General features: G+C 39.7%; 119 protein-coding genes, 1 tRNA gene, 1 other RNA gene and 4 pseudogenes (2 of these 125 cut by a window edge). 23 read left to right on the top strand and 102 right to left on the bottom strand.

Annotated elements, in window-relative coordinates; all coding sequences use genetic code 11:
* Together QE450_RS21430 and QE450_RS21425 are read right to left on the bottom strand one after the other, a co-directional pair.
* On the bottom strand, positions 1–1,044 hold the 5' portion of the coding sequence (locus tag QE450_RS21430) for a response regulator transcription factor (RefSeq protein ID WP_301262925.1). Its footprint begins 534 nt before the window's first position; only the first 1,044 of its 1,578 coding nucleotides appear in the window; it begins with the start codon at positions 1,042–1,044; the stop codon falls past the left edge of the window.
* A 264-nt stretch (positions 1,045–1,308) separates the two neighbouring features.
* Positions 1,309–1,941: a LysE family translocator gene (locus tag QE450_RS21425; RefSeq protein ID WP_307301967.1), complete on the bottom strand. Its 633-nt coding sequence runs from the start codon at positions 1,939–1,941 to the stop codon at positions 1,309–1,311.
* 208 nt (positions 1,942–2,149) lie between these two features.
* Between QE450_RS21425 and QE450_RS21420 the strand changes: the two genes are divergently transcribed.
* The 3 genes from QE450_RS21420 (at position 2,150) to QE450_RS21410 (ending at position 4,433) form a co-directional block, all read left to right on the top strand.
* Positions 2,150–2,689 carry a TetR/AcrR family transcriptional regulator gene (locus QE450_RS21420; protein WP_274171251.1) on the top strand — a complete coding sequence of 180 codons (540 nt, stop codon included), beginning with the start codon at positions 2,150–2,152 and terminating at the stop codon, positions 2,687–2,689.
* Between the two features lie 180 nt (positions 2,690–2,869).
* On the top strand, positions 2,870–3,997 hold the full coding sequence (locus tag QE450_RS21415; RefSeq protein ID WP_307301964.1) for an MFS transporter: 1,128 nt from the start codon (positions 2,870–2,872) through the stop codon (positions 3,995–3,997).
* Positions 3,998–4,190: 193 nt separating this feature from the next.
* Positions 4,191–4,433 (top strand): hypothetical protein, encoded by a 243-nt coding sequence (locus tag QE450_RS21410; RefSeq protein WP_307301962.1) that lies wholly within the window; start codon positions 4,191–4,193, stop codon positions 4,431–4,433.
* Between the two features lie 8 nt (positions 4,434–4,441).
* On the opposite strand, the gene QE450_RS21405 is transcribed toward QE450_RS21410, so the two are convergent.
* Both QE450_RS21405 and QE450_RS21400 read right to left on the bottom strand, forming a co-directional pair.
* Positions 4,442–5,032, bottom strand: coding sequence for a hypothetical protein (locus QE450_RS21405; protein WP_307301960.1), 591 nt, complete (start codon positions 5,030–5,032; stop codon positions 4,442–4,444).
* Positions 4,998–5,846, bottom strand: coding sequence for a hypothetical protein (locus QE450_RS21400; RefSeq protein WP_307301958.1), 849 nt, complete (start codon positions 5,844–5,846; stop codon positions 4,998–5,000). The genes QE450_RS21405 and QE450_RS21400 overlap by 35 nt, the downstream gene beginning before the upstream one ends.
* A 465-nt stretch (positions 5,847–6,311) precedes the next feature.
* Between QE450_RS21400 and QE450_RS21395 the strand changes: the two genes are divergently transcribed.
* Both QE450_RS21395 and QE450_RS21390 read left to right on the top strand, forming a co-directional pair.
* On the top strand, positions 6,312–7,568 hold the full coding sequence (locus tag QE450_RS21395; RefSeq protein ID WP_307301956.1) for a hypothetical protein: 1,257 nt from the start codon (positions 6,312–6,314) through the stop codon (positions 7,566–7,568).
* The gene (locus tag QE450_RS21390) at positions 7,565–10,591 is read left to right on the top strand and encodes a DEAD/DEAH box helicase (RefSeq protein WP_307301954.1); all 3,027 of its coding nucleotides are present in this window, start codon (positions 7,565–7,567) and stop codon (positions 10,589–10,591) included. The genes QE450_RS21395 and QE450_RS21390 overlap by 4 nt, the downstream gene beginning before the upstream one ends.
* Positions 10,592–10,699: 108 nt before the next feature.
* On the opposite strand, the gene QE450_RS21385 is transcribed toward QE450_RS21390, so the two are convergent.
* The 6 genes from QE450_RS21385 to QE450_RS21360 all read right to left on the bottom strand — a co-directional run bounded on the left by QE450_RS21385 (position 10,700) and on the right by QE450_RS21360 (position 17,905).
* Positions 10,700–11,530 (bottom strand): endonuclease/exonuclease/phosphatase family protein, encoded by an 831-nt coding sequence (locus tag QE450_RS21385; RefSeq protein WP_274171255.1) that lies wholly within the window; start codon positions 11,528–11,530, stop codon positions 10,700–10,702.
* A gap of 258 nt (positions 11,531–11,788) precedes the next feature.
* Positions 11,789–13,057 (bottom strand): family 8 glycosyl hydrolase, encoded by a 1,269-nt coding sequence (locus QE450_RS21380; protein ID WP_307301951.1) that lies wholly within the window; start codon positions 13,055–13,057, stop codon positions 11,789–11,791.
* Positions 13,058–13,141: 84 nt separating this feature from the next.
* Positions 13,142–14,479 (bottom strand): 6-phospho-beta-glucosidase, encoded by a 1,338-nt coding sequence (locus QE450_RS21375; RefSeq protein ID WP_307301949.1) that lies wholly within the window; start codon positions 14,477–14,479, stop codon positions 13,142–13,144.
* Between the two features lie 73 nt (positions 14,480–14,552).
* A complete protein-coding gene (locus QE450_RS21370) occupies positions 14,553–15,548 on the bottom strand; it encodes an N-acetylglucosamine kinase (protein WP_307301947.1) in 996 nt (331 codons plus the stop codon).
* Positions 15,549–15,560: 12 nt separating this feature from the next.
* A complete protein-coding gene (locus tag QE450_RS21365; RefSeq protein WP_273614433.1) occupies positions 15,561–16,559 on the bottom strand; it encodes a LacI family DNA-binding transcriptional regulator in 999 nt (332 codons plus the stop codon).
* Between the two features lie 683 nt (positions 16,560–17,242).
* Positions 17,243–17,905: a peptide-methionine (S)-S-oxide reductase MsrA gene (locus QE450_RS21360; protein ID WP_307301944.1), complete on the bottom strand. Its 663-nt coding sequence runs from the start codon at positions 17,903–17,905 to the stop codon at positions 17,243–17,245.
* A 139-nt stretch (positions 17,906–18,044) separates the two neighbouring features.
* Here QE450_RS21360 and QE450_RS21355 point away from each other — a divergent pair, with 139 nt between their 5' ends.
* Positions 18,045–19,553 carry an FAD-dependent oxidoreductase gene (locus QE450_RS21355; protein WP_307301942.1) on the top strand — a complete coding sequence of 503 codons (1,509 nt, stop codon included), beginning with the start codon at positions 18,045–18,047 and terminating at the stop codon, positions 19,551–19,553.
* A 502-nt stretch (positions 19,554–20,055) separates the two neighbouring features.
* On the opposite strand, the gene QE450_RS21350 is transcribed toward QE450_RS21355, so the two are convergent.
* The 7 genes from QE450_RS21350 to QE450_RS21320 form a co-directional block, all read right to left on the bottom strand.
* Entirely contained in the window at positions 20,056–21,189 is a 1,134-nt protein-coding gene (locus tag QE450_RS21350) for a threonine aldolase family protein (protein ID WP_307301940.1), read from the bottom strand.
* 145 nt (positions 21,190–21,334) lie between these two features.
* Positions 21,335–21,562 carry a hypothetical protein gene (locus QE450_RS21345; protein ID WP_273614429.1) on the bottom strand — a complete coding sequence of 76 codons (228 nt, stop codon included), beginning with the start codon at positions 21,560–21,562 and terminating at the stop codon, positions 21,335–21,337.
* 239 nt (positions 21,563–21,801) lie between these two features.
* On the bottom strand, positions 21,802–22,086 hold the full coding sequence (locus QE450_RS21340; RefSeq protein WP_273614428.1) for a hypothetical protein: 285 nt from the start codon (positions 22,084–22,086) through the stop codon (positions 21,802–21,804).
* Positions 22,087–22,507: 421 nt separating this feature from the next.
* The gene (locus QE450_RS21335; protein WP_307301936.1) at positions 22,508–23,023 is read right to left on the bottom strand and encodes a hypothetical protein; all 516 of its coding nucleotides are present in this window, start codon (positions 23,021–23,023) and stop codon (positions 22,508–22,510) included.
* The gene (locus tag QE450_RS21330; protein ID WP_307301934.1) at positions 23,010–28,727 is read right to left on the bottom strand and encodes an RHS repeat domain-containing protein; all 5,718 of its coding nucleotides are present in this window, start codon (positions 28,725–28,727) and stop codon (positions 23,010–23,012) included. The genes QE450_RS21335 and QE450_RS21330 overlap by 14 nt, the downstream gene beginning before the upstream one ends.
* Positions 28,728–28,803: 76 nt before the next feature.
* The gene (locus QE450_RS21325; protein ID WP_307301931.1) at positions 28,804–29,022 is read right to left on the bottom strand and encodes an RHS repeat domain-containing protein; all 219 of its coding nucleotides are present in this window, start codon (positions 29,020–29,022) and stop codon (positions 28,804–28,806) included.
* Between the two features lie 276 nt (positions 29,023–29,298).
* Positions 29,299–30,525 carry a Zn-dependent hydrolase gene (locus QE450_RS21320; RefSeq protein ID WP_307301929.1) on the bottom strand — a complete coding sequence of 409 codons (1,227 nt, stop codon included), beginning with the start codon at positions 30,523–30,525 and terminating at the stop codon, positions 29,299–29,301.
* A gap of 361 nt (positions 30,526–30,886) precedes the next feature.
* Here QE450_RS21320 and udk point away from each other — a divergent pair, with 361 nt between their 5' ends.
* The 3 genes from udk (at position 30,887) to QE450_RS21305 (ending at position 32,234) form a co-directional block, all read left to right on the top strand.
* Positions 30,887–31,522, top strand: a complete 636-nt coding sequence (udk, locus tag QE450_RS21315; protein WP_273614420.1) for a uridine kinase — start codon at positions 30,887–30,889, stop codon at positions 31,520–31,522.
* A gap of 171 nt (positions 31,523–31,693) precedes the next feature.
* Positions 31,694–31,945 (top strand): hypothetical protein, encoded by a 252-nt coding sequence (locus tag QE450_RS21310; protein WP_307301927.1) that lies wholly within the window; start codon positions 31,694–31,696, stop codon positions 31,943–31,945.
* Positions 31,946–31,952: 7 nt separating this feature from the next.
* Complete coding sequence (locus tag QE450_RS21305; RefSeq protein ID WP_307301925.1) at positions 31,953–32,234, top strand: hypothetical protein; 282 nt, start codon at positions 31,953–31,955, stop codon at positions 32,232–32,234.
* 174 nt (positions 32,235–32,408) lie between these two features.
* Here QE450_RS21305 and QE450_RS21300 read toward each other — a convergent pair whose 3' ends face one another.
* Complete coding sequence (locus QE450_RS21300) at positions 32,409–32,978, bottom strand: helix-turn-helix domain-containing protein (RefSeq protein ID WP_307301923.1); 570 nt, start codon at positions 32,976–32,978, stop codon at positions 32,409–32,411.
* A 190-nt stretch (positions 32,979–33,168) separates the two neighbouring features.
* Between QE450_RS21300 and QE450_RS21295 the strand changes: the two genes are divergently transcribed.
* Positions 33,169–33,861 (top strand): AzlC family ABC transporter permease, encoded by a 693-nt coding sequence (locus tag QE450_RS21295; protein ID WP_307301920.1) that lies wholly within the window; start codon positions 33,169–33,171, stop codon positions 33,859–33,861.
* Positions 33,854–34,174, top strand: a complete 321-nt coding sequence (locus tag QE450_RS21290) for an AzlD domain-containing protein (protein ID WP_307301918.1) — start codon at positions 33,854–33,856, stop codon at positions 34,172–34,174. Before QE450_RS21295 ends, QE450_RS21290 begins: the two co-directional genes overlap by 8 nt.
* 21 nt (positions 34,175–34,195) lie before the next feature.
* Here the strand turns inward: QE450_RS21290 and QE450_RS21285 are convergent, their stop codons facing one another.
* The 4 genes and pseudogenes from QE450_RS21285 to QE450_RS21270 all read right to left on the bottom strand — a co-directional run bounded on the left by QE450_RS21285 (position 34,196) and on the right by QE450_RS21270 (position 43,929).
* Positions 34,196–35,740: a DUF5123 domain-containing protein gene (locus QE450_RS21285; protein WP_373462019.1), complete on the bottom strand. Its 1,545-nt coding sequence runs from the start codon at positions 35,738–35,740 to the stop codon at positions 34,196–34,198.
* Between the two features lie 174 nt (positions 35,741–35,914).
* Positions 35,915–37,306: an MATE family efflux transporter gene (locus QE450_RS21280; RefSeq protein WP_273614416.1), complete on the bottom strand. Its 1,392-nt coding sequence runs from the start codon at positions 37,304–37,306 to the stop codon at positions 35,915–35,917.
* 254 nt (positions 37,307–37,560) lie between these two features.
* Entirely contained in the window at positions 37,561–40,098 is a 2,538-nt protein-coding gene (locus tag QE450_RS21275; protein ID WP_307301915.1) for a LamG-like jellyroll fold domain-containing protein, read from the bottom strand.
* Positions 40,099–40,187: 89 nt separating this feature from the next.
* A pseudogene (locus QE450_RS21270) lies at positions 40,188–43,929 on the bottom strand (alpha-L-arabinofuranosidase C-terminal domain-containing protein).
* Positions 43,930–44,154: 225 nt separating this feature from the next.
* Here QE450_RS21270 and QE450_RS21265 point away from each other — a divergent pair.
* Positions 44,155–44,418 (top strand): AbrB/MazE/SpoVT family DNA-binding domain-containing protein, encoded by a 264-nt coding sequence (locus QE450_RS21265; protein WP_273614413.1) that lies wholly within the window; start codon positions 44,155–44,157, stop codon positions 44,416–44,418.
* Positions 44,418–44,816, top strand: coding sequence for a type II toxin-antitoxin system death-on-curing family toxin (locus QE450_RS21260; protein WP_307301912.1), 399 nt, complete (start codon positions 44,418–44,420; stop codon positions 44,814–44,816). Before QE450_RS21265 ends, QE450_RS21260 begins: the two co-directional genes overlap by 1 nt.
* Positions 44,817–44,956: 140 nt before the next feature.
* Here QE450_RS21260 and QE450_RS21255 read toward each other — a convergent pair whose 3' ends face one another.
* The 33 genes and pseudogenes from QE450_RS21255 to QE450_RS21105 form a co-directional block, all read right to left on the bottom strand.
* Positions 44,957–47,743 (bottom strand): glycoside hydrolase family 3 C-terminal domain-containing protein, encoded by a 2,787-nt coding sequence (locus tag QE450_RS21255; RefSeq protein WP_307301910.1) that lies wholly within the window; start codon positions 47,741–47,743, stop codon positions 44,957–44,959.
* 83 nt (positions 47,744–47,826) lie between these two features.
* Positions 47,827–48,003: a hypothetical protein gene (locus QE450_RS21250; RefSeq protein WP_307301908.1), complete on the bottom strand. Its 177-nt coding sequence runs from the start codon at positions 48,001–48,003 to the stop codon at positions 47,827–47,829.
* Positions 47,987–48,184, bottom strand: coding sequence for a hypothetical protein (locus tag QE450_RS21245; RefSeq protein ID WP_273614409.1), 198 nt, complete (start codon positions 48,182–48,184; stop codon positions 47,987–47,989). The genes QE450_RS21250 and QE450_RS21245 overlap by 17 nt, the downstream gene beginning before the upstream one ends.
* A 95-nt stretch (positions 48,185–48,279) precedes the next feature.
* Positions 48,280–49,071: a carbohydrate-binding protein gene (locus QE450_RS21240; RefSeq protein WP_307301906.1), complete on the bottom strand. Its 792-nt coding sequence runs from the start codon at positions 49,069–49,071 to the stop codon at positions 48,280–48,282.
* Between the two features lie 182 nt (positions 49,072–49,253).
* Positions 49,254–49,646: a type II toxin-antitoxin system death-on-curing family toxin gene (locus QE450_RS21235; RefSeq protein ID WP_307301904.1), complete on the bottom strand. Its 393-nt coding sequence runs from the start codon at positions 49,644–49,646 to the stop codon at positions 49,254–49,256.
* Between the two features lies 1 nt (position 49,647).
* A complete protein-coding gene (locus QE450_RS21230; protein ID WP_273614406.1) occupies positions 49,648–49,941 on the bottom strand; it encodes an AbrB/MazE/SpoVT family DNA-binding domain-containing protein in 294 nt (97 codons plus the stop codon).
* Positions 49,942–50,118: 177 nt separating this feature from the next.
* Positions 50,119–51,279, bottom strand: a complete 1,161-nt coding sequence (locus tag QE450_RS21225) for a cobalamin-independent methionine synthase II family protein (protein WP_307301900.1) — start codon at positions 51,277–51,279, stop codon at positions 50,119–50,121.
* 239 nt (positions 51,280–51,518) lie between these two features.
* On the bottom strand, positions 51,519–52,106 hold the full coding sequence (locus QE450_RS21220; protein ID WP_307301897.1) for an AAA family ATPase: 588 nt from the start codon (positions 52,104–52,106) through the stop codon (positions 51,519–51,521).
* On the bottom strand, positions 52,103–52,546 hold the full coding sequence (locus QE450_RS21215; protein ID WP_307301895.1) for a metal-dependent transcriptional regulator: 444 nt from the start codon (positions 52,544–52,546) through the stop codon (positions 52,103–52,105). Before QE450_RS21215 ends, QE450_RS21220 begins: the two co-directional genes overlap by 4 nt.
* A 654-nt stretch (positions 52,547–53,200) precedes the next feature.
* Positions 53,201–53,575 (bottom strand): LytTR family transcriptional regulator DNA-binding domain-containing protein, encoded by a 375-nt coding sequence (locus QE450_RS21210; protein WP_307301893.1) that lies wholly within the window; start codon positions 53,573–53,575, stop codon positions 53,201–53,203.
* 21 nt (positions 53,576–53,596) lie between these two features.
* On the bottom strand, positions 53,597–53,704 hold the full coding sequence (locus QE450_RS21205) for an AgrD family cyclic lactone autoinducer peptide (RefSeq protein WP_307301891.1): 108 nt from the start codon (positions 53,702–53,704) through the stop codon (positions 53,597–53,599).
* 291 nt (positions 53,705–53,995) lie between these two features.
* The gene (locus QE450_RS23600) at positions 53,996–54,193 is read right to left on the bottom strand and encodes an accessory gene regulator B family protein (protein WP_373462057.1); all 198 of its coding nucleotides are present in this window, start codon (positions 54,191–54,193) and stop codon (positions 53,996–53,998) included.
* A 1,355-nt stretch (positions 54,194–55,548) separates the two neighbouring features.
* Positions 55,549–55,971 carry a hypothetical protein gene (locus tag QE450_RS21200; RefSeq protein ID WP_307301889.1) on the bottom strand — a complete coding sequence of 141 codons (423 nt, stop codon included), beginning with the start codon at positions 55,969–55,971 and terminating at the stop codon, positions 55,549–55,551.
* Positions 55,972–56,054: 83 nt separating this feature from the next.
* Positions 56,055–56,195 carry a hypothetical protein gene (locus tag QE450_RS21195; RefSeq protein ID WP_307301887.1) on the bottom strand — a complete coding sequence of 47 codons (141 nt, stop codon included), beginning with the start codon at positions 56,193–56,195 and terminating at the stop codon, positions 56,055–56,057.
* 180 nt (positions 56,196–56,375) lie between these two features.
* Positions 56,376–56,900, bottom strand: a complete 525-nt coding sequence (locus QE450_RS21190; protein WP_307301885.1) for an ImmA/IrrE family metallo-endopeptidase — start codon at positions 56,898–56,900, stop codon at positions 56,376–56,378.
* The gene (locus QE450_RS21185; protein WP_307301883.1) at positions 56,900–57,271 is read right to left on the bottom strand and encodes a helix-turn-helix domain-containing protein; all 372 of its coding nucleotides are present in this window, start codon (positions 57,269–57,271) and stop codon (positions 56,900–56,902) included. Before QE450_RS21185 ends, QE450_RS21190 begins: the two co-directional genes overlap by 1 nt.
* 195 nt (positions 57,272–57,466) lie before the next feature.
* Positions 57,467–57,889 (bottom strand): hypothetical protein, encoded by a 423-nt coding sequence (locus tag QE450_RS23595; protein ID WP_373462018.1) that lies wholly within the window; start codon positions 57,887–57,889, stop codon positions 57,467–57,469.
* Positions 57,861–58,091 (bottom strand): GH25 family lysozyme, encoded by a 231-nt coding sequence (locus tag QE450_RS23590; protein ID WP_373462056.1) that lies wholly within the window; start codon positions 58,089–58,091, stop codon positions 57,861–57,863. Before QE450_RS23590 ends, QE450_RS23595 begins: the two co-directional genes overlap by 29 nt.
* Before the next feature lie 11 nt (positions 58,092–58,102).
* Positions 58,103–58,461 (bottom strand): annotated as a pseudogene (locus QE450_RS21175) (glycoside hydrolase family 25 protein).
* 27 nt (positions 58,462–58,488) lie between these two features.
* A pseudogene (locus QE450_RS21170) lies at positions 58,489–58,809 on the bottom strand (phage holin family protein); the annotation flags it as partial.
* Between the two features lie 116 nt (positions 58,810–58,925).
* A complete protein-coding gene (locus tag QE450_RS21165; protein ID WP_307301881.1) occupies positions 58,926–59,261 on the bottom strand; it encodes a hypothetical protein in 336 nt (111 codons plus the stop codon).
* Positions 59,258–59,416, bottom strand: coding sequence for a hypothetical protein (locus QE450_RS21160; protein ID WP_307301879.1), 159 nt, complete (start codon positions 59,414–59,416; stop codon positions 59,258–59,260). The genes QE450_RS21165 and QE450_RS21160 overlap by 4 nt, the downstream gene beginning before the upstream one ends.
* 423 nt (positions 59,417–59,839) lie before the next feature.
* Positions 59,840–60,124, bottom strand: coding sequence for a hypothetical protein (locus QE450_RS21155; RefSeq protein WP_307301877.1), 285 nt, complete (start codon positions 60,122–60,124; stop codon positions 59,840–59,842).
* A gap of 89 nt (positions 60,125–60,213) precedes the next feature.
* Positions 60,214–60,933, bottom strand: a complete 720-nt coding sequence (locus QE450_RS21150) for a hypothetical protein (protein ID WP_307301875.1) — start codon at positions 60,931–60,933, stop codon at positions 60,214–60,216.
* Between the two features lie 86 nt (positions 60,934–61,019).
* Positions 61,020–61,337 (bottom strand): hypothetical protein, encoded by a 318-nt coding sequence (locus QE450_RS21145; protein WP_307301874.1) that lies wholly within the window; start codon positions 61,335–61,337, stop codon positions 61,020–61,022.
* A gap of 137 nt (positions 61,338–61,474) precedes the next feature.
* Complete coding sequence (locus tag QE450_RS21140; RefSeq protein ID WP_307301872.1) at positions 61,475–61,930, bottom strand: hypothetical protein; 456 nt, start codon at positions 61,928–61,930, stop codon at positions 61,475–61,477.
* A gap of 35 nt (positions 61,931–61,965) precedes the next feature.
* Positions 61,966–62,235 carry a head-tail connector protein gene (locus QE450_RS21135; protein ID WP_307301870.1) on the bottom strand — a complete coding sequence of 90 codons (270 nt, stop codon included), beginning with the start codon at positions 62,233–62,235 and terminating at the stop codon, positions 61,966–61,968.
* 80 nt (positions 62,236–62,315) lie between these two features.
* Positions 62,316–62,564 (bottom strand): hypothetical protein, encoded by a 249-nt coding sequence (locus QE450_RS21130; RefSeq protein WP_307301868.1) that lies wholly within the window; start codon positions 62,562–62,564, stop codon positions 62,316–62,318.
* A 236-nt stretch (positions 62,565–62,800) separates the two neighbouring features.
* Positions 62,801–63,493: a hypothetical protein gene (locus QE450_RS21125; RefSeq protein ID WP_307301866.1), complete on the bottom strand. Its 693-nt coding sequence runs from the start codon at positions 63,491–63,493 to the stop codon at positions 62,801–62,803.
* A 24-nt stretch (positions 63,494–63,517) separates the two neighbouring features.
* A complete protein-coding gene (locus QE450_RS21120; protein WP_307301864.1) occupies positions 63,518–63,820 on the bottom strand; it encodes a hypothetical protein in 303 nt (100 codons plus the stop codon).
* A 170-nt stretch (positions 63,821–63,990) separates the two neighbouring features.
* Positions 63,991–64,395, bottom strand: coding sequence for an XkdF-like putative serine protease domain-containing protein (locus tag QE450_RS21115; protein WP_307302789.1), 405 nt, complete (start codon positions 64,393–64,395; stop codon positions 63,991–63,993).
* Between the two features lie 55 nt (positions 64,396–64,450).
* On the bottom strand, positions 64,451–64,540 hold the full coding sequence (locus QE450_RS21110; RefSeq protein WP_307301862.1) for an XkdF-like putative serine protease domain-containing protein: 90 nt from the start codon (positions 64,538–64,540) through the stop codon (positions 64,451–64,453).
* A 3-nt stretch (positions 64,541–64,543) separates the two neighbouring features.
* A complete protein-coding gene (locus tag QE450_RS21105) occupies positions 64,544–64,693 on the bottom strand; it encodes a hypothetical protein (protein WP_307301860.1) in 150 nt (49 codons plus the stop codon).
* 79 nt (positions 64,694–64,772) lie between these two features.
* On the opposite strand from QE450_RS21105, the gene QE450_RS21100 reads away from it, so the two are divergent.
* Positions 64,773–64,979 carry a hypothetical protein gene (locus tag QE450_RS21100; RefSeq protein ID WP_307301858.1) on the top strand — a complete coding sequence of 69 codons (207 nt, stop codon included), beginning with the start codon at positions 64,773–64,775 and terminating at the stop codon, positions 64,977–64,979.
* A 37-nt stretch (positions 64,980–65,016) separates the two neighbouring features.
* Here QE450_RS21100 and QE450_RS21095 read toward each other — a convergent pair whose 3' ends face one another.
* From QE450_RS21095 to QE450_RS21045, 11 genes are all read right to left on the bottom strand, one after another.
* Positions 65,017–65,412 (bottom strand): phage minor head protein, encoded by a 396-nt coding sequence (locus QE450_RS21095; protein WP_307302788.1) that lies wholly within the window; start codon positions 65,410–65,412, stop codon positions 65,017–65,019.
* A 4-nt stretch (positions 65,413–65,416) separates the two neighbouring features.
* A complete protein-coding gene (locus QE450_RS21090) occupies positions 65,417–65,692 on the bottom strand; it encodes a hypothetical protein (RefSeq protein ID WP_307301856.1) in 276 nt (91 codons plus the stop codon).
* A 56-nt stretch (positions 65,693–65,748) separates the two neighbouring features.
* Positions 65,749–65,964, bottom strand: coding sequence for a hypothetical protein (locus tag QE450_RS21085; protein ID WP_307301854.1), 216 nt, complete (start codon positions 65,962–65,964; stop codon positions 65,749–65,751).
* 288 nt (positions 65,965–66,252) lie between these two features.
* The gene (locus tag QE450_RS21080) at positions 66,253–66,459 is read right to left on the bottom strand and encodes a hypothetical protein (RefSeq protein ID WP_307301852.1); all 207 of its coding nucleotides are present in this window, start codon (positions 66,457–66,459) and stop codon (positions 66,253–66,255) included.
* On the bottom strand, positions 66,453–66,779 hold the full coding sequence (locus QE450_RS21075) for a hypothetical protein (RefSeq protein ID WP_307301850.1): 327 nt from the start codon (positions 66,777–66,779) through the stop codon (positions 66,453–66,455). Before QE450_RS21075 ends, QE450_RS21080 begins: the two co-directional genes overlap by 7 nt.
* A gap of 48 nt (positions 66,780–66,827) precedes the next feature.
* A complete protein-coding gene (locus QE450_RS21070) occupies positions 66,828–67,040 on the bottom strand; it encodes a hypothetical protein (protein ID WP_307301848.1) in 213 nt (70 codons plus the stop codon).
* Between the two features lie 2 nt (positions 67,041–67,042).
* Positions 67,043–67,267 (bottom strand): phage terminase small subunit-related protein, encoded by a 225-nt coding sequence (locus QE450_RS21065; protein WP_307301846.1) that lies wholly within the window; start codon positions 67,265–67,267, stop codon positions 67,043–67,045.
* Positions 67,268–67,859: 592 nt separating this feature from the next.
* The gene (locus QE450_RS21060; RefSeq protein WP_307301844.1) at positions 67,860–68,039 is read right to left on the bottom strand and encodes a hypothetical protein; all 180 of its coding nucleotides are present in this window, start codon (positions 68,037–68,039) and stop codon (positions 67,860–67,862) included.
* A gap of 38 nt (positions 68,040–68,077) precedes the next feature.
* A complete protein-coding gene (locus tag QE450_RS21055; RefSeq protein WP_307301842.1) occupies positions 68,078–68,251 on the bottom strand; it encodes a hypothetical protein in 174 nt (57 codons plus the stop codon).
* Positions 68,252–68,791: 540 nt separating this feature from the next.
* Positions 68,792–68,929: a hypothetical protein gene (locus tag QE450_RS21050; RefSeq protein ID WP_307301839.1), complete on the bottom strand. Its 138-nt coding sequence runs from the start codon at positions 68,927–68,929 to the stop codon at positions 68,792–68,794.
* A gap of 210 nt (positions 68,930–69,139) precedes the next feature.
* Complete coding sequence (locus QE450_RS21045; RefSeq protein ID WP_307301837.1) at positions 69,140–69,610, bottom strand: hypothetical protein; 471 nt, start codon at positions 69,608–69,610, stop codon at positions 69,140–69,142.
* Between the two features lie 217 nt (positions 69,611–69,827).
* Here QE450_RS21045 and QE450_RS21040 point away from each other — a divergent pair, with 217 nt between their 5' ends.
* The 3 genes from QE450_RS21040 to QE450_RS21030 all read left to right on the top strand — a co-directional run bounded on the left by QE450_RS21040 (position 69,828) and on the right by QE450_RS21030 (position 71,294).
* A complete protein-coding gene (locus QE450_RS21040) occupies positions 69,828–70,019 on the top strand; it encodes a hypothetical protein (RefSeq protein ID WP_307301835.1) in 192 nt (63 codons plus the stop codon).
* Positions 70,020–70,104: 85 nt separating this feature from the next.
* Positions 70,105–71,100 (top strand): recombinase family protein, encoded by a 996-nt coding sequence (locus QE450_RS21035; RefSeq protein WP_307301833.1) that lies wholly within the window; start codon positions 70,105–70,107, stop codon positions 71,098–71,100.
* Positions 71,097–71,294: a hypothetical protein gene (locus QE450_RS21030; protein WP_307301831.1), complete on the top strand. Its 198-nt coding sequence runs from the start codon at positions 71,097–71,099 to the stop codon at positions 71,292–71,294. The genes QE450_RS21035 and QE450_RS21030 overlap by 4 nt, the downstream gene beginning before the upstream one ends.
* A 266-nt stretch (positions 71,295–71,560) precedes the next feature.
* Here the strand turns inward: QE450_RS21030 and ssrA are convergent.
* From ssrA to QE450_RS20980, 10 genes are all read right to left on the bottom strand, one after another.
* Positions 71,561–71,925, bottom strand: a transfer-messenger RNA (tmRNA) gene (gene ssrA / locus QE450_RS21025).
* Between the two features lie 383 nt (positions 71,926–72,308).
* Positions 72,309–72,791 carry an SsrA-binding protein SmpB gene (gene smpB / locus QE450_RS21020; protein ID WP_273614400.1) on the bottom strand — a complete coding sequence of 161 codons (483 nt, stop codon included), beginning with the start codon at positions 72,789–72,791 and terminating at the stop codon, positions 72,309–72,311.
* A gap of 175 nt (positions 72,792–72,966) precedes the next feature.
* Positions 72,967–75,729 carry a ribonuclease R gene (gene rnr / locus QE450_RS21015; RefSeq protein WP_307301828.1) on the bottom strand — a complete coding sequence of 921 codons (2,763 nt, stop codon included), beginning with the start codon at positions 75,727–75,729 and terminating at the stop codon, positions 72,967–72,969.
* Positions 75,730–76,154: 425 nt separating this feature from the next.
* Positions 76,155–76,385 (bottom strand): preprotein translocase subunit SecG, encoded by a 231-nt coding sequence (secG, locus tag QE450_RS21010; protein ID WP_069325812.1) that lies wholly within the window; start codon positions 76,383–76,385, stop codon positions 76,155–76,157.
* Positions 76,386–76,723: 338 nt separating this feature from the next.
* A complete protein-coding gene (eno, locus tag QE450_RS21005) occupies positions 76,724–78,028 on the bottom strand; it encodes a phosphopyruvate hydratase (RefSeq protein ID WP_204826913.1) in 1,305 nt (434 codons plus the stop codon).
* 81 nt (positions 78,029–78,109) lie between these two features.
* Entirely contained in the window at positions 78,110–79,654 is a 1,545-nt protein-coding gene (gene gpmI / locus QE450_RS21000; RefSeq protein ID WP_273614398.1) for a 2,3-bisphosphoglycerate-independent phosphoglycerate mutase, read from the bottom strand.
* Positions 79,655–80,407, bottom strand: coding sequence for a triose-phosphate isomerase (tpiA, locus tag QE450_RS20995; protein WP_307301824.1), 753 nt, complete (start codon positions 80,405–80,407; stop codon positions 79,655–79,657).
* A 104-nt stretch (positions 80,408–80,511) separates the two neighbouring features.
* A complete protein-coding gene (locus QE450_RS20990; protein ID WP_273614397.1) occupies positions 80,512–81,693 on the bottom strand; it encodes a phosphoglycerate kinase in 1,182 nt (393 codons plus the stop codon).
* A gap of 134 nt (positions 81,694–81,827) precedes the next feature.
* Positions 81,828–82,832 carry a type I glyceraldehyde-3-phosphate dehydrogenase gene (gene gap, locus QE450_RS20985; RefSeq protein WP_273614396.1) on the bottom strand — a complete coding sequence of 335 codons (1,005 nt, stop codon included), beginning with the start codon at positions 82,830–82,832 and terminating at the stop codon, positions 81,828–81,830.
* Positions 82,833–82,963: 131 nt separating this feature from the next.
* A complete protein-coding gene (locus QE450_RS20980) occupies positions 82,964–83,995 on the bottom strand; it encodes a sugar-binding transcriptional regulator (protein ID WP_069325818.1) in 1,032 nt (343 codons plus the stop codon).
* 250 nt (positions 83,996–84,245) lie between these two features.
* Here QE450_RS20980 and QE450_RS20975 point away from each other — a divergent pair.
* A tRNA-Arg gene (locus QE450_RS20975) sits at positions 84,246–84,320 on the top strand.
* 356 nt (positions 84,321–84,676) lie between these two features.
* Entirely contained in the window at positions 84,677–85,273 is a 597-nt protein-coding gene (gene clpP, locus QE450_RS20970; RefSeq protein ID WP_273614395.1) for an ATP-dependent Clp endopeptidase proteolytic subunit ClpP, read from the top strand.
* Between the two features lie 158 nt (positions 85,274–85,431).
* Here the strand turns inward: clpP and QE450_RS20965 are convergent, their stop codons facing one another.
* Together QE450_RS20965 and QE450_RS20960 are read right to left on the bottom strand one after the other, a co-directional pair.
* Positions 85,432–86,589: a PdaC/SigV domain-containing protein gene (locus tag QE450_RS20965; RefSeq protein WP_273614394.1), complete on the bottom strand. Its 1,158-nt coding sequence runs from the start codon at positions 86,587–86,589 to the stop codon at positions 85,432–85,434.
* A 355-nt stretch (positions 86,590–86,944) separates the two neighbouring features.
* Positions 86,945–87,706, bottom strand: a complete 762-nt coding sequence (locus QE450_RS20960) for an SIMPL domain-containing protein (protein ID WP_273614393.1) — start codon at positions 87,704–87,706, stop codon at positions 86,945–86,947.
* Between the two features lie 292 nt (positions 87,707–87,998).
* Here QE450_RS20960 and QE450_RS20955 point away from each other — a divergent pair, with 292 nt between their 5' ends.
* The gene (locus QE450_RS20955; RefSeq protein WP_273614392.1) at positions 87,999–88,460 is read left to right on the top strand and encodes a stalk domain-containing protein; all 462 of its coding nucleotides are present in this window, start codon (positions 87,999–88,001) and stop codon (positions 88,458–88,460) included.
* 72 nt (positions 88,461–88,532) lie between these two features.
* Here the strand turns inward: QE450_RS20955 and QE450_RS20950 are convergent, their stop codons facing one another.
* From QE450_RS20950 to QE450_RS20915, 8 genes are all read right to left on the bottom strand, one after another.
* A complete protein-coding gene (locus QE450_RS20950) occupies positions 88,533–88,802 on the bottom strand; it encodes an HPr family phosphocarrier protein (RefSeq protein ID WP_069325823.1) in 270 nt (89 codons plus the stop codon).
* Positions 88,803–88,950: 148 nt separating this feature from the next.
* Positions 88,951–89,889 (bottom strand): DNA-binding protein WhiA, encoded by a 939-nt coding sequence (gene whiA, locus QE450_RS20945; protein WP_204826904.1) that lies wholly within the window; start codon positions 89,887–89,889, stop codon positions 88,951–88,953.
* Positions 89,890–89,894: 5 nt separating this feature from the next.
* Entirely contained in the window at positions 89,895–90,887 is a 993-nt protein-coding gene (locus QE450_RS20940; protein WP_204826903.1) for a gluconeogenesis factor YvcK family protein, read from the bottom strand.
* Between the two features lie 12 nt (positions 90,888–90,899).
* On the bottom strand, positions 90,900–91,793 hold the full coding sequence (gene rapZ, locus QE450_RS20935) for an RNase adapter RapZ (protein ID WP_204826902.1): 894 nt from the start codon (positions 91,791–91,793) through the stop codon (positions 90,900–90,902).
* A 51-nt stretch (positions 91,794–91,844) separates the two neighbouring features.
* Positions 91,845–92,792, bottom strand: coding sequence for an ROK family glucokinase (locus QE450_RS20930; protein ID WP_273614390.1), 948 nt, complete (start codon positions 92,790–92,792; stop codon positions 91,845–91,847).
* A 303-nt stretch (positions 92,793–93,095) separates the two neighbouring features.
* Positions 93,096–94,049: a thioredoxin-disulfide reductase gene (trxB, locus tag QE450_RS20925; RefSeq protein ID WP_273614389.1), complete on the bottom strand. Its 954-nt coding sequence runs from the start codon at positions 94,047–94,049 to the stop codon at positions 93,096–93,098.
* Positions 94,050–94,099: 50 nt separating this feature from the next.
* Positions 94,100–95,479, bottom strand: coding sequence for a tetratricopeptide repeat protein (locus QE450_RS20920; RefSeq protein WP_307301816.1), 1,380 nt, complete (start codon positions 95,477–95,479; stop codon positions 94,100–94,102).
* A 188-nt stretch (positions 95,480–95,667) separates the two neighbouring features.
* A complete protein-coding gene (locus QE450_RS20915; RefSeq protein WP_069325830.1) occupies positions 95,668–96,615 on the bottom strand; it encodes a ribose-phosphate diphosphokinase in 948 nt (315 codons plus the stop codon).
* A gap of 239 nt (positions 96,616–96,854) precedes the next feature.
* Between QE450_RS20915 and QE450_RS20910 the strand changes: the two genes are divergently transcribed.
* From QE450_RS20910 to QE450_RS20900, 3 genes are all read left to right on the top strand, one after another.
* The gene (locus QE450_RS20910; RefSeq protein WP_273614387.1) at positions 96,855–97,376 is read left to right on the top strand and encodes a MarR family winged helix-turn-helix transcriptional regulator; all 522 of its coding nucleotides are present in this window, start codon (positions 96,855–96,857) and stop codon (positions 97,374–97,376) included.
* A gap of 137 nt (positions 97,377–97,513) precedes the next feature.
* A complete protein-coding gene (locus tag QE450_RS20905; RefSeq protein ID WP_274171291.1) occupies positions 97,514–98,824 on the top strand; it encodes an HlyD family secretion protein in 1,311 nt (436 codons plus the stop codon).
* On the top strand, positions 98,808–100,067 hold the full coding sequence (locus QE450_RS20900; protein WP_307301811.1) for an ABC transporter permease: 1,260 nt from the start codon (positions 98,808–98,810) through the stop codon (positions 100,065–100,067). Before QE450_RS20905 ends, QE450_RS20900 begins: the two co-directional genes overlap by 17 nt.
* A 96-nt stretch (positions 100,068–100,163) precedes the next feature.
* On the opposite strand, the gene hisJ is transcribed toward QE450_RS20900, so the two are convergent.
* From hisJ to QE450_RS20820, 16 genes and pseudogenes are all read right to left on the bottom strand, one after another.
* Positions 100,164–100,988: a histidinol-phosphatase HisJ gene (gene hisJ, locus QE450_RS20895; RefSeq protein ID WP_307301809.1), complete on the bottom strand. Its 825-nt coding sequence runs from the start codon at positions 100,986–100,988 to the stop codon at positions 100,164–100,166.
* An 18-nt stretch (positions 100,989–101,006) separates the two neighbouring features.
* Positions 101,007–101,744 carry a bifunctional phosphoribosyl-AMP cyclohydrolase/phosphoribosyl-ATP diphosphatase HisIE gene (hisIE, locus tag QE450_RS20890; protein ID WP_307301806.1) on the bottom strand — a complete coding sequence of 246 codons (738 nt, stop codon included), beginning with the start codon at positions 101,742–101,744 and terminating at the stop codon, positions 101,007–101,009.
* Positions 101,741–102,499, bottom strand: coding sequence for an imidazole glycerol phosphate synthase subunit HisF (gene hisF / locus QE450_RS20885; protein WP_307301804.1), 759 nt, complete (start codon positions 102,497–102,499; stop codon positions 101,741–101,743). Before hisF ends, hisIE begins: the two co-directional genes overlap by 4 nt.
* 29 nt (positions 102,500–102,528) lie before the next feature.
* Positions 102,529–103,260, bottom strand: a complete 732-nt coding sequence (hisA, locus tag QE450_RS20880) for a 1-(5-phosphoribosyl)-5-[(5-phosphoribosylamino)methylideneamino]imidazole-4-carboxamide isomerase (protein ID WP_301262880.1) — start codon at positions 103,258–103,260, stop codon at positions 102,529–102,531.
* A gap of 104 nt (positions 103,261–103,364) precedes the next feature.
* On the bottom strand, positions 103,365–103,991 hold the full coding sequence (gene hisH / locus QE450_RS20875) for an imidazole glycerol phosphate synthase subunit HisH (RefSeq protein ID WP_307301800.1): 627 nt from the start codon (positions 103,989–103,991) through the stop codon (positions 103,365–103,367).
* A 3-nt stretch (positions 103,992–103,994) separates the two neighbouring features.
* Complete coding sequence (gene hisB, locus QE450_RS20870; protein ID WP_273614379.1) at positions 103,995–104,600, bottom strand: imidazoleglycerol-phosphate dehydratase HisB; 606 nt, start codon at positions 104,598–104,600, stop codon at positions 103,995–103,997.
* Positions 104,601–104,645: 45 nt separating this feature from the next.
* Positions 104,646–105,929 (bottom strand): histidinol dehydrogenase, encoded by a 1,284-nt coding sequence (gene hisD / locus QE450_RS20865; protein ID WP_307301798.1) that lies wholly within the window; start codon positions 105,927–105,929, stop codon positions 104,646–104,648.
* Positions 105,930–106,017: 88 nt separating this feature from the next.
* A pseudogene (gene hisG / locus QE450_RS20860) lies at positions 106,018–106,660 on the bottom strand (ATP phosphoribosyltransferase).
* 46 nt (positions 106,661–106,706) lie between these two features.
* Complete coding sequence (locus tag QE450_RS20855) at positions 106,707–107,909, bottom strand: ATP phosphoribosyltransferase regulatory subunit (RefSeq protein WP_307301796.1); 1,203 nt, start codon at positions 107,907–107,909, stop codon at positions 106,707–106,709.
* 310 nt (positions 107,910–108,219) lie between these two features.
* Complete coding sequence (locus QE450_RS20850) at positions 108,220–109,434, bottom strand: acyltransferase (protein ID WP_273614375.1); 1,215 nt, start codon at positions 109,432–109,434, stop codon at positions 108,220–108,222.
* 123 nt (positions 109,435–109,557) lie between these two features.
* Entirely contained in the window at positions 109,558–110,097 is a 540-nt protein-coding gene (locus tag QE450_RS20845) for an acyltransferase (RefSeq protein ID WP_301262876.1), read from the bottom strand.
* Complete coding sequence (ppaX, locus tag QE450_RS20840; protein ID WP_274171297.1) at positions 110,094–110,747, bottom strand: pyrophosphatase PpaX; 654 nt, start codon at positions 110,745–110,747, stop codon at positions 110,094–110,096. The genes QE450_RS20845 and ppaX overlap by 4 nt, the downstream gene beginning before the upstream one ends.
* Before the next feature lie 7 nt (positions 110,748–110,754).
* Positions 110,755–111,810: a prolipoprotein diacylglyceryl transferase gene (gene lgt / locus QE450_RS20835; protein ID WP_273614372.1), complete on the bottom strand. Its 1,056-nt coding sequence runs from the start codon at positions 111,808–111,810 to the stop codon at positions 110,755–110,757.
* A 12-nt stretch (positions 111,811–111,822) separates the two neighbouring features.
* Positions 111,823–112,761: an HPr(Ser) kinase/phosphatase gene (gene hprK, locus QE450_RS20830; protein WP_204826883.1), complete on the bottom strand. Its 939-nt coding sequence runs from the start codon at positions 112,759–112,761 to the stop codon at positions 111,823–111,825.
* Between the two features lie 362 nt (positions 112,762–113,123).
* Entirely contained in the window at positions 113,124–114,254 is a 1,131-nt protein-coding gene (locus QE450_RS20825; RefSeq protein WP_273614371.1) for an ABC transporter ATP-binding protein, read from the bottom strand.
* A 290-nt stretch (positions 114,255–114,544) separates the two neighbouring features.
* Positions 114,545–115,343: the 3' portion of a PucR family transcriptional regulator gene (locus QE450_RS20820; protein ID WP_307301786.1), read on the bottom strand. 362 nt of this gene lie beyond the right edge of the window; the window shows 799 of its 1,161 coding nt (coding positions 363–1,161); the start codon falls outside the window, past its right edge — the gene reads right to left on this strand; the stop codon is at positions 114,545–114,547.

Genomic DNA, 115,343 nt, shown 5'->3' with positions numbered 1-115,343 from the left:
TGGGGTCGAGACATAATTACCGGACATCGCTGTCACATACTGACGCAACTCTTGAAAAGCAAATTCAAAATGCTCTCGTTTCATTTCTTCGGCAAACTGCTTTAGATTAAATGCCCCTTGTACTGCAACCGGTGGTGGAAGTTCTGATTCTAACATCAGTCTGCGATCCGGGAAATAAAAGCGATAATCTAACAATTTCAAAATCTGTTGATGATACACTGGATCAATCTGTTCAAATACAGCAAACGGATCACTCATCACCCAGCCGATTTGCGGAGATTGGGTATAGATATCATCTGCTAACTTTTGAATAACAGCTACCAATCTAGCATATTGCGATGCTTCCAGGTTAACTAGAAACACAATTAGACCGGAATCACTAACCGGTGCAGGTCGAAATACAATCGATGTCCCTAACGATTCAAGCACTTCTGCCAGTCGCATCCCTAAAGTAGATAAGTGACTTTGTACCGCAGCAGACGTGTGATTGTTGGCGATATAACCGGAAGGCTGAACCCCGATCAGACAATAATGATCATACGGAAAAGCTTGCTTGATCAGTTCTTGTCCATAATTCACTTCATAGCCAGAGATCACTTTTTCAATAATATGGTCAATCGATAATAACTCTTGATCATTGTGTTCATTATATTGAAGAGATGGAATACGGCGTGCAGTCTTTTGTAGTACCTGCAACAATTCTTGCGTTTCCAACTTCGGTTTTAAAATATAATCAGCGACCCCACTTTGAAAAGTAGATCGTACATAGCTAAATTCTCCATAACTGCTCAGTACGATCACTTCAATATGAGGGTACCGTTGCTTCACAATTCGCGTAAATTCTTCCCCATCCATAATAGGCATCACAATATCTGTTATCACAATATGAGGTTGCAATTGATCCACCAATTCAAGCGCTTCTTTTCCATTAGAAGCTTCCCCTACGATCTGAAATCCATGTTGTTCCCAGACCATATAGTGTTTAATGCCTTGTCTTACCAGAATTTCATCATCTACGATCAAAATTCTACATAGTTCTTTCATTATGACACTCCCTATATAACTCTACTGAAGACTACAAGAATCTTACAGAATACCATTTATGGTAGCGTTTACAAACGTATAGTTTATTATTTATCTATTTAGTATTTTTATGCTAACACAGAATAGAGAATCGTGGGACAAAATATTTGAATATTCATAGATGCCGTAATGAAGAACTGTACTATAAATCAATAAAAAGTATTTCTATACTAAGATCACTTATATCATACACACAATATAAAAAATAGCATTAGACCGCTGATATTACTTGCGATCTAATGCCATTCTTGCTGCTAGAGCTGTGAGTACACTTGCCATTACCCAGCGCTGAACTCTTAGCCAGATTGGACGTTTGCCAAACCACGATACTACCTGACTTGCGACCAGTACAATCAATAGATTGATGATAAAGCTAATACTGATCTGAATCAGACCAAGAGTCGCACTTTGCATCAATACTGATCCACGCGCAGGATCGATAAATTGTGGTAATAAGGAGACGTATAATACGGCTGCTTTGGGATTAAGTAAATTGGTCATAAAACCCATCATAAATAGCTTTTTAGGAGACTCAATTGTTAACGCTTGAGGTTCTAATATATTGCGATCACTACCTGGACGAATCGCTTTCCATGCTAACCAGAGCAAATATACAGCCCCTGCCCATTTAATCATCGTATACAGCACGGGAACCGTTAGAAATAGCGCAGATAATCCCATCATAGTAGCTACAATGTAGACCACAAAAGCGAGCACTACACCGAATAACGAAATCACTCCTGCTACTCTTCCTTGTGTTACCGAACGTGAGATAAGATAGATCATATTAGGACCTGGTGCACAGACCATCCCCAAAGCTACCGCCGCAAAAGCAATCATCGTTCCAAAGCTTATCATATCCATTTCTCCTTTACCGTTTAATCAGTTGATCTCAAATAATGATAATAAACATAGAACGACTACTACTTATAAATACATATGTAAGATTGCTATAAAGTATACGCTTTTGCTACCCATCTGTTAACCTTTATGTTAGTTATTTGACAATAATTGATTATTCCTTCACAATAAATATAATGATCGTTCTATATAAGGAGGGGTATAAGTGAGCAAAAAAAAAGAAACATTATTAACGGTAGCGGAAAAGCTTTTTTATGAACATGGATTTCATGCGATTGGTCTGAAGCAGATTATTACAGAAGCAGATATTGCGATCATGACGTTATACAATCATTTCGCTTCCAAAGATGAATTGATTGTAGAAGTGTTAAAGCGACGTGAACAACAATATATGGAGTACCTGCACCGCTTTCTCACCGATGATCGTGAAGCGATTTTGCTGAATCTAGCTAAAGGACATGCGCAACGGTTGATGGATATTCAATCTCGTGGTTGTATGTTTTTAAGAGCTAAAGAAGAATTTGCAGGTGATCCGGCTCATCCGGTCGTGCAGACTGTTAACCGTCACAAAGAAAATGTGATGAACTTTATCAAACAACTGGATTCTTCTTTAACACATCAACAGATTCTGCAATTTTCCCTGTTATTAGAAGGCTCTACTGCACTTGCTGAAACGGAAGATACAGCAACTGTCTGTGCTCAATTCATTGATATGACTGAAAAGCTATTTGTACGTGTAGCTTAAATAGAACTTATACATGATGATCAACAGACACTACCTCATCTTATGCTGTCTATTTCACTACTTATTTGATCATAAACGCGAGTCATAAAAACCAGTGAGTATAAAGATACTCACTTTTTATTTCGCTATAAGTATAATGATCGTTCTATATATTTTATATACATAAAGGAGTGTTACGTGATGAATGCTAATAAGATCATTTTGCCGGGTATAGCGATGATTGCGGTTTGTTACACATTAGGTCGATATAGCTTTGGATTGTTTTTACCTGAAATTTCGCACTCCCTTTCTTTATCTGCAACTGATGCAGGCTCAATCAGTTCAGTGATGTATATTGCTTATTGTCTAGCGCTGTTGACTGCTCCGTGGTCGATTCAGCAATGGGGACATTATCAAATTATTCGCTTGAGTGGTCTAAGTGTAGCGGTCGGTATAGCTGGCGTAGCCTTAGCCCCCAATGTATGGATATTAACAATAAGTCTATTTCTTGCTGGATGGAGTACAGGCTGGATCTCTCCTGCTCTAGGTCATGCGGCTTCTACCGAATTACCGGTGGCAGATCGGGATCGTGGCAATGTATGGATCAATAGTGGAACAAGCTTTGGCATGGTGTTATCCGGTCCTATTGCTTTGTTATTTACCGAGTACTGGCGTTTGAGTTATGGATTATTTGCAGTTATTGCTATCTTGACTCTTTGGTGGAATAGTAAAAATATACCCAACTGCAGACAGACGGACTCTCTATCACCCTCTATGCAAAAAATACAAATATTTCAGCCGCATAGTGTAACGTTATTTGTAGGTTCTTTATTCATTGGAAGTAGTTCTGCTATGTATTGGACTTTTGCACGTAGCTTTTTGACTGTAGAGCAAGGAGTATCTTACACAACAGCGATCTGGTTTTGGATTGTAATGGGGGCATCCGGTATGATCGCCGGTGGTTCTGGATCATGGATTAATCGCTTGGGACTGGCAAAGTCTTATCGGTTAGGTATGCTCATGATGGCATTAGAAACCGCAGTGCTTATCGTACCCTCGATCGGATATAACTTTGCATCCGCTATTTTATTTGGTAGTTCATTTATCTTTTTGAGCTGTATCTGTATGGTATGGGCAACACGAATTTATCCTGAGCAACCTTCGATGGGCATCAGTCTTTCTTTTTTACTGCTTGGAGCCGGTCAATTTATAGGTTCTTTACTCGCTGGTAGCGTGATTGATCTATTTTCGTATCCGATCGGATTTGCTCTATTTGCAGGACTAGGACTGGTTGGACTGTTGATCAAAGTAGATACTATTAGTATATAACACTAAATTTTAAACACATTGGATACTTAATAAATAAGCTTTAAACAGCTATATTATTTAGTTATTAGTTTTCATTCTTTCATTGACTGTTAAATTTAACTATGATAAATTTGAATAATAATTAAATGTATCTAGGTCAGAATCTATTTATAATTTTTCTATAGAAAAGCTGATTAAGAAGGGTAGTGATTAAATGCACCCATTGTTAGAGAGAAAAAAAGGAACTAGTAGACAATTTGAAGAAGTTCCAATGGAAGTTAACATAAAAGGAAAATTTCTGATTATAAATGTTCCCCACGTCAAACACAATCTTTCATTGACAGGTTTCGATTATACAGTAAGAGCAAGTGTAGAAGCAAAATTAGCTGATATATATGAATATATGCAAAAAAATGACTTAAAAGAATTCGACTATAGACAATATAATCAAATTTAAAAGAAGCACTACTTTTTAGTAGAGCTTCTTTTTTTTGTTTTAAAACGAATAATATCTTTTACAGAGAAGCCATAATCTTTTTTCAATCCTCTTTCTGAAGAAATTACAGTTATAACTATAATCGCATCTGTAAAAGCCAATGCTATTTTAACGGATTTATTATCGTAAACAGATTGAAATGTATATGATAGATTAGGTCTTCCTTTCCATTCTGCTTTTAGAACTTTTGGCGCATCAATAATAGCTTGAGCTAATTTTATTAATATTTCTTTAGTTAGAGGTACATCTGGATCATGATTTTCAAGTCTGTAATTAATTCTCTTTTTAGCGTGTGGCTGTACATCTAAGTAATCATTCTCAGATAGTTCTTGGGCAGTCAATCCAGCTACAACTCGGTTTTTAAAATCTAAAATATTTTTTTTTTGATCTGGTGTTAATAATATATTTATTCCTTTTTCTTGTTTTCTCCATTCCTTTCCAGTTTTTTCAATCGAACTAACAACGATACTATTTAATTGTCCCCTTTCTAAGCTTATAACATCATTAAAAATAATATTTTCATTTTTAAGCGGGATAATTATTTGATTTTTCTGATCCATGAGAAACGCCCCTTTGATTATTTGATTTTTCTATTTTTTTTCTTACTCCAATCAGTCTTTCTTGAACACCCTGCTGTGTAATTTGAATGCCAAGTTTTTTAATTTCGTCTGCTATTTGTCTTTGCTTATACCCTCTAAGTTCTAAAGAATATACTTCCATTTGTTTATTCGTAAAGCTTGATGTAATCTCGAAAAGTTCATTATTCTCAACAAATTCCTTAGGATCTGTTAATGACCATTCAAATGTAATGAGATCGAAATTATCATCATATTTAATATCGCTCGTTTTTATTAATCCATGATTTTCTGAACTATCTTCTCTTTTATCTAATAATTCCTCATAGCTAACAAGTCGGTAATCATCGTTTAGTCGATCTGGATATTTTTTCTTACGTACTCTCTTACGACAGAGTTTTTTGTAATACCATTCGTAACTAAGCTCTATAAAATGTGTAAAATAAACTCCTCTATTCTCATCATATTTAATAATAATTTCCCAGAGAATTCCTATGATGGAAATTAGACTTTCGCTCAATATAGGATTATAATTCGCATCCCAGTGTATTTTAGATGATGCAGAATTTTTATCAATAAGAGGATCAAAACTATACATTTTAGAAGCCATTTTTTTTAAATAAGGAAGATATATTTGAACTAAATTTTTAAAAATATCATTTTTATCCTCATTCCAATTATTCTTATGAGCTATTTGTATTAAGCGTACAAGTATTTGTATCTGATTGTATTTATTTTGTTCATGTGTAGTGGCAGCTATCAACTTTTTATAGAAATCAGTACGACTATTAATATTCATCTTTTCCTCCTTAAAAGTAAAAAACGAATTGAAATATAAAAATAGAGTACCGATAGCATTGGTTAACACGCTATCCTGTACTCTATATATTTATAATAGTACCCATACTTTCTATTTCTAACAAGTATAAATAAATTTCATAGAAATATTATTCAAAATAAAATTTCTATGAAATTTTAACTATTAATAAGAACAGCTCAACCTCATTTTTAAAACTAATTTTATGAATAGTAATAGATTTCAAATATAATTCAATGTCTTTATTATTGAACAAGTGTTACTAACTACCGCTTAAAAATCTATGTATCATGGTACAATAAATAGATATGTACAAAGCTTATTTATAGTAGTAATTTCTTGCATTTTAAATCATTATAGTATGAGATTTTGCTTTACAAAATTCATTTTTATTTAACTCTAAAAATTTATTCTGATTTTGAAAAAGTGCTTAGGAGAATAAAGGATATGACGTTGATATTAAATATAAAAAAAGATATCGATGATGCAGTGCAACAGTGGCATCAACAGTTCGCTCAAGATATCGCACCACTCGGGCAAGGGATTCGTAATGTGCAGTATACAACAGAAGCGTTGACGCTTATTTTCCAAAAAGAATTACCCTCTGATCCTGTAGAACAAGCATTATTCAAGCTAAATGCTTATTTATATATCTTACAAATTGTCGTTCAGCCTGTGCAAAATCATCTAAGTCGCACTATGGCATCGCTCGGTTATCATACTCATTTGGCTGTAGCTGAATTACAGAAATCGCTACAACATCTTTTTGCAGAATCGCTACACCTGACCGATTCTCTAACCGTAGAACAAAGTAAACTTTTAAGTGGAACCTTGTCTTATAGTCGCTTAGAAATGCTGAGTGAATCACGAGATTCGTTTACTTTTTTAGATAGCTATATACGACTCTGGATGAACTGGATGATGGCTATATTGACTGACTCCACCTTGAAAGATAAGCAGCAACTACTACACGCTGAAGTCGAGCTGTTAGAACAACTAGAACCGCAATCCGGTCATTCCGCACTCAAGCAAGCATGGTGGTTAGCACAAAGTTATATTCATTTTGAACGTGGCGCCGAGCATGATGAAGTTGCACTTGCTCTAATCTATACCGCAGCTACCAAACAAGATTTTTATCCTGATCGGTTACCAGATTATCTGGAGCGCTTGAATCAGCAAGCACAGTGGCAACGGTTAGCCCACTGGCTGACTGAACTTGCCGATGTATTGCGCCAACAACAGTCCAATTTACAACATTATGCTTCTTACTGGGAGCAAGTGATTGCAGAACTTCCAGCAGAAGAACCCCAGATGTGGATTGCACTGGAAAAGTTATTGCCTGTCGGCGGACGCATTTACGAAGAAAAATTATTAGCTTATGGCAAATGGCAATTATGGATGGATTATCAGTTAGCGGCTGGCAATGATCCTGCCAATTACAAAGTGACCGAACTGCAACCCTTAGAAAATAATGCACCAGAGATGTTGTTGCCTTTTTACCATCAAGCGGTAGAGCGTCATATGGCACACAAAAATAGGCAAGGCTACAAAGCGGCAGTCAAATTACTCAAACGCCTAGCCAAATTGTATAAAAAAATAAAGCAAGAACCACGCTGGACTGATTTTATCGAGCAATTTGCTCAGCGTCATAGTCGCTTGCGTGCACTTCAAGAAGAATTGCGGAAAGGAAAGCTGATACCATGAGTCATTATATTCAACACATCACTGTCCAGATGGGACTCAGCGAGTATGGCGATGCTCTAATCTACGGTTCCAAAGAAGCTTATGGATTTGTACCTGCTACTTATCTCAAGCATCTGCTATTTGCATGGCATGAAGATTCTTTTTACGGTACAGAACTAGAAGTAGAAGAAACACCGGAAGTAGAACTGATTGTATTGCCTGCTGAACAGGTTATTCCTTATTTTGCATCTGCTCCTTTACTTCATCATGTGCAGTGGAATTGGGAAGGTGAAACTGCTCAGATTCGCAAGCTAGCTCCTTATCTGGAACGGTGTCTGGACGAACGTAAATATCTACCGAGTCTTGCCTCGTATCGCAAAGGCAAATTGCAGTGGAGCTGGGATCAAGATGTGCTGTTAGAATGGGCGCAGGAAGACGGAGTTGAACGTGAAATACGATCTTTGCTCAAAAATTCGTCTCAATTGCAATTCGTTCAAGGATTACAAGCGGCATTCTCCGCCACTGTATTCCGGCAATATTACAACAGTGAAGCAGAAGCCGCTGATCTACGACGGGAATATCCGCAGTTATTTGATCGTAACCAGAGTACAGCCGGACTAGACGAAGAAACATGGTTAGTCTCTATCGGTTGGAAAAGCGACACAGCTCCTTTTCGCCCGGCACTTCAATTGCTGGAACCGGAAGATGCCAACAGTGGCTGGCGATTACAGTTTGTACTGCAAGACAAAGCCGATGAAACGGTGCTTGTGCCTGTACAATTGGGAATTGACGGACATGTTAATGGAAAATGGCCTGAACAATGGAATATTCATGTGCAAGATCGGGCTTCTGGCTGGCTAGAACATCTACGAGCTACTTTACCAAGAGCACAATTCGCCGAAACGTCGGATATTTTACAGCGTCCGATGAACAATGAAACAGCATGGCGCTTTCTGACAACAGAAAGTAATCGATTGCTTCAAGCTGGTTGGTTAGTGCTACTGCCTGCATGGTGGGAAGCGGCACGACGTAAAAAGCCTAAATTGCGTGCTAAAGTCAGCGAAGAGAAAGAAAAACGAGATGGCAAATCATTTTTTGGCTTAGATGCACTGATCGACTTCGATTGGCGGGTCTCAATTGGAGATACCGATCTTTCAGAAGAAGAGTTCCTCGAACTTGCGGCTCGTAATGAACGATTGGTACTTTTCCGTGGACAATGGATTGCACTTGATCCTGAATTGTTAGAACAGATTCGGCGTGCAATGAACGGGATTGATAAGCGCCGCGGACTTTCTTTTCAAGATGTATTACAACTTCATCTGATGCGTCAACATCGAATAGCTCAAGCAGCGGAAGAAGAAGCTATTGAAGAAGAAAGTACGCGTGTAGAATTGGAAGTGGAACTTAATGAACATCTCACTTCGTTAATCGAAAAGATTAATCAGCAAGTAGATCTTCCACTCACTCCGATTCCAGCAGGATTACAGGCGCAATTGCGTCCTTATCAGCATGAAGGATATTCATGGTTATCTTTTCTAAGAAAATTCGGCTTAGGTGCTTGTCTGGCAGATGATATGGGACTTGGTAAAACGGTACAATTAATCACGTATTTACTGCATATTAAAGAACATGCTGAGATCGCTATTCATCAACTAGCCGAGCAATTTCACCAGACCGAAGAAATGCAAAATATGCATCAAGAGACGATTTTCAGCCCGACCTCTCTTGTCATCTGCCCTACTTCTGTACTTGGGAACTGGCAAAAAGAAATCAGTCGCTTTGCGCCTTCGCTTACTGTGGCGCTTCATTATGGAAGTAAACGTCGTTCGGGAGCGGAGTTTCAGGAGCTGATCGATCATGCCGATGTGATTCTGACTTCATACGCGACAGCTTCACTGGATCAAGAACTGCTCCAAAGTTATACATGGGCAACTATCTGTCTGGATGAAGCGCAAAATATTAAAAATGCACAGACCAGACAATCACAAACGGTTCGTAGTCTATCTGCTATGCACCGGGTAGCATTAACCGGTACACCGATTGAAAATAGATTGGCTGAATTATGGTCAATTTATGACTTTATTACGCCAGGGTATCTAGGAACAGCCAAAGGGTTTCAAGAACGATTTAGCAATGCAATCGAAAAAGATCATGATGAAGAACGAACATTACATTTGCAACGACTGGTCAAACCATTTATGTTACGCCGCACCAAAAAAGATCCTAATATTCAATTGAATTTGCCTGAAAAAAATGAAATGAAAACCTATATTCATCTGACTGCTGAACAAGGGGTATTGTATGATCAAGCGGTTAACAGCTTAATGCAACAGATGAACAATCTAGATGGTATCAAGCGCAAAGGCGCTATTCTGTCTGCGCTCACCCAGCTCAAGCAATTATGCGATCATCCGATCCTTGTGACCAAAGAAGCGCCTCCTGAACCGGAAAAAGGTAAACGATTTAATACCGAAGCCTGGATTAGTCGTTCTGCCAAATTGGAACGCTTGCTAGCAATGGTCAAAGAATTACGTGAAGAAGGCGAACAGTGTTTGATTTTCACCCAGTATATTGGGATGGGTCAGTTGATGCAGAAGATTTTGGAAGAAGAATTGCAAGAAAATGTATTGTATTTGAACGGAAGCACCTCCAAAACAGCACGCGATCGCATGATCGAGCAATTCCAAGCACCTGCCGTCGAAGGAGATTCTACCAAGCCATCTGTCTTTATTTTATCACTCAAAGCTGGTGGGGTCGGTCTGAACTTAACGGCTGCTAACCATGTATTCCACGTGGATCGCTGGTGGAATCCTGCGGTCGAAAATCAAGCCACTGACCGAGCCTATCGGATGGGTCAGACTCGTGATGTACAAGTACACAAATTCATCTCCCTCGGTACGCTAGAAGAACGAATTGATGAGATGTTGGAGAGCAAGCAACAGTTAAGTGATAATGTTATTTCTAATTCAGAAGGCTGGATCACTGAATTGTCTAATGATGCATTGAAAGACTTATTTGCGTTACGTCGTGAATGGGCGGAATAAATAAAGCAATAAAATAGATACAGCAAAAAGAGACCTGTTAGTTAAGGTCTCTTTTCTTAGTGTCTTAATGAACTATAATTTTTGAAATTTTCTATCGTGTTAATAGAATTACTCCAAGTCTAACTCTACAGCTACTCCCAAATGATCCGATACGATAGCTCCATTCACACCATTCAACGCCACAGCAGAAGAACGAACAGATAACGGACGATTGGTTAAAATATAATCGATGCGCAGACTTGTTGCATTGTTTTCCCAACCTGCGATAGCTTTGACGACGGTATGTCCATCGTCTTTTACTTTGGCTAGTGTATAAGTGTCGAACCAGCCTTTGCTCATCACATAGTCATAACCTTCTTCTCGAATCTCTGCCACATTGTTCAGATCGCCTAACATGAGGATCAATTGATCTTGGTATGGTGCTAATAACTGCTCTGTACGATCCCATTGTCCACGGAAATGTTCTTCGTCATGCCACCATCCATAATGTCCATCTGCTATCCATACAGGCTGTCCGCTGATCTCGGTCTGCACCATCAACAGACGACGTGTCCGATAATTGTTATAGTCTTGCAGTTGAGAAACAAAGTCGTAGCTTGCTTGAACGATCGGCGTACGAGTCAGTATCGCTAATCCTTCATCATAGGTCTGTCTGGTCTGGTGAGTCGGAACCCATGTCCAATAATAATCAGAAGATAATTGCTGTAACAAGACATAAGCAAAGTTATTTTGCCGAATATTCACATTTTGATCAGTAGCGTAATAACGTGATCCCTCTAATATCGATACCTCTACATGCGGCTCGCTCATCGATTGATTCACTTCTTGCAGAGCAATCACATCAAATTGTTGTTGATTGATAAAATGAGCCAATTGACTGATTTTTTCTAACTGGTTCGTTTCGTGCCATGAATGCGTATTTAAAGTTAAACATTTCAACAGTGGTCACCTGCTCCATCTATTTTCATTATTTTTGTCTGAGTGATACTTTATCTCACTATACCACAATCCAAAAATAGACATCTAAAGTAAGCAAGTGACACTATAGGTTAGCGAGAAAAAAAAGACAAACCTCCACTCATTGCAGACAGCAACGATTAGAGGTTTGGTGAACATATCTACATTTGAAAAGCATATTATCTGATCTCTGTTGTTATAACACTATATGCAAATCATCTATGCATGTACTGCCTATCATCAAGAGGCAGTAGGCTTCCACCAGTTACCGGAGATAAATAACATACTGAGTAGATTATAGGAGTCGCTAAAATAGCTTTCTTTGCTATTTTTCATCCAATCCCAACCTGTATTCACCCATGTCTGATGGGCATGATCTGTGACACCTGCGGCTACAAATGGAGCGACAAATACAGCAGTTGCATAGGTACCACGCGCCGTCCCGTTTAACTGATATCCATCTTTGATACTGGCAGGTTTACCACTGGTTTTGCCTTTGATCCAGACTGCTATTTTGTTGGCTATATTCTTGCCGCGAGTATCTCCATACATCGCATAATCCATTACGATTCGAAGCGGTACACGAGAAGCATTGTAATTATATTCATTTGTCTCTTTAAATTCATCCAAAAACCACTCTGGTGCAGGCTTCGCCGGATTCCCCACTACAAAGTCTGAAATTAAGCCCGTATTAGGTGAATAGCTACTACTGAATTGCGCATATTTGCTATACAGATTGTTGATCACATTCAGCCATGTCTGATCTCCAGTCACATCGTAAAAAGCATGAAAATGACTGAGCATCCAATCCGATGGACGGGTATCATAGCTGTTTTTGGCATCCCAATCTCCCAGATTAATACCATTATTAGACGTTACATAGCTAGATTTGATAGCGCTGATCATTTTTTTAGCTTCTGACAAATAATTTACCGTTCCACCAGAACCCCACTGCGTATGTGCCAAAAGTAAAGAGTAGGCAATATCCAGATCACCATCGGTTGCTGAGCCAAAATGACCTTGTGCAGCAGTATCATCAGCGACGACCCAGCCCATTAGAGCAGGATTGCCTGAACTTTTGTACGCTCTGGCTGTTTTGAACAATCCATTATAGATCGTCTGCGCTTGCGTATCTTGCCCTGCCATCAGAGCGGTAATCACCATGCCATACCCCTGACCTTCAGATGTACCCAGCGGGTCAAATCCTTCTGCATCACCGGTAATATCACCGCGTACATAATAACCACCTGACAAAGAAGACAAGTCATTTTTGAGATAGGTTGACTTCCAGTAACTATAATAAGAAGCTACGGTTTGATTCATCGCCGCCTGAGTCACATGATTAGGCTTGATGATCCCTGCATAATTCACCTGTTGTGGAAAAGGTTTCTTTTCATTAGCCGCATAGACAGACGTCGATAATCCTAACATTCCTGATAACGAAATACTAAATAGTACGATTACAAGAGAGAAGCTAAGCCAACGTGCCTGTGTCGATGAAGTACGCATACTGGTTATTCCTCCTTAGCCTAATGTAATAGGTTATATTTTGAATCTAGTAGGATCGAATCATCTTTTTCTGCTTCAGATATTTTATCTACTTTCGGCTACTGCTAGATGTTCTTTTGGGAAAAATAAAGGCAAATAATCACGATTCGCTTCTAACATTTCGTCTAGCATGTCTTTAGCAATCGCTATCGAAGGCACTAATGGATGATGAACCATCGCTTGCAAAGCCAGTTGACGATCTCCGGTTATTGCCGCCTGAATCGTTAGTTGTTCATAGGTTTTTACCGCATGCATAAGCCCTTTAATATGATCCGGTACAGTAGATAATTGAATCGGTAATGGGCCTTGTTGAGTCACTACGCAATTGACTTCAATACAAGCATCGTCAGGCAGGAAATCAATAATGCCACGATTTGGAACATTAAGTGTCTGTATATCTCCTGTGCCGTTATGAAGTGAACGCATCAAATTCACTGCGGCTTCCGAGTAATACGCACCCCCGCGTTGTTCCAGTTGCTTGGGCTTTTCTTGTAGCTCAGGATCACGATATAACTCAAACAGTTCTTGTTCTACTCGCTGTACCACCTGAGCACGCGTTCCTTCATTTTCAAAAGCTAACAATTGATCTTGGAGCATCTGAGGAGTCATATAAAAATACTTGAGGTAATAGGAAGGTAATGCTTGTAGCGATAGTAGAAATTCGGCATCCCAACCCTGCTGAGGAACATTAGCGGCTGAATACTCTTCACGCTGTGCTAGCAGTTCTGTTAATTTGGATTGTCCCTCAATATCGATTCGAGTAACCCAGTGTAGATGATTAAGCCCTACAAATTCAGCATAGACTTGATGAGGTTCTACTTGATAATGAGCAGTTAACCATTTGATCAGACCAATAGGAGCATTGCATAAGCCGATACTGCGTACTTTACTATGCTTATGAATCGCTTCTGTAACCATACCTGCCGGATTCGTAAAATTCAGCAACCATGCATTTGGCGCTAACTCTTCGATATCCCGGCAAATATCTAATAATACAGGAATAGTACGTAGTGCTTTCATCATTCCACCGGGGCCGGTCGTCTCCTGTCCGATCACTCCATACTGCAAAGGAATGCGTTCATCCACACTTCTTGCTTCTAACATACCTACTCGCATTTGCGTGCTCACATAATCAGCATCTTTGATTGCTTCTCTTCTATTCGTTGTTAAATGTATCTTGATCAGCAACCCTGAAGCAGCGACCATACGCTTGGCCAATTCACCTACAATAGTAAGCTTGTGTAATCCTTGCTCAATATCGACCAGCCACAATTCACGAATCGGCAGATCCTGATAATAGCGGATAAATCCTTCTACTAACTCCGGTGTATACGAAGAACCTCCACCGATCACAGCTACCTTTAACCCTTGAGTCCTATTCATATATGATCACATCCTGTATTTATAAAATAATAGACGTATACTGTACATTTGATCTGCGTAGTGGTGATTGCTATTAGATAGATTGCTCTTTTGCTTGTACTGTAGTGAGGCTTCCTATATCGTATAACTGCTTATACACTTGGGGTGTAATATGACGTCCTGCCTGTTCCATTGCACGTAATATCGCTCCGATCACAGGTTCGACTTCTAATTTGACCAGTGAGGCATGCGGTGCCGATTGTTGTAAGGCTTGCTCAATCTGCGGACGAATCCAACCACGATCTCCTCGTGTCAACAGACTTCCAGCCATCACCACATCAAATGGTAACGTGTGCATTTGCAATCGATTAACGATTGCTGTAATCGATTTTCCTATTTCCTGACCTTGTTTTGCCAAAATATCTAATGCTACTCCATCTCCCCACGCGGCAGCTGTAAATAACAATTCAGCCACTTGTACAGGTACTTGATAATGATGATCTAGATAGTCGTGAAATAATGTATGCACATCTGAATAATGCAACATATCCAGTAAAAGCTCTGTGAGTACAGTAGAATGACCTCTTCCATCCCATGCTCGAATCACCGATCGAAACACTTCGATACATAATGATCCGCCCCCACCAAAGTCTCCATACATATAATCAAATCCACCACACTGATAACTTTCACCTGCTGGATTCATCCCGGCACTATTCGTTCCTGTTCCACAAATCACCGCTATCCCGTAAGCATTCGTAGTTCCAGCACGAAGCCCAATCATGGTATCTCCAACCAGATCATAATGATGAAATCCAAGACTCTGAATCATAGGATGCAAAATAGCATAATCGGCGGGTCGATCTGCTCCTGCTAATCCAAAACAACTGGATGTTAATTGCTCACGCTGAATACTGGCTTGCTGTAATGCTTGCTCGATAGCAAGTCCAATCTGTTCTCCTGCAAGTAATCCTGTCGTCTGATGATTACCTGCACCCGCACGTCCTTGCCCTATTAACTGACCTTGTTCATTGGTAATGTAAGCAATTGTTTTGCTACCACCTGCATCAATGCCCAGGTAATACTCCAATATGAGTCACCTCTAATCGTTGCTAACTTGCGCTGTCGATTGCCTGATAATCAATTCTGATTTTAATTTGAGTCCTGTAGTACGCTTACTCTGATTACTGATTTTGCGCAAAATCATATCTGCCGCCGCTAGTCCAATCTGATCTGCTGGTTGTTTCATCGTAGTCAAAAATGGACGCAACTGTGAAGCGATATCCTGATCATCATAGCCGATAACAGAGACTTGTTCCGGTACACGTATACCTGCTTCTGTCAGCGCATTAATTAGACCGATAGCGATATAATCATCCCCTGCAAAAACAGCGGTCGGCAATTGGTTATCAGCCAACCACTTTTTCCCTGTCTGATACCCAAAATCCATACTGTAATCACCTTGTATAATAGCAAATGGCTCCAGTTCTGCTTCTTGCAAAGCATCGATAAATCCTTGTCTACGATCTCTTGTACTCGTAAATACATCTAATCCACACAAATGAGCGATCTTAGTGTGTCCCAACTCCAATAGATGACGAGTCGCTTCATAACCACCATTGTAATTATCAATTGTGATCGCAGACGCATTGTTTTCAGACAATTGGTTATCGATCAGCACGTAAGGAATATTACGCTTTTTCAATTCCGATACAAAACGTTCTTCTTCTACAGGAGATAACAAAATCAATCCATCGACCCGATCTTCTTGAATCAAATAATGGCTTTCCTGATTACCAAAGCTACGAGATACCGATACCGCTAAAAAATAACCTTGAAGCGCTAATGTATCATTGATTTCTTTAGCGACAGCATCAAAAAATGAATCATGTAGTGTTGTTACAATCAATCCAATAATGCCGGTACGACCACGAGCAAGAGAACGAGCAGCAGCGCTTGGACGATAATCTAATTCTTTGATCGCATCCATCACTTTTTGGCGATTTTTTTCACGCACTGTTCCTGCACCATTAAGCACACGTGAAACGGTTACAACAGATAATCCTGATCTTTTAGCAACATCAAATATACTGGCTTTCATCTTATATTCTCCTAATTGATGCTATTTTTTGAAAGTATGCTATAGATACGCTACCTCACAAAAAACGAACATCCTGTTTTTGCTCATTATACAGGATGATATAGGATAGGGACTACACTGTAATGCGCTAAATTGTTATTTATTTAGTTTACTAAAGACAGATAATTTCTTTGGAGGACATTATAGATAAGATATTTTGTTGTAAAATAGCGATATATCATCGTGATTAGACTACTATTCATACGAAATGTGTTCTTCCTAAATCATAAGTTATAGCGCTTTAACTTTCGAAATAAAAAATAATCGAACATTCACTTGCAACTGAAACTGATAGAATCATTTCACCTCCTACGCATAATATTACTCTGTAATAGCTTTTTATTCTTAGATATTACGAATTCATATTTATGCATATTTTGTGATAACTTATTGTAAAGATACGCTCTACTTTTAAAATTTTCTACCAATACCACTTATGATCATTTCATAAAGTTATAGCGCTTTAACTTTTTATATTGGTACTATCATAGATGATCTTATAGTCAATTACAAGCTTATTTTAGGTCTATTCTGATTTTTTAACACCTTTATTTTCCATTTTATGATACGATTATTGACTATTTTAAGCGATTTTTGATATATATGAGCTATAATCTCTGTTATAACGTGCTTTTTGAGCTCAATTAGTCGTTTGTAGAGCTTTGCTGTATCCATTCCAATATATTATGCTGTTGTCTTTTGGCAACACGCTGTAATTCTTTGTTTTCCCACTCCTTTATTATATCTGCCCAAGTCATATGTCCTTTGGAAAGTGCATTTAATCGTGCTCCGATTGTAGAGTGAAAAAGATTTTCATAAGTTTCTAAATGGTCTACCCAACCCTTGAACAGTTCTGGCTTTCGTTGCAAATAATACTTCTGGTGACGCCCTTCTGCTTCTGTAAAATCGGTATAAGGAACAATTTCTGTACTGAGCGACTCTGGTGCATACTGCTGTTGAACACGTAACATCACTTCATATTGTTGCTGATTACGATAAAAAAGAATCGACATATACTGTCTACCTTTATATCCATTGATCGCATCAGGACGGTGATTGTCCCAAAAGCAACAGAGCAATTGTTCTAAAGATATCTCTTGCGGATGAAATGTCATCTCTATACTTTCCGAATGATCTCCTAGCTCGCGATATGTTGGATGACTTGTAGTTCCTCCTGCATATCCAGTTGCAGTCTGGATCACACCTGTGAATTGTCCGAACAATGCTTCAGGGCTCCAAAAGCATCCCATCGCTAACGTCAATTGCTTATCAGATTGTGATCTATCTTCTGTGTGTTGTGTACTCATCATCTGCTACTCCTTTACAATATAGATAGACATTTAAATTTTGTAACCCTGCTCACTCTATTTTACAGTACACTAGAAAGGATACGGCATATTTTCAAGCCGTACCATGAAACTTATACATAAGGTGGTTATATCAACAGTGAACAGACAGAAATCTTTACTTTTGTGGAGTCTTTTACTTGTCGTCATTATTATTGCTCTTATTCCTGTAGGCATGAAAATGTTCTCCGCATCCAATAATGCTCAACAAGCACCTACATCTAGCCAGACGACAACAGATTCTACATACGACCCAACAGATACTCCAGCGCCAGCACCTGTAGCACCTACCATTTCCAAAACGTACGACCTTGTCGTGATCGGTAGTGAAGTCGAAGGGATTCTTATGGCCAAAGCCGCACACGATCAAGGGCAAAGTGTTCTGATTATCGATCCACGTGAAAAGCCCGGTGGACAATTGATACAAGGACAGATGCTTGTACTGGATGAACCGAATACCAACAAAAAGAAAAGTCTGGTTCAAGGTGAAATGAAAAAGCTATACAATGCTTATAATGCAGGCGATATTCGTACAGAAAAACAATTTATAGACTATTATAACAGCTTAATTCAAGGGATTCCGCTTCAAAGTGGGATTCAGATTGAAGGCATTCAGCAAAGTGAGGCAGATGCTAACTATGCGATTACTTCACTAACCTATAAAACAACAGACCAACAATCCCATACGATTGCAGCGAAGTATTGGGTTGAAAATAGTGATTACAATGCGCTCACATCCAAGCTCCATGTGACTCGTATTCCTGGCGTAGAATCGATTTTCGGTGGCGACAAGCCAGAATATATGGCGGCAACGTATATACTACGGTTCAAAGGCGTAGACTGGCTGAAGCTTCATAGTGCGACATTGTTAGATTATCCTTTAACCAATCTTGAAGCAAAATACGGTACTAATACGTATGTCGATTATGATTTTGGGACAGGCTTTAACAAGATTACCGAAAACTTCAAATCGCTAGACCCACAGCTCAAATTGCGTGGTATTAACTCGACTTATCAGAAAGATGGCGAAGTGATTATCAATGCACTGCTCATCTATGATGTCGATCCTGCGAATCCAGAGTCAGTACAATCAGCTATTGCTAAAGGTAAAGCCGAAGCGCCGCGTGTATTAACTTTTCTCAAAGAAAATATTCCGGGGTATGAACATGCAGAGTTAAATGGATTCCCGGAGTACTTGTATATTCGAGATTATAATCGCTTCGCAACAGATTATGTATTATCTTACGAAGATGTCGTAGCTAGTAAAATGTTCTGGGACAATGTCAGTATTGGTGGTTACCCTATGGATATTCAAGGAACACGTGCTGTGCCAACTGGTAAAGGATACGGCAAGCCAGATTTCTACGGGATTCCACTGCGTTCCTTTGAATTAAAATCTTATGACAATGTTCTGGTAGCCGGCAAAAATGTGGGCGCTTCGATCAAAGCTTACGGTAGTGCACGTATTACCCCAACAACCGCACTTGCAGCCGAGACGATGGGAATCATTTTAGGACGGGAAACGAAAAAATTACGTGACCTGAATGAAGAAGATTTCAAGCGAATTCATCGGTATTTGAGTGAGGATTACAATATTAAGTTGGACTGAGTTCGGTTGGTTTACAAAATAAGGATATTCTGAGGGAAACCGCTTCAGCAAAAATATGGTTCTTGCCGTCGCTGTTGAAGATGAATTCCTTGATAAGACTGGATAACGGTCGGCAGTCGCCTTCAAAGGCGAATAGACAGAAGTTTCCGAAGCCGTTTTCTTATAAAAACTTGGAGCTCTTTCAGAACATTGTTCTTCTTAAGCTCTGTGCGGAGATAATATTCTCAACATTGAAAACCGTTCTTGTAGAGAGGGTCGCATTGGCAGATTGGCTAATGTGGCTCTCTTTTTTTATTTTGATGGCGGAGTTAAGCTTTTGAGGAAGAAATTTATAAGTGTGAACAGGATGATGGAAAGCTGTAAATAATTAAATAGCTAAGTCGTTGAAAGATTCGTAGGATCAACGACTTAGCTATTTTTTTCTATTTTAATTATAAATATCACTTTATACAGATCATAATATCTCTTCTATCCAACTAACTGAGCTTGATTAAGGAATCTATTAGACTGTTGTGACTTCTTTCAAACGTTGATCTAGCCATGTTAGCGCTTTTTGGATACGGTCTTGAGGAACATGTTCGTAGCGAGCACCAATTACCAATTCAGTCGAACAGTGAGCCCCTTCTTTTTTGTCTGTTAAGTATTGCACGATACCTACACCTGTCGCCTGACACATTTCGATTAAGATCGGTTCGATTTGTTCTTTGGGCAGTTCGAAATGAATATGGAACATGTTGGAGACAGGCACTTCAGGTAGCGTGTGAATAGCTGTGCATTTATTCATCCACTGGGCTAATTGCACCGCTTCTTGGTAGTATTGTTCCATGTTGCCGACACGTTGTTCGTAGTAATATTTGGAGCTCAGAATATACGGATACAAGCTAATCAGATCGCCACCATGTCTTCTTTTCCAGACTTTAGATTCTGTGGTAAAGTCGCTTGGCCCTGCTAAGATAGCTCCTGCAATCCCACCGATGCCTTTGTAAAAGGATATGTAGACACTATCGAATAATGCACATACTTCAGCGGCTGTTTTTTGGTAATACGGTAAAATTTCGAAAAGTCTAGCTCCATCTAAATGAATCGAAATACCTTGTTTACGACAGTATTCAGAAATAGCTTGTAGTTCGCTATATGGTGGTAATTGTCCACCGATCTCACGTTGAGGCAATTCAAGCAATAAGCAGGCAATATCTTGATCCATTTGCTGTACATCTGCAAGGGTAATCAGGCGATCTTGATCCGCTAGCAAAATCGACTGAATATGGTGCAATTCTTTCAATCCATCTTCTTCATGAATTTCTAAATGGCACAAAGGATGGTAAGCCACTTTTGTACTATTGTGGCGATCACACCAGATACGTAAAGCAATCTGTTGTGCCATCGTACCTGTTGGGAAGAACACTGCACTTTCTTTGCCTAACACGTCTGCCATCTGTTTCTGGAAATCTTCGATCACTTGTCCCCGACCATACTGATCACTGGAAAGATCACCATCAACATCTGCAAATGCTTGTTGCAACACATGTATATTCCGATCGCTATGACCAGGTAAGATATAGTCCGTTTGTGCAAATGCTTCTCGTAAGGTTAAAGAGGGTTGCTTGGATGAAGCAGATTCTGGTGTATTGTACATGGAATTAAGCTCCTTTGGATATCAGATGAAGTGAATATGTAACTATAGCAACGTTATCATATCTGTCTAGCGATGCGTAATGTATTGTACGAAAAAGCATCTATCTATTAATAATTTGTCTATTCATGATCCAAAATAGTATATTCTAATCTTCTAATTCATAATCATCCAAAGACCAAGGTTCTATTTTTTTTATAGCAGTCATAGGAATAAGCATTCTTGTATCATCATGAGCTTCTTCAGGACAAATCACAATAACATTATTAAAGTAGTAATAATTAACGTACAATCCGATTACAAACAAATTATCAAGAAACGTTATTTTAATACCTTTATCTCTATAAGCTGGCATAAATATTTCTTGCTGATCCATGATCATTCCTCCTAAGTTCTTATTTTGTGAAATATGATACGTATCTTTACTAATATAGCATCGATATTTACATACACTAACAACTATCTCTAGAAGCCAAATTCCTTTAAATACTTATGTCATTATTCTCGCTGTTCACACTATTTTAGTGACTATTTTTTAAAAGAACCACTACTATATTATAACGATATGAAATATGGTCATCTTTTTTTTCTAAATAACTAGTTTAATCTAATCATTCATTTAATCTTAAACGCATTTCCCCACTCAAAAAAGTTATCCCAAAATTTCTCGTCAAAAATAGATTCTTTATCTAATCTAAAAGCCAATGCAAGTTCTTTCCATTCTATAAAGTCGAACTTTGCAGGATACATTTTACTTGTATAAAGTTCTATCACTAAACCTTCAAATGACATTTCGTATTCATCATGTTGAAAATAATGTGTTACATTTTCTAATCCTTCCAAAGATAAACTACTTTCAGACATATGTATAAATCTTTTTAATTTTTCTTCTTCAAACACCGAATCACCTCTTATATTATTGATTAGCTAATACCTATCTTCAAATACCATGGGCTATACATTTGGTTTGTAGGTATACCAGGATATTCGCCGCTGCCTGTATCCCATTTTTTTAACAGCTTACTATAATCGTTATCCACTTTTAGAACTTTGCTTTTTAAATGGTAATCATAATACACGTTACAGTTAAAACATTTTAGTTTATCTGACTCACTTCCAAATCCTACTCCGTACAATTCTTGATGACATTTAAAGCATAAAATACTGTATCTTTTTCTTAAAGTAGATAATAACACGAGTGATTACCACATTATTTTATATTAACAATTTTAAGACTCTATAAGATATTTATATTTTTAGAATTGAATAAAAGAAAGAGCCTATCTATATTAAATAGGCTCTTTTTCTTTTATTATTTTAATCAGTTAGAAACAATTAGAACTTTTCCAGATATCATTAATTTCAATTTATTATTCTCCTTCTTAAATTCTAATTCTTGAGATAGTTGCTTCACTTTTTCGTTTAATATCGTTACATCAGGCATTTCATATAAAATAAATTCAAATGTTTGAATATATTCTGTCTCTGGATCAAGTGTCATATGAATTTCTTTAATTTTAGGCACTACTAATTTATTTTCATCTGCAACATTAGTATTCACCATTACGTATTTTCCATTCACTAAACACGTAAAATCCTTTTTAAATACAATTTCTAATAATCGATAATCTGGCTCTATACTCCAAAACATTTCTACAAATTCAAAAATAGAATCTTCAATCAAATCTTGGTTTATACGATTTTGAACTATTTCCTCCGGACTATAATTCATCCATAGTTCAATGTCATTTTCCCCATCAATAATCATTCCAATTTTATGCGGTCTTTTATCCAAAAATTCCCATTTTTTTTGATGATTATTTTTATTTATTTCCATAATATTGCCCTCCTATTTTGGAAGCTATTCTACTGAACAACATATCAAACACTTTTTCATATTTGCCAGAATTTTTATAGTTTTGAGCATCTGGATCATTTCTCACTTCTATTTGTGCATCTTCATAAATTTTTTTCACAATATTAGAGTCCACTCCCCATTTCTCACCAACTCTTTTCATACTTATAGTCATTCCGTTTGGTAATACTGCTCTGATTTCCCCCATTTCAAAATCAACAGCAGTTTCTAAATCCTGCCAACTGAAATATCCATTTGTAGGATGATTATGAGTAAATATTTTATCTTTTGCAATATCTTTATAAGGCGAAAGATCAATGGATGTTTCAGTTCCCTTTATGAGACCTTTTACTTTATTTCCTGCTTGGTCGAAAAATTGCCCATATTCAATTTTTTCATGTCGAATACTAGATTCTACTTTCTTGATAGCTGCAAGTAATACCCCTCCAACAATACCGCCACCACCACCGCCGCCGCCTTTTGGAAGACCATTTGCTGGACCGCCAGGTCCATTACCACCAGCAGTAGATTTTTTACTTCTAGGTTGCATGGAACTGTTTCCTGTTGGATCGATATAATTTGTTGGATTGTTCTCAACATACGTGTAATTATTCATGGTTAAGGGATTCGTAATCTGTCCCTCAACCGTATCCTCATTTAAGAAACGTCCCATACTTGGATCATAATAACGAGCGTTTAGATAGTACAATCCACTCTCACTGTCTTGGTACTCGCCTGCATATTTGAATGGATTGGACGTTTTCTCTTGTTCTGCTACGGTATTTCCGAACTCATCATATTCATAGCTATTCGCTACCGTTCCGTTATCATACAAAATGCCAATAACATCGCCATGTCCATTGTATAAATAGTAATACAACGTGTTACTGTCCGGTTTCTTTTTCAAAAGTACACGATCGCCACGAATATATTCGCTTTGCTCGCTACCTTTCGCTTCAAAGATCACTTTACCCGCTGAATTACTCACCGACTTCTGAACCGTTTTCGTTACCGTTCCTTTGCTATCCGTCTCGGTCAGCTGTTTCTGGTAACGAGTCCCATCTGGTAAATAACGGAAGTCTAACGTTTTACCATCTGATTTCCATTGGTCTAATTGATTAAGGGCGTTATAGCTATAACTCGTCTCGCTCAAGTTTTCTTTCGTATTGCGTGTTTCTTCTAATGTCAGGCGATTCCCACGTAGATCATACGTGTAACTTGCTTGTCCACGACTAGGCTGATTGACACTGATTAAACGATTCAGTGCATCATATCCATACGTGATCGTATCGTCTGCTTTTCCTTGACGCTTCTCGATCGCTTGCACGATGTTACCATTACCATCGTACTGGTAATTGGAAGCGGCAACCACATCATTATCCAATGTCGTTGTCATGGTTTCCATTTGATTCAGCGCATTGTACGTATAACTACTTTTCAGTACTTTGCCATTGGTCATGGTTGGATACGTGACCGTGTCCACTTGTCCTTGTGGCGTGTACGTGTATTGAATATTTTTGCTACCATTCGCTAGATTAATCGTTGTTAATTGTTCTTTGGTATCATAGCTGTAATTTTGACGCGTTCCTTTGACCGGTGTGGTTCCAGCTTGGAAATCGGTCTGCATGGAAGCCACTTGTCCCCATCCATTGTAGGTCAAGTTCATTGCACCGATATAATCATTACTACTGGTGTAACCACGTTGTTGAATCACTCGGCCGAGTAGATCGGTTTTTACTTGTTGATTGACGACTGGTAGACCTGTCGTTTGTAGACTAGCTTGATTCGTCTGAATATCGCCTTTCCCAAAGGTGGACACATATTTCACCGTTTGAGCTTTCGGTGACGTCATCGTTTTGGTATATTCTTTGACCTGATCTTGTTCGTCATACGTATAGCTTGTTCCTGAACCGTTACGGTCTGTCGACGATTTCAGACGACCGAGTGCATCATATTGATTCTGTGTACTCGCATTGGCTGGATCGGTTTTGCTCAGTAACATTTTCGATTCATTAAAGTCTTTGCTGTAAATGACAGCGTTATTCGTGCCTCCTGCATCTTGCATACTGGCTTTAATCAATTGATCATTACCATCATATTCGTAACTCGTGGTCTGGTTGAGTGCATCTTTGAGACTAGTGAGACGGTTGAGTCCATCATAACGGAAGCTCTGCGTTGCACCTTCATTGTTGCGATTCTTCTGTCCATTGGCATTCGCTTCTGGATCCGTATACGTCAAAACATTGCCTGCAATATCATACGTATACGTTTCTTTCAGTGGATTACCATGACTAGCCGCATCTTTATAGGCTACGGTTTCAATCAGGTTCCCCCATTGATCGTATTGCTGATCAACGGCATTCAGCACGTTTCCACCTGCATTCACGAATGTCAGTGATTGACGGTAAAAAGCCGGCTGATGCTGAACTTTGACCACGTTACCTTTCGCATCTTTCGTCTCAATCGCCTGATTCCAGGAATCATAAGCAACGGTTAACTCATCAACAGGTCCATTCACCAATTGTAAACTTGCACTATTGGTAACCGGTCGATACACAGCCGATGTCTGTTTCGTTGGACGCATCTGAGCATCGGTCGTATAGCGAGTCATTTTCATCGTCGTATCCGCACTGGATATATTCATATACGATTCGGTTAACGTCATACCGAACCCATCATAGGTCGAGACTTGCTCACCCAGTATCGCTTTTTTTCCATTCGATTTCTGTGTCGTTTGTTGATCGGTCACAACGACGAGGCCTGCGACTACTGGACTTCCATCTTGACGATCGACAAATGCATTATTGTAACTATACTCGTCTACAATCGTATACGATTCACCATCTGTATTTGTCACACTCGGTTTCGTTACACTGGTGATTCGGTCCAATAGATCATAGGCGTAGCGAGTCGTTTTGCCTTCCCCATCTGTTTCTTGCTTCACCAGGCTGGTTCTTGGATCATACGTGAAGGACTTCGTATTTTGCAGTTCATTTCCACCACTCGCTGAGCGGAAATAGGTACTGACTTTAGCCGGAAGGGTATAGCCACTTTCAGCTCCATATTCCGTAACGGTACGTGCGCGAACGCCAGGTTTGACCGGATGTTCGACGGTCATTTGACTGACTGCATTTCCAGCTTTGCTATAACTATACGTCGTCTCTTGATTGTTCGCATCGATAACGGAGCTTGGACGGCCTTCGGAAGTATAGTGGTACGTAGTGGTGACTTGTTTGTTCTCGTTTTGATATTTACTTTCGGTTGCTATCTGGTTGTACTGTGGATCGTACGTATAGAACGTTGATCGTTTTTGTTTGGTGTTCGCATCGGCTAATTGTCCATCTGTTAATGGTGCAGTCGTTTGTCTGAGATTACCTAATTCATCGTAATTATTCTCGGTATAATGTGTCACTCTTCCACTGTTATCAATCGTATCTGTTTTGGTTCGAGTGGGGTTGAATTTAAATGTCCCATCATAGGCTTCGTAAGCAGTCATGCTAGAATGCCCATCAGTTCCATATTGCAATAGATCTTGACGTTGTGCTTTATTATTGAAACGTGTGACTGTCCGGAATGTCTGATTACCCTGACTCAATTGGAAAGCTGTTTGCCCATACGTGTATCCACTTGGAAGGTTTTCTGGATCCGCATTTTGGGATAAACCTGTATATTCATTTTCATATTCATAACGAACGACATTCGTAAGATCATTATTCTCAAGAACTTTCTTATTTAATTCGATATTATTCTTCAGACCATCTTTTCGCTGCCTTTCATCTGCACGATGAGTAACAATATAATCCTGGGTTATTCCATCTTTTCCTAAAGCATGAGCAATTTGTCCATATTGATAATATGTTTGTGAACGGGGATACTCAATTTCAGTAAGTGGGAAAACAGCATTTACACCTATGCCACTGTCAGTCTGCCAAGTTCTAGCACCATAGCTAAATTGAGCAAATGTTTGTTGATAGTTAAATTTAGTCGTCCATAAATATTGACGTTCTCCATTACTATTATCATTAACATAAGATATGGTTCGTAATATAGGATTGACATCTTGAATATATTCATTTTTTTCTTTTAAACTATCACCTTTGTCTCTAGCTTTACTCGTTTGTGGTTGATTCTTTAGCACCATTTCTGCTTGTCGGTTACCGTCTGATGTAATCGAATATACTGTAATTGTATTTTCTGTTTCTGCACGTTGGTATTCCACTCGTAGCTTGCGACCAGTTGTATCTGTAATTTGCATGTAGTCTAATGGGATATTAGAACTCTCTCCACCGCCATACTCATACGTTAACTTATTTTGAAACCGGTCTACGATACCAATCAGTCTTCCATTAGCATCAAAATATTCTCTTTTCTTATCTGGATATTCCATGTAGAAAGCTGACGTAGTCTGTCCATTACTAAAACTACCGCCATCTTTCATAAAACGAGTTAATTTATTGGGTGGATTAATGAGATTCGTAGCTTTTTCTAAATCAGTTGTTCCATCAAATTTAACTTGCATAGAGGATCCTTGACCATTTTGATAATAATACTGGGTAGGTCCTCCATATTTAGGATTTTCGACTTGTACCGATGGAATCTGAAAAGACCATCCATTACCTATCCGAAAGCGATCAACTAGATAATTAGTAGTCGCCCATTCTGTGCGTGCAAGGTTAGATAAAAAGTAGCCAGGCTCATTGTTCACATAATGGATTGTTGGAATTAAAGCATTAGCTTGCAAAAAGCTACTCGCTTGATTCGATTGATACATTAATCCTAGATTCATGTCCAGTCCATCACGGCCTGGATAGCTAAGGGCATTAAACTTCCATGTTAATGCTCCTGAAGCGGGATCAACCGATTCACTTGTTTTTTGTCGATCTGAATACTGTTCTTTATAAATCTCGTTCATCTTTTTAGGATTAATTAAGCTAAGGTAATTATCCAAGTTTTTTTTAGCACTGTTTACTGAGTTTTCTTGATCAGGAGTCACACTCATTATTGACATTGAAGGAGCCATTGACGGCTGATATGTATCTTGTTGTACTGTATCCTTCGTCACTATCTTGGTCGATAATGGAGTCCAAGCAGGTACGGTATTGCTTAAGAAAAAGCCATATACATCTTGGCTAACAGACTTGCTATTGGCAATCTTCAATCCACTTGTAGGCAACCATTGTGACCATAATAAGCCACTTTTTTTCTTTTGATCCCATACTTGAAGCGGATCAATGACTTGCTGTGAACGAAGCAAATGAAGTTGGTAGCGATCATACTGCCCTGCTCCTGCTTCCATCAGTGCGCCAACTTCTTTAGAGGTCAATAAAAATTTAGGAACAAAAGGAGCAGGTAATAATGATTCTTCTCGAAGAGGATCATTTATACTTTTTTCAGAAGATGAAAAGCTTTGTATACCAGCTTTTCCTTTAGACAGAGAAGACAATGCATACACATCACTGCTTACACTATTCTCATCAAACTTCGTTATTTTAGGTGGATCTAGTACAGGCTCTTTATAGTTGCCCTCTACTAAAGTAACACCAGGTGGCAAAATAGCTTTTGTCTTAGAACTTCCTGCTTTGGTTGAAGCAGCAGAAGCAGAAGGTGCAAAGTTCCCTGCGAAGGAAGTGATCAATAGTACCCCTGCCAATACTATCGTCATATATTGACGCATGATTTTAGTCATCGTTTTCGTTGTTCCCCTTTATCTATACATTCTTGGATTTTCATTTTTGGAATCGTTACATCGCTAGTTGATTAAACTACTTCGTGACTGCCGCTTTAACCACAGATCGCTTTAATAAGTTACCGTTTTTGTCATAAGTAAAGGTGATTTTGTATCCAGGCAACGTAATGGATTGCAATCGACCACTAGTATCATATTGATAGCTTTTTGCAGTTGCTGCTTCAGCTGGAGAAACCATACTTATAGTAGCCATCAATGCAAAAGAAATAATAAGCATACGCATTATTTTTTTCATTATTTTTATCCTCCTTTCTATAAAAATAGCGAAGCAAGCTTTTTAGCAATTTCGCTATCAAACAAAAAAATCAGAATATCCTTAGATATTCCGATCTTTATTGTAACTACTGTTATCATTATCCACTATTTCTTTTTTAAAGAAACCCTTACTAATTTAAGAAATTCATTCTATATACCTATAAAAAGTTAATTTATAATGAATAATATCCTGAATATAAATTCAATAAACTTGATTTTATACCTATATACAAATATGGAAAAATATGAGTCACACTCAACCTTCCAAAATCCCCAACACCGTATCCAGCAACACATTAATCCCTTTTTCACAATCTTCATATGAGGTCAGCTCTTCTTCGCAATGACTTTTTCCATTCACGCTCGGTACGAATACCATTGCAGAGGGCAAAAAAGAAGCGACAAATTGGGCATCGTGTCCGGCTCCGCTTGCCATTGTTTTATAGGAGTATCCTAATGTCTGAACAGATCTTTCCAGTCTTTCGCAAATGGCAGGATCGAACCAGACTGTATCGCGTCCCCATAATTTGGTGCTAGTCACTTCGCAATCTCCTTGTATAGCAGGTAAAGACTGAATAATACGTTCTACTTCGCGGACGACTTCTTCGTTTTTGTGTCTGGCTTCTAGTGTGAAAATGACCTTGTTCGGGATCACGGTATGAATATTGGGATATACATTAGCTCGTCCCATCGTATAGACTAATTCCGAATCTAGAACACTTAATTGCGCGCGAAGTATACTTACCAGATCATTCATCACAAAAAAAGCATCTTTGCGCATATCCATAGGCGTAGTCCCTGCATGATCCGATTCACCGGTAATCTCAATCTCATAACAGACCATACCAACCACACAATCTACCAGACCAATGTGTAATTTTTCGCGTTCTAATACAGGTCCTTGTTCAATATGTAATTCTAGGTAAGCTGTTGCTGCTTGGATTCGGTTGCTCTCTTCTCCTGCATACCCACTTTGGACTAACGCATCGCCAAATGTGATGCCGTCGCTATCTTTTTTATTTAACATATCTGTTTTGGTGAATTTACCGGACAATACTCCAGAAGCCATCATCGAAGGTTCGAAGCGAGCGCCTTCTTCATTGGTAAAATTCATCACTGTAATTGGAATACGAGGTGTAATACCATGATCTACCAGAGTGCGGACAATTTCCAGCCCGGCGATCACTCCTAATATCCCATCAAAACGACCGCCTTTTTTGACCGTATCCATATGAGAACCGAGTACTATAGGAGGCGCGTCTTCTATTCCTGCTAATGTAGCGTACATACATCCCATATCATCGACGACGACTGTCATCCCTAATTGTTCACAACAGGAGCGAAAGTAACCACGTACCGCAATATCTTGTTCACTTAATGCTAATCGTGTCACACCATTGTTGGCTGTCCGTCCAAAATCAGCAAATTGTTCGATCGTATCTGCTAATCGTTGAGCATTAATAAATAGTTTTTGTTGTTGCATAGCGATCACCCTATCCTATTTTGAGATATGTTCTACGGTTAATATGATACGTTTATGTCATGGTGAACATCACAACTCACAGAGCTTATTTCAACCTATGAATATACCGTTTATGTATCTTACATATTACCGCATTATGGGGAAAAGTCATTTGACATAGTGTAATATTTTATAAGATTTCAAAGTTACTTTATACTACATCCGGTACAAAAATCAGGTCAGAATAAGAGTGTAAAAAGAGTATTATCTCTTTCCTTGGATTTGTCACTGGATTTTGATGAAATATAATGAAAAAACGTGGTTGCTATGCTACAATATTAGAATTGTATTGGGAACATTTAGGGAGGGTAAAGTAATCACTATGCTGATTATTGGTATTGCCGGGGGAACCGGATCAGGAAAAACAACTGTCGCTCGTTCAGTGATTGAACGTCTTGGCACAGACAAAGTCACTTTTATATCTCAGGATAATTATTATAAAGAGCACTCCCGATTGACTGCGGAAGAACGCCGATTGATTAATTATGATCATCCGTTTGCCTTTGATAATGAACTACTGATCGAACATCTATATTTGCTCAAACAAGGACAGGCGGCATTTGCTCCTGTATACGATTTTACAACTGATTCACGGTTTGTGGATCAGACGCTTGAATTGCATCCGAATCATATTGCGATCGTTGAAGGTCTGCATGTACTATCTGATGAGAAATTGCGTGCAGAGCTTGATATCAAAGTATTTGTCGATACCGATCCCGATGTGCGGATTTTGCGTCGTGTATTGCGAGATATCGAAGAGCGTGGACGTAGTATTCAATCGATTCACCAGCAGTATTTAACAACTGTCAAACCGATGCATGAAGCTTTTATTGAACCTTCCAAAAAGTATGCAGACCTGATTATTCCTGAAGGCGGACAAAATGAAGTGGGTATTCAATTGCTTTCTATTTTGACCGAAAAATATTTAACCGGTGATCGTGCATGGGGCGAAGCGTAAATTCACCCACCTATAATGATAGTTATATAAAAAGAACAGGCTACACACCTTTTATGATGTTAGCCTGCGACTGTGTTACTATGAAAGCTGTTGGATAATCCATCCAACAGCTTTTATTTTTTTATATACAATTATTTTATCGATGCTATAGATAAGGAGGTAAATACAGTAATGAACTATTCTCGATTGATCATTGGATCTGTTTTCTTTATTGCAGGTACTCTTTTGTTTGGATTTGTACATGTAGCAGTAGCCAATATGTTTACTCATACTAGAGGACCTATTGATATGCCTGAACAATTCAATGATTTTTTAGGCATTCTCAGATTAAAAATACCTTATATTATTAGTATTATCTTCATGTGTATAGGTCTAATCTTATTGATTACTACTTTAATTCAAAACCATTCCAGAAAGGAATAGCCTAATAATGAGTAAATTATTTATGTTTATAGGAGCAGTTCTTTTAATATCAGGTACTCTTTTGCTAGGCATGACCCAAATCGCTGTTGCTAGCTTTGTCCCTCATGTACTAGGTTGGTCTACACCACCAGGAAGATTTGTTACTGCGATGGAAGAACTTTCGTTACAGACTCCTTATAGAATCAGTATATTTTTTATGATTGTAGGCTTATTATTATTTGCAATTGTTTTAATAAAAATAGGAATTCGCAAGTATAATAGCAAGTTAAAAAGCCAGCAAGAACAATAATTCTTTTACATATCAATATAATAAGATATTTTAAACTGTAATTAATCCAATGTCGCTCTCTTGCAGATGCTCTTGCTTGAGAGCCCCATTGGAACATCATGTGACACATATAACAGAATACATGACTTTTGATACTACCTAGTGTCGTTATTTATTAAAAAGCTACCTTCCCTATTAATGATACGTAATGACGAAATGTAAAACAGTACTCTGTTCAGATGGATTGATGTACGTGTGCTGACGATCGGCTTTGAAACGAATACATTCTTCCCCTACCAGATCATATCGTTCTTGATTGACTTCTACCGTAAGCTGACCAGACATCACAGTTACCAATTCGGTCACTCCCGCTTGATGGGCTTCGGAAGTGTAAGAATTATGCGGTTGCAAATACCCTCGGTACAACTCAAATCCATTCGAGCGAAATAACGGCTCTACTACAAAAACCTCATCAGAACTTCTTAATTGCACACTATCTTGCTTGCGAATAACAGACACATCGGATTCTCCAGATAACAAGGATGCGATAGGAACATGCAAACCATCTGCAATTTTCCAGATTACCGATAAAGTAGGATTCGCTTCTCCTTGCTCAATCTTAATCAAAGTTAATTTACTAACACCGATTTGCTTGGCAAATGCTTCTATCGTGATGCCTTTTGCTGTTCGAAATTGTCGTAAATTTATGCCAATCTGCTTGCCAACCTCTTCTTCTTTAGCTTGAAATCCAGCATTTTTATCCATTGTATTCTCCTTTTATATCAAGCATTCTCTTTATTATTGTTCTTAAAATGTATATTTAAAAATACTAATAGTTAATTTTATTTTACTTTTATATTCTTTTTATACTATAATCTGATAAAAGTTAATTATAATATACTATTTAATTATTATTTTATACTTTAGAAAAATAGAATACAAGGAGAATACGTAGATGCTCCCCAAACAACATACGGTTAAAACGGCTTTACTTGAAGCTTTTCCGCTGGCATTAGCGATAGCCGCTTATGGATTATCTTACGGAGTGCTTGCTACTCAGGCACATTGGAGTCTTTGGAGTACTATCATGATGTCTGTGCTCGTCTTTTCAGGTTCAGTGCAGTTGATGATTATAGCTATGGTTATATCCGGTGCTACATTACCGGGCATGATAATCACTGCGGTATTGCTTAATTTGCGTAATTTGTTATATGGAGCTGCACTGGCAGATAATTTAGCCCCTGCTTCTCGCAAATATCGCTGGTTACTGGCATTTGGCGTCTCTGATGAATCATTTGTACTGGGAAATATACGTTATCAGAAGTATGGAGCAGATCCGTTGTATTTTGGCGTTGTAGCAGGATTATTTTATGGCGCATGGGTGATTGCTTCTTATATTGGTGCATATATCGGGGATTTAATTGATCCGGTGCGTTGGGGATTGGATTTAGCGTTTCCGATTACATTTGTAGCTTTACTTATTCCTTCTCTTACTGACAAACCTATCATCGCTACAGCAGTAACTGCACTCGGTGTCGCCAGCATATTGCATTATATAATGCCTACTAATGAATTCAATCTAATCATAACAGGTGTCATTTCTCCGTTCGTTGGAATGTATATTGCAAGGAGGCAACAACATGTCTGAACAGTGGATTTTGATTCTCGTTCTATGTATAGTAACTTTTCTATCACGTCTAATAGGCGTTGAAATGATGGCAGGGCGAATATTGCATCCGACCCTGCGTTTGTATTTTAACTATGTGCCGATTGCGATGATGGTGGCGCTTATTGTAGATCAGATCGTTACGACTGATCAGGGATCGACGTCAATCTCATTGCCGATTGTAGGCGGTTCTATCGCTGCTACACTGATGATTAAAGTTACACGTTCCTTTTTACCTACTGTAATCATCGGTGTACTTGTAGGGCTTGGGATACGTTATTTGCTATCCAGTTAACATAACACTAAGTCATCACGTTTATTGATCGGCACCCATATTGAACTTAGCGCCTTTTTTGCGAATTTCTCCATCAATATCTAATGTATTGATAAGCGATAGATCGGCAACTCCTTGATGAATCGCGGGTGAACTTTGTTGTAGATGGAAATTGCGCTTGGCTGGATTAACAAATACAGGATTGGCAAATAACGAATGAGCATCATTTCCACTACGTTTACTATAGTCCGGGAAGCCTGTATACTCTTTATTTTTCCATATCCATGTTGCTTCTGCACTTCCATCCGGTGCATCGTACAGATTATAGTCGATAATATTGCCACTGTTTTTGGTGTATTCATTATAAATTAGAACATTCGATGCTCCTGCGACCATAATATTATTTTGGATCACATTGTTACGGGTATCGTATTGAACATATAACTGTCCATTACCACGATTTAACGTATCATTTTTATACAAAGTATTATTCATGATATGACTGTTGGTGGTAGAACCTCGCTCGGTATCATATCCACCCATAGCTATACCTGTTAACCGGTTAGAGTAGATCATATTGGTACGTACTGTAATATTGTCTGTCGCTTTGCCTTTATGTTCGGATGCAATTTCGATACCGATATCGTTGTTATAGACTTTATTTTGTTCGATAATCGTATCTTTCCCTCCATCAATATAGATAGCTCCTGCCGAGTTGCTGTTATTGGGTATCTTTTTTCCGTAAAAGGGATTGCGATTAGATGAGATATTGTAGATCGTATTGCCTTTAATTAATCCTTTACGAGCGACATCGTATTTGACATCAGGTGCTGTTCCTTCATAGCCAATCACATCAATCCCGATATTATCGTTATCATGTAAAAGATTATGACTCACAGTAAATTTCTCTACATTTCCATTGATGGCTAACGATTCGCTAGAACCTAATACGAGATTGTACAGTTCATTATTATTGATCGTAATATCATGCAACGACTCTGGCGCTTTGTTGCCATAGACTGCTATACCATGTGCATCTCGACCTGTCGCATTGTTACCTGATAATGAGACTGTACTTTTGATATCATGAATTTTATTGCCTGTAATTTGAATATGACTACCTGCTCCTTGCACACTTATACCTGTAGGAACTTCATCTACATGAGTGGTAGTGTAATTACGAATCTCTAATCCTTTGACCGTAATATAACTAGCATCTTGAATATCGACCATACCTTGCAATCCATCTACAGATTGCCCTGTGCCGTCCAAAATAGCTTTTTCAGAACGGTAATTGGTAAATGTAATATTGCCTTTGCTTGCTGAACCTGAACGAGTGATCGCTAATTGTTGCTTATATACCCCTGCGCGTATATACACAGTACTACCTGCCGGTACTGTATCTGCGGCATGTTGGAGCGTTTTCCAGGGAGAAGTGATCGTTCCTGCCTGACTATCTTTGCCTGTAGGGGACACATAATATTGAGTAGTCGCCGCTTCTGCTGAAGGTGGAGCACTATATACTAATAAACTTATACATAATATACAGCCCAGACCGATCAAGCTATATAATTGATATTTTCGCAATGGATGATCATCCTTTCCTGACTAAAGTTCTGAACATGTCCCATTATAAACGTAATCTGATCGCTGTCTAGCATACGATTGCATATTCGGTAGTTTTTATTGAAAGATCCTTATTCGAAAAAAAGTCTTGATTACGGTAGAGTGCGTCCGCAATCAAGACTTTGACTAATTATGCTAAATGACTCGATGTTGCAGCCATTTTTTACCCCTGAATCGCTTCATAAAGATCAATCCGCGGACTGCCCATTCACAATCCATCGCAATCCAGATCCCTAGAATACCCCAACCTAGCGTAATCCCAAGCACATATCCAAGAACAACCCGGAATAACCACATCGACAACATCGATACCAGTGAAGTGAACTTGGAATCGCCTGCTGCCCGTAACGAAGAAGGTGTAATAAAAGCTATCGCCCATAATGGCACTTGAGCAATGGTATTGATAAATAAGACTAAGAAAATATCATCTACAATCTCTGCTGGCGGGTTGAAAATAGAGATCAGTGGATTGAAGAATGGGAAGATCAGCAGTCCCATAACAACAAAAGAAAGAGACGATAACATTAGAAACGATTTGGTAAATTTGCGTGCATCTTGGATATGCCCGCTACCGATACACTGCCCGACTACGGTAATAATAGTAAGTGATAACGCATTTGCTGGAATCTGCATTACCCCTGCCAACGAAGAACAGATAGCATTGGTCGCTATCGCATACGTTCCCATACCAACGATAAAGATTTGCGTTAAAATTTTACCACCGTTGAAAAACATTTGTTCGGCGGCAAAAGGAATCCCGATAAATAGTACTCTTTTGAGCATAGAGAACTTTATAATCAGAATCTCACGCAATTGAACTTTGAGGTTTACATCCATTTTGAACAAATAATAGATTGCACAAGCCGCACCCAAATATCTTGCGATATTGACCGAAAGTGTCATTCCGAATACGCCCATATGTAACCCGTTGATAAATACAAAATTTAATAATACATAGATCACATTCATGATCAGCGACAACATCAATGAAGCTCGTGTACTCCCTACCCCGCGCAATGCTCCGCAGACTGCTTCAACAATTGCGATGCCTAGAAAAGAAGTACAACTTCCGATTAAATACGTTCGCGCAAGATTCATTACATCTGCTTCAGCCGATCCAAAAAGGATATTGAGTAGCGGTGCATGAAAAATAATTCCGAACAACGCGACTGCTATCGCCAGTAAAGAAACGGAAGATACCGCCCCTGCACTCGCTTCGGAGACACCTCGTTCATCTTCGCGCCCTTTGTATTGGGCTACGACTACAGTTCCGCCTGTAGCCACAGCAATAAATACGCTCAGTAGAAAAATATTGATCGAATCGATCATATTGACTGCACTGACAGCGGCGACTCCTGCTGAACTGATCATCGCTGTATTGATTAAGTTCAATCCCATAATAAAAATCTGATCGATCAAAATCGGTACAAACAGCGCAATCATCTGGCGGTAATGAATATTTGAGCCTGAAAAGTACTTATCCAGTAGCCGATGACTTCGCTTAAACTTAAGTTCAAATGGTTGCATCATAGTTCACTTCTTTTACATTAGAATGGGCATACGTAACAATAGACCGACGTTCGTGTATCAAAAGTTTTTGATACAATCATTTCAAAAAAATAATATAAAAAAAGCTCTTCAGATGAGAAAGCAACTGAAGAGCATGGATGATATCTTAACTATAATAGGCTTGTTGCCAAGCGCATGTTCGTCGATTGCGTACATGAATATATCACTCTTTACATGAAAGAACAATACTTTTGACGCAATCTTAAGTGATTTTATTTTCCTTTCGCTAATTCGGATAATTGAGCAGGCGTTAGACTACCTTTATAAATACGTAGTTCATCCATCTGTCCTTTGAACGGGGTATCCCAATAGTTCACACCGAGTCCGAAGCTAGCATTATTATCTGTAAAAATATCTGGGAAGTTATCGCCACTCAACTTCTGTACTCCATTCACATAGATCGTTAAGCGACCTTCATCTACAGAGAAAGCTAGATGTGTCCATTGATTCGCTGGAATAGTCACTCCGGTCACTCCGTCGTACCATGCTGTTCCAGACCAGACCATAGCATTGTCTGCTGTTGCACCACGCGGAATCAAGCTTACCCAATGGTCGGTATCTTTCGCTCCGAAAAAGGCTGGCGAATAGGTAGTTAATTGATCAGGCTTCACCCATACAGACACCGAGTATGAATTGTTCGAGATTAATCCTTGCGGTAAACGAATCCCTGATTTTCCATCGAAAATAGCAGATTGTCCCTGAACTCCTGTGCCATACGTAATCGTGCCTACTGTTGAATCCAAGCGTTCTCCTGTCACTGTTCCTTGTCCAAATGTAGCCGTTGTATCTTTTAAATTATTTTCAAAGCTGTATTGAGCAGTTAACGTAGCTTCTACAAATGGTTGTACTGTCACCTGAAATACTTTGGTCTGCTTACTGCTACCCTTAGTAATAGTAGCTGTCAGTGTTACATTCGCTGGTGCCTGTCCTGCTTGTGGACGAGTGACTGCGCCTGTATTCGCAACTACAGCTGGATTAGAGCTTGACCATACTATTGATGTTCCGCGACTACCCACTGTAGGCAATACGACATCACTGACCATATTAGAAGTATCTCCTAGACTAAGATCACCATACACATCAGCAACCACTTGCTTATCGGAGACATCTGCTAAACGACTGCCCCAACCCATCGTTCCGTTGGTAGACAATGCTGTAAATGTCATCGTATATTGCTTCGATACCGGATTCCAATTTTTCACGAATACGCCTGTATAGGTGACGCCTTCGATTGTTAATACAGCATCAGCTGTTCCTTTTTGTCGCCATTTGCCTTGAAGCTCGCCAGAGATGGTACGATCTTTGTTTAGACGAATATATTTGGTGTTTTTGATCGCTGGTGAAGAATCGTTACCATGATCGATAAATTGGTAATCGCCTATGATCGTATCTTCACTGACTTTAGTTAAATTTTCACCTGTATAACGGTAAGGAGATACAACAGGCCAACCGTCTTTGTTAATATACATCTGGTGAATACGAAGTTCATGTTCTTCTCCTCTAGCCGGGAAGCGAGTATGGAATACAAGGAATGTCTGTCCTGTTTTGTTATCGGTGTAGACGGAGTTATGACCGGGAGAGACATAACCTAGATTTTCTCCATATCCAGGATCGCCTACTTTACTATCCCATAGATAGTTACCGATGAGCTTGTTACCATACGTTACATTAGACGTTTGTGCAGGCCATGTTGCTTGTTGTCCTTTGGCATCTTGATAAGGGCCATCTGGCTTGGTCGCGCGGAAGACACGCATATTGTATCCCCCATTAGCTGCTAATCCACCATAGGTCATATACAGATAGTAGTAGCCACTTTCTTTGTTGTATTGAATATAAGGGCCTTCACCTGATTGACCATAACCACCTGCTACTTTGGTGCCGAAATAGCGATCAATTAAGCGCCCATCTTTTGTTTTACCATCTTTGCCCGGGTAGATCGGTTTGCCTGTTTTGGCATCAATTTCTAATACAAAAATACCGCCAGACCATGAACCATAAGTCATCCATAGCTTGCCTTTGGTATCGGAAAATATAGTTGGATCGATCGCATTTGGATACGTTTGATTGGCATATGTGCCATCCGCATTGAACCATGCTGCGTTTTCACCAGTTACTTTTTTCTGATCAATAAGCGTCTGGATATTGGTATTTGTCCATTTTTTATCAACAGTACTGTTATTATCAAATGCTTTGTCTTTGGTAAAACCAGAGTAGATCATCGTATCGACATACGTATACGGGCCTTCTATTTTTTGCGATACTGCCATTCCGATCGCAGAGCGGATATATGTTGATGATGTGCAATAGTAGATCGTATAAGCGCCTTTGGTTCCATCGGCATTCACATATTTGGGATTCCAGATCACATCAGGAGCCCAGACCGAGAAGCCACCTTTACTATCTGCATCGTTTTCGCCTGCCCATTTGAAAGAGCCAGCTAGATTTTTGGAAAGATCGCCGTATAATGTATTGCCTGGAGTGGTGTAACCGTTTGCAAATGAAGTCCAATTGATTAAATCTGGAGACTTGGCAGCCGAGATATGCGAACCAAATACGTAGAACGTTCCACCGGCTTTGATAATCGATGGATCATGTACCGATACATTGGAAAAAGTAGGCGTTGTGACTGCTGGCTTGAGATCATACTCTTCTGCTCGCACTGTTGAAGCCCCTCCAAAACCTAATGTTGGGATTGTTAATGAGATCATTAATGTGAAGGCTGTCGCTTTTTGAATCCAACCTTTATTCATTACTTATGCCCCTTCCGCATTATAAAGATCAGAGCGGATATGATTAACCCGCTCTGTCATACTATTAATAAGCAATCAATAACAATGAATTATGACTGTACATCAAGTACAAGTACATTGACTGAATTGGCAGGTAAGACGACAACCAATGACTGATTATCGATCTGTACTTGTTGCTCTTGAGGAACTACTTTCTCGTCGTTCTTTTTGTTCACATTGGGAACATGTACCAGTTCAGCATCCCCTGTTAGTGTAATCCATTTGGCTGTCTGAGATACGGTAAATGCTTGCAGATCAATACGTGTTGCTTTGTCTGCATCATCTGCATTAACTAATTTGACATAGACATGATGCTCGTCTTTGGTAACCGAATGGAACACTTCACGATTGTAAGCTTCTAATTTGTAATCCAGTACTTTACTTGCCGTCTGACCGTTCGTGTAGGAGCAAATAAGACGATTGCCAGTATCTCCCCCGTAATTAACAGTGATGGTATACAGGGTATGATCGGTAATAGCTTCATAGCTTGCTGCTCTTAGATTACCTGTTGCTGTACTGGTGGAATAATCGCCCAGTGTATAGCTTTCGACACCTTGCTTATGCACTTTGACACCTGTCGCCTGACCACCATAACCAATCGCATATTCGATCACATCTTTGTTCTCCGCAGAGATATCGGTCAGACCTGCACCTACGTAAAAACCATCTGTACCGGATACTCTAGAAGCAATCACCTCCACTGTGTAATCTGTCCATTCTTCATTGAGTATATAGAGACCATTTAAGCCACTGGCTTGAGCGTGCAATACTAACCCTTGTGCTGGATCGATCGTATAACCAACAGAACCCGGAATTTCTTGCCAGATCGATTGGAGTGGTTGTGTGAAAATCTTGCTCTAATAGTACTGACCGATCCCGATTAGATGTGACTTTGGCATGGCTGATGATCACTTCTGCATTTCCTGTTGCAATCTCAATTCCGCCACGAGGAATAAGTTTCATCGATTTACCATTTTTATAAGTGGAGAAGGAAGTATCAAGTACTTTATTTCCCAGATATTTTGCATATAAATGCTGTACATAGTAGTTCGGTGTAAACCAGACACTTTCATCATCGAACCAGATACAATCTGGAGTCCAGCGATAAGTTCCATCGGTTAATACTTTGTTAAATAGTGGAGCATAAGCGGCAAGACGGACTACATCTGCATTATTCTCAAATCCTGTAATTACAGCGGCTTCGGCTACCGCTCCTGCTAATGTATTTTTATCAGTAGACGCATATTCACCGACAAATACTTTGGACGATTGTTGCCAGTCGATACTGCCATCTGGCTGATACGCTCTATAGTAGTAGTTATACCGATCTGCATTACTTAGCAAATATTCATTTGAACGGTAATAATGTTCATCCGCAATCGTATCCATATAGTTAGATTGGTCTTTGTACCATGTGACTGTTTCTTCGATCACTTTCTGTCCGTCTGCAAAAGCTACTTCTGCCGATCCTTCCATATTTCCGCTCAAAAATTTCCATCCTTGTTGATACGCATCATCGTCTGCCTGTGCTCCCACTGTTGAGATAATATGCAGTTCATGATCAGGATAATGTTTCTCCATATATTGATCGATTGATACTTTGAACACTTCAAAATTAGCGAAAAACTCTACGCCCCAGTTTTCATTTCCAACGCCTAAGTAACGCAGATCAAATGGTGCTTCATGTCCCATATAACGACGCATCGCTGCCCATTCGTTATGTTCAAAATCAGTACTAATCGCAAAGTCGATCAGATCGGTAAAGTTCTTAATAAAGTAATCCCGTAATTCCCCACCTGCTGGATGTGCATAATCCGAGCGTGCCTGACACAATACTCCACATGCCATCACAGGAAGTGGAAGAGCATTCAAGTCTTCGGCTAATTGGAAATATTCCATATAACCCAGACCCATCGTCATCATATAGCCCCAGACGTTAAAGTTTTCTTTGCGTAATTCGATATCTCCGATCGAGTCTTTCCAATCGTATACATTTTCCCAGATAAACGAACCTTCTGATATACAGCCTCCTGGAAAACGTAAAAACTTAGGATGCATATCGACTAATGCATTGACCAGATCTTTGCGCAAACGGTAATTCGGATTGCCTGTATAGTTACTATGAGCAGAAGACGAAGACACTTCTTCTGTCGCTCCCCATACATCACGAGGCATTAGCGACACCATATCAATCGAGATATCTCCATCAAAAGTCAGCGCTAATTGTCCAAATCCATTCGCTATTCCTGTCAATGTAATCGGAGTCTCTACACCATACTTTTTCCATGTGTGATTGCCTTCAATAAGGATGGTGATTGGTTCGCTAAGACTGTCATGTTCAGCAGACTGTAACTGGATCGTGATACTTCCGACAGATTCAGCTTTTGCCCAGATCGTGAAATCATACTGCGTTCCTGTACGGATCGCCATCGCACAGTTATGATTCGTATCCCCAAATCCACGGTTATAAATAGTCGCTTCATCGGCGACTGTTACATAATACGAATTCACTTCTGGATCTTGTACACCAAAGTGTTCATTCAACCCTCCACTGGATTGTGGAGTCATCTGCTCTGTATCGCCGAACCATGCAAATAACGGCTCACGATTACGCCCTGTAGAACATCCACATTCTCCAGAAGCATGAGAATAGGTATCAAATGCAAACGATTCAAACGAACGGTTCTGCACCAGCTCTGCATAGATACCACCGTCTGCCGCGTTGTTGATATCTTCATAAAATAAGCCATACATCACTTCGCTCACGTCCAATACTTCCCGGTCGCCATGAATCGTAAGCGTATATGGTGGTACATGTGCAGGAAGTACAGACACATGGTAACTTTTCTCCAGCGTAGTCGTGCCTCTAGTAAGCACTGCGTTCAATGTCACTGCTTGTGGCTCGGTCACGTCTCCGATCTGTCCTTGATCAGATAACCATTTCGGTTGATTAGATGTCCATGCTACATTGACACGCCCACTCATTAATTGCTGTGGTAATAAGATATCTTTCGTAATAATTGTTGTTGGAAATGAAAGATATTTATCACGTGTTAATCGAATAATCTCTTCATCGGTTAACGAATCGCACATCACTTCTATAATCTCGTCCGCAGATAATCCTGCTTCATATATACGGAAATCAGATAACGAGCCGACAAAATCATCATCGGCTACAAATTGAGAGCGTCCGATATAATTGGCTTCTTTGCTGGTCTGTTCTGCAAAGGCTTGGAACCAGTGGCGCAGACGTGCATAATTCCCGCTAGACGTCTGGCTAATCGATCCATCTGCAAGCACTTCACCATTTACATAGACGACAGGCCCTGCACTACTCAGTGTGCCACCTTCGGTTCCTTTGACAGACAGAGCTACATGCATCCATTCGTCCCGTACAAAACCTTTGCCCGGGTCAATCGCTAGATCGCCGTCTGCTGTTAACGTTCCACGCATCTGGCGTGTCATAAATAAAGATGGACTTCCTTCACCATTACCAAAATCAAAAAGACGCTCCCAGATACTCACGCCCATCCCCAAATTCACCCATGTCGTAACTGTTATTCCATTGTTATCGCTTACATTTTGCAGTGCATCAACAGGAAGTTGGATAAATGAACTACCATTTTGTCCCCCTGCAAACGTAACTGCATTTCTACCATACACTTCAGCAATCACAGGCTGGGTCGCACCTGCAACGATCCCATCATTTGCTTTTCCTGAAGAATCTTGAGCGATATGTTCTGCGTTATCAAACTTATATTGTACAACTAACTTATCGTGTAATTGAGTCATTGCTATTCTCCTATCTCTATCTATAGTTAATAAAAATATTAATAAATTAATATAATTGCATATTATATAGTCATATTACTCTACTATGGTTATACTTTTCAATGCTTAATTTTGTAATCGTTGGAAAATAGATAGCAGAAGAGAAGATTTTTATGTTAACAAGCGCTTTTAAGTGATGTATAATTGTTATAACAGTATAATTATTTTACAGGAGGAATTGATGATATGAGTAAATCATTACACTTAGAACGTAAAGTTTCTAAGTTTGGCAACAGCTTAGGTCTAACGATGACAGAAGCATTTAAACAACTCGGATTAGAAGCTGGAGATAAAGTAGAGGTCAATATTAAAGAAAATAGCGAAGAAATTGTGATCAAAAAAGTGCAAAAAGTAGATTTACCTGCTGGCATCAGCCCTGATTTTTTAGATACCCTTTCGCAAGTTATGGGGCAATACGATACGACTCTCAAAGAATTGAAAGATAGATAATGGATGCTATTCGTTATCTTTCTGTAGCAGAAGTGGTCGCTATCAATATTGCGGTTATCCAGAAGTATAGTAGTCCTAGTGAACCCATCGGTATTAAAAGTAACAGTCTATTGGAATCTGCTCTTCTTCGTCCTCAATCTTCAGCCTTCAAAGAAGCATCCCCCTCTATTTTTGAAAAAGCGACTGCTTTATTTCAATCTCTTGGTGAGAATCATGCTTTTCAACATGCAAACAAAAGAACAGCCTTCACTGCTCTCGTTATTTTTCTACATTACAACGGCTACCATTTTAAAATGGAACCTAAACAAGCTACAGATTTCACAGTAAATATGGTTAATCATATGTACACTTTTGAGAAGATTGTTGAAATGATTAAGGATCATTCTGTTTCTTTTTAAATTTCTATCTGCATATATTTTGTAGTATTTAATTTTTTAATCATATGGGTATAGTCATTAAAAAATAGCATGAAAGAACAAAAAGCCACTAGTCTACATGCAACTAGTGGCTTTCTTCCTTTTGAAATTAAACCAAATATTTATACTTTTCTTAATTCCAGATGCTTCACTTCAATACCCGGCTTCACAAATTCAAACTTCAATTCGTATACGCCTGCTTCTAATTCCACTTTCACTAACTTCTGCGTGATCCATTTGCCTTCTGTACCATTGGTCTGGATCGTGGTCACTAACTGATCATTAAACGTTAAGTTACAAGCACTTTGCGCTAGATCATTTTCAGGTGACATCACGTAAGCGAACAATCGGTACATACCGGCTTCTTTGACTTCGATAAATGTCGATTCATTCGTATCCAGTGGAATCGGTTGGTTTGGCTTCACTTTTTGCGCTTGTTCTGCGGATAGATTAGCATTTCCTTTAAAAACATCTACACTTTCAACAAACGCTTCTTTTCGCCCAAATACAGGCGCTTGCATAATAAATTCACAAATATTGATCGCACAACGTTGTAACTCACCGACAGTTAAAGCGCCATTTGCCAATGATTCGATAATATTATCGCCCCATGCATTGGTCTCTGCACCATAGTTAGGCACAACCATATAGAGATCATTTTGCGCGCGTACCATTGCATGCATATGTTTGCGATCAGCCGGCCCTGCGTCTGCTGGATCATTCATAATCGCCCACCAGTCAGTCATCACAATACCGTTGAAGCCCCATTCACCACGCAAAATAGTTGTATTCAGATCATAGTTAGAAGCTGCCCAGTGACTATTAATCGGATTGTATGAAGTCATGACCGAGTTTGCGCCACCTTGCTTCACAGCAATTTCGAATCCTTTGAGATAAATCTGGCGAAGGGCGCGTTCAGACACGACAGCATCGACTTTGCTACGATGCTTCTCCTGATTATTACAAGCGAAATGCTTCAGTGTTGCATTGGAACCGCCTTTCATAATGCCTCGTGTACAAGCAGCTGCGAATACACCTGAGATCAACGGATCTTCTGAAAAATACTCAAAATTACGTCCATTTAACGGACTACGGCGAATATTCAGTCCTGGCCCAAGCAATGCATCAATATGGTTAATCAGCATTTCCTGACCTTCCATCACATACAATTCTTCCACCAGTTCACTATTCCATGTTGCCGCCAGTAGTGTTCCAATCGACACTTGAGTAGACTGCTCTCCGCTATCCATACGAATACCAGACGGGCCATCTGCTGTACAAGCTACTGGAATTCCGTAACCAAATAGACTATCGCTCACGCCACCAAAAGCAGATGCTGTACCCGACGTTACGAGCGGACTACTCATCCCTTCGCCACGTACCAGAGCAGCCAAATCTTCATCATTTAACTGAGATACAAAGTCTTGAATACTGACTTTGCCATCTGCAACATCTTTGAGTTTGTGTCCTTTGTCGCCTGTCTGTGGCAAAGGTTCTGGTAGATTCTGCTGAATCCGATCTTTTAACGAAATCTGACGGGTAGGCACTTCAACCGAACTCAGTTCATACGAACCGTCCTCTTGACGAGCACCCGGTTTGAAACGGTAAAAGCTTTCTAGTGGAGCCATCGCTTCTGCTAATTGCTCAACCACTTGCAGTTGCTCCAATACATAACCGTTTTGTCCTTCGACCTGTATAGGTTGTACCTTTTTCACACTGGTTCCTACATGAAAAATATACGTACCCTGTTCCAACACATATGCGGACGGATGCCCGGTAACACCACTATCATCATAAGAAGCGAGTGAATGTATAAGGAACGTAATCGTTAACGTTTCAGCTTCTCCCGGTTGTAATACTTTCGTTTTGCCAAAAGCCGCTAATACTTTAGTCGGTTGTCCAAGCTCGCCTTGCGGTGCTTCGACATAGACTTGAACCACTTCTTTACCTGCAAACGTAGAACCGCTATTTTTCACATTTACATTGATCTCAATATGGCCTGCTCCATCTCGGGAGATCACTTTCGCTTCTTGAGGATCTATAGTGAAATTTGTATAAGACAATCCATATCCAAATTCGAATTGCACTTTATCCGGACAAAATGTCTCAAAATAGCGATAACCTACATAAATATCTTCTTCATAAATACTTTTAAATTCATTGCCGTAATTGCGTGTAGATGGATAATCCGCAATCGAGTAAGCGATAGTATCGGTTAGCTTCCCGCTCGGTGTCACTTCGCCAACAAGCACATCTGCAATCGCATTACCGCCTTCCATGCCGCCATGCCATGCGTAAATCACACTGCTAATTGGGTGTATGTATCCTGTATCATTGATCCAGCTCATATCTACAATATTGGATACATTTAAGATCACAACTGTTTTGTCAAAATGAGTAGTTACATGTTGCAACATGGATTTTTCCTCTAACGTCAACTTATAACTTCCCGGTTCATCTGCATTATCCTGATCTTCACCAGCAGTACGCCCGATAATCATAACTGCTTTATCCGAATGTTTGCGCGCTTCAGCTACCAATTCATCGGTTAACGGCATTTCTTTCTGGAACCACGGTTCTGCTGCCCAACCACCGCCACCGTTATCAAACGGATTTTCTTCGATCCATTTCTCATATACCGAAGCCAGTTGTTCGTTGACCGTAATGTCTGCTTTGCTACGCAATCCATCTAAAAGGTTAGTCGTATACGCTACATGCACACTACCACCTGAGCCTGTTCCACTACGATAATAATTCACCTGTGTGCGTCCAAATATTGAAACGCTTTCTTTTTTCTGAATCGGAAGAACTTGATCATCATTTTTCAATAATACTGCACCTTCCGCAGCAACTTTACGACTGAATTCTGCAAAACCTTTCAATGGAACACCTATTGTAGATGTACTCAAATCTATCGCCTCCTGTTTTCATACGTCTGTCTATATTATGTACTTCATCGTGTCTAAAAGCAAAAAATAGCGATGCTCAAGAGTTAATACTCTTTGAACAAAGCTAATGTATCATAAGACCATTCTGGAATTTCCGCTATACAATAAATCATCTTATTTTTTTCTATTTCAGCAATAATAGAAAGCTCATATGTATTATCTATAATAATGACCTGATCTGCTATAACTAGAGTAGCATTCAATTCACTCGTGATATTCATACTCTTTACGCTCTCCTGATTCACTATAAACAATCTCATATTTTTGTCCGCTAGCATCTTCACGGAGACGTTTATTATTTTTTATATAATAAATAGAAGCTCCTGCTTCTTTCGCTTTTAAACGCACATTTATGTTGGCTTGTTGGAAGGCTTGTTGAAGTTGCTCTCTACTAAGTAGCATAAGATTTTCCTCCTCTAAAAATAAGCTATTTATTCTATTTATTATATCATAATCTAAAATAATTTTTGCGTTCTAAAGAGAACATCACTTTTTCATCAAGCTTCCCGACCATACACTTCAAACTGGGTCAAAGCTGGAAAAGGAGAAGGAGCATCGGATTGGATTAACTCGCTCAATGTGACCCAGTCCACTGTTCTTTTTTCAATAGAGATCGTTTGCGGTTGATGTGTTTTGACCAGATTCACTTGCTCTGAACTTCCATCCGAATAAGTTAATGTCACACGTTCCCAATAATTATCATGCGGAAAATCTGCTCGTAACGTCAGCACCACCTGATCGATTAACACTTTACGTCCAAAATGAATCGTAATCGCCGCATCTGCACGTTGATTAATCCCCCAAGATTCATAAGGCCATTCTCCATGCGAATGATTGGCTCGATTCCCATTGATCGCATTGCGCGCTGCAAAAACCGCTTCCCCACGCGTCTCTACATTTGCAGAAGCATGTGGATAGCAGACTTCATTGATGTGTTGGTCATACGGGTTATAGGCTAGATTCCGATAAGACTGTATCTCTTCATTTGTTGCTAGACGTGCAGTTAATAGATGCATTTCGCCTGTAAAAGATTTCGGTGAATATGAGGTTCTTTTTTCTGCAAAAGGGATAGAATATCGGTATTCTTCACCTGTAAAATAAACAAAAACTTCACCCATCGAGTCCTCAAGTTGGATCATGAGGTATGTATTGGGTTGGGAGCATTTGAGGATAATGGTATCTTCCGGTTGGTAAGCTTGAGTGTAGACAAGATGTACTTGATCGGTGTCCGTATGAGAAGTTAAGACTTTGCCTGTAGCGTTTTGGATTTCAAGAGATAAGTTGGTCATGGGTTTTGGCTCCGTTCTATGATTTTATTTATAGTACTTGAAAAGTTGATCAAGAGCTCTTTCAACGACACAAATATATGTAATACTAGCTAGAGAAAACGCTATCATATTTAAACTGAAATATCTATACTAGGTCGAGATACGTTTGTTTTTATATTTATTTTCACAATTTCAATAGAACACTACTTGGACACAGAATGGCGATAAAGTATAGCTACAATTTGCTCAAAAGAAGTATTCCCTTTCGCAATATCCACAATAAATTCAACAGCAAATACACGTTCCATTCTCAAATGATAACCATTAATCATTAAAAAAGACTTCACCACTAAATAAGCTGTACGTTTATTGCCGTTATGAAAATAATGGTTTTTAACAAGAGATTCTAATAACGCTCCCGCTTTATCAAACAAGCTAGGATATGCATCTTCACCAAATAAGCTCTGCATCGGTCTACGTATAGCAGAATCAAGCAAGGTATGATCTTTGATTCCTGCCTGATCCACATCGTTCATTTGTCTCATCATGTAATAATGAGCAGCAATGACTTCTTCTTTGGTTAAAAACAGAGTCATATTATCTGTCCTTCAAATCATCAAATATCGCACGATCTTCCTCAAATACATCATAAAACGCTTCTAACACTTCAGGGCGAACATGTTCAGGAAGCTCTATTTGACGAACCTTTCTTAATATAATCTCACCATCATCATTTTCAATAAACTCAATTTCATCTCCTTGAGAAATATCTAACTTCTCAGCAAGCAACTTTGGAAAGCTAACTCCAAGACTGTTTCCCATCCGACCAATTTTACGAGAATATACTTTATGATCTGACGTTTTTTGATTTAGTTTTATAATTTTGTTCACCGTAATCACCTCTATTTATTTAATCTTGGAAGTTACAAAGTTATAACTGTTATAACTTTGAGTAGAGGATATCATAGTCAATATCAAAAAGCCACTCATTAAAATATAATGAATGGCTTCTCTTTTACTATAATAGAGTAATCTCATAATCTGTATCGTTTATTATGAAGTAGAAATTTACTTCGCCCAATACTGCTCAGCAATTTTCTGTCCTTGATTGATTTTTTTCCACTGCTCTGCTTCGGTCAACTCATTACCACCATCGCAAGAAGCAAATCCGCATTGGTGGGAAAGCAACAAACGATCTTTATCAATAATCGTAGATGCTTCATCCAACAGTCGAAGAACGCGTTCTTCATCATCTAACGTACTTGTTTTGGAAGATAGTAAGCCCAAGACAACCTCAGTGTTTGGCTTGTCTTTGAACACAGCAAGCGCTTCAAGTGAACCTGCACGCTCGTCATCCCACTCTAAGAAAAAGCGATCATATTTCAATTGCTTCAAGAACAGATTCGCAATCTTCACATACGATCCGCCACCCATGTTGCGAGAATCATAGTTACCACGGCAGTTATGTGTCCACATTTTTAGTCCCAGACTGTGGCCGTAGTCGATAACGGTATTGCTAATATCGATAAATTCAGTCGCAAGCGCCTGTACTTCCTCCTGATTGATATGCTCGCCAGTGTAAGGAGAGTTCGGGTTATCATCTGCGAATAGTTCCCATAAGCAATCGTCAAATTGTAGAATTTTACCACCAGCTTCGGCAAATTCTTTCACAAATTCAGTATAAGCTTTCACCAGACCCGCTTTGAGTTCTTTGGAATTTTGGTAGACCGCATCCGTTCCGCCGATATTATCCGACCAGGACAATTCGCCGAAAATATGAGATGGAGACGGTACACAAAGCTTCGTCTCACGATCGCCTGCATGGTCTTTTAGCTTTTTGAATACTTCGATAAAATGATGGTTTTTCCCACCTAATTCACCTGTAATCCGTAGCCCGATATCTTTGCGTGTCTCATACTTGGAGCTACCATCCGTATCACGGAAAAAGTATCCATGATCTGCGATATAACGTTCGATCCCTTGAAAGCCCCAGACAAAGTCCAGATGCCACATCGATTTGGAATACTCCCCATCTGTAATGATCGACAGATCATTTTCAATTTCTTTTTCCACAACAGACTGGATCGCCTTCGCTTCGGTCTGCTCATATCCTTCGAACTCCTGATAGAACGGATAGTGAATATCGTCCCGATGCTCGATTTGTGTTTTATATTCTAGCAACTCAGCTGGTCGCAACAAGCTGCCTACGATTTGAAATTTATCACTCATGTTAAAGTCCCCCTTGGTGTTGTTCACGTGTAATGATTATTTGTTTATTTTAACACGGGGAGACTTTCTTGGCGTAAGCTGAAAAGGTATATCTGGTTATAGTTATTAGCTATGACAAAACAAAAAGCAATGTATAGGATTAATTTCTAACTCCAATACATATCTTTATACACTCAGACATCAATCATATTTCCTTTAGCGGATATAACAGAACTTATCACATAGGCGACAAAAATAATTTAAAACCGTATCTGTTTTAGCGTAGTTTTATAGCGATCCATCTTTTTCTGAAATGCACTTCGAGAATCCTTTATTAAGTAAAGCTGACTTCGATCTGCAATCTCCTCGATGATCTGATCGATACTTTTATCGTCTGTTATAATTTTCTCTTCTGTAATGATATGGTCAAAAGCATACATACACGGCTCAATTCTTTCCCTCGTCCATGTTCCCCGTTCAAAACGTTTTTTAAGTCGTTTCTCAATTGTTTCCTTTTCTGCATAAAGAATAAAGTGATATACTTCTACACCATCTCTCACTAAACGACCGATAATTTCCTCATAATAGAGAGGATCAATCAATGTCATAGGCGCGATAATAGTCCCTTCATATGTAGATGATAAATATTTCAGCATATCGTAATTAAACGAACGCCACTGCGTATGGTCTTGAAAATTAGGTTTATGTAAAGCTATAGGTATATGTTTACGAATAAAATAGCCAACATTCTCAGGATCATATACGAATGAATCAGGCAGTCTTCGATGCAACTCATACGCACAAGTCGATTTGCCAGAACCGTAAGCTCCATTAATCCAAATAATCATTGGAACACCTCATCTTCTAAATGCTGTGCCACTTTACCCAAAATCTCTTCAAACTTTTCAGCTTCTTCTGGCTCAAGCGGATCATAGAAAAATTTAATCATTTTCTCTGAAAATGCTGCTTCGATCTTCATCATATCGAATCCTTTATCACTCAGTTCTAACGTAAATCTTCTTTTATCGTTCAGACTCTCTTTTTTAATCACATATTCATGCTTTAACAACGTTTTGACCATTTCGACGACAGATGATTTTTTCACACTCAATCGGTTAGCAATTTCCGTAACCGTAGCTCGATCTCCATCCTTATGTAATTTATAAATAGCGATTAAATATTGGTAACTATTAAAGGTCATTTCGCCATATCCAGCTTTTAAAAACTCGGCGTTTAATTGGCGGTTAAAGAATTTGTAGCACGTGTCCATACTTTTAAAAATAGTCATAGATACTCCTTTTTTTTAATTAGTTAGGCTACCGAACATAATATATAATATTGAGAAAATTATCAATAAAAACTAGCTACAACAGTATAGAGATACAAAAAAGACCATCTAAAAAGATGGTCTTTTCTAACTTAATAATGGAGGCGAGGGGAATTGCCTCCTATTTTGTACTAACTTTTTCATGCAGCAAAAAAGCCGTTCTATATAAAGAACGGTTTTTCTAAAATCGACTAATTTGATACTGATCTGAACTAACGTTCTAGAAAAATCGAACCAACTTAATCGCATCATCAAATCCTGTGCGATATACGGGAGCTATATCATCTGTTCGTTGTATGTACATGGTTTCAAGCTTATTTGCAGCGTGTTGAAAATGATCCGGTAGATGTTGCTTTATATTGGCTAAAATTCCATCAAATTCAGTATATTACTCTTGAAGCTTTTCTTCCTTTTCTTGAGCTATGATTTCTATTCTTCGTTCTATGGATGGTTCAATAAATTTAAACATAATACCTTCCTTTTTGTAATTTCATTGCTTTATTTTTATAGTTCTTATTTCTATTAAATACCATTCATAGAATATAGTAAATAAGAATTGGCGCGGTGAATTCGTATCATTTTTCGACATATAAACGACAAAAAATATCACACCTATTATAAGGAAGGTGTGATATTGATATTCGGATTCAAGGCATGTAAGTTCCGAGCAGTTTTATTAATTTTGTGGAAGGCTACCGAGCATCGCTTTTGATTCTCTCCATTAAAGTAGATGTAAGTATAGTTTCGATCCATAGAAGTCACATTATCAACGTTATTTGAAACGCTGCGATCAGCATGATAAAAACAAAAGACATATGCATTAAGCGCAGCAGTCCAATACTTCAACGTTCTAGGCAAATAATACTCGCTGTTTTCTGTATGAACAACAATGCGATCAAAGTGATTGGCGTATTGCAAGAAACAAATTGTTGAAATAGGGATGCTTATTAGTCCATATTCGCCGTCCGGATCTTTAATAACCGTCAGCATGTAACCCCTCCTATTTCTTTATCAGTTCTCAGGCACTTCTGGTGAATATATAAAGTTGATACTTGCAGTACTCACAAAGTACATTGCAAGCGAAGCTAAAGCTGTTGCAATCGCACCATATAAACGCATATGTTCACCTCTTCCATTTAATCAAAAGTAATGTCTGTATAAAAAATACAAGAGCTATTGTTGCCGATCCAATAAACAAATTACTCAATACAATTATGATACCCATCAAGTTTAATAGTGAATAATACTTGGATGGGATACGTGATTGCTTCTCGATATCCGACGGAGCAAAAATAATACGTAGTAGCGTACTAATAAGCGTCAATAAAACTGTTGTTTGCTGTGATAAATCTATTAAAGATATACCTATAAAAAGTAAAGAAGAGACTGCTACACACCACATCCCTGATTTCAGATGATAGCACCCGTAATCTGCCTCAAAACTGCAAAAGAGACCATGGCAATTGTAGCCTTCCAAAACGTTTCAGTTATAGTTGTTACTATTAATACTGCAGCTATAATCATTAGCATATTTAATAGTATTGCAAGTGCATGCCTTAGCACAGCAATACTTGCTGGATGATCATCTGAAGCTTTATTTTTGCATATACAGCCATAGAAATTCGATCAATCATATTTAACCTCTTTTTTGACAACATAGTAAATCAGGATACTTGAAAGCAAAAACATATAGATGATTATATAGTACAAATTATTGAAGTAGATGAGTGTAGATAAGAGGATTAATGCTGCGACAATGAAGAGTAATACTGCTATGTGTTCAAATTTAAAACGAAGTCTTTCAAAATCAGCCGTAAAGCCAATATGATATCGCAAGAGAAACCATACAATACAAAACGTTAACGTACTAATTACCAACTGAACGATAGAACCTTCCCATGAATACTGCATGTCTGTATTAAATGAGCCATACAAAATTAGTATTACAGCTGTCTGTAATAGAGTGTATATTAGCATTCCTGTAGCTGTCATTATTATCGACCACAGGAGTGGTACATGGGTGAGCAAGCTAATAACGAGTACATACAGAATCGTTACCATAACTGGAGCCAAATAAGAGAGTTGTTCCTTGCGCAACATATAACTTACAAGGTTGATCACGAGGAACATAAAAGATGCTGGCCATATGTACGGTAGGGGACTAATTCGAAAAATAGATACTATTAAAGCCATTCCTGCACAAGCTTCAATACTTGAACATAATATGAAGCGTATAGTCTCGCTAAACAATATTCTTCCTCCAAATCCCGAATAAATAAATTATACGCCAAGATATGGAATTACGCTATTTGATAATTCACTAAATAAATTCTAAATTTCTAACCTACCGAATCTGCAAATGATATAATAATGAAGTGTTAGGAAGGAGGTGATTACTTTGGACCTTCTTACTCTGATTGCAGCATGTATAGCGTTACTGACTGCACTAATCAATTTGTTTATTGCATTGCGTAACTCTGCTGACAAAAAGAAAAAGGACTCTAAGCGCTCCCAACGCTTAAAGTCCAAGAGAAAGAAAAAGTAATTATCCGAACAGGCAATAATATTGCCTGTTCCCCCTAACACAATTATAACCGTTACAAAAGTAAAATAAAACGAAAAATTCTAATATAATAAACCTTGCGTCAGTTTTTGAGACAATTATGCAACTATAATAACATTTTGCACAATAAATTAGACAATTTGTACGCTATAGCAGATTCTTTTCAATCTAAAGGTAAATTATATTTTTTGAACTGGGAGTGATGTATGTGCTTCAATATATTACTTTAGGAATAACTTTCGTGACCTTATGTATAAGCTTGTATACTCTCTCGATTGTACTTCGTAATAAAAAACAATAGTACGGATAACTTCATATTTAGTACATCTATTAAATAGAAAAATACCCATCAATACATGTTTGATGGGTATTTTCAGTAATTAAAGACTCGTGAAACGACTTACTTTTTAGAGGATGCATATAGCCAAACTAATCCGGCAACAATTACCAAGAAAATCAATTTCGTAAAAATGTATTGAAAGAAAAAAGCCCCAAAAGCCAGGCAGCATACTGCCATTAACGTATAGACGACTTTACTGACTACTTGATTTGACTCGTCTCGGTACCAGTAAGTATCATTATCAAAAACAGCTTTAATCCAACTCCAAGCCATTGCCATAAGATAGAAGCCACTAATAAGATTCATAGCCCATTCAGAAAAGATTTGTGTCTTACCATCAGACGTAAGTTCAACGAAAGCAGAAAGATTTTGAACTGTTAGGGTTTGAAAAAATAATATCGTACATACTCCGACTACTGCAGCAATTAATGTCAATATTGACGTGACGCTTTTTTCGCGATAAGCATAAACAATAGCTTCCATTGGCGTGCACTCCTCTAGTATATTTTTTATTTTCATTAAGAGATCAGCCCTGCCACAAAGCTGATCTCTATTAGTCTCTAGTCTTATTTACGGTTTTTCTTTTTTTCTTGATATTCCTTCTGCTTTTCTTCAGATACTTCAAAGCAAAAGGCTTTCTTTCCTACAGTACTCGCATGTAGAACTTTACCGTTTTTCAGTGTAATATACGGCGTACAAATCATCATAATTATCATTTCCTCTCACATGGTTTTCCTTGCAAGAGGGCTCTCATAGTGATACAGTATGAATATCCCTAGTCATACGTGTAGTGACAATTCACTACAAGAAAACACAGTTTTATCGAACCGTGGGCCCTCTGCAAGGTCGACGGTTTTTTGCTATTTCCCTCATCTGTACTCCTCCTTTTATTTGTCGCATGCTTCTAATTGTCTTCGGGCAGCTTGTTGTGATATCCCACATAAATTTGCCACTTCAAAAATATTCTTACCTTTAATAATATGTGCAGGGGCCAGAAGCTCTCCAGCAAAAGCATTAGCTTGCCATTCAGGATCTCTATATGCTGGTAGCTTCTCTGCTACCCCCATTGATCGAGCAAAATATATGTTTCCTTGTTTATGCATGAAGTAATGACCAACTTCATGTGCTATTGTTAAACGATCTCTTCCTTTACCTTGTAAAGCACCCTCATATACATCCTCACGGATTTTGATGAGCTTGTTGTTAGGATAAGCCAGTCCATGTTTTGAACCCATTTCTTGCTTTGAGACTGGTACCCATGTAAACTCTGGGTCCAAACTCGGCATTACAAATTCAAGAAACTGAACAATTGGAAAATATGGAACGTTTTCGCACTTACAAAACTTACGAATGTCGTTTGCAAAATCTCGAATATCAGCACGAGACAAAGGGGAGGCTTCATATTCACTCATTAATTCACCCCCTCATCGCCACCATTACGAAGAATTTTAAGAATTTGTGTTTTCTTTTCCTCGTTGAGTTCTTTAAACTCTCGGGCGAATGCCATAACCAAATTTTTATCTTGGTTACTAGTGTTTCTTAGATCAATTTTGATCGACGGAACCGAATTCTCAATTGCAAACTTGAGTTGGTTCTTACTCTCATCGTTGAGCTGATAAAAGTTAGTTATTTTTTCAATCCAATCATGAGGGACATTTCGTTTGCCTGTTTCCACAGCTGACAAATATGAGGATGTTACTTCCAATTTATCAGCCATATTTTTTAGCAACTCTCCATTATCTATTCTCAATTTACGACAAAAAGTCCCGAACTGAGTCAACATTGGATACCCTCCTTCCTACATATGAAATTGTTTACAAGTCCATATTAACAGTTAAGAGAAAACAAATCAACAATTTTTAGTTGATTTGTTTTCAATAAAAAGAAAATATTTTGCCATAATATCGAACTTTTTCGTCCCTACTTTAAAAATAGAAAAAAGCTACCCTGCTGAAATACTCATAAGGATAGCTTTCAATCACTTACTCGTACTTAGTCTATTGCTCAGCACAAGCTCGAATAATTCGGTAGCTGATAGCCCAGCTAATGCGCCACACCATAAGCGTAATGTTAGGCTAAGATCAGTAAACGGTTGAGCTGCACAGCCGATCAGACGTCCATCCTGTACTTTGCACCCATTAATCGTAGCTACTTTGGACTCGGTTTCAAAACATACTATGAAACCGAACATATCCTCCAATTCTCGAATCGGCACATAGTTCTTGTTATCGATAAGCACGTCAGTACCTTTGCATGTCTGGCTACCATTAACATAAGTTACTTCAGTTGATTGCGATTGTGCGCCTGGCTTTGTGACGGGCTGATTGCTACCGCTGATTACATACCGTGCCTTTAGCTCATCCAGTGTGCCATTATATACGTTCAGATCGACACCCACCATTGATTCCGCCTACCTGACCAGAATCAGTATATTGCCAGAAGTCCCATGCCTTCCATACAGGTGCATCGTCCGGTACCCGGGTGTTACTGTAATGGGCAATCCATAGATCATAGCCGCTCAGTACGAAGCTAAAATTTTGAGCAAACGCATTGCCAGTGTATACGATCGGTTTACGACCGCTTGATCGCTCTACTTCCTGCAGAAAAGCAAGTGCTACGGCATTGATTGTGTTTTTTTCAGATTGCCAGGGTTGTTCTCATAGTCCATCACCGGAGAAAGCTCAAAGCGACTGGCTCCACCAGCCTCCTGCAAACGACTCACAAAGTTAGCCGCCTCCAGCTTCGCATCAGTGACATTCACAGCATTTACGAAATGATATGCACCTACAAGCAACCCTGCTGCACGTGCACCCTTCACATTGTTCAGGAACTGCTTATCCAGATAGTTTTTCCCTCATTTGCCTTGATGAAGGCAAATTGCTGCCCGGATTCCTTTACCTGGTTCCAATCAATATTACTCTGCCAGTGGGATACGTCGATCCCCTGTGCGTTATTCTGCTTTTTGTTCTGCATTCTGTTCATCCTCCTGCTTCATTTTTCCTATACGGCGACAGGTTGTGCTTCTGGAATAAGATTCGGATTTGCAATCGCCTCTGTTTTTGATTGAACTATCCTCATGGCATTCAACAATATAGAAGGCATTGGCAAGCCCATACGACCGGCATTCTCAATTACTGGCAATAGTTCATTCGCCAGATAAAAGAAAATAACCGTATCCTGAAAATAACCAATCCCGCCCAGTACCAGATCAATGAAATGTGCCACTGCTACCATTCTGAATGTCGCTAACTTACGAGCGATTCCCCAGTAACCAACCTTGCTTTTGAGTTCACCATTCATCCAAGCAGCTGCCCAGCCGGTTCTTTATAGGCATACATCATGCTATCAGTGACCTGGCTATACGACTCTTTAAAGCTATTTGAAGTTTGTGAGATTGAACGGTTAATTTCTTCCATTCCAGCATCTGGGCGAATGAATTAAACCTTAGCTAAAGACGATACAAAGTCACCCATTTTTGATTTATCCTGCACCAGTAATGCAGCATCAACAATATTTGATGCACCTTCAGCTCGATTGGAAAAAAGCCCCTTCGTGTACATTGTATCGTTCAATGACAACAATGAACTGCGCTGAGCATCGGTCGTATACGAAGCAATGCGAGCTGCTACCGAGTAATAATCCCCTACACCATCGAACATTGCATCTTTGATGCCACCAATCAAAAGTGCACCAGCTGCAGCAGCCAGAGCACTGATCTTCGAAGTAATCACATCTACAACTGGACTCACATGGTCTTGCGCAGTTATCTTCACATCAGCATCACGAATACCTCGTAATTCAGCATCCGCGCGTCCAGCAGAGAACGCAAATCATCTGCCCCACGCCGCGCACGGCTGAAAATATCGCCTACTTCTGTAATGCTGAGGCGTGTCCCTTCATCCGTAGCTGAACTCACTCGGCTGCTCATCTCACGAACCTCATCCGTAGCTCGGCGCATCGATAAAGCAAAGTTTACACTCATGTGGTCAGCGTTGCGCCGGAATATCTCGACCTCGTTGTTTGCACGATTCAGTAGCATGTTTACACGCATGAGTGTGGACGAAATAAAGTCACGAGCCTCAAACGGCACCGTAACTGTGGCTGTAGTTACGATTGTTGTTCATCTGCCTTTATTTACGCGCTGCGCGTTCTCATTCTTCTGCAATCATACTGGTAGCGAGACAGAAGTAATATTGCCGTTCTTTGCTAATCTCATACGGCAACACTTCAGCTGGCGACTTCTTCTGGTTTATCCACCAGTGCGCAATCCAGCTTGCTTCTGCCTCACGCCGTATCAGTTTTTTTCTTCTACCAGCAGAGAATCTTTCGTTTCTTGGAAATTACGTACTGCTTAATCGTCTGGATTGTTGAACAAGCGCAGTGGCAACTCATTTTTGTTCGTGCAGTCGTAAGCTTTGAGCAGATCGAGATTGTTCCACTCGAAGTCATGCTCCGTAGCTTTTACAATCATCGCCTCGATCTCATTGAACGTTTCTTTTGGCGTGCCGTCGTCATGGAAACACACTTCATAAGCGCGGCGGACATACATTGTGATAAGGCGACGCACAGACCATTTATCATCATTAACGGTTACTTCGATTTGTTCCGGTTTTTCTATAGTAGTACCAGCAGCCAATTATTTTTATAATTTATCAGTAATGATTTATGCCTCCATTCTTTAGTAATGCAAAAAGGCTATCTAACTTCAGTAGCCTTTTTATAAATTCAATTTGGTAAAAAGAAATTAACGATTGAATTGTCTTGATTATTACAGTCTACAGGAACGATTTCACTGAAATGAAAGCAAAAGTGTTCTGCTTCAATAGAATAAGGGGTTATATAATCTTTGATGTGAGGATAAATTTTATTCCCTGCTTTTATAATCAAAGGAATAATATTAATGAAAATACACTCTTCATTTATGCCTTTTTGTTTAGCTTGATCTTCAAAAGCATCTGCATTTACATAATTTCTCAATATACCTTTAATATTAGGACTCAATTTAGATTTATCTTGCGGCAGATTTATAAGAAGATTGATATCATACCAGGAGACGGGCAGCTGAGAATATGAACCCCCTTCTTCTTCAAAAGGTATTTGAAAATCAACCCAATAATGTTTTTGAATTTCTTGAGGAGCTTTTGTATTTTGAACATGATAATTGAAAACTGTTCTGATACGATTAGCTAAATTGTGATGTCTAGCATTTCTTATAGCAAGTATTAGGCATAACTCAGGTTCTCGATACCAATTTATTGTTCTAATATCCTGTTTCTTCATGGCATCATATAAATTGTGGAATGCATTTAAAACAGAATTGAACCCACTTTCAAAATTACCTACTGCCTCAGGTCGATCTACTCCCACTATTGCGAGAAACTTCATATTCGCTTCATTTAGTATTCTTAATGATTGTGCTAGATCTTCAAAGGAATTGTTAATCATATTCACCAGTCCTTAATTATCAATATTTATACAATTAAGTTATTCACTGGTGCTATATAATATCCCTTTAATTCGAAAATTAATATTTATGCCATGTATTCCGGAAATTTACCAATGAAATCGAAGTCGGTTGCCGTACCTTCAAGTGTAATATCAATACCATTGTTATCATCAATCTTAGCAACAAGGATATCAATATCGCCATGAATATGAATATCCGTTAACAGTACACGTTCAACATTACCAGTGATCTTATCTTCCAACGATCCGGTGATCCGCAGAAGGAAAATGGTTTTACCCGGTTTGAAATTCTCCAGCAGCCTGTAACGACACCGAGATTTAAGTTTTGACATGACCAGCTTTACTGTAATTTCATATTTAGTTAACTGCTTAGTTTTGGTCATCCGGCGTGCTCGAACAATATCGAGGTTTTCAGGTTTAAGAATAACCTCAATTTCCTCAAGGTCTGGATGTCGTCCCCACCATCATCCTGTACAGATAGATACCGTCCAATAAGTTCGCGTTCCAATTATGCCACCTCTCAATCAATATAAAACGCTTCGATGGAATCCAGCGGCTGTACCTTCAATTTACAATATGCGTAATCGAATGCACTTGTTTTGCTGCTGTCCTCATCAAATCTGTAATCTGCGCCAATCGCCTTCTGTACTGCTCGGATCGCTAGGTATTCTTTCACCGCACCAATGAAAATTCCGCGACCATCTTTGTCATTATCCAGAGTGGCGCGGAATTTTTTGAAAGATGAATACCGGTGTGGTGTCACATCAATTACCAAAAAACGCTCCTCTTGTATCAACACTTCATCGCTACGCTGGATGTCTGTCGTTGATGGTAGTCCGATTTTTTTTGTGATCGTCCAGATGATTGGCTTCTCATGCGTTTTACTTGAGCTGGATGTACTGACAACTACACACTTATATTCGCCCACCACGTCCGGCTTGCGAATGGTGAAATCACCGTCCTGTTGTCCAGTCACTCGAATCACCTGTAGCGGCGTATGAAAATCATGCCTCATAACAGCATCACCGTCACATCGCCGTCGCCGTCTCCCTTCTGCTGCTGAATCCACAAATAAAGGATATTGTCCACATCTATATTACCGGTTGTCTTGCCAGCAACTGCCTGCCTTGTATAGGTCCAAGCGCCGTCAGATTCAGAAGCACAATTCAGGGCAACAGAGGTCAGATATTCATCGCTATCCTGCAACACCAGAGATTCAGCCAGCTTGACCCATGCAAGCCTGAGCTTTTTATCTGGAACTTCGGGGAATGACACCGACAAGTACAGCTCAATGCGAATTTGCGCATCATCAATATACTACTGAAGCAGCTTCCTGCACAGGCGCAACGCGGCTTCGCGTTTTAAGCTGTTGGGGCGTTAGCATACGGATCATCGGATTTCTTGATTGCGGCCAGAGCATCGATCAGCTGCTGCTTTTCCATTTTGATGTAACCTTCGATCTGGGCTTCTTTGGCTTGTTTCTTCAATGCTGTCAAAGTCGGCTCCTTATCCTTGTCTTCGCCAGCAAGAGTAGATGCATCCGTAATCTGCTCCACTTCAAAATCATGTTCTGACTCCAACTTGTCTGCCACCTCAGCATCTTCGATCATCTGCGGCTTGCCCCGTTCAAAACGAATAATTGGTACCAGTGAACGTAATTTTATGCATTAAAACGTCACCCCTTCTGTGAATACCACTGCTGCTGGCTCTTCAAAGATTGAATCGTAATCGCCATGGATAGCGTAAAAATGCTTGTCCGCGTAGATAGCTTCTTTTCCTTCCGTCGTTTTACGAATTTACATATCGTACGTGTTTACCAGCACGAAGTTTTTTTCATATGTGAAGATCACAACGCCTTCTGGCATATGCGGTACTTCTTCCACATCATAGGAGTTAATCTTTTTGACACCTCCCATGATTTGCAGCTGGATCGATTCGCTAGTATCCTTTTCAGCCAGTGCCTGCAAACGTTCCGAGAACGTGTTGGGATGCATGTAATACTTGAATACGCCGGCAGCTGGAACTTGCTGTAGTCAACTAGATTACCTTTCGCCTTTGCTTTCTTAATCCAGCCATCATTGATTTTAAGGAAATCGTAGTCAGGGTTCGTGCTTGGCGTAGCTGTGTTGACGTTAAATCCCAGGTCTTGCATATTATCAGCAAAGTTTTTGGTCATTGCATCTAAAATGATTTCCTCAGCATCTTGACCACGTACCCGTTTGGTTTGTCGGATAAATTCTTCTGTGATCTCAAATGGAAGCACCACAGGAACCACTGCATAAGGTACTTGCGGGAATTCCGGAGCTTTGATATTAGCAGCTGACACGTTCTCTACTTTGCTGCGCAAATTACGACCAGTTACGCCGACCTTATCAATACTACCTTTAGCAGCCGTACGTGTGAGTGTACGGCTGCCTTTCAAAAACTCTGTAGAGTTGTATGCCATCTCCATAAACTTGTCTACTTGCACGTAGTTGAGTGCAGGCTGATCCATAGTTGTGACTGTTGTAGCCTTAACAATTTCACCATTACTTCTCATTTGTATTATCCCCCCAGTTTTTAATTACAGTACGCCTGCAAAGCTGACGTCTCCTGCTGATTTATGAATATCGTCTTGCTCGGTACCGCACTGAGCAGAAACACCACGACTGTTTTTGATGAGCTGTACTTCATCCTTTAAAGCTTGCACTTGCTCTGTCAGTGGATTCATAGCTTTTGCAATGGCTTCCCTCAATGTATTCTGCTGATCACACGCAGTGCCTTCTTCCTTCTTCAACTCAGTTACTTGTGCAGCCAAGTCACCTACCTGCTTAGTAATCGGTCCCATCGCAGTGTCTACTGCTTTTGCAATAGCTTCTGCTTTCAAATCGTCTTCCTCCTCATCTCCAGCTTCTTTCGGAGTTGTTTTATTTTTCAGTTCAGTCAGTGCGGTAATGCATCATCGATATGCTGCATGTTGCCATTGTAAATCTTCTTGCCTGTCTTTTTAATAGCTTCAAGCGGCTTGCTAATCGCTTTTAGAATGTCGTCTTGTTATCATACCCCCTGGGCGATATCAACAAAATCTTGAAGCGCTTCGCGGATAATAGCCGGATCGTATTCCATTCCGCCTTCCCAATTGCTCCAACGAAAAAGGACCAAGTTAGGAGCATCTTGTGCAGCCCAAAATTCTCGATACTTTCGGTTATGGTTATATTTTTCAGTAACAGTGCCTTTTTCAATGATGCCAAGTGCTTTCGCAATACGGTTTAGCAAACCCTTCGTCACTGGTTCTTGCTCAGATTCAATTTTTTTCCACTTACCTATGCCCCACATGGAAAAACCTGTGATCTCGTCTTTCTTAATTGCATCCCAAGTGTCCGAATCTGTCACTTTCACACCAGCAACCCAAGAACCTTTGGTAATAGTCTGATCACCTATAATTATCTCGCAAGGGGCGATATAGAATTCTACTACATAGCCTTTATCTGTATCCAGATCGTGTTGCTTATCGATGTTATATGTGTGCTACCTTTTCAATTTCTTCAGCACTCATCTGATCATCATGAGTATCTGCTGTATCTGGTTGGTATACTACGCTAAGCACAACCTACTTGTCTTCATCTGCTTTAGCAATGCGGATTTCTTTCTGAATAGACACTTTACCTGCTTCTTTGATGATCGCAAAATGTACGCCATTCGCACCTTTATCAACCAGCGAAATGTGTGTGATTTTTGCGTCTTTCAAACTATAAACCATGTTTTCATTCACCTCCTCTCATTTTCTGATATAATTGTTACATTGTGTATTGAGTTCAGCTCTGCTGGGGTCACCTGTAATGCTTCTTCCTATGGTTGGCGGTTTTGTCATTAAGGCAATTGCAAGTTACATCGCTGCTAAAAAGACATACAAAAAAACTGCATATTCAAAGGAGGCGTTGCCTATGAAAAATAGGATTAAAAAAGAGTGTTCGCTTATTAAAGCTTCTCTTTTATCAACAACTGCCGACCTTTCTATAGGGGTTGCTGGCAGTTTGCTGGCCTGAATACACAAGAGACCTGCGTTTTAGCGCGGGTCTTTTCTTATTGCGAGACAGCTTGCATAGTACAGCGACAATTTGCGATTTGCTTAGCACTGCCAGCAGGATCGCCTGGATGTATGAGCTTTTCCCCGTCAACAGTAAACGGTTCATCCACATTTACAATTTGACCATTTGCTTTGCGATGGTATTCACGAGTATGTTTACCGCCTGTTGCTCGCCATTTCTTCTTTTTGACAACCTCTAATTGCATCCAACCTTTCTGCTTGCCACCGTTAGCAGCTGCGGTCGTCATGGTTCGTGATATATGTACAGCTCTTTGCGTTGAAAATGGGCCTTCTTCACCATTTGCTGCCTGTGAACTAACTTCCTTTACAAGCTGCGCACGTTCTGTCGGAGTCTTTCCTATCTCAATGGCTGCCTTGAATGAACGAAGCATCGTATCAGTAAAAGTTGCATTCATCCGGCACCAAATCTTTCAGATTCTTCACAAAGACAGCTGCGCGCTTGTTCTTTTTCGTCCAGACCTTATCTGGCTCAAGATCATTCAGTTCTGTTTCACCGGCTAGATTAAAAAGTGGAGTAAAACTATCCTCAAGTGCTTGCTCAAACTTGTCCTGAAACAATTCACCAGCAGTAACTGTCAGCAATACCTTGAATAGCTCCCCTTCATCCGTCAGCTTGAAGCCAGGCGGTACCGGTTTGCGGTAGTCCGGCATTTCAAACCATGCGAAAAAGAGCGGGGTAAAGTCATTTTCCCTCTCACTGCTGAATCCTATAGCTGCTTGAACTCTTCCATGCCGTTTGCCGTGTATTCAATAATCCCAATGCTGCCCGGCTCTTTAGATAAAGCAGCCAGGAGTAACAGTAAATGCCGCTTCTTTTCCTTGGCTGGCCAGAACGCTACTTCTGATGCATGAAGGTAATGAATGGTGTCCGACCGGTCAAGTACACGGCTTTCGGCCGTCTGAACAGTGATCTTTGATTTCAACCCCTGGTTCCTCCGGCGGTCTGCAGTCCGGATCGCAGGGTTTTCAAAGGTCATTTTCCTGACATTGTTCTTCCGGCTCATTGGCTAGATTACGGCAGGTACCCGCTCATAATAGAAATGGAACATATCATACAAGTTGCTGGATGCATCTGAAGACTGGGCGACGATAAAGGCATTCTTAGCTTCCTGCAGTGATGAAAAGTAGTAGATCAGCGCCTCAGTCACCTTTTAGAATTCCATCTGCCGAGATTTCAGTATAATGATTCTACTGGTTTACCTGCGGCTATATCACTGAATACTCTGCGCATAGCGGCGCTGTGCAGCGTTTAATTCAAGCGGAACAACCTTACCTTGTTTGTTTTTGATCCTCAGCATGAGGAAGCAAAATAACTCAAAATTAAAAAGGATGCCTTTAGACTCTGCCAGCTTGTCCGGACGTGCTTGCAACTTCTGCTTAATCCGCCGTTGATGCTCCCTCGCAAGTGCAATTACCATAAATCATCCCCAGCGTATTCATCTTCTACATCATCGTTATCATCGCCCCTGCCCAATACCTTGTAACGCTCCAGCTCCATACGCTCGCGCGCCAGCTGCATCTTCTCCTGATCCAGATCCATATTGGCAATCTGATTAATCAGGCGAATCTTCTTGTCCCGTACCTTAGTCAGTGCTTCTTCCTGTTTTAAAATCTTCTCCAGCTTCGATAGCTCAATCGTGATAACCTCAGTCACCTTCATACCTTCAGTCGTGACCGATACCATAATGACCTTCCCGTTTTTAAGACTGGCATGCTGCAACTTATCTGTCCGGCTCATCAGCTCCTGCTTGATCTTCCGATCATGATCGGTCAGCCCAGCTTCAAGCTATTTAATTCGATGTAAATGCCGTCGTTCCTGAATTGTAAGCATCGCCAGTTGCTCCTCTGCCTGCACCCGCGGATCGGGATTAATTTTAGCAAGCAACTGCTGTTCATCTTCATCCAGAACATCAAGAAACACTGTCGCATAGATGCCGTGGATCAGCACATTCTTATTCCGAAACGGCGCACCCCCGCCTGGCTGGATTACCGACTGCATTCTTATTGCCCGGCGGGTGCGCCAGCGTTACTTTTGATTTCATTAGTAACTTTACCATTGGCGTTACCATTCAAAACGTTCTGCCAGCGGTCTTGCGATTTCCATTTCCGTACTTGCTGCTCACTAGCAAAAAGAGCAGCGGCGATGTCTTTTAGCTTTATTGTGCCACCGCTATCCAGCCACATTTGTTTCGCCTGATCGCGTTCAGGCCGTCGTTCTCTCGCCATGCTACATATCACCACCTCCAGCTATTAAATTCCCAAGAAAGTTAATATTTTATATAATGAAACAAGCTCTGAACATGATATTACAATTGTCAGATATTTTAGGAGGTGATACATCCATGTTACCAATAGGATTAACTATCGAGGAGTAGCAACCTGGAGATTGGAGAATACGTTTAAACCCGCAATTAATTCCCCCTGGCGGTAATATCTCTGAAAAGTCATACCCTTCCTTTGAAGAGGCAAAAAAAGCCGCGTAAAATGGAATCTATGATTGAGTTATGTTTGTTTCAATTTTGGAAAAAGAAAAGGCGATCCATAAAATAGACCGCCTTTTCTTTGTATTCTTTTTAATGAATCAAGATATCGCTTTAATGGCCTCCTCTTTATTGGCATAGATATCTTGAATGTATGTGTCTATCACTTCATTTTCGATACATTAATTAAAGTTTCTGAACCTAAAGAATCCAAATCACCGGATAAAATATCTCCTAATTCAGGTATAGAACTATCTAAAATTTCGATAATAGTAACCCATGATTAGTTTTGACAGCCAACATACCTCTGCTTAGGTTTAGCATACTTACTACTGCTGTCATTTCTTATCTTGCTGTGATCGCCAACTCATATATTGCGAAAATACATCTGCAGCTGTAAGGCCATGCTTGTTACCGATTTCAGCCCAGCCTTTTTGTAATAGCGGTAATGCTTGATCCATCTTCAGGTGACTATATTTTTTTCTAAAATCAATACATTCTCGTATGATTTCATTCATATTAGTCCTCCTTAAAATAGAAAGTTACTTGTTTGCCTTTACACTGCCAGAGTATGCTGGTAAATTGATGCAACAGCTCCATCATTAAGCACACTCAACCTATTAGCTGCCTGAACGGCATTTTCTTGTCCTATACCAGCTAATGCAACACCTCTAGCATTTACAATCGCTATATTCATTTCTGTTGCTAATTCTTCATGAGTTTTAGACATATTTTCACCTCCTAAATAATGTAATTATACATTCAGGAAGTTTTTACCTTTTGACAAACGACTCTACTACAAAATTGCTTCACTCCATCCCATCTGCCCCATACGTAACCTTTACACTTTTTAGGCTGCCTGGGTTCTTTAATATGAATAACTTTCTTCTTTCTCCCCATGTAATCACCTTTAGTCATAGTATCGGACAACAAAAAAAGCCACCTGATGTAGTGACTTCATATGCTCTATGTAAAACCGAACGTGCCAGCTCTGTATGTTCATGTGTTTAAAAGCATTCGCGCCTACGGCGTGACACAAAATTGCTGTGCTCTTTGCTTAAAAGCATACGTACTTTGTAACTATAGAGGAAGAACAAGGCCATTTTACTGATCGGTTAGAATAGCAGTCAATCATCTTACATGCATTCCAAACCAATTTAATTTAGTTCAGAAAAAAGGTTATATCGTCCATCTTGCTCAAACTTCTCAGTCAGGTTACCATCCTCATGAACAGTAATGACCAGCTGCTCATATTCCTGCCCTGCTGGAATCACCGGATAAACGTATGCACTACTTTACCTGCTGCGGCTTGAACTGCTTTACTCTGATCGCCATGAACATGCAATACACGCCATGCATCCAAAAATGCGAATCCATCACTGATTACTGCTTTTGCTTCTGTTGCCATTGCTTCAATACCTCCTGATTTATCATGTGTAGAAAAACCGGATCGTCGTTTCATTACAATAGAAAAAGGCCAGCATTAGATGTTGACCTGAGCGCCAAGGTATTCATACCTCATCAGTGTTCCTATTCGATTTTCCATAATATAAATTTACCATAGGAAAAGTCCAGTGAAGTATCATAAAGTGGTCATTTCCCGTTCAAAAAACGTTCATTATTTTTCTACTAACTCTTCCAGCTTTTCCTCATAAATCTCATCCACCATTGAATATAAAGTGCTTGCAAGCTTTACTTTAGAATGAAGTTTCTGTGCAAGGTATATTGCCATAATCGCTATTGTAAATAAACCACCACCAATTAATATGCTTGTTAATAAATAATACTGGAACTCATCTGCAAGTTTCTTGTACTGAAATCCTAAATTAAGTATAACCGTAATAGAAGCGCTCAATAAAGCAGCATATATAGCAAATCCTGAAAGTAATGTATTACCTGCCTTTGAACTTTCAAACTCTCCATGCAGATTATTTTTTAATATACTCAATTCTTCTAAATCCAGTTTTCTCTTCAAAGTCGATTTTATATCTTTCAATTCTCGTAAAGTAGTTTTAGAATTTATTTTAAATCTTTTTTTCAAAAATACATAACCACTGCTGCTATCCAATAGACTTATATTTCTGTTCATTTACTATTCAGATCCTTTCTAATTTTAATGGATATAATTCAGGCTTCCATCCTCCTATTACATAATTCTGTGTTTTCTATCATACCTTAATACAAAAAAGAGACTAGATTTTCCAGTCTCATGATACCACATTACAGGTTTTATTAATAAATCAAATGGAAGTTTCGCATCTATTCAAATAGCTAGTAGTAGCCCAAATACAAACGATTTAAACAACTTGGTAATACTGCTAGTATCAATGATTGACCCTACACTAACACAAGATCAATTAATTAAAACTTCTCATCAAATTTTGCAACAGTTAGTTAGTGAAAGTCTAAAAGCTACTTTTTCTAAAAAAGGATATGATTATTCGACTGCACGATGGGAAAGTAGTCCGGTACTCAGTATTTCCAAACCGGTATATTAAATTTCAGCAGTCTATAAAATAATCAAACCATATTGATTAGCCCTTTGGGGCTCTTATTTTTGAACTTTTGAGAGGACTATCATATATGAAAGCAGCAATTTATATCAGAGTAAGTACAGATCGCCAAGCTGAAAAAGGCTTCTCAATCGAAGCTCAGCATGAACTGCTGATGGAACTACTGGAACGCAAAGGGTTAGAACTATACCGAGTATATTCCGATCCAGGTATATCAGGAAAAACTATAAAAAAGCGCCCTGGCGTTCAACAGCTTATTGCCGACATGAAAGCAGGGCGTTTTGATGCTGTCCTTATACATAAGTTGGATCGATTTAGCCGTAATCTAGGTGACCTATACGACTTTATCGCGCTCATAAATAAACTAAACAAGCGACTCATTGTGGCTTCTTTGAGCAGTGAAGAAATAGATACTCAATCATCAATGGGTAAAGCATTCTTATACTTCAATGGAATATTTGCTGAAATTTATTCAGATAATTTAAAAGAAGAAACACTAAAAGGATTGGTTCATGAAGTCACTCATGGAGGTCGGCATATGTCGCGTGCGCCTTTGACTTATGATTTCGATGAAGATCGTAATCTGGTCATAAATGAAAAGGAAGCACAGTTGTTGATACGAGACGTATATCGCTACTATCTTGAGGAAAAAGGCGTTGTGAAAATTGCTAAAATTATGAACGGTTATAGTCAGGGAAAAGAAGGCGGCGTATGGGATAGCAAGTATATTCGAAGCATTTTGAAAAACCCTACTTATACTGGCCATAACCATTTTAAACCTGGGTTGTGGGAAGAAGAACAACGTATAAAGGTTATTGGAGATCATGAACCTATTATTTCCATGGAATACTTCATGAATGTACATAAGATGATGACACGTAAGGCTGAAGATACTATATCCAGAAATTCTTATGATTACCCATATGGTGGAATTGTACGCTGCGCAAAATGTGGCGCTATTTATGTTGGAATGCATCTACTAAAAAAGGGATACAATATCGATCTTATAGATGTCGTAATAATTATTCAAATGGTACTTGTCCTGAACCTGGGATTTCAGAATTGAAATTAAATCGACTTTTATTTGAACAATTGCTTATCACTAGAGGAAGATTAAAAGTTAAGCGTGATGATCCTAAGATAAAGAAATACAAAAAACATCTACAAAAGGAAATTGACCTTTCAAATCGCAGACGCAAAAATTGGATGATGGCACTCTATAATGAATTTGATGATTCAGAAGATTTCTCTATGAACTAATTTACATAAGATGAAATTAAAGAATTGGTTTTCAATTTGAAAGAGAACTGGAATTACATCGAAGTTGATATACAAAAGCAATTAATACAATCCATGTTTCGGCAGATTGTTATTCAAAAAGGCGAAAAAAAAGATACATAGACGATTACAAAGCTATTCAATATTTAATGCTTAAAATAAAAAACACCGCCCAATTGATGGCGGTGTTTTTTATTTACTAAGTTCCGTACCTGATAAATTCCTATCTGGTACAGAAAGTCAGTACAAAATGGAGGCGAGGGGAGTCGAACCCCTGTCCGAAGGCAACGTTACATAAGCTTCTACGGGTGTAGTGACAGATTTGATGTCACCCTAGGAACTCCCTGTCACCGGATTCCCTTTGGGTCAGCCTGGTTATCTTATTCAGCACACCTCAGGCGGAGATGTGACAGCGTAGCCCACTATTAGTTGGGCCCTCGTCCTGGCACATGGGCGATGCGAGGGGAGAGCACGCTCACAGGTTATTAAGCTGCGAAAGCGTAGTTAGTTTGTTGTTTGCCGTTTAATAGGCTTTAGCGTTGATAAAGCGGACGCGTCCCCACTACCCGCTACCCATGCTCGAACTACCCCCGTCGAATCCATAAACGCCCCCTTAATAAAAAGGGTGCTGGATTAGAACGGATCACATGAGTCTCGTTATCCGAATATACAGCAACAGTCTTTCCCTCCATAAGAAAGAACTGTAAAGTGTGTCATGTATCAGCAATATGCTGTTTCTACTGAAAGAATATACAACGACCACAGACTATGAGTATACCACATTTTAGGCTCTGTGAACAGTTGTGCAAATACACCAACGTTGTTCTGAGATCCTTACCATGTTGTTCCTCTAGCCATTATCTGCTCTGTAAGCCAGAACGTACTAACATCATCGCTGATTCACACCAGCTTCACTATCCATTTACCCATCTGCCTGTTAATTGTAACTAACTCACTACAAAATGATGATGACTTCGCTTTTCAACGTTTACTGACTTAACGAGAAACCTTCTGATTATCCCGTAGTGCGCGTTGAATATCACGATCCGCATCTTTTTTGGCAGCAGACGCACGTTTGTCATGCTGTTTCTTACCTTTACCCAGTCCAATCAATAACTTGGCATATCCATTACGGATATAGATTTTGAGCGGAACGATGGTATACCCGTCTCGCTTAGAAGCACCGATCAATTTGCTGATCTGTCCTTTATGCAGTAGCAATTTACGAGTACGTGTCGGATCGGTTGGATTCGCACGGTTACCTTCTTCAAACGGACTGATATGCATATTGTGCAAAAATACTTCGCCATTACGAATCGTCGAGAACGCATCTCCGATATTGGCTCTTGCGCGGCGCAATGATTTGATCTCTGTTCCGGTTAAAACCATGCCAGCTTCATACGTATCTTCGATAAAATAATCGTGTGATGCTTTTTTGTTCTGTGCAAGAACTTTACTTTCACCCTTTTTAGGTGCCATAAGGGTTCACTCCTTTATAAACGGATTAGTTAACAATTACTTATGTTATACCTTGCAGATTTACTCTTTTATCTATACTTGTCTACCTATCATTTTAAATAAAGACCGACATTTCTTCATCCTCTCTCCTCATTCTAAGGTATACAGAGAAAGAAGAAAGCCGATCTATCGCTATTTATTCAGGTTTTTGCTCGGTAGATTTTGGTTTACGTTTGCGTGGACGACTTTTTTTCACTTCGCCACCTGTTTTACCTGTATCGACTTTAGCCGAAGACGTTTGGATATTGCCTGCTTCTGGATCGAATACAGGGCCTTCTATCTTTTTGCGTCTTGGTGCGGGGCTACCTTTACGCTTTTTGCTACTTTCGACAGGGCTGTTATAGCCGCCTTTTCCTGAACCGAAGTTAAAGTTACGAGAATTGTCTTTACCCGAACTTTTCGGAGCATTGGTCGAAATGCCTTTCGCTTTTTTAGGCTTACCCTCACCTGTATTGACAGCTGTCGTACTGTCCGGGTTGCGCGGTTGGGTAGTCGGTACATTTACCGCAGTCGTCTGACCGGAAGCTGCCGCAGATGATTTACGTTTGCGTCTGCCTGGCTTTTTGCTGCCTGTATCTGTAGTAGGCGCTACCGAAGTGCTAGGAGCTTTGGTCGCTTTGGCAGCCTTCGCTGCTTTACCGAATTTCGCCGCTTTACTAGCTGCTTTGTTTTTACCACGATCTCCGCCACGTCCACCTCTACGGTCGCTATCTCCACGTGGAGGACGAGCACCACGATCTGCACGCTCAGGACGATTGCTTTTCGGCATATCTTTAAGCTCAAAGTCGATTGTATGATCTTCCATATTCACGCGAGCTACACGTACCGTAATTGCATCGCCGATACGATAGATTTTGGAAGTACGTTCGCCAAGCAAGATCATTTGTTTATCGTCAAAATGATAATAATCGTCGGTCAGCATCCCTAAGCGGATCAGACCTTCTACTGTATTATCCAGCTCGATAAACATACCGAAGCTTGTCACACTGCTGATAATACCTTCGAATTCTTCGCCCACTTTATCCAGCATATATTCCGCTTTTTTCAGTTGATCGGTATCACGCTCTGCATCGACAGCCACACGCTCACGTTCTGAAGATTGTTGCGCAATATCTGCCATACGAGAATTGAGGTAATCCTGGCGCTTCGGCTTCAGCTTCCCACCATTTTCGATCACTTCACGAATCACGCGGTGAATAACCAGATCGGGATAACGACGAATTGGTGATGTAAAGTGACTATAATAATCTGCGGCTAGTCCAAAGTGACCTGAACTGTCTGCGGAGTATTTTGCTTGTTTCATCGAACGAAGCATCATCGTGCTGATCACTGTTTCTTCTTTTTCACCTTTGATATCTTGCAACAATTGTTGCAATGCACGTGGATGAATATGATCGCCTGTTCCTTTGATCACATGACCAAAGTTCGAAGCGAATGCTAAGAAGTTCTGCAATTTCTCTTGATCTGGATTCTCATGAATACGATACAAGAAAGGCACTTGAAGCGTACTGAAATGCTCGGCTACCGTCTCATTCGCTGCTAGCATAAACTCTTCGATAATCTGTTCTGCTACCGAACGCTCACGCTTCACGATATCAATCGGTCTACCTTTTTCATCTAAAATAATCTTCGCTTCGTCAAAATCAAAATCAACTGCACCACGACGAGCACGCATTTCACGTAACTGCATAGCCAATTCACGCATCAATTTGAAATCCTCGACAAGCGGAGCATAACGTTCTAACAATTCTGGATCTTCATCTTCCAAAATTTTGCGTACATTTGTATAGGTCATACGCTCTTTGGTTTTGATCACACTGGTAAAGATTTCATGCTTCACAACTTTCATATGCTCATCGAATTCCATTTCGCATGAAAGGGTAAGGCGATCTACCTGTGGATGTAGACTACAGATACCATTGGACAAGCGATGGGGTAGCATCGGAATCACGCGATCCACTAGATACACACTACATCCGCGGTTGTAGGCTTCAATATCGAGCTTAGAGCCTTCTTTGACATAGTAGCCTACATCTGCAATATGAACTCCCAGACGGTAATGTCCGTTTTCTAGACGCTCTACATTGACCGCATCATCCAAGTCTTTGGCATCTTCACCATCGATCGTTACGATATTTTTGTCGCGTAGATCACGTCTACCTTGTTCGACGATCTCGGCATCTGTAATAGAATCAGGAGCTGCTTGCGCTTCGTCCATAATTTCATCAGGGAATGATTCTGGTAATTGATGCTTACGAATAACAGACAAAATGTCTACGCCTGGATCATCTTTGTGACCCAACACTTCAACGATTCGTCCTTCTGCTGCTGCTCTGCCTTCTGGATAGCTGACGATTTCAGCCACCACTTTTTCCCCTTCAACTGCGCCACCGAATGACTCTTTAGGCACAAAAATATCGCGGTTAATCCGCTTGTCATCAGGGATAATAAATCCGTACGTATCAAGTCCTTGAAATACACCAACGATGCGTGTATTTTTGCGAGTAATCACGCGGACCACTTCGCCTTCCATACGACCACCTGTCGTACTGCGAGAAGTGACTTTCACAAACACGATATCACCGTTCATTGCCGTTCCCATATCATTGGCATTGATGTAGACATCGCCATGCTCTTTTTCCTCAGGAATCAGAAAAGCAAATCCTTTGGCATGGGCTTGAATACGTCCACGAACCAGATCCATATGTTCAGGTAGACCATAACGATGAGACTTGTTCTGCACGATCACTCCTGTGTGCTCAAGTTCATTTAATATTTTGACCAATTCTTTAAAATCAGAAGCCGCTTGAATCTCTAACTGCTGCTCCAACTCTTGATAAGTCATTGGTTTATAATCGATACTCTTTATTACATCTAATACTTGTTGTTCAGTAATCATATCATTTCACCTCGGACGACCTTCAGGGTAAGCTTATGTTCCCTTCTTGATCCGTATGTACAACTGTATGCATTGTAGCGTTTAGTATACTCATACCCTAGTATACACTAAATTAATCTCACTCATTCAATTCGCTTCAAATATTCAGTTGCCTGTATTGATCTGTATAAAAAAAGAGGGCAGTTCTATTATCCCCTCCTTGGTTGGGAATAACAAAACTGCCTGAAAAGTATTGCACATCATGGACTTCGGTCTTACATGTCTTGCATGGGAATAATGGACAAGCTCGGGAACAATTCCAAGTATAGTTCCTTTATATGAATTCTCTATGAACAATCACTAACCAAAGAACAATCTTTTGCCTAACATATAAAAATCGCCTGAACCGGTAAAATGATGCTCTACCGAATCAGGCGATTCATGATTTAACTAAAGACCGCTACAAGAATAGCTAAAACAAAAAATCCAATAGCTAGACCTACTGTTGTACGTTCCAACACCAGTTCCATTCCGCGCGCTTTGGTTTTACCAAAAAGATGTTCCGCACCGCCGGAGATGGCACCAGAAAGTCCAGCACTTTTACCTTTTTGAAGTAGAACAATAACGATCAACCCAACGGAAAAAATCATGAGCAGTACTTTCAAAGTCAATAACATGAATTCCACCTCCTCAAACGAATACGCCGAACATCTATCGTTATCATATAAGAACAATAGCGATTGACTATCACTATCGTATGTAATAATCGTATAGAAAACAGCATTCTTATTTTAGCATATTTTTCAAGTAAAAAGCAATCTTTTTACTCCGATATGTATGATTAAGTCAGTTTTTGAAGCTTACCCTTCTTTTTTACGTGTTAACATATTCCTAATTTTAGCAGGCAACTATATAAAAAAACAACCACCCGGCATGATACCGGATGGTTGTGATCTATCTTTTGACTTTTGATCATCTTCTTCTAAAAGAATCTGAATCCAAAGTTAAAAGTAAATTATTTAGTCAAGCCTCTGTGTGCAGTCAAGTTGTAGAAAGATTTAAGACCATCGTATTTAGCAAGGTCACCCAATTGATCTTCGATGCGAAGCAATTGGTTGTATTTAGCAATACGGTCTGTACGTGAAGGAGCACCTGTTTTGATTTGTCCAGCATTTGTCGCTACAGCGATGTCAGCGATTGTGCTATCTTCGGATTCACCAGAGCGGTGAGAGATAACAGCTGTGTAACCAGCGCGTTTAGCCATTTCGATCGCATCAAATGTTTCAGAAAGTGTACCGATTTGGTTAACTTTAACAAGGATAGAGTTACCAATACCTTCTTCAATACCACGACCAAGACGCTCAGTGTTTGTTACGAACAAGTCGTCACCAACCAATTGAACTTTGTCTCCCAATTTCTCAGTTAACAATTTCCAACCTTCCCAGTCATCTTCAGAACAACCATCTTCGATTGTAATGATTGGGTATTTATCAACCCATGAAGCCATCAAGTCTACGAACTCAGCAGAAGTGTATGATTTACCTTCGCCAGCAAGTTCATATTTACCATTTTTGTAGAACTCAGTAGAAGCAACGTCCATACCCAAGAATACGTCAACACCTGGTTTGTAACCAGCTTTTTCGATCGCTTCGATAATAGAAGTCAATGCTTCTTCGTTAGATGTGAAGTTAGGAGCGAATCCACCTTCGTCACCTACAGAAGTGCTAAGTCCTTTAGCTTTCAATACAGATTTAAGGCTGTGGAAAATCTCAGCACCTGTACGAAGAGCTTCTTTGAAGCTAGGAGCTCCAACTGGCAATACCATGAATTCTTGAACGTCAACGTTGTTATCAGCGTGCTCACCACCGTTGATGATGTTCATCATTGGTACTGGCAATTGTTTTGCGTTGAATCCGCCTAAGTATACATACAATGGAAGGTCAAGAGCATCAGCAGCTGCACGAGCAGTAGCCATAGATACTGCAAGAATAGCGTTAGCACCCAATTTAGCTTTGTTAGGAGTACCATCCAATTTGATCATTGCTTTATCGATACCCAATTGATCCAAAGCATCCATACCAATGATTTCTGGAGCGATGATTTCGTTAACGTTCTCTACTGCTTTAAGAACGCCTTTACCCAAGTAACGAGATTTGTCTTCGTCACGAAGTTCTACAGCTTCATGAGCACCAGTAGATGCGCCAGAAGGAACGATAGCGCGGCCCAAAGCGCCAGATTCCAAGTATACTTCAACTTCAACTGTAGGGTTACCGCGGGAGTCAAGAACTTCGCGTGCATAAACATCAGAAATAATAGTCATGGTTAAATGTTCTCCTTTTAAATCGTTATTTTAGATCATACATGATCATTACATTTTAAGTCATATCTTTATAGCGAGCAATTACTTACGGCTGTTGACAATAGATGTACCTGTCATTTCTTCCGGTTTAGGTAATTGTGCAAAATCAAGAATGGTTGGAGCGATATCACCTAAGATACCACCTTCACGCAAAGTAACATTTTTATCTGTGACGATAAATGGTACAGGGTTTGTTGTATGTGCCGTCTGCGGACGACCCAATTCATCAATCTCTGTCTCAGCGTTACCATGGTCAGCAGTAATTAGGGCTACGCCACCTTTAGCTAGAATCGCATCTACGACTCTACCTACACACTCATCTGTTGTTTCTACGGCTCTGATTGTAGGCTCTAGCTTACCAGAGTGACCTACCATATCAGGATTAGCAAAGTTCAAAATGATAACATCTTGACGCTCTGCTTCAATCTCAGCGATACAAGCATCTGCTACTTCACGTGCACTCATTTCCGGTTGTAGATCATACGTAGCGACTTTAGGAGAGTTAATCAAGATACGAGTCTCGCCTTCAAGTTCTACATCACGACCGCCACTGAAAAAGAATGTAACGTGCGGGTATTTCTCAGTCTCAGCAATACGCAATTGTTTTTTGCCATGCTGTACTAAGACTTCACCAAGCGTGTTGCTCAGATCTTTAGGGCCATACGCTACCGTTCCACTTACTGTATTGCTGTATGTGGTTAAGCATACATAGTACAGGTTTTGCGGTTGTGCATGTCCACGATCGAATCCTTCAAATGCTTCTTGCGTAAAAGCTTGAGATAATTGAATTGCACGGTCAGGACGGAAGTTCAAGAAGATGATTGAATCTCCATCACTTACTGTACCGACTGGTTTTTCTTCACTATCCACAATAACAGATGGTTCAACGAATTCGTCAAATACTGAATTTTGGTAAGAAGAAGAAATAACGTTTTCTGGATCTTTGAATGCCGGACCTTCGCCAAAAGCGATAGCACGGTAAGCTTTTTCCACACGTTCCCAGCGTTTGTCACGATCCATTGCATAATAGCGACCTTGAACGGTAGCAATTTTACCTACGCCCACTTCTGCTATTTGAGCAACCAATCGTTCCATATAACGTTTACCGCTATCTGGTGATACGTCGCGTCCATCCAAGAATACATGAATCAATACATCATGGAAGTCTTCGCGTTTAGCCATATCCAGTGTAGCGAATAAATGATCGATATGACTATGTACACCGCCATCGGATAACAGGGTGAACACATGCAATTTTTTGCCGTTTGTTTTTGCATTTGTAAATGCGCCAACCAACGCTTCATTTTGGAAAAAGTCTCCATCACGAATCGACTTGGAAATACGAGTCAAATCTTGATATACGATACGGCCTGCACCGATATTCAAGTGACCTACTTCCGAGTTACCCATTTGCCCTTCAGGCAGACCTACAGCTTCACCGCAAGCAGTTAATGTAGTGTGTGGATATTCGCTTAGATATCTATCATAATTCGGTTTTTTCGCTTGAGCAACGCCGTTGCCTTCTACTTCTGCGCGCAGACCGAATCCGTCCATAATGATTAGTGCTACTGGTTTGGGTGCTGACATTTACTTCGCCCCCTCAACGAGCTGAATGTAAGAATCAGGTTGCAAGCTTGCGCCGCCGACAAGTGCGCCATCAATATCGCTTTGTCCCATGTACTCCTTCACATTCTCCGGTTTCACGCTACCGCCGTATTGAATACGAACTGCGTTAGCCACTTCTTTGTTGTATAGACCTTTAACCAATTCACGAATATAAGCGATAACTTCATTCGCATCTTGGGATGTAGAAGATTTGCCTGTTCCGATTGCCCAGATTGGCTCATAAGCGATTACTGTTTCTTTCGCTTGATCTGCACTTAATCCGACAAAAGCACCTTCTGTTTGTACTTTACATACTTCTTTAGTTTGGTTAGCTTCACGCTCTTCAAGCTTTTCACCTACACATACGATAGGAGTCAAACCATGACGGAAAGCAGCATGTACTTTTTTATTAACGATTTCGTCTGTTTCAGCAAAATATTGACGACGCTCAGAGTGACCAATGATTACATAGTCCACACCAAGATCTTTCAACATTACGCCACTGATCTCGCCAGTGTAAGCACCATTGTCTTCAAAGTGAAGATTTTGTGCACCGATTTTGATAGAAGTTCCTTTTACTGCTTCAACCAAAGCAGGAAGATTAGTGAAAGGAGCGCAAATTACGCTTTCTACGCCATCTACTTCTGCTTTGCCTTTGATATCTTCAATAAACGCTTTTGCTTCAGGAACGGTTTTGAACATCTTCCAGTTCCCTGCAATAATTGGTGTTCTCACTGCGATATCACTCCTTCTGTTTGCATAACTACAGTGTTCTGATCGAAGCCACACTGAAGTGCTTTGTACAATCCAAAACACTCAAATCTATATACATTTTAAACTTATTTATCGTTCAATGCCACAACGCCTGGAAGAGCTTTACCTTCCATAAACTCTAGGGAAGCACCGCCACCTGTAGAGATATGGTCCATTTTATCAGCCAAGCCGAATTTCTCTGCAGCTGCTGCGGAATCACCGCCACCAATGATAGTGTAAGCTTCAGTTGTTGCACATGCTTCTGCTACTGCTTTTGTACCACCAGAGAAAGGTGCGATTTCAAATACGCCCATTGGTCCGTTCCATACAACCAATTTGGAGTTTTTGATTACATCAGCATAAATTTCACGAGTTTTAGGACCGATGTCTACGCCTTCCCAAGCTGCTGGGATTTTATCAATAGTTACGATATCTGTGTTAGCATCTGCGCTGAAATCGTCAGAAACAACGATATCTACTGGAAGATACAATTTTTTACCTAATTTTTTTGCTTTTTCCATGAATCCAAGTACAACATCCAATTTGCTTTCGTCTAGAAGAGATTGTCCTACTTCATGACCTTGAGCTTTGAAGAATGTGTAAGTCAATCCACCACCAATAATGATGTTGTCTGCAAGTGTGATTAGGTTATCGATAACATCGATTTTGTCTTTTACTTTAGATCCACCTACGATTGCTGTGAAAGGACGTTCTGGGCTAGTCAATGCTTTACCCAATACATCTAATTCTTTCTCCATCAAAAGACCAGATACTGCTGGCAAGTGGTGTGCAATACCTTCTGTTGAAGCATGCGCACGGTGAGCTGCACCAAATGCGTCATTTACGAATAGATCAGCCAATTCTGCAAAAGATTTAGCTAAGTCTGCATCGTTTTTCTCTTCACCAGGGTAGAAACGTACGTTTTCAAGAACCAAAACGTCGCCTTCTTTTAATTCAGCGATTTTTGCTTTTACTGCATCGCCAATAGCTTCGTCAGCTTTAGCAACCGGTTGACCTAGCAATTCAGATAGACGCTCTGCTTGTGGAGTTAAGCGTAGTGATTCAACCACTTCACCTTTAGGACGACCCATATGACTTGCAAGTACAACTTTTGCACCTTTTTCAACTAGATATTGAATCGTTGGTAAAGTTTCACGAATACGTTTGTCATCTGTGATTTTACCGTCTTCCATAGGTACGTTGAAATCTACACGTACAAATACCACTTTACCTTTTACTTCTACATCACGAACACTTTTCTTATTCATTATATTGTTCCTCCATGCCCTGAATTTTGATTAACGAGCAATTTAAAACAGATATTCATTTAGAAAAAGCGGAAACACAAGAAACCTGTTTCCGCTTTATGGAATTAATATTTATTTCAGTTCACGTAAGATTCTTACGCTTTGTTAGCGAAGTACTCAAGAGTACGAACCAATTGTGCAGTGTAAGACATTTCGTTATCGTACCAAGCTACAGTTTTAACCAATTGGTGGTCACCAACAGTTAGAACACGAGTTTGAGTAGCATCGAATAGAGAACCGAAAGTCATACCTTTGATATCAGAAGATACGATTTCGTCTTCAGTGTAACCATAAGTTTCAGCATCAGAAGCAGCTTTCATAGCAGCGTTAACTTCATCAACAGTAACTTTTTTCTCCAAAATAGTTACCAATTCAGTAAGGGAACCAGTTGCTACAGGAACACGTTGTGCTGCACCATCCAATTTACCTTTCAATTCAGGGATAACCAAACCGATTGCTTTAGCAGCACCAGTTGTGTTAGGAATGATGTTTTCAGCAGCTGCACGAGCACGACGGAAGTCACCTTTAGCATGTGGAGCATCCAAAGTGTTTTGGTCGCCAGTGTAAGCGTGAATTGTAGTCATCAAGCCTTCTACTACTCCGAATTGATCTTGCAAAGTTTTAGCCATAGGAGCAAGACAGTTCGTTGTGCAAGAAGCACCAGAGATTACAGTTTCAGTACCATCAAGAATTTCATGGTTTACGTTATAAACGATTGTTTTCATTTCGCCTGTAGCTGGAGCAGAGATAACAACTTTTTTAGCACCAGCTGTTAAATGTTTCTCAGCTGCTTCTTTAGTTGTGAAGAATCCAGTACATTCAAGAACGATATCCACACCAAGATCTCCCCAAGGAAGTTCTTCTGGGTTACGGTTAGCTAGAACTTTTACTTCTTTTCCGTTTACTTTGAAGAATCCGTCATGAACTTCAACTTCGCCGTCAAATTTACCTTGAGTTGTATCATATTTCAACAAGTGAGCCAACATTTTAGCGTCAGTCAAATCGTTAATTGCTACTACTTCAATACCTGCTACATTTTGAATACGACGGAAAGCCAAGCGTCCAATACGTCCGAAACCATTAATACCAACTTTAACCATGAGTTAATTCCTCCTAGAGATAGTGTATTTAATTTATTTCAAGACATACCTTATAAAAGGCATGTCAAGACAACATTATAGAGTAAATCTTGTGTGCCGACTGCTAGACGTTCGAAAATGAAGCAAAAGGACTAGTCTAGTTCTTTCACAATTTCTCTAGCAGCGGCTTCGTCAATGACCAGAATATCTTCCTGACCGAATTTGAGTACAGCATGAATCGATTTGGCTTTGCTACGACCTCCAGCAATACCGATAACCACTTCCGCTTTGGAAATATCATCGAGCTGAAGTCCCATCGTTAACATCTGGTGCACCGTCTCACCCTGTTCATTAAAATAATGACCGAATGATTCAGCAACAGCTCCAGCGGCATGAATTTCTTCCGCTGCCTCGGGTTCAAGTCTACGGCGACGCACCATCTCCATCGCATCTCCAATTCCATGCATGATGATACGTGCTTTACGAATCAGACCGACAATTTCGCGGATATTCTGATCCTGATAAAGCAATTCATAAGCATCTTCACGCAATAAATCTGGAATATGCAACAATCGATATTGTGCGCCTACACGCTTTGCCATAGTGGAAGCAATCGAATTCGCCTGAAATTCCATACTCTCTCCAAGTCCGCCTCTTGCCGGTACGAACCAGGCATTCTTGAGAGGTGCCGGTATGGATGGACTGAGTTGCTCAGCGACTTCAGCTAATGTAAAGCCTCCTGTAACAGCAACGACATCGTCCTCACGGATGACACTGAGCAGCGCTTTGGCTCCTGCTCGTCCAAGCTCTTGCTTAGCCATAATAGATATGTCACTATCACCAGGAACGACAATTACTTGTCTCAACTTATAGAAAGTGCGAATACGTTCTTCCAGATTCGATAATCCAAGCAGTTCCTGAATAATAGGTTCCAGCTCATCAAGCAATTGCTTGCCTGCTTCACTAACCTTCATTCCCGTACTTTCAATCTCAAGTAACCCTTGCGATTTGAGAAGATCGGTCTCTGCACGTAAGACGCGTTCAGTCATATTAAGCGATGTGGCGAGTGATCTTCTTCCAACCAGCCCTACCATCATAACCTGATGCAGAATAGTATATCTTTTTTTGAGTACTTCGGTGAGATCGGGCAGAAGCTGCTTTTGTATTTCTAATATTTTCCGCATGCATTCCACTCCTGCAACTTATCTCGCTCAGTGTTCATTATATCCGCGATTCTTAATGGACTCAAAATGTCCCGGCATAACTTTTTAAGTCCCACGTCTATCTTAACCAATTTTTCATGCAGAAGCAAGTTTTTAACACAACTATTCTGTGAGAGGTTGATGTTATCGTTTTTATCTGTGATTTCCTCCCAAGCCAACTTGCTTTTTATAGGTAGATATCCTATAATCAATCGTACTGCTGTTTTGATGTGCGCCCGTGGTCCAATGGATATGACGTAGGCCTCCGAAGCCTGAGATCCAAGTTCGATTCTTGGCGGGCGCGCCATTTATATTTTTTATTTCATTATCTTTTTTACATAAGAATCGGTATGATCGAATGCCTTTTGATATGTTCTATCATATCTAAGAACTATTTGCGCAACATTAAGTGATTGACTTATAAATGCAGAACACCCTTTAACCAGCCTATGCTGGTTATTTTTATACCCAAATTTGGGTTGCCCTCTTCTTCATTAACCGATTTTACTGATGTTCCTACACTTTTGGTCAGGATAGTTTGACTTTCTTTGACTTTTGATTCGAATTATCCTATAATGTGGTAAGAACAATGAGTATCTTCTAATACAATATTTGATCTATAATTAATCTATTATGATGTACAACTTTGAAGGAGGGTTTCTAGTGAGTTATATTCCAATGGTCGTTGAACAAAGCAGTCGTGGAGAACGTGCCTATGACATTTACTCTCGTCTGTTAAAAGACCGCATTATTTTTCTAGGTTCTGAAGTTAATGATGTTGTAGCTAACGCGATTATTGCACAAATGCTGTTTCTGGAAGCCGAAGACCCGGAGAAAGACATCCACCTATATGTTAACAGTCCAGGCGGTTCGATCACTGCGGGGATGGCTATTTACGATACAATGCAATTTATCAAAGCTGATGTATCTACCATCTGTGTAGGTATGGCTGCAAGTATGGGTGCATTCTTGCTTAACGCTGGTGCGAAAGGTAAACGTTTTGCTTTGCCTAACAGCGAAATCATGATTCACCAACCACTTGGTGGCGCACAAGGACAAGCAACAGATATCGAAATCCGTGCTCGTCGTATTCTTAAAATGCGCGACAAATTGAACAAAATTCTAGCTGATCGCACAGGCCAACCGTTGGAACGTATCGAAAAAGATACAGACCGCGATTACTTTATGACTGCTGCTGAAGCACAAGAATATGGCATAGTTGATAAAGTGATTGAAAATACACCTCCACAAGGGGTATAATTTTACTCCAGCATGCTGGAACAACACGCGAAAAAGCCTCCGGGATATAAACCGGAGGCTTTTTTGTATTCTTTTTTATAATAGTTAGTCTAATAACTGCTACATTTACTTCATAATATTGCAATTACTCTATCATCCGATCACTTATATTATCAAAATTAAGCTTTGTACGCATCCAGTGGATTTACACCTGTAGGTAACAATTTTTTGAAAGTAAATGAGAACTCTGGTGTACCTGCTGCATATGGTGCAATTTCGTATTGTTGGAAATAGATTGTTAGTCCACTATCTGTTAAATAATATCCTTGATTAGCAGCAATTCCTTTAAAACTATCTGCAAAGTAAAGATCTTCTTTTTTGATTTCAGCATTAATGACTTTGTCGATGTCTTTACGATAATTGCTATTGGATTTGAGTAGATCACTCAATTGAATTTGCTTACCGTCTTTCAACGAGAATGTCATCCCAGTTAGCGTAGCCCCGCCGTGTGCACCACCGAGAAATTCATAGTCGTTTACTAACACACTTAATACACCGTTACGATTATAAGTTACTTTATAACCACTATCTATTTCATATGTCATAGCTGAATCTTTAGGAGGAGCTCCTAATTCTTTAGCTTGTTTTTGTGTTTGTTCCAAATAAGTTTGCGCATGAGCTTTGAAAGCTTTATTAATAGCTACTTCAGCTTCTGAATTGTCCAAACCAGATATGACTGGATATTTAATATTGATCTCTGTATAGCTGTTCGTTTTGGTCGGTTTTAGAGTAGCTGTTGTTAGTTCAATATTATTCATGCCTTCTTTTGTTATATTTACAGTACGTGTAGCACCATTCCATACCGCACGATATCCGAATTGATCTGTAACTGCTTTGATAGCTACATAAGAAGTACCATTGACTATTTTAGCATCATAACTATCTCCAACCGTACTACCATTTAAGGTAACAAATACACCGTCATTTACATCTACTCCTAGAGCAAATGATGCTTTATTTTTGTCTTTGGTCACGGTAACTGTTTTCTCTTTAGCATTGTACGTTACTGTAGCCCCGATTGCTTTGGCTGTGTCTTTTAGAGGAAGTAGCGAACTACCATTTGGACTCACAATCCCTGTTGTAGCGATCGCTTTTCCTTCTACTTGTACATGAATAGCTGATTTAGCAGTAGAAGATGTTGCAGCAGCCGCTTGTACTGTATAAGAAGTTCCTGGTAGAACAGCTACCGTTCCTACAGTAGCCATCGTTGTTGCTAACAGAAACGCAGAGATTTTTTTCAAATGTGCTTTAGATGTATTGTTTTGATTCGTGTTCATTCATTATCTCTCCTTTAACATTATGTATCATGTTATATTTGGTTTAACCTTCTTTATTATATCCTTAACATTTATCAAGAGATTTACAAATCACTCAATATCAATTTACAACATAGTCACGATTGCCCTACTAAAAATGATGAAACTGTAAAACATTTTTAGGTTTTTCTGCTGAATATCAAAAAAACGTTTATCTTGCTCATGTAGATATTGAACAAGATAAACGTTTCTAATTTGAGGACTGCTCTGCTTTAGTAAACTTCTACTATACTGAAACGATACGTGGATTTGCACGTATAATTAGTTACAATTCTGATTATTTTGCTCTAATCAGATTCATTCACGCTTCAATCTGTTAATTCATAGCATACTGCACGTTAAGTGTAGCATTCAATTCAATCGTACCTGGCTCAATATTTGTACCAGCAGCATCAGGAGTATCTAGCGCTTTAGCACTTTGTTTTTCCATATATACAACAGGTGGTGCACTTACACCTGGATCACTTACGGACAACAAGCTTCCAAGTGAAAGGTTTGCTGCTTTTGCAATCGATTGAGCTCTTACTTTTGCATTAGACATTGCTTTGGCAATAACTTGCTCTTGATAGGTATCTTCATTTTCGATCCCAAAGCTAACAGAACCGATATTGTTAGCTCCTGATTTAGCAGCAGCATCCAACAATGAACCTAATTTGTCCAAATCACGATAAGTCACTTGCAAACTATGATATGCCGTATAACCTGTAACTTTTTGCGGGTCTTTACCGTTATAATCATAGTTGGGTTGTACATAGAATTGAACACTCTCAATATCCGCGTTTGGAATTTTCCATTCTCCTTTGAGCAAAGTATTCAATTTTGCCATTTTCTCAGCATTTGCTGATTGGGCTTTGGCAGCAGTCGCTGAAGTTGTCTGTACTCCGATCGTTAGATATGAGATGTCTGGTTTGACTGTTAACTTACCTGTACCACTCACATTGATCACACCTGGTGCTGTTGTAACTGCCGTTTCCGCTGCATAAGTTGTATGACTAGGCAGTGCTACAAACGCACTCATACCAGTTAGTAATGTACCTGCGAGCATCAATGAAGCTAGGGATTTACTTGTTCTTTTCATTTTATTCACTCCTTAATTGGTTGTACCTACTAAACGATAAGGAGCAAATAAAAGTTGCATCATTGATTATTTGAGCGATTATGGAGAGAGGAGTTGTTTTTCGAACTCGGCCGAAAAATAGAGAGATCAGACAAGAGCGTATGTATTTCACACAACAAGTTGAACATTGTTCAAGTTCATCGTGACAAGTTAGATTATTTTTTTTATAATCTCATATAATCCCACCATTATGGACTTTAGCGCTATAATGAGTACACGAGATCGGGAATAATAGAATGAGGGGAGAGTCACCATGTCAAAAAACAAATATCTATGGAGTTCCATTTTGCTTATGATGAGTATTCTAATTTTTAATACAACAGCCGTTCAAGCTGCCACTCCAGCCAAGCCGCGTGAAGTGAAGTTAGAATGGAATGGAACACGCCTTCCGCAAAATGGTCTTTTGATCGGTGGTAATACGATGATTCCAGTCGTTATGCTACGTGACTCTATAGGAATGACGTTACGCTATGAATCTGGCGTCAAAACATATACGTTATTACAAAATGATGATCAGCTCGATATGATCATGAGCAATTCTGGCGTAACGATGCGTCTGAATAATCATCAATGGAATGGGCCTGATGCTACAGTGGTCAATGGACGGATGTATATTCCATTTGCTGTATTGCGAGATGGCTTCGGATATCAAAGTTCATGGAATGCGTTTCAATTGAAATTGAACTTTGCTAAAAAAGGCATTTTTCTAAGCTAATTGATGCTAACTATACAAAAAAACCGCCACAGCAATCTGTGACGGCGTGCCCTCCATATCGCTATGGGGGGCTTATTGGTTTTCTAATTCTTCTTTGCTTACTAGACTGACTAAAGCGTTTACAGCAGATTCTGAATCTGCGCCTTCAGCACTAATGTATACTTCAGTGCCAGAGCTGATTGCAAGGCTCATAATGCCCATGATGCTTTTAGCATTCACTTTTTTATCATCTTTTTCAACAAAAATCTCTGAAGAATATTTATTCGCTTCCTGTACAAACAATGCTGCAGGTCTTGCGTGTAATCCCGTTTTCAATCGAACAACAACCGGGTGTTTTGTCATGAGATCGTTACCCCCTATAATACATATTCATTACATCTATTGAGCGTGCATACGCAGCTCACAGTGTTTAATACCATGTTCATAACACTATACCATTATAGCACGCACCGTACTAGAAAAAAATAAAGCTTACGTGAGATTATTTTATTCAAGCATAGTGTTCATTACGCATCTTTTCAGCCATCTCGTCTAATTTGCGTAGTCGATGATTGACGCCAGACTTACTGACTCCACCTTTAAGCATTTCGCCTACTTCTTTGAGATTCATATCAGGATGTGCTAGACGAATCTCTGCTACTTCACGCAATTTATCAGGCAATTGTTCAAGTCCAATACGGCGCTGAATAAATTTGATGTTATCAATCTGACGAACTGCTGCACCAATCGTTTTGTTCAAGTTAGCTGTTTCACAATTTACGATACGATTTACGGAATTACGCATATCTCGCATAATACGAACATCTTCGAATTTGAATAGCGCTTGATGAGCTCCGATAATACTCAAAAACTCAATAATTTTTTCGCCTTCTTTGATATACAAAATAAATCCTTTTTTGCGTTCAATACAGCGAGCATTCAATTCAAATTCATTCGCAAGATCAACAAGCGCCTGACATTGTTCTTCATACATCGATGCAATCTCCAAATGATACGATGATCCTTCTGGATTGTTCACCGATCCACCTGCCATAAAAGCACCGCGTAAATAAGCACGTTTACAGCAGTTTTTGCGTACCATTTCCGTATTAATGCCCGGAGTAAACATAAATCCTTCAGACACAATTTTGAGTGTAGTCAGAATGCTTTGTACACCCATCGGAATACGAACAATGTAGACATTATTTTTTTTGAGACGCATTTTTTTACGCACCAGTAATTCAGTATGCACAGCAAAATGCTTTTTGATCAGGGAATAGATCCGTCTTGCGATAGCGGCATTTTCAGTAGAAATATCCAAAATCACTTTCTTGTTGGAAATTTGCACTGAACCATTCATCCGTATAAGCGCAGACAGTTCTGCATGTTCACAACAGTCATCAGCCTCTACCATCGTTAATTCTTTTTTCGTCTGCGCCGCAAATGACAATGGACTCACCCTTTCGATAACATAGATTTTTTAACTTGTTCATAAATATGATGACTTAACTTATCTGCATCATGACGAAGATAGGTTCCATAGAGCACCAGTTTGTCTGCAATAACTTTGTATCCGAGCGACTCCACCGTTTCCAGATCCAGAATTACTGGCTTCGCTCCTTGTTCGGCATACCGTTTTTGCATTTTCAAAGGAATAGGATCGTTATTCACAATCACATAATCAAATAAGCGATGACCGACATGCTCATAGATCGCATTCAAATGATCACTTACTGTATAATGATCTGTTTCTCCCGGCTGTGTCATCACATTGCAGATAAATAATTTGAGCGCATTTGAATTCAATATCGCATCTGCAAGCTTATGCACAAGCAAATTGGGCAACAGACTCGTATACAGACTGCCAGGTCCGATCAGTATTGCATCCGCCTGCTGAATAGCGAGTACCGCATCAGGCAATGGTTCTACATGATCAGGTTCTAAAAAAATGCGTTTGATTTTTTGACCGGCTTCAGGAATCTTCGACTCCCCAGTGACGATAGAGCCATCCTCCATCTCGGCGTGTAGAATAACAGCCTGTTCTGCTGCTGGAAGCACTTGTCCACGTACAGCAAATACACGACTCAATTCTCGAACAGCAGTCACAAAATCACCCGATATGTCTGTCATTGCTGCCAGAATCAGGTTACCTAAGCTATGACCTGCAAGTCCTTCGCCTTTTTGAAAACGATATTTGAGCATCTCTGATAAAAGAGGTTCTACATCCGCCAAAGCGGTGAGTACATTACGAATATCACCCGGAGGCGGCATTTTTAGTTCGTCTCGAAGAATACCAGAACTTCCACCATCATCTGCTACAGTAACGATAGCTGTAATATCCAGTGGCTTTTCTTTGAGACCTCTAAGCATTACCGACAACCCGGTGCCACCACCCATAACCACGATTCGCGGACGAACCACAGGTAAAGTGGGTTGTGAAATAGACATATCTTTCACTCCTTAATGCCGATCGCGATCAGCATCCCTATGACTAACACGTACAGTTTCTGTTTCGCTTGCGCCAAGCATGCGACCCAGATATTCAGAGATCGCAACAGAACGATGCTTACCGCCTGTACAACCAATGCCTATAATAACCTGGCTTTTGCCTTCATTCCGATAATGAGGGATTAAGAAGTGCAACATATCTAATAATTTAGTCAGAAAAGCTTGTGTTTCTGGCCATTTCATTACATATTCGTACACATCACTATCCTGTCCGGTATGTGGCCTTAGATGGTCAATATAGTGAGGATTAGGTAAAAAACGAACATCGAAAATGAGATCGGCATCAATCGGAATACCATATTTGAAGCCAAATGAAGTCACATTAATCGATAACCGATTGGATTCCAAATGAGAAAAACGAGCAATGATTTTCTCTTTTAATTGAGCAGGCTTGATAATACTTGTATCTATAATCTGAGTCGCAGATGTTTTGAGGTCATCTAACATTTGACGTTCTAAACGGATACCATCCAGCGGCATACCTTCAGGCGCTAGCGGATGCCGGCGTCTGCTTTCTTTATACCGCTGAACCAGTACCGAGTCGCTAGAATCCAAAAATAATATTTCAGAATGAATCGTATAGTGGTTTTTGATATAGCTTAGGGATTCAGACAGAGCAGCAAAAAATTCACGTCCACGTAAATCAATTACAAGTGCAACTTTACCGATTTTACCATTGGATTGCTCTATTAATTCAGCGAACTTCGGAATAAGTACAGGTGGCAAATTATCTACACAGAAGAATCCAAGATCTTCAAGACTCTGTACAGCAATCGTTTTGCCTGCTCCAGACATTCCGGTAATAATGATCATTGTTGCTGTCGATGAATTTTCGCTTTTGCTCATGCTCAAGTACCCTCCCTTTAACGACTCTAGACGTTGATATGATAGTTATAATTAACGCAACAATAGACCTGCTGCTCCAACAATTCCTGCATCGTTACCAAGCTTCGCAGGAATAATTTCTACTCCACGTTGCAACGGTTCAGGTGTCAATTCAGCAAACACTCTACGGATTTCATTGAACAAAATATCGCCAGCTTTGGACACGCCGCCACCGATAATAAAGCGTTCTGGATTCAATGTTGCTGCTACAGCAGCCATCGATTTACCCAAGTAAAAAGCAGCCCGATTTATAATACGGATACTCACTTCGTCGCCTGCTTTGGCTGCATCAAAAATATCTTTTGCCGATACTTTTTCGATTGCAGATAAAGAAGTATGGTCGCCACGTTCTACTGCTTCTACCGCCATACGTACAATACCTGTTGCAGAAGATACCGTTTCAAGACAGCCCATTTTGCCACAACCACATTTAATCGCTTCCAAATCAGGCACAACAGAAATATGACCGATCTCTCCTGCTAATCCTGAAAATCCTTGATAAATATGGCCATTCACAATAATACCGCCACCTACACCTGTACCTAATGTGTAACAGACGCAATCGGTAATGCCTTTACCTGCTCCACTCCAAGCTTCGCCCAGTGCAGCTACGTTAGCATCATTATCGACACGAATCGTTTTGCCCAAACGTTCTTCCAAAATAGCACGGATCGGCACATTCTGAAAATTGATGTTAGGAGCCATCAAAATAACGCCAGCACGCACATCGGTGAAGCCAGCAACACCAGCTCCAACACCTACGACTTGATCCCACTCATACGGCGATTGCTCTACGATATAACGTACATATTTTTCAATATTCCCGATAACCGCATCTGAGCTTTTTTCTTTTTCAGTCGGACCTTCGTACGTATGGAGCAATTCTCCTTCTTGATTGCAGATACCTACTTTAATAGCTGTGCCGCCAAGATCAACACCAATATAAATATTTTCAGACATATGACCGATCCACCTTTTCCATTCAAAATTTAATAGTTCGTGATTTATAAAATCTCTAACCATTACTATGATTATACGTAATTGTATCATCCTTTGAGTGATTCGAAAGTAAACAAAATGATGACTTTTTGTCATAGGAATATGATTAGGTTTGGATATATAAGATAGAACATGCTTCTGATGAATGTACGTATCCCACTATAAGCGAACCTTAGACTCTGGTCAAGCGAACCCGTGGCTCTGTTGTCTTGTCTAATACCGCCAAAAAGGGAGCCATCATGGCTCCCTTCTCCATTGGTGTTCTTACTCGTTCAGTGATTCACTCCAGTCGTGTACCATGCTGCCTTCAAGATACTTCTCACAATCCATTGCCGCCATACAGCCACTACCTGCTGCTGTGATCGCTTGACGATAACGTGTATCTTGCACATCACCACAAGCAAATACGCCCGGGATATTGGTTTCTGTTGTGCCTGGAGTGACCATAACATAACCATGTCCGTCAGTATGAATTTGCTCGCCCAAGAAACCGGTATTCGGTGTATGACCGATCGCTACGAATACGCCATCTGCTTCAATGATTTCTTCTTGTCCTGTTTCATTGTTTAGCACTTTTAGACCTTTAACACCCATACCATCCGCTACCACTTCAACCGGTTTGCGGTTTAATTGCCATTTGATTTTAGGATTGTCTTGTGCACGATCTTGCATGATTTTGGAAGCACGTAGTTCATCACGACGATTGACTACTGTTACTTCTGTCGCAAAACGAGTCAAGAAGCTTGCTTCTTCCATCGCTGAATCGCCGCCACCGACAACAATTAGTTTTTTACCACGGAAAAAGAATCCATCACAAGTCGCACATGTACTTACACCGCGTCCTACATTATCTTGCTCGCCTGGAATACCCAAGTATCTTGCAGAAGCACCTGTAGAAATAATAACAGACTCAGCTTCTAACTCGCCCATGCCCTCTACTTTTATTTTGAAAGGACGTTGAGAAAGATCTACATTTTCTACCCATCCTGATTTGAATTCTGCACCAAAACGTTCTGCTTGCTTACGCATGTTGTCCATTAATTCAGGTCCCATAATGCCTTCTGTAAAGCCCGGGAAATTTTCTACTTCTGTAGTTGTAGTTAATTGTCCACCTGGTTGTAAACCTTCAATAATCAAAGGTTGTAGATTTGCACGAGCCAAATAAATAGCTGCTGTTAATCCAGCAGGTCCTGTACCAATAACGATTGTTTTATACATAAATAGAAAACCTCCTTGATGTAGTTAAAAGTATAGTTAGCACACATAAACTAATCTAAAACAGATAGATTCGATACCGTAGACTCTGTGTCTACTCTAAAATAATCGGCAGATAATGCCTGTGTATTTACACTTTGCCGTAATACGCGTTTTATTTCTGTACGTAACCGATCTGAAATCTGTGGTTCCTGTAATAAATGACGTAAAGCTTGATACACTTCTTCATTATCATCCAATACATACGATTCAATCGCACGTAGCTGTTGTTGTTCATTGCCATGCGCTAAAATATGGAGCAATTGAATATGTGTAGGTTCTGCATACATATAATTTTCTATATTCACTCTAGCATGAGCTGCACTTTTGGATTGAAATGACAACTGATAATGATAAGATGGCATCAACTTGCCAAGCTTAATCTGTTCCACATGTTCCATATAAAATGATGGTACTTCAGCTTCCGGTTCAAAGCGCAAAATCATACTCCATAACTTGCGAGCTTCATCTATTTTGTGCAAATGACATGCTGCTGTTGCCGCATAATGATAGAGCGCCCATTGATGAACAGATTCTTGCTGTTTGATCAGCTTGCGAAAATAAGTATACGCTAATTCATGCTCACCTAACATTCCAAGTGTTGTAGCTAGCTTTAACAAATGCTCCTGTTGAAAAGGAATAATACGTGTTAACACGTCGATTTGTTGTTTCACTTGCTCGGTCTGTCCTAGATGTTGCATCAAAATCGCCTGATTACATAACCCATGAAGATTATGCGGATCACGCATGAGCACTTCTTCAATCTGTAGAGCTGCTTCGGTCATTTTGCCCTGATAGTACAGCGCAATAGCTAGATGATTACGTGCTGTATGAAGATCGGGTTGCACTTTTATAATCTGCTCTAATTGTTCAGCCGCTTCTACAAACTGCCCTTGCTCCAATAAGCTTTGTGCCGAATCATAATCATTAACAGGTAATTTCGTATCATGATTCGTACTTGATGAACGCTTCAATTCTTTGTGTAATAACTCCATCATTTCTCCAGCTTCATCTAGAAATTGACCGTCTTTGTCCAATTCTAGATAAGTTAGCAATGATGCTTCTGCTTGTTCAAAGTGACTCATATTGGCATAATTATTCGCCATATAGAAATGACATTCAACCATAGCAGGATCAACTACGTCCAGAATATTAGCAAGCACTTGATTCGAAGCTTCATAATTACCTATCTCTGATAATATACCCGCCATATTGCAATGATTCACAGGATTGTTGGGTTCATATTCAACAGCTTTTTCAAAATACTTCAATGCCTTGTCATAACGATGACGGTCTAATGAACGGACAGCTCTTTCAAAAAAGAAATTAGCATCCCAATGAAGCGAGATGACTTTACGTTCATCTTCTCCTACTTTTCGCTTATAATCATTCACCGGATCAAGGCACCTCCTTTGTTTCTATACCACTTTTATCAATAGTTAATCATATATTTAAAATTAGCCGACTATGAGTTGGGAAGTAAAAATTCTTATCGGATAAGTATATCATATCCCAGAAGCACACTAAAGCTACGACCCTAAACTATTCATAGTTACTTCTTTTTCGTCATATTCACGTGAGATCAAATACCTGCATCACTGAACAATGTAGCGATAGATCCGCCTTCCATAATGATACGCACAGCATGCGCAAGCATTGGAGAAACCGATAATACAGTTAAGCGATCAAGATGTCCTGGTGGCAAGCTGATCGAATCGGTCACAACCAGTTCACGAATATACGGATGATCTAGACGTTGCAAAGCCGCTCCTGAAAAAAGACCATGTGTCGCACAAACGATCACTTCTTTGGCGCCGCGTTCTTTGAGACTTTCAACCACATTAATAATCGTTGTACCTGTATCGATCAAGTCTTCGATAATAATAGGCGTTTTGCCTTCTACATTACCGATCACATGGGTAATTACAGATTCATTATGCGCTGGACGCTTTTTGATCATCATCGCAAAAGGCGAATCCAGACGATTGGCTAACTTTTCTGCCATCGAAGCTCGACCTGCATCTGGAGATACGACAACAGCGTCTTCTATTTTTTTCGTTTTGAGATATCCACTGATCAGATCAAGAGCAGTCAGATGATCGACAGGAATATTGAAAAATCCTTGAATCGCAGACGCATGTAGATCGATCGTAATCACACGATGCGCGCCTACTGTTGTAAGAACATCAGCAACCATTTTGGCAGAGATCGGCTCACGAGGAGCTGACTTGCGCTCTTGTCTTGCATATCCATAATACGGAACAATAATATTGATTGTTCTTGCAGAAGCACGTTTAGCCGCATCGATCATCACTAAGAGTTGGACAAACATTTCATTGATCGGATGTGATAATGATTGCACTAGAAACACATCCATATTACGAATACTTTCTTCATAATGAACATAGGTTTCGCCACTTTTGAATTGAGATAATTTGATTTTGCCTAGTTGTACACCCAGTCGTTCGGCGATCTGAGCTGCTAACTCCGGGCAAGATGATCCTGAGAAAATACGTAATTTATCTTTCATAAGCGCCTCCTATTTCATATCCAGACTCCGTCCACTCAACATTATATTATCGGTAGTTACAGACAGATTATTTATTTCTATCATACCGTAAACCTGTATAAAGCGTTAAAGAAAACGGTATTCTGAAACTTTCATAAAATTTTCTTGACGAAATATAGTACGGAACCGTACAATATGATAATCAAGTACAAGCAGTTATTATGCAAATATATGTCCTGCCCTAAAGAAAGGTGAAGAAAATGTCGATAATAGATTCATCTGATGATCATGTTCCATCAGAAGAGATGGATAAATTAAGCGAATTAAGTAAATTATACCCTGATTTCAATATCGATTGTATGCGGACTTCGATTTTATTGATTCGCACTTCGCATGAAATATTTAACGAAACATCAACTTTACTTGCTAGACATGGATTATCGCCTAGTAAAATGCGTATTTTAGTACCATTGCTGTTACGCAAAAAGCCGCTGTTGCCTTCTGATCTTGCTGAATATTCAGGTGTAACACGTTCAACAATGACCGGACTTATTAACGGTTTGGAAAAAGATGGACTTATTCGACGGGGTGCACATGAAGATCGCCGGATGACATCTATTCATTTAACCGATGAAGGCAAACAATTGATTCATAGTACGCTTCCTGTATATATGGAACAGATTAATCAATTAATGTCTCATATAACCGAGGATGAGCAAAAAGTATTACACCGTTTATTGTACAAGATTCAAGCGGGACTAGAAACATCTAAACAAGGTTAACTTTTTTTTTGGCAAAGTAATACGGAACCTTACTATCAGCCCCCGTACCATATCTTTTTAAGATAATTACGATGCGATAGTTTGAATTTAATGTTAAAAAAATAATATTTAATTTATGAAGAACAGGAGCACAAAAAGTGAAAATTGCAAAACTAATTCCTATTATTGTATTAATTGCTGCCCTCGGTATAGGTGGATACTTACTAACTATGCATGGTAAAGACGCTGTTTCAATGGCTGCTCTCAAAAAAGAAGGTGTCCTCACTATAGATACGGTGAACAGTTCATTTGAAGGACAATCTGGTAAATTAAGCTCTGTTAAAGTCATTGAAGAACAACATGTTAAAAAAGGACAAGTATTGATGACGCTTGATACAAATGATATTAATTTGCAAATCAAAGGAATCAAAGAACAAATGTCTCAAATTGATGTGCAGATCAGTCAAGCTAAAAGCTCTTTATCCAGTCAAGCTAACAAATTAGCAGAACAAGAAGCAAATGCTAAATTAAATATTCAAGCTGCTCAATTAGCTGAGACACAAGTCAATCAAGGCGCACGTGCTGAAGATATTACCAGCCAAGAAATCGCTGTTGATTCAGCTAAAAAATCTGTAGAAATTGCTAACAATTCAGTAACTTCTGCTCAAACTGCTGTATCGGCTGCTCAACAAGCTGCTGATTTTGCACAAACAAGCTTTGATCGTAACAAATCGCTTTTTGATAATGGATTAGCGACTCAAGCAAGTGTAGATAGCGCTCAAAATGCTGTCGATACGGCTAATAAACAATTACAAAGCGCACAAGATCAATTAGCAACTGCGCAAAAACAAGTAGAACTTACAGGTAATCAAGTAAAAGCTCAAGAAACAGCACTTGAGAAAATGAAAAATGGTGCTACTGCTGAAGATCGTGAACAAGCGCATCTCAAAGTAGAACAAGCTCAACAAGCGCTAAAACAAATTCAACAAGGTCAAGAAGATATCAGTAACGGTAAGTACAATATCGAATTATTGCAAAAACAAAAAGATTCTTTACAAATCAATATGGATACATTGAATGTGCAAAAAAATCGTCGTGTACTTAAAGCGGCTGTAGACGGTAAAGTCACTCGTGTTGTGCCAAAAGTAGGCGAAAACGTATCTGCGGGTACACCGGTAGTCGTGATCGAGACAGGTAAATTGTATTATGATCTATACGTTGGCGAAGAAAACATCAAAGCGTTTAAAGCTGGCTCTAAAGTGAAAACAGATGTTATTTCACTCAACAAAGATGTACAAGGAACTGTTCGTTATATTACTTCTGCACCACAGTATGCTGCTCTACGTATGAGTCGTGAAAAAGGTCAAGCCGACACTACTTCTTTCATTGTGCGTGTCGATGTGAAACGCACATCTGAATTGCTGCCGGGAATGACGGTGGAGGTTCTAACCAATGAAAGCAATAATTGATGAATTTAAGCTCATACTGAATGGTAAATTTATTTTTATTATCGTTATTGCTCCATTGATTATTTCAGCCGCTTTTGGTTATGTTTTCAAAAACAATCAGTTAAATGAAGCTCCTGTTGCTGTGGTCGATATGGATCACAGCACATACAGTCAACATTTGATAGAACAACTTAATGCTGATCAGTATATCGATATTAATTACATTACGTATAACTACACCGATCCCAATGACTTTTTATATAACGAAAAATATTTAGGTGTTATTTATTTGCCAGCAGGTCTGGAGAAAGCTCGTGCTCAAGGAAATCAAAGTAATATTGGATTCTATGTAGATACCGCTTTGTCTACAGCAACTGCTAGCTTGCGTACAGGGGTTACCGAGGTAATTACAGCAGAGAACTCTACTGCTTCCTCTGGTAAGCTTGTAGCGATGGGATTGAACGCTACACAGGCAACAAATTTATCAACTGGACTGAACTTGCAGACTCGATTACTGTATAACCCGACCAACAATATGTTAATGAGTTCAGTTATCGGATTTGTAAATACAGTATTTCTATCTATTCTGGGCGGTGCTACTCTAGCGATTGTACCTCGTCTACGTGAACAAGGTTTACTTGCAGGTATGGTACAGAAACCGCTCAGTATCGTTTTTCGAGTCATCCCTTACTCTTTGATAGCAACAGCCTCGATGTATCTGGTTATGGGATGTCTGAAGCAAGTAGGTGGGTTACGATTTGAAGCGAATGTATTTCAATTATTTATTCCATTCATTATGTATACAATCGCGTTATCCTTGTTATGTATGATGGTCGGTTGGAATGCTTCTTCTCCTGCTAAAGCAGCAGGTCGGATCACGATGATTCTATTACCATCGTTTATTCTAAGTGGTGCGCAGATTCCTGTTGCTTTGTTACCACCTATTTTGCAACAAGTCAGTCATGCGTTACCTCTATCCTGGCATTTTAAATTTTTACGCGGACTTGGTTTCCGTGGTGGCGATTTGAAATACTTTTCACAGGAGATAGGTGGATTCTTGATTCTGATCACTTGTATTTTGTTCGTGATCTTCCTATTAATCTTGAACGAACGTCGTAAAGCACGTAAAGCAGAACGCGAAGGATTAAATACGACTCCAGATGAGCCCACAACAGATACAACAGTGGTTTCATCGGATGTTAATAGTACAACGACTGATTCTTCTGCTACATTACCTTCAGGTGGCAAACCGCAAAAAATATAATCATGATCTCAAATTCATTTTTCATCAATAAGCGTATCTTTTACGCTTTATCCAAAAAAGCCCTTTGCACTGCTATGCAGTCAAAGGGCTTTTTTATTATCCATGTAAAGGTACAAAAGAACGTTGCCGTTGTTCAAATACTGCTAATTGCTGTACACCTAGTTCTTGCAACAAAGCTCTTGCTTCATCCAAGTGATCACTTAATTTTAAAGGATCATGAGCATCTGAACCAAGTGTCAACGGGATATCCAGCGCAATCGCTTGTTCCACAATCCGACGACTTGGAAAAATTTCTTTACACACTTTAGATAGACCGGACGAATTAAGTTCCATCACCATATCGGCTGTTTTCACCGCTTGTAGTGCCTTATCCTCAAGAGCTATACGTTCCTCTGTCTCTTCTGGCAACGGCACATAGCCAAAGCGCTTAATCACATCCAAGTGCCCGACAATATCATAAAATCCTGTTGCACAGGCTTTGCCGATAGCATCATAATACTGCCGATATACGTCCAATACATGCTTGCCTTCCCAACCCTGAGTCTGCCGAAAATCGGAAATATCCCATTCACCTAGAAAATGAACCGACCCAATCACATAGTCAAAAGGATATTGATTTAGAATATTCTGAATCACTTCTTCATATCCTTCTATATAATCAGCTTCTAAGCCTACTTTGATATCTATCTGATCGCGGTACTTTTCTTTGAGCATCAGACATTCTTCAACATAACGAGGCAATTCATCCATCGGCATAGCCATTTCAGGATAATACGTTGCAGGATCGACATGAATCAATGGCAAATGATCTGATAACCCTAGTTGGGACAATCCGATCGCTATACCGCGCTGCACATACTCTTCAAGTTCACCCACTGCATGTCCACAGCGTGCATGGTGTGTGTGATAATCTATTAGCATAGACTTTCGCCTCCGCTCTTAGTCTTTACGTGGACGCTCATGACGGCGATCCAGTTCAGCCAGTACATCATCTAAAGGCAATTTACGCTCTTGCAACAATACCAATAGGTGATAGATCAGATCGCTGACTTCATAACGAAGCTCATCATTATCTTGATTTTTGGCTGCGATAATCGTTTCGGCTGTTTCTTCGCCTACTTTTTTCAAGATTTTGTCGATCCCTTTTTCAAAAAGATACGTTGTATATGCTCCTTCTGGACGATCGCGGTCACGATCTGAGATCATTTGCTCCAACTCTGCTAAAATCGCAAACCGATCTTTGCCAGAATTCGATGGAGTTGTATGTTGTTCTTCGTTATTATTAAATGTTGGTTGATTATCCACTTCATTCACCTCATTATAGAAACAGCTTATTCTGCCTGTATGGCAAGCAGGACCATTTGCATGAACCATCACTAACAATGTATCGCCATCACAATCATACGATAATGATGTGATTTGTTGTGTATTGCCTGATGTTCCACCTTTATGCCAGTATTCTTGACGAGAACGGCTCCAGAACCATGTCTCTTGCGAGTCTAACGAGCGCTTTAACGACTCTTGGTTCATATAAGCCAACATTAATACTTGCTTACTGCTCTGATCCTGTACAATCGCAGGTACGAGCCCATCGGTATCCCATTTAATCGTTGCCACAAGTTGTTCCCAGGATAAAGACTGATGAATAATCTCATGTTGAAAATCAGACGAATTCATCGAATCTCCACTCCTTTGTCTTTTAACTGATTTTTGAGTTCAGGAATACCGATTTCTTTGTAATGAAAAATAGTTGCCGCTAGACCTGCATCCGCTTTGCCTTTAGTAAATACATCATAGAAATGCTCTGATGTACCTGCTCCACCTGACGCAATAATTGGAATATTCACTGCTTCAGACACCACCGAAGTGAGATCAATATCAAATCCATCTTTGGTTCCATCCGCATCCATACTGGTCAGCAGAATTTCTCCTGCTCCACGTTGTTCTGCTTCTTTGATCCATGCGATCGCACGAATCCCTGTCGATTTACGTCCTCCATGAGTATACACTTCCCATTCGCCCCATTCCGGGTTGAACTTCGCATCAACAGCGACTACAATACACTGTGCTCCAAATCGTTGTGAACCGTCATTAATCAATTGCGGATTCAGTACGGCTGCTGTATTGATCCCTATTTTATCTGCACCGGCACGTAAAATATTTTTCATATCTTCGACTTTGGATATCCCGCCACCAACAGTAAATGGAATCGATATTTCGCCTGCTGTTCTACGAACCACATCAATCATCGTTTCCCGACCTTCAACCGAAGCCGAAATATCGAGAAATATAATCTCATCTGCACCTTCTCGATCATACAGGGCAGCTAGCTCCACCGGATCACCTGCATCGCGCAGATTAACGAAATTCACACCTTTGACGACTCGGCCTTCTTTGACATCAAGGCATGGAATAATACGCTTTGCAAGCATGATTTGTCCTCCTCAAGCTTTATAACATTTTACTGAATCGTACGTAATGCTAATTCCAGATCAATATTGCCTGTATAGATCGCTTTGCCTACAATCGCGCCGCTGATTCCTTCTTCACGACGTGCCGCTAATTTCACCAGATCATCCAATACTGTTACGCCACCAGAAGCAATAACTTGCTTACCTGAAGCTTGAGCAATCGCAGCAATCGCATCGATATTAGGTCCTTGCATCATACCATCGCGCGAAATATCGGTAAAAATAAACGTTTCTGCTCCTTTAGCCGCTAATTCTTTTGCCAGTACTTCTGCTTTCACTTCTGAAGTCTCTAACCAGCCACGAGTCGCTACCAATCCATTACGAGCATCTATCCCGATCGCTACACGATTGCCATATGTACCTAGTACAGATTCTGTAAATTCACGATCTTCAATAGCTGCTGTGCCGATAATAACACGACTTACTCCGAGATTTAGAAGATTCTCTACATCAGCTAATGTACGTAATCCACCACCAACTTGTACAGGTACAGAGACAGCATTAGCAATACGACCAATCAACTCATGATTCACTGGATGACCTGCTTTGGCTCCGTCCAAATCGACAAGATGGACATATTGTGCTCCTTTTACTGTAAAATCAGTAGCTACAGCTACAGGGTCGTCATTATAGACGGTTTCCTGATTATAGTCGCCTTGAATCAGACGTACACAGCGACCTCCTCGAATATCAATAGCAGGATAAATAGTAAAAGAAGACAATATGATTTCCCCCTTGATTATAATAAGTCCTTGAACAAAAATGTTGCTCTACCGATCATTACACTTGGCTACAACTTCACTTTTTGGAATGATTCATCTATCAATTAATCTACCCGTTCACCTGTACACAGCGCCAAAAAATTGCGCAATAACAATGTACCCAATTCTCCACTTTTTTCGGGATGAAACTGCATACCGTATACATTGTCTCTTCCTACGATCGCTGTAACCGGTTGTCCATAATCACATATAGCGATAAGATCATCTGCATGATCTGGCTTTACATGATAAGAATGAACAAAATATACATGCCCATTGTACAGATCACGCACTAACGGATGATCCGGTTGTGTATACTCTAATCGATTCCAGCCCATATGTGGAATTTTGTAATCTTCATCTTCGAACTTCACGACTCTGCCTGGCAAAATGTTTAACCCTTGATGAATACCATGCTCTTCGCCTTCGGTAAACAATAACTGCATACCAAGACAAATCCCTAATAAAGGCTTACCACTGTTAGCGACTTCATTAACAATATGATCCATACCGCCTTCACGAATATGATTCATTGCATCACCAAAAGCACCGACACCTGGTAAAATAACACCTTCTGCACGTAGAATCTCATCACGATCTCCTGTGACTATACCCTCATAGCCTAATCGTTCAATCGCTTTGCTGACACTATGCAGATTGCCTATTCCATAATCAACAATAGCGATCGCCATATGTTATAGCACTCCCTTCGTCGAAGGTACTCCTGTCACGCGCGGATCAATTGTTGTTGCTTCATCTACAGCACGTCCTAATGCTTTGAAAATCGCTTCAATCATATGATGCGTATTTTGTCCGTAATGTACGATAACATGTAGTGTGATACGTGCTTCGAGTGCAAATTTCCACAAAAATTCATGTACCAATTCAGTCTGGAAGCTTCCCACTTGATTAGAAGGGTATTCGGCACGATATTCAAAATGCGGACGATTGCTGATATCAATCACTACCTGTGCCAAAGCTTCATCCATCGGAATAAATACACTGCTGTAACGCTTAATTCCGCGCTTGTCTCCTAATGCTTCACGTAGCGTCTGTCCAAGACAGATTCCGATATCTTCTACCGTATGATGATCATCAATCTCAATATCACCTTGTGCTTTGATATTCAAATCAAAATGTCCATGTTTGGTAAACAGATCGAGCATATGATTTAAAAAAGGAACATCAGTCTCAATTTCAGAAATTCCTGTTCCATCTACATTAAAAGCAAGCTGAATATTCGTTTCATTGGTTTTACGGCTGACATCTGCTTGACGTGTGCTCTGGTTTTCAGTTGACATACATATACCTCCTGCTTGGGCTATAAAGTATCTATGAATTAAATATTAACCTTCTTGTTCCAAACGAATAGCAATGGCGCGTGCATGACCTTCTAATCCTTCATGACGTGCTAATTCCATAATCGTATTGCCATTCGCAAGCAAAGCTTCTTTACTATAATAGATCATACTCGATTTTTTGATAAAATCGTCAACATCGACGGGTGAAGAAAAACGAGCAGTTCCGTTGGTCGGGATAATATGATTTGGGCCAGCAAAATAATCACCTACTGGCTCTGAACTATAATTACCGAGGAAAATAGCACCTGCATTTTCGATCATGCCTACATAGTTCATCGGTTGCTCGACCATAATTTCCAGATGCTCAGGAGCCAGTCGATTCACTACATCGATACCTTCTGTGATCGTTTCTGTAACAATAATCGCTCCATGATTCTGGATCGAAGCATTAGCAATATGTTGACGAGGCAATGTTTCTAATTGCTGTTGTACTTGAGAAGCAACAGCAGCGGCAAGCTGTGCAGAACAAGTGACAAGAATAGCAGAAGCCATTTCATCATGCTCCGCTTGGGACAATAGATCTGCTGCAATATAAGCAGGATTTGCATGCTCATCTGCTAGCACTACAATTTCGCTTGGGCCAGCAATACTATCAATATCAACTACCCCGTACACTTCACGCTTCGCTAGTGCCACATAGATATTGCCGGGTCCACAGATTTTATCAACCGGTTCTATACTTTGAGTACCATAAGCAAGTGCTGCTATCGCTTGTGCACCGCCTACACGATACATTTCTGTTACTCCAGCTTCAGCGGCAGTTACTAGAATATAAGGGTTAATTCCTTCTTTGCCACCTGTAGAAGGAGGGGTAACCATCACGATTTCAGGTACACCTGCGACTTGAGCTGGAATCACATTCATCAATACAGATGAAGGATACGCTGCTTTCCCACCCGGAACATACACACCGACACGTTTGAGTGGACGAATAATTTGCCCTAATAGACTGCCATCAGGTTGTAGATCCATCCATGAGTTACGTTTTTGCTTTTCATGAAATTGACGAATATTATGCGCGGCAGCTGTGATCGCTTGGACAAAAGAAGGTTCGACTTCTTGGTACGCCGCTTGCAATTCTTCATCGGTCACGCGAAGCAAATCAGCTGTAAGATTTGCCCCATCGAACTGCTTCGTATATTGCAACAAAGCTTTGTCTCCTGTGTGCTTAATATCTTGAACGATTTGCTTTACTGTAGCATTTTGCTCTGGCGATCCATAATCTACTTCTCTTCGCAAATCAAAATCTTGTGCAGATACGATCTTCACTATCGGTTCCCCCTTATCCGTCCTACCCTTTTGCTATTGATCGAGTGATATCTTTTATCGTTATAGTTAATGTTCAGTTATTATATATTTATTGGTGCAGAACTGGCTCTGGAATCACCATTTGCAATTGATCACATAGTTTTTGAATTTCTTCATTTTTCATGCGGTAACTGACACGGTTAGCAATCAATCGACTGGTGATACCGAATATTGTCTCCATTTCCACCAATCCATTTTCGCGTAACGTTTCTCCCGTTTCCACCATATCGACAATACGATCAGCCAGACCGATCATCGGTGCAAGCTCAATCGAACCATTTAATTTAATCACTTCTACTTGCTGTCCTTGCTCGCGGAAATATTGAGAAGCCACATTAGGATATTTGGTAGCTACACGTTGCTGAATACCTGGCTTCCAATCTGGTAGACCAATCACAGACATTCGGCAACGAGCAATTCCTAGATCAAGCAACTCATAGACAGCTCGATTTTCCTCAATCAATACATCTTTGCCAACAATACCGATATCAGCAACACCGTGCTCTACATAGATAGGCCACATCGACTGGTTTGGCTAGGATAAATTCCATTCCCACTTCAGGTAAATGTACAATTAATTTACGAGAATCATCAACATCCAATGGAACTTCAATTCCTGCTTTACGGAAAAGCTCTGCTGCCTTTTTATAGATACGCCCTTTTGGCATCGCAACTTTAAGAATTTGTGTCATAGAAGGGTACATCTCCCTGTTATTTACTGTGTATCTTAATTTATGTTTATACCGTAACTGCTCGTCCATCTGTAAAGCGAATCACCTCACTATACGTCACTACAGATGAATCAGATGGAGTAGCTGATTCTAGCTTCTCTGTTGCTTCTATATGTTCAGTAATTACAATTTTACCTTGCTGGCGAAGTTGTGCTGCATGTGTGAATGCTTCGCGTCGACTATTTACATCATAAGCGATCAATACAGGTGGTTCTTCTTCTGGTAAATGAAGATCGACTCCATCCAGTATCCGATTCGTTTTCAAAGCAAATCCGGTAGCCGTCACAGAACGTCCGAATTGAGTCAGCAGGTTATCATATCGTCCTCCACTACATACAGGGAAGCCAAGTTCTGCTGCATACCCTTCAAATACCATACCGGTATAATAAGAAAAGTCTCCAATCATCGTTAAATCGATCATCACATGCTCAGAGACTCCATAAGCTTCTAACACTTCCCACACTTTGCACAAGTGTTGAATCGAAGCAATCGCACGTGGATTACTGCTCAATGCTGTCGCCTGAAGACAAATATCTTGAGCTCCACGTAGACGAAGCAATCCTTCTAATTCTTGACGTTGCTCCACCGATAATTGGAAATGCGATAAACGCTCACGAAATCCAACAAAATCTCGATTAAGTAATGTTTCTTTTAACGCTTCTTGTTCGATGGTTTTGTCAGGCAATACTTCTTCCAACAATCCTGTCAAAAATCCAACATGTCCGAGCGAAATTTTGAATGTTTCTACACCTGCGGCTTGTAATGAAGCAATCGCAAGTGCAATGACCTCAGCGTCGCCTTCAGCCGAATCATTTCCGACTAATTCAGCACCGGTTTGAAAAAATTCAGTTTCTCGTCCAGCTTCTTCTTCAATCGAACGAAATACATTCGCATGGTAAGACAGACGCACAGGCAATGATTCTTCTTTTAAAAGAGAACCCATTACACGCGCGATCGGTGTCGTCATATCAGAACGTAACACCATCGTTGTTCCACGGTTATTTAACATTTTATATAGTTTGCGGTCTGATGTAGAACTAGCTACACCTACCGTATCATAATATTCCATTGTAGGCGTTATAATCTGACGGTAGCCCCACTCGGACATGCAGTCCAATACATTGCGTTCAATATGGCGCAATTTGGATACAACATGCGGTAGATAATCACGTACACCTGCGGGCTTTTCGAATCCTTTGGGCTTGGACAAAACAGTCACCTCTAATTGATCAATATTTTAACGCTTTAAAGTGTTACTTTGCTAATAAAGTAAAGGATATTTGATATAATAACATAAATCGATATCGACCGTCAACGCAACCGTATCTGTTGTTATCGATCACAAAGTTGTTCTGTTTACATCATATTTATATTTCTAATTGTATCATTAACCACACCTGCTACCTAACTAATCGAAGCTAACTAGATCTCTAATTATTTCCCGGAAAATAAAAAAACCACCTTCATCATAAAGGTGGTTTTTCAAAGCTTATTTTTAGATGAATCATGTCATGACAACTTTAAGGGCTTGGTCTTTTTACAGCATCCGTTTTGGTTGTCCGACCGCTCACTTTTGCTTGTTTTTTGTTTTTATGTCGTCCAGATAATGAAGCTGGAATACTGCCTAACAATACCCATGAGAATGATACTCTTCTAAACACCATCTGCACAAATACCGCTGAAATAATCAGAGCACACAACATACCGCCATAAATCCAGACAAAGTAACCTAATGTGCCTAAAGTAAGATATTCTCTTGTATCGCGATAGTAAGCCAGTATAAATGGATGAACTAAGTAAATAGCAAAAGATAGTTCTCCTAATCGACGCAAAATCGCCAGTATCCATTTTGGCGCTATTCGATTTAAGATAAATGCCGAATGAAGCAACACTAATGAAGATAACATCGTATAGACATTCCACATCAGTTCATACACTAACGAATCTAACCATTCATTGGTCATTCGAGCATCATACCAGATTTGTACATAGATCAATCCGGTGACCAACCAGCTTCCCCATAGCAATATTGTGCTGACTCTTTGTCTTTCTGACATGTCTGTCCATTTACTCATCAGCCATCCACGGAAAGGTTTGAAATAAATGGCTACAAATGCACCCATCATATAATAAGAGAAATATGAAATAGCTAGACTGCCTTTTGTTGCATAATGAAGATCGTATTTATTCCAGATCACGAATCCCCACTGTAACGCAAGACCGATAGGAATCGCAAAACGTGCTACCCAACGCTGACTTTTTAGCAAAGCAAGCATAATCGGAAATAACAGATAAAACTGCACACTAATAAATACAAAATAAAGATGTGTATACGCAGAACCATGAGTGATCGCATACCAGTAATCCCCTAACAATTGCATTGGGGGATCATCCAATTGACCACGCTGAGCAAGCTTATACCAGAAATATAAAGCAGATATCAAAACATACGGCAGCAAAATGTAGAGCATTCTTTTTTTATAAAAGCTCCCGATTAATTTGCCTGTAAGAGGTCTGTCATAGTAATTATAAAACAATACAAAACTACTCAAAAAGATAAATGAAGGCGTTCCATATTTAAAGAAAATATTCAAAAAGTTAAACAGATAATAAATCGACGTATTCATCGCTTCTGTCGTTGCCACCGATGTAGAATGAACATGCAGTACCCCAATAATGGCAATCGCACGGAAGAAATCAAGCTGTGTCAGCCGTTCCTTCTTTATTTGATTCAATGTAAAAGCATCCCCTTATTCTTTAAAATGGTACATCTATATGATGCAAAATGCCGGCTTATTCTGTTCCCGAACAAGTCCAAAAGATTGCGCCCTTGTACCACAACGCTCAGATACAACTATTTAATGCAATAGATCTTCATCCTTATCACTTGTAAGATCTACCGTATGTTCTGGACTTCGACGTGTTAATACGCGTAAAGGATTCCCACCAACAAATGTACCTGCGGCTACATCTGTATGTACGACTGATCCTGCTGCAACCACTGCTCCATCGCCAATTGTTACACCTGGCAAAATAGTACTATTTGCACCAATCATCACTTCATCACCAATGATAACATTGCCTAATCGGTATTCACGAATCAGATATTCATGAGCAAGAATGGTAGTATTATATCCAATTACTGTATTCGTCCCTATCTTTATTTTTTCCGGAAAAAACACATCTACCATCACCATCAATCCAAAAGCCGTATCTTTACCCACTTCCATATGTAGCAAGTGGCGGTAAATCCAGTTTTTCCATTCCAAGACTGGACAATACCGCGCTGCTTGAATACATATAAAATTCCGAACGCCTTTCCATGGGCTGACTGTGCGATAAATTTGACGCAAGGCATTAGGTCCCTCTTTTACAGGAAAACGCTCGGTCTTTCTCATCGATCGACCGTATCGCCAAGCACCAGTTCATACAGATCACTCATCGTATGCAAAATATACTGTGGATGATACTTGGATAGTTCTTCTTCCCCTTTAAGAGACCAGGCTACAGCCGCTGACATAACACCTGCTGCGGATGCAGCCTGCAAATCGGCAGGACTATCGCCCACCATCAATGTACGCTCAGGAGACGAACCAAGAGCTTCCATAGCACGTTCAATCGGTTGCGGATGAGGTTTGGTATGCTCAACATCATCCTGCGTAATGATCACTTCCATAAATTGATCCAATTGAAACATTTCCAGCACTTTGAGTGTATTCGGACGAATTTTAGTCGTCACGACTCCCAGCTTAATACCTTCTGCTTGGAGACGTGTTAACACTTCGGTGACTTCTGGAAAAGGAGCCACCATCGTATCGTGATGAATCGCACTATATTCACGATAAGCCGTAACATAAGAAGTCACATCATCGACACCTGAAAAAGCACGAAGTTGCTGCTCCAACGTTAATCCCATATGCGGAATAATCTGCTCTCTCGTCAATGGAGCTAACCCATTACTTTCTAATGTGTTAATAAATGAAGCAATAATCAATTCATTGGTATCTACAATCGTTCCATCCAAATCCAATAAAACCGTATCAATCATAAATTCACTACTCCTTGCGTTCATTGTGAATCGTATCTTCTTTTTTCAGATCATGTCTATCTTTAGAAGAAGATGACGAATCTACTGTTGGCACTGAAGAAGATCCTGTAGTGGTATCATGATCAGTAACCAATTCATGTTGTGCCACTTTGGATGACACAATTGGATCGCTATAATGTTCATTAGCTAGACCAGCACGACGACGAATAATCATCAATAGAATAGCGGCTACAATCAACACAAGCGACAATAACTGTGATACTCGAATATTTCCGTATCCAGGTTCGATCGCTCCTTGTTGGAAGCCAAACCATGTCATAGGAGTCCACAGACCATTTACTATAGCTACCAACCATTGTGGGCCTTCAAAGGTAAGACTATCTGTACGAAGTGCTTCAATAAAGAAACGCCCAATACCATACCAGATAAGATAAGAGAAGAAAATTTCTCCACTACGCACAAATGCACGACGACGTAATACACATAGTACAATCACACCAACCAGATTCCATAGCGATTCATACAAAAATGTAGGATGATGGAATACACCATTAACATTCATTTGATTCACAATAAAATCAGGTAAATGCAAATTACTTCTTAAAAAAGATTCTTCGACAGGTCCGCCATAAGCTTCCTGATTGACAAAATTCCCCCAACGTCCAATAGCTTGTCCAACAAGCAAATAAGGCGCACACAAATCCATAATTCGCCAGAAGCTATATCCTTTTTTACGCGTATAAATAATCGCACAAATCACAGAACCTATTAATGCACCATATATAGCAATACCGCCATTCCAAATTTTAAAGACATCCCATAAGTTATCTCTATAATCAGGCCAACGGAAAGCAACATAATAAATACGTGCAGCAATAATAGCGGAAGGAACACCGAACAACACTAGATCCATAAAAAATTCTTGTGGAATCCCGAATCGACGTCCTTCACGAATTAATAGTAATAACCCGACTAATGCGCCAGTACCCAAAATCAATCCATACCAATGCACCTGAAGCGCTCCGATCGAGAAAGCAATCGGGTTAATTAATGATGTCCCCATACAGCACTCTCCTTAATCCAGTTCGTCGAGATCTTCAGCAATCGTCTCTGTTAATTTATGAGTAAATTGCAATGCTGCATTATAACCCATACGTTTTAAGCGGAAATTCATGGCTGCCACTTCAATAATAACAGCTAAATTTCGTCCTGGACGAACTGGAATCGTAACTAGAGGCACGTCTGTATCAATGATACGAGTTGTTTCTTCATCCAATCCGATACGGTCATACTGCTTGTCTTGTTGCCATGCTTCTAGACGTACAACCAAAGTAATTCGTTTATTGTTACGAATTGCACCCGCACCGAACAATGTCATTACATTGATAATACCGACTCCGCGAATTTCAAGTAAATGACGAATCAATTCAGGAGCCGTACCATGCAGTTGATTATCCGAAGTTTGGCGGATTTCTACCGCATCATCGGCAATCAATCGATGCCCACGTTTTACTAACTCAAGAGCAGTTTCACTTTTACCGATACCGCTACTACCTGTAATTAGCATCCCTACACCATAAAGGTCTACCAATACGCCATGAATTGTCGCAGTTGGTGCTAATTTTTTCTCCAAAAAGCCTGTAATCCGGCTTGATAAAATAGTCGTCGCCAGATTGCTACGAAGTACCGGAACATTATGCTCTTCGCTACTTTCAATTAACTCCTCAGGTACTTCAAGTCCACGTGTAATCACAAGACAAGGCGTCTCATCATTACAAAGACGCTTCATACGATCTGCTTTTTCTTCATGCGTAAGCATTTTAAAAAACGCAAGCTCGGTTCTACCCAGAATCTGTACACGTTCTGTAGGATAATATTCAAAATATCCTGCCATTTCTAATCCAGGTCGATTCAGATCATCTACAGTAATTTTTCGTTTTAAACCAAGTCCTCCAGACACAACTTCAAGCTGGAACATTTGTACCAATTCTGAAACTTTCACATGTTTGGCCATTCTGTTCTTCCTTTCTCTAAGTAGGTTGCTGATTCTGTATTGTGTATTCTATGTGATTCATCATCCAAAGCCAAACGATCAGCGCCAAAAAGATAGATTTTTCACAAACCTGACTTTTCCGCACTGTACATAATATGTCCAATGTACCCATCGTAATAGAAAATGCTAGTTAAATCAATTATATTGGCATATTCGCTTACCATTGTACCGATTATTTTAAAGCTTCGCTATGAGATACGTCCATTTATTAATATGCACATTTTATCATAAAAAAAGACTTACCTTTCTGATCGAAACCAGAATAAGTAAGTCTTTTATCAAATGTTCTATCCGAACTCTGTTACGTTACCTGTAATAACGAATTAAGAAGGATCTGTGTAGAACAAGTTATCTTGAGATTCTGTATCAAAAATATGAACTTTGTTCATATCAATTGCCATCGTTGCTGTAGCGTTATCACGAGTAGTGGAACGTCCATCAACACGAGCAACAACAGTGTCTGTACCTACACCGCTCAAGTATAGCAACATTTCATGACCCAAGTTCTCAGATACATCTACTTTAGCAGTAAAAGCAGTAGCTGGAGAAGCTTCTAAGAATACAGGCTCTTCATGAATATCTTCTGGACGAACACCCAGAATCACTTCTTTACCTGTGAATCCTTGGTCTTTCAAGATTTGCGCTTTACCACCAGGGATAGCTAGTTCAACACCAGCAGCGCTGAATGTTAGACCGCCAGATTTTTCGGACAATGTACCACGGATAAAGTTCATTGTAGGAGAACCAATAAAGCCCGCTACGAACATGTTACGTGGGTGATTGTACAATTCTTCTGGAGAAGCTGCTTGTTGAATAATACCATCTTTCATAACAACGATACGGTCACCCATTGTCATTGCTTCGATCTGATCATGCGTTACATAGATAACAGTCGTTTGCAGACGTTTCGCTAGTTTAGTAATCTCAGCACGCATCTGACCACGAAGTTTAGCATCCAAGTTAGAAAGAGGCTCATCCATCAAGAAGACTTGAGGATCGCGGACAATCGCACGTCCCAAAGCAACACGCTGACGTTGACCACCAGAAAGTGCTTTTGGTTTACGATCTAGCAAATGCTCGATATCGAGAATTTTAGCTGCTTCACGTACACGTTTTTCGATTTCTTCTTTTTTCACTTTACGCAATTTCAAACCAAACGCCATATTAGAATATACATCCATATGAGGGTACAACGCGTAAGATTGGAATACCATCGCGATATCGCGGTCTTTTGGAGCTACGTCGTTAACAACGCGATCGCCAATGTACAATTTACCTTCTGAAATTTCTTCCAGACCAGCAATCATACGAAGAGTTGTAGATTTACCACAACCAGAAGGTCCAACCAATACTAGGAACTCTTTATCCTTGATATCCAAATTAACGTCAATAACTGTTGCTTTATCAGAACCCGGATATTTTTTGAAAATGTGTTCTAAGCGTACGCCTGCCATAATAATAGCCTCCCTAGAATATGAATGTAATTTTTTAAGTACATAATAAATGAGCTTGTCAGCATATGGCAATTAACCATATGTCTTAATCAATTCGTAGTCTGATCTACAGTAATGAGTGAAATGTACAACATCATGTGGGACGTTCTACCTTTAGCTCAATCGTAAAATCAGCTATGAATTACGGCTGCGAAGGTGATCCAATCGCCTATGTAACCGATTTCTTTTTCTATTATTATCTTACCCTAATCGCGCGTAGACATCTATCGACAAACTATACAAAAAATTCGTCAGCTTTTTGTCACTTTATACAATAGTAGTGTTAACTTCATCAAAACAGCATCTTCAAACTTTCTAACATCCAATTCAGTTTCTTGTTTAATTTTGTCCAGACGATACAATAACGTATTCCGATGGATATATAATTGCTTCGCAGTCTCACTAACATTACAATCCATTTTGAAAAAGGTTTCTAACGTAGCTACCGTTTCTTCATCATCCAACATATCGGAATAACGATCAGCTCTAGCTACAAAATCAGCACGATCTTCATCAGGAATCCGATATAATAAACGTTCCAAAGACAATTCCCACGGAAGATGAATATGATCTTTCACATGAAATAATCTACCCAAAGCAACGGTTTCCTTCAATAAAGAGACTTCAGATAATAACTTTTCACTAGGTATAATAGGCTTAGACACTCCAATATGGAATATACCTACCCATTCGCTAGCAATCAATTCATATAACCCTAACGAAAATTCCATCAGTATATCTTCTTCTGTATCTTCTATCTCTACATTAGCATCCCGACTACTACTTTGCTTGAGATCAGAACTATCTTCAATCAATTCACGATTCGTCAGAATAAACCACTCATTTTCAGATAATGGCAATAACAGTACTTCTCCACCAAAATAGCTATACAACAACTTTTCTAACTCTTTGGTCGCTAATGTCCCTGTTTGTACACTATCAGCTACCAGTAGAAACGGAATCATCGAGCTGGTTAATCTTTCTTTCAAAAGGTATCCATTAGGAATACTCGCTTTTGACTGTCCCCTATCTAGTTGTTCCATCATCCAG

The organism is Paenibacillus sp. SORGH_AS_0306 (genome assembly GCF_030819345.1).
GTDB lineage: Bacteria > Bacillota > Bacilli > Paenibacillales > Paenibacillaceae > Saccharibacillus > Saccharibacillus kyungheensis.
The sequence above is the reverse complement of the archived record's forward strand: the minus strand, read 5'-3'. Positions and strand labels throughout refer to the sequence as shown.

Coding starts and splice junctions, on each gene's coding strand:
- QE450_RS21345 (WP_273614429.1), bottom strand. CDS start 21,562: ATGGATCAGCAAGAAATATTTATGCCAGCTTATAGAGATAAAGGTATT.
- hisB (WP_273614379.1), bottom strand. CDS start 104,600: ATGTCAACTGAAAACCAGAGCACACGTCAAGCAGATGTCAGCCGTAAA.
- QE450_RS20900 (WP_307301811.1), top strand. CDS start 98,808: ATGAAAGCAATAATTGATGAATTTAAGCTCATACTGAATGGTAAATTT.
- QE450_RS21080 (WP_307301852.1), bottom strand. CDS start 66,459: ATGGTAATTGCACTTGCGAGGGAGCATCAACGGCGGATTAAGCAGAAG.
- QE450_RS21200 (WP_307301889.1), bottom strand. CDS start 55,971: ATGGAAGCTATTGTTTATGCTTATCGCGAAAAAAGCGTCACGTCAATA.
- hisJ (WP_307301809.1), bottom strand. CDS start 100,988: ATGCTAATAGATTATCACACACACCATGCACGCTGTGGACATGCAGTG.
- QE450_RS21320 (WP_307301929.1), bottom strand. CDS start 30,525: ATGCAACAACAAAAACTATTTATTAATGCTCAACGATTAGCAGATACG.
- QE450_RS21305 (WP_307301925.1), top strand. CDS start 31,953: ATGAGTAAATTATTTATGTTTATAGGAGCAGTTCTTTTAATATCAGGT.
- QE450_RS21100 (WP_307301858.1), top strand. CDS start 64,773: ATGCTTCTTCCTATGGTTGGCGGTTTTGTCATTAAGGCAATTGCAAGT.
- QE450_RS21325 (WP_307301931.1), bottom strand. CDS start 29,022: ATGAAAAAAATAATGCGTATGCTTATTATTTCTTTTGCATTGATGGCT.
- QE450_RS20825 (WP_273614371.1), bottom strand. CDS start 114,254: ATGGCAGGCGTACGCTTAGAACACATTTTCAAAAAATATCCGGGTTCT.
- QE450_RS21310 (WP_307301927.1), top strand. CDS start 31,694: ATGAACTATTCTCGATTGATCATTGGATCTGTTTTCTTTATTGCAGGT.
- QE450_RS21130 (WP_307301868.1), bottom strand. CDS start 62,564: ATGATCGAAGATGCTGAGGTGGCAGACAAGTTGGAGTCAGAACATGAT.
- QE450_RS20910 (WP_273614387.1), top strand. CDS start 96,855: ATGTCGATAATAGATTCATCTGATGATCATGTTCCATCAGAAGAGATG.
- trxB (WP_273614389.1), bottom strand. CDS start 94,049: ATGTATAAAACAATCGTTATTGGTACAGGACCTGCTGGATTAACAGCA.
- secG (WP_069325812.1), bottom strand. CDS start 76,385: ATGTTATTGACTTTGAAAGTACTGCTCATGATTTTTTCCGTTGGGTTG.
- QE450_RS21295 (WP_307301920.1), top strand. CDS start 33,169: ATGCTCCCCAAACAACATACGGTTAAAACGGCTTTACTTGAAGCTTTT.
- QE450_RS21220 (WP_307301897.1), bottom strand. CDS start 52,106: ATGATTATTTGGATTAATGGAGCTTACGGTTCTGGCAAATCGACTTGT.
- QE450_RS21330 (WP_307301934.1), bottom strand. CDS start 28,727: ATGACTAAAATCATGCGTCAATATATGACGATAGTATTGGCAGGGGTA.
- QE450_RS21090 (WP_307301856.1), bottom strand. CDS start 65,692: ATGCCGGACTACCGCAAACCGGTACCGCCTGGCTTCAAGCTGACGGAT.
- QE450_RS21265 (WP_273614413.1), top strand. CDS start 44,155: ATGAGTAAATCATTACACTTAGAACGTAAAGTTTCTAAGTTTGGCAAC.
- QE450_RS21415 (WP_307301964.1), top strand. CDS start 2,870: ATGAATGCTAATAAGATCATTTTGCCGGGTATAGCGATGATTGCGGTT.
- QE450_RS21195 (WP_307301887.1), bottom strand. CDS start 56,195: ATGATGATTTGTACGCCGTATATTACACTGAAAAACGGTAAAGTTCTA.
- QE450_RS21300 (WP_307301923.1), bottom strand. CDS start 32,978: ATGGATAAAAATGCTGGATTTCAAGCTAAAGAAGAAGAGGTTGGCAAG.
- QE450_RS21070 (WP_307301848.1), bottom strand. CDS start 67,040: ATGCAGTCGGTAATCCAGCCAGGCGGGGGTGCGCCGTTTCGGAATAAG.
- smpB (WP_273614400.1), bottom strand. CDS start 72,791: ATGGCACCTAAAAAGGGTGAAAGTAAAGTTCTTGCACAGAACAAAAAA.
- QE450_RS21425 (WP_307301967.1), bottom strand. CDS start 1,941: ATGATAAGCTTTGGAACGATGATTGCTTTTGCGGCGGTAGCTTTGGGG.
- QE450_RS21035 (WP_307301833.1), top strand. CDS start 70,105: ATGAAAGCAGCAATTTATATCAGAGTAAGTACAGATCGCCAAGCTGAA.
- QE450_RS21375 (WP_307301949.1), bottom strand. CDS start 14,479: ATGAATAGGACTCAAGGGTTAAAGGTAGCTGTGATCGGTGGAGGTTCT.
- QE450_RS21150 (WP_307301875.1), bottom strand. CDS start 60,933: ATGATTAACAATTCCTTTGAAGATCTAGCACAATCATTAAGAATACTA.
- udk (WP_273614420.1), top strand. CDS start 30,887: ATGCTGATTATTGGTATTGCCGGGGGAACCGGATCAGGAAAAACAACT.
- hprK (WP_204826883.1), bottom strand. CDS start 112,761: ATGGCCAAACATGTGAAAGTTTCAGAATTGGTACAAATGTTCCAGCTT.
- QE450_RS21290 (WP_307301918.1), top strand. CDS start 33,854: ATGTCTGAACAGTGGATTTTGATTCTCGTTCTATGTATAGTAACTTTT.
- QE450_RS21275 (WP_307301915.1), bottom strand. CDS start 40,098: ATGAATAAAGGTTGGATTCAAAAAGCGACAGCCTTCACATTAATGATC.
- eno (WP_204826913.1), bottom strand. CDS start 78,028: ATGACTATTATTTCTGATGTTTATGCACGCGAAGTTCTTGACTCCCGC.
- QE450_RS21075 (WP_307301850.1), bottom strand. CDS start 66,779: ATGAGCCGGACAGATAAGTTGCAGCATGCCAGTCTTAAAAACGGGAAG.
- rnr (WP_307301828.1), bottom strand. CDS start 75,729: ATGATTACTGAACAACAAGTATTAGATGTAATAAAGAGTATCGATTAT.
- QE450_RS20990 (WP_273614397.1), bottom strand. CDS start 81,693: ATGAATAAGAAAAGTGTTCGTGATGTAGAAGTAAAAGGTAAAGTGGTA.
- hisIE (WP_307301806.1), bottom strand. CDS start 101,744: ATGAATTCGTCTGATTTTCAACATGAGATTATTCATCAGTCTTTATCC.
- QE450_RS21160 (WP_307301879.1), bottom strand. CDS start 59,416: ATGAGCAGCCGAGTGAGTTCAGCTACGGATGAAGGGACACGCCTCAGC.
- QE450_RS21060 (WP_307301844.1), bottom strand. CDS start 68,039: ATGAATGAAATCATACGAGAATGTATTGATTTTAGAAAAAAATATAGT.
- QE450_RS21055 (WP_307301842.1), bottom strand. CDS start 68,251: ATGTCTAAAACTCATGAAGAATTAGCAACAGAAATGAATATAGCGATT.
- QE450_RS21335 (WP_307301936.1), bottom strand. CDS start 23,023: ATGGAAATAAATAAAAATAATCATCAAAAAAAATGGGAATTTTTGGAT.
- hisH (WP_307301800.1), bottom strand. CDS start 103,991: ATGGCGATCGCTATTGTTGATTATGGAATAGGCAATCTGCATAGTGTC.
- QE450_RS21410 (WP_307301962.1), top strand. CDS start 4,191: ATGCACCCATTGTTAGAGAGAAAAAAAGGAACTAGTAGACAATTTGAA.
- QE450_RS21210 (WP_307301893.1), bottom strand. CDS start 53,575: ATGCTGACGGTTATTAAAGATCCGGACGGCGAATATGGACTAATAAGC.
- QE450_RS21050 (WP_307301839.1), bottom strand. CDS start 68,929: ATGGCAACAGAAGCAAAAGCAGTAATCAGTGATGGATTCGCATTTTTG.
- QE450_RS21360 (WP_307301944.1), bottom strand. CDS start 17,905: ATGAGTACACAACACACAGAAGATAGATCACAATCTGATAAGCAATTG.
- QE450_RS21235 (WP_307301904.1), bottom strand. CDS start 49,646: ATGACTCTGTTTTTAACCAAAGAAGAAGTCATTGCTGCTCATTATTAC.
- QE450_RS20940 (WP_204826903.1), bottom strand. CDS start 90,887: ATGTCTATTTCACAACCCACTTTACCTGTGGTTCGTCCGCGAATCGTG.
- QE450_RS20980 (WP_069325818.1), bottom strand. CDS start 83,995: ATGCGGAAAATATTAGAAATACAAAAGCAGCTTCTGCCCGATCTCACC.
- QE450_RS21250 (WP_307301908.1), bottom strand. CDS start 48,003: ATGAATATCACGAGTGAATTGAATGCTACTCTAGTTATAGCAGATCAG.
- QE450_RS21400 (WP_307301958.1), bottom strand. CDS start 5,846: ATGAATATTAATAGTCGTACTGATTTCTATAAAAAGTTGATAGCTGCC.
- QE450_RS21125 (WP_307301866.1), bottom strand. CDS start 63,493: ATGAGAAGTAATGGTGAAATTGTTAAGGCTACAACAGTCACAACTATG.
- QE450_RS20915 (WP_069325830.1), bottom strand. CDS start 96,615: ATGAAAGATAAATTACGTATTTTCTCAGGATCATCTTGCCCGGAGTTA.
- QE450_RS21260 (WP_307301912.1), top strand. CDS start 44,418: ATGGATGCTATTCGTTATCTTTCTGTAGCAGAAGTGGTCGCTATCAAT.
- QE450_RS21185 (WP_307301883.1), bottom strand. CDS start 57,271: ATGTTGACTCAGTTCGGGACTTTTTGTCGTAAATTGAGAATAGATAAT.
- QE450_RS21190 (WP_307301885.1), bottom strand. CDS start 56,900: ATGAGTGAATATGAAGCCTCCCCTTTGTCTCGTGCTGATATTCGAGAT.
- QE450_RS21105 (WP_307301860.1), bottom strand. CDS start 64,693: ATGGTTTATAGTTTGAAAGACGCAAAAATCACACACATTTCGCTGGTT.
- QE450_RS21365 (WP_273614433.1), bottom strand. CDS start 16,559: ATGAAAGCCAGTATATTTGATGTTGCTAAAAGATCAGGATTATCTGTT.
- QE450_RS20950 (WP_069325823.1), bottom strand. CDS start 88,802: ATGACAAAACACCCGGTTGTTGTTCGATTGAAAACGGGATTACACGCA.
- QE450_RS20955 (WP_273614392.1), top strand. CDS start 87,999: ATGTCAAAAAACAAATATCTATGGAGTTCCATTTTGCTTATGATGAGT.
- QE450_RS20965 (WP_273614394.1), bottom strand. CDS start 86,589: ATGAACACGAATCAAAACAATACATCTAAAGCACATTTGAAAAAAATC.
- QE450_RS21205 (WP_307301891.1), bottom strand. CDS start 53,704: ATGCGTTTATATGGTGCGATTGCAACAGCTTTAGCTTCGCTTGCAATG.
- ppaX (WP_274171297.1), bottom strand. CDS start 110,747: ATGATTGATACGGTTTTATTGGATTTGGATGGAACGATTGTAGATACC.
- QE450_RS21350 (WP_307301940.1), bottom strand. CDS start 21,189: ATGTACAATACACCAGAATCTGCTTCATCCAAGCAACCCTCTTTAACC.
- rapZ (WP_204826902.1), bottom strand. CDS start 91,793: ATGAGCAAAAGCGAAAATTCATCGACAGCAACAATGATCATTATTACC.
- gpmI (WP_273614398.1), bottom strand. CDS start 79,654: ATGTCAGCACCCAAACCAGTAGCACTAATCATTATGGACGGATTCGGT.
- QE450_RS21045 (WP_307301837.1), bottom strand. CDS start 69,610: ATGAACAGAAATATAAGTCTATTGGATAGCAGCAGTGGTTATGTATTT.
- QE450_RS20960 (WP_273614393.1), bottom strand. CDS start 87,706: ATGAAAAGAACAAGTAAATCCCTAGCTTCATTGATGCTCGCAGGTACA.
- QE450_RS21280 (WP_273614416.1), bottom strand. CDS start 37,306: ATGCAACCATTTGAACTTAAGTTTAAGCGAAGTCATCGGCTACTGGAT.
- QE450_RS21380 (WP_307301951.1), bottom strand. CDS start 13,057: ATGCGTACTTCATCGACACAGGCACGTTGGCTTAGCTTCTCTCTTGTA.
- QE450_RS21240 (WP_307301906.1), bottom strand. CDS start 49,071: ATGACCAACTTATCTCTTGAAATCCAAAACGCTACAGGCAAAGTCTTA.
- QE450_RS21225 (WP_307301900.1), bottom strand. CDS start 51,279: ATGAGTGATAAATTTCAAATCGTAGGCAGCTTGTTGCGACCAGCTGAG.
- QE450_RS21390 (WP_307301954.1), top strand. CDS start 7,565: ATGAGTCATTATATTCAACACATCACTGTCCAGATGGGACTCAGCGAG.
- lgt (WP_273614372.1), bottom strand. CDS start 111,810: ATGGGGACATCATTAATTAACCCGATTGCTTTCTCGATCGGAGCGCTT.
- gap (WP_273614396.1), bottom strand. CDS start 82,832: ATGGTTAAAGTTGGTATTAATGGTTTCGGACGTATTGGACGCTTGGCT.
- QE450_RS21405 (WP_307301960.1), bottom strand. CDS start 5,032: ATGGATCAGAAAAATCAAATAATTATCCCGCTTAAAAATGAAAATATT.
- QE450_RS21095 (WP_307302788.1), bottom strand. CDS start 65,412: ATGCTTCGTTCATTCAAGGCAGCCATTGAGATAGGAAAGACTCCGACA.
- QE450_RS23595 (WP_373462018.1), bottom strand. CDS start 57,889: ATGGTGGGTGTCGATCTGAACGTATATAATGGCACACTGGATGAGCTA.
- QE450_RS21245 (WP_273614409.1), bottom strand. CDS start 48,184: ATGCTACTTAGTAGAGAGCAACTTCAACAAGCCTTCCAACAAGCCAAC.
- QE450_RS21215 (WP_307301895.1), bottom strand. CDS start 52,546: ATGACTATTTTTAAAAGTATGGACACGTGCTACAAATTCTTTAACCGC.
- QE450_RS21065 (WP_307301846.1), bottom strand. CDS start 67,267: ATGGCGAGAGAACGACGGCCTGAACGCGATCAGGCGAAACAAATGTGG.
- QE450_RS21145 (WP_307301874.1), bottom strand. CDS start 61,337: ATGACCAAAACTAAGCAGTTAACTAAATATGAAATTACAGTAAAGCTG.
- hisF (WP_307301804.1), bottom strand. CDS start 102,499: ATGCTTGCAAAGCGTATTATTCCATGCCTTGATGTCAAAGAAGGCCGA.
- QE450_RS21395 (WP_307301956.1), top strand. CDS start 6,312: ATGACGTTGATATTAAATATAAAAAAAGATATCGATGATGCAGTGCAA.
- QE450_RS20845 (WP_301262876.1), bottom strand. CDS start 110,097: ATGAGAAAGACCGAGCGTTTTCCTGTAAAAGAGGGACCTAATGCCTTG.
- QE450_RS20930 (WP_273614390.1), bottom strand. CDS start 92,792: ATGTCTGAAAATATTTATATTGGTGTTGATCTTGGCGGCACAGCTATT.